98 protein-coding genes, 1 tRNA gene and 4 pseudogenes are annotated in these 106,079 nt (G+C 73.1%); 54 read left to right on the top strand and 49 right to left on the bottom strand.

Going from position 1 to position 106,079, the window contains the following annotated elements; genetic code table 11:
* Positions 1-155: 155 nt before the first annotated feature.
* On the bottom strand, positions 156-683 hold the full coding sequence (locus tag ACZ5CZ_RS18055) for a hypothetical protein (RefSeq protein ID WP_468943782.1): 528 nt from the start codon (positions 681-683) through the stop codon (positions 156-158).
* A 238-nt stretch (positions 684-921) separates the two neighbouring features.
* On the opposite strand from ACZ5CZ_RS18055, the gene ACZ5CZ_RS18050 reads away from it, so the two are divergent.
* The 3 genes from ACZ5CZ_RS18050 to ACZ5CZ_RS18040 all read left to right on the top strand — a co-directional run bounded on the left by ACZ5CZ_RS18050 (position 922) and on the right by ACZ5CZ_RS18040 (position 2,429).
* Positions 922-1,413: a DUF1360 domain-containing protein gene (locus ACZ5CZ_RS18050; protein WP_468943780.1), complete on the top strand. Its 492-nt coding sequence runs from the start codon at positions 922-924 to the stop codon at positions 1,411-1,413.
* A gap of 104 nt (positions 1,414-1,517) precedes the next feature.
* Positions 1,518-1,952: a DUF2267 domain-containing protein gene (locus tag ACZ5CZ_RS18045; RefSeq protein ID WP_468943778.1), complete on the top strand. Its 435-nt coding sequence runs from the start codon at positions 1,518-1,520 to the stop codon at positions 1,950-1,952.
* Positions 1,953-2,078: 126 nt separating this feature from the next.
* Positions 2,079-2,429: an ANTAR domain-containing protein gene (locus tag ACZ5CZ_RS18040; protein WP_468943775.1), complete on the top strand. Its 351-nt coding sequence runs from the start codon at positions 2,079-2,081 to the stop codon at positions 2,427-2,429.
* A gap of 9 nt (positions 2,430-2,438) precedes the next feature.
* Here the strand turns inward: ACZ5CZ_RS18040 and ACZ5CZ_RS18035 are convergent, their stop codons facing one another.
* On the bottom strand, positions 2,439-2,612 hold the full coding sequence (locus ACZ5CZ_RS18035; protein ID WP_385840905.1) for a hypothetical protein: 174 nt from the start codon (positions 2,610-2,612) through the stop codon (positions 2,439-2,441).
* A gap of 173 nt (positions 2,613-2,785) precedes the next feature.
* On the opposite strand from ACZ5CZ_RS18035, the gene ACZ5CZ_RS18030 reads away from it, so the two are divergent.
* Positions 2,786-3,991: an AI-2E family transporter gene (locus ACZ5CZ_RS18030; RefSeq protein ID WP_467549484.1), complete on the top strand. Its 1,206-nt coding sequence runs from the start codon at positions 2,786-2,788 to the stop codon at positions 3,989-3,991.
* 22 nt (positions 3,992-4,013) lie between these two features.
* On the opposite strand, the gene ACZ5CZ_RS18025 is transcribed toward ACZ5CZ_RS18030, so the two are convergent.
* Complete coding sequence (locus ACZ5CZ_RS18025) at positions 4,014-4,592, bottom strand: dihydrofolate reductase family protein (RefSeq protein WP_468943771.1); 579 nt, start codon at positions 4,590-4,592, stop codon at positions 4,014-4,016.
* A gap of 16 nt (positions 4,593-4,608) precedes the next feature.
* Positions 4,609-5,586: a magnesium transporter CorA family protein gene (locus tag ACZ5CZ_RS18020; protein WP_468943768.1), complete on the bottom strand. Its 978-nt coding sequence runs from the start codon at positions 5,584-5,586 to the stop codon at positions 4,609-4,611.
* Between the two features lie 360 nt (positions 5,587-5,946).
* Here ACZ5CZ_RS18020 and ACZ5CZ_RS18015 point away from each other — a divergent pair, with 360 nt between their 5' ends.
* Positions 5,947-7,044, top strand: a complete 1,098-nt coding sequence (locus ACZ5CZ_RS18015; protein ID WP_468944202.1) for a carboxylate-amine ligase — start codon at positions 5,947-5,949, stop codon at positions 7,042-7,044.
* Between the two features lie 21 nt (positions 7,045-7,065).
* On the opposite strand, the gene ACZ5CZ_RS18010 is transcribed toward ACZ5CZ_RS18015, so the two are convergent.
* The gene (locus tag ACZ5CZ_RS18010) at positions 7,066-7,560 is read right to left on the bottom strand and encodes a molybdenum cofactor biosysynthesis protein (RefSeq protein ID WP_468943765.1); all 495 of its coding nucleotides are present in this window, start codon (positions 7,558-7,560) and stop codon (positions 7,066-7,068) included.
* A 119-nt stretch (positions 7,561-7,679) separates the two neighbouring features.
* Between ACZ5CZ_RS18010 and ACZ5CZ_RS18005 the strand changes: the two genes are divergently transcribed.
* Positions 7,680-8,189 (top strand): DinB family protein, encoded by a 510-nt coding sequence (locus ACZ5CZ_RS18005; RefSeq protein WP_468943762.1) that lies wholly within the window; start codon positions 7,680-7,682, stop codon positions 8,187-8,189.
* 89 nt (positions 8,190-8,278) lie between these two features.
* Here ACZ5CZ_RS18005 and ACZ5CZ_RS18000 read toward each other — a convergent pair.
* The 4 genes and pseudogenes from ACZ5CZ_RS18000 to ACZ5CZ_RS17985 all read right to left on the bottom strand — a co-directional run.
* Positions 8,279-9,352, bottom strand: a pseudogene (locus ACZ5CZ_RS18000) (DUF4037 domain-containing protein); the annotation flags it as partial.
* A gap of 90 nt (positions 9,353-9,442) precedes the next feature.
* Positions 9,443-10,270 carry a ZIP family metal transporter gene (locus ACZ5CZ_RS17995; protein WP_468943760.1) on the bottom strand — a complete coding sequence of 276 codons (828 nt, stop codon included), beginning with the start codon at positions 10,268-10,270 and terminating at the stop codon, positions 9,443-9,445.
* A 115-nt stretch (positions 10,271-10,385) separates the two neighbouring features.
* Positions 10,386-10,787 carry a YkvA family protein gene (locus ACZ5CZ_RS17990; protein ID WP_468943758.1) on the bottom strand — a complete coding sequence of 134 codons (402 nt, stop codon included), beginning with the start codon at positions 10,785-10,787 and terminating at the stop codon, positions 10,386-10,388.
* 36 nt (positions 10,788-10,823) lie between these two features.
* Entirely contained in the window at positions 10,824-11,228 is a 405-nt protein-coding gene (locus tag ACZ5CZ_RS17985) for an ArsR/SmtB family transcription factor (RefSeq protein ID WP_468943756.1), read from the bottom strand.
* Positions 11,229-11,335: 107 nt separating this feature from the next.
* On the opposite strand from ACZ5CZ_RS17985, the gene ACZ5CZ_RS17980 reads away from it, so the two are divergent.
* The gene (locus ACZ5CZ_RS17980; protein WP_468943754.1) at positions 11,336-13,318 is read left to right on the top strand and encodes a heavy metal translocating P-type ATPase; all 1,983 of its coding nucleotides are present in this window, start codon (positions 11,336-11,338) and stop codon (positions 13,316-13,318) included.
* Between the two features lie 266 nt (positions 13,319-13,584).
* Positions 13,585-14,319 carry a dienelactone hydrolase family protein gene (locus ACZ5CZ_RS17975; RefSeq protein ID WP_385840918.1) on the top strand — a complete coding sequence of 245 codons (735 nt, stop codon included), beginning with the start codon at positions 13,585-13,587 and terminating at the stop codon, positions 14,317-14,319.
* Between the two features lie 52 nt (positions 14,320-14,371).
* On the opposite strand, the gene tpg is transcribed toward ACZ5CZ_RS17975, so the two are convergent.
* From tpg to ACZ5CZ_RS17955, 4 genes are all read right to left on the bottom strand, one after another.
* Positions 14,372-14,932 (bottom strand): telomere-protecting terminal protein Tpg, encoded by a 561-nt coding sequence (gene tpg / locus ACZ5CZ_RS17970; RefSeq protein WP_468943750.1) that lies wholly within the window; start codon positions 14,930-14,932, stop codon positions 14,372-14,374.
* 12 nt (positions 14,933-14,944) lie between these two features.
* Positions 14,945-17,080, bottom strand: coding sequence for a telomere-associated protein Tap (gene tap, locus ACZ5CZ_RS17965; RefSeq protein WP_468943747.1), 2,136 nt, complete (start codon positions 17,078-17,080; stop codon positions 14,945-14,947).
* A 161-nt stretch (positions 17,081-17,241) separates the two neighbouring features.
* Positions 17,242-17,637: a VOC family protein gene (locus tag ACZ5CZ_RS17960; RefSeq protein WP_385840921.1), complete on the bottom strand. Its 396-nt coding sequence runs from the start codon at positions 17,635-17,637 to the stop codon at positions 17,242-17,244.
* A gap of 88 nt (positions 17,638-17,725) precedes the next feature.
* Positions 17,726-18,235 carry a GNAT family N-acetyltransferase gene (locus ACZ5CZ_RS17955; RefSeq protein ID WP_468943744.1) on the bottom strand — a complete coding sequence of 170 codons (510 nt, stop codon included), beginning with the start codon at positions 18,233-18,235 and terminating at the stop codon, positions 17,726-17,728.
* A gap of 131 nt (positions 18,236-18,366) precedes the next feature.
* Between ACZ5CZ_RS17955 and ACZ5CZ_RS17950 the strand changes: the two genes are divergently transcribed.
* The 3 genes from ACZ5CZ_RS17950 (at position 18,367) to ACZ5CZ_RS17940 (ending at position 20,609) form a co-directional block, all read left to right on the top strand.
* Entirely contained in the window at positions 18,367-18,903 is a 537-nt protein-coding gene (locus ACZ5CZ_RS17950; RefSeq protein ID WP_468943738.1) for a GNAT family N-acetyltransferase, read from the top strand.
* Positions 18,904-19,008: 105 nt separating this feature from the next.
* A complete protein-coding gene (locus ACZ5CZ_RS17945; RefSeq protein ID WP_467549468.1) occupies positions 19,009-19,416 on the top strand; it encodes a YciI family protein in 408 nt (135 codons plus the stop codon).
* A gap of 8 nt (positions 19,417-19,424) precedes the next feature.
* Positions 19,425-20,609, top strand: a complete 1,185-nt coding sequence (locus ACZ5CZ_RS17940) for an RNA polymerase sigma factor (protein ID WP_468944199.1) — start codon at positions 19,425-19,427, stop codon at positions 20,607-20,609.
* A gap of 14 nt (positions 20,610-20,623) precedes the next feature.
* On the opposite strand, the gene ACZ5CZ_RS17935 is transcribed toward ACZ5CZ_RS17940, so the two are convergent.
* The 7 genes and pseudogenes from ACZ5CZ_RS17935 to ACZ5CZ_RS17905 form a co-directional block, all read right to left on the bottom strand.
* Entirely contained in the window at positions 20,624-21,367 is a 744-nt protein-coding gene (locus ACZ5CZ_RS17935; protein WP_468943735.1) for a hypothetical protein, read from the bottom strand.
* Positions 21,364-21,786: a hypothetical protein gene (locus tag ACZ5CZ_RS17930; RefSeq protein WP_468943733.1), complete on the bottom strand. Its 423-nt coding sequence runs from the start codon at positions 21,784-21,786 to the stop codon at positions 21,364-21,366. The genes ACZ5CZ_RS17935 and ACZ5CZ_RS17930 overlap by 4 nt, the downstream gene beginning before the upstream one ends.
* Before the next feature lie 85 nt (positions 21,787-21,871).
* Positions 21,872-22,564 (bottom strand): hypothetical protein, encoded by a 693-nt coding sequence (locus tag ACZ5CZ_RS17925; RefSeq protein WP_468943730.1) that lies wholly within the window; start codon positions 22,562-22,564, stop codon positions 21,872-21,874.
* A gap of 138 nt (positions 22,565-22,702) precedes the next feature.
* Positions 22,703-23,877 (bottom strand): annotated as a pseudogene (locus tag ACZ5CZ_RS17920) (PP2C family protein-serine/threonine phosphatase).
* A 105-nt stretch (positions 23,878-23,982) separates the two neighbouring features.
* The gene (locus ACZ5CZ_RS17915) at positions 23,983-24,819 is read right to left on the bottom strand and encodes a lysozyme (protein ID WP_468943727.1); all 837 of its coding nucleotides are present in this window, start codon (positions 24,817-24,819) and stop codon (positions 23,983-23,985) included.
* Positions 24,820-24,907: 88 nt separating this feature from the next.
* Positions 24,908-26,167 (bottom strand): annotated as a pseudogene (locus ACZ5CZ_RS17910) (M1 family metallopeptidase); the annotation flags it as partial.
* A gap of 360 nt (positions 26,168-26,527) precedes the next feature.
* A complete protein-coding gene (locus ACZ5CZ_RS17905; RefSeq protein ID WP_385840931.1) occupies positions 26,528-27,181 on the bottom strand; it encodes a maltokinase N-terminal cap-like domain-containing protein in 654 nt (217 codons plus the stop codon).
* Positions 27,182-27,415: 234 nt separating this feature from the next.
* Here ACZ5CZ_RS17905 and ACZ5CZ_RS17900 point away from each other — a divergent pair, with 234 nt between their 5' ends.
* The gene (locus ACZ5CZ_RS17900) at positions 27,416-27,670 is read left to right on the top strand and encodes a DUF5133 domain-containing protein (protein ID WP_468943723.1); all 255 of its coding nucleotides are present in this window, start codon (positions 27,416-27,418) and stop codon (positions 27,668-27,670) included.
* Positions 27,671-27,794: 124 nt separating this feature from the next.
* A complete protein-coding gene (locus ACZ5CZ_RS17895) occupies positions 27,795-28,712 on the top strand; it encodes an SGNH/GDSL hydrolase family protein (protein WP_468943720.1) in 918 nt (305 codons plus the stop codon).
* Between the two features lie 57 nt (positions 28,713-28,769).
* On the opposite strand, the gene pgm is transcribed toward ACZ5CZ_RS17895, so the two are convergent.
* Positions 28,770-30,410 (bottom strand): phosphoglucomutase (alpha-D-glucose-1,6-bisphosphate-dependent), encoded by a 1,641-nt coding sequence (pgm, locus tag ACZ5CZ_RS17890; protein ID WP_468943717.1) that lies wholly within the window; start codon positions 30,408-30,410, stop codon positions 28,770-28,772.
* Positions 30,411-30,623: 213 nt separating this feature from the next.
* On the opposite strand from pgm, the gene ACZ5CZ_RS17885 reads away from it, so the two are divergent.
* On the top strand, positions 30,624-31,178 hold the full coding sequence (locus ACZ5CZ_RS17885; RefSeq protein WP_468943714.1) for a DUF4328 domain-containing protein: 555 nt from the start codon (positions 30,624-30,626) through the stop codon (positions 31,176-31,178).
* Between the two features lie 69 nt (positions 31,179-31,247).
* Here the strand turns inward: ACZ5CZ_RS17885 and ACZ5CZ_RS17880 are convergent, their stop codons facing one another.
* On the bottom strand, positions 31,248-32,057 hold the full coding sequence (locus ACZ5CZ_RS17880) for a chitosanase (RefSeq protein ID WP_385840938.1): 810 nt from the start codon (positions 32,055-32,057) through the stop codon (positions 31,248-31,250).
* Between the two features lie 223 nt (positions 32,058-32,280).
* Here ACZ5CZ_RS17880 and ACZ5CZ_RS17875 point away from each other — a divergent pair, with 223 nt between their 5' ends.
* Positions 32,281-32,448 carry a hypothetical protein gene (locus ACZ5CZ_RS17875; RefSeq protein ID WP_385840939.1) on the top strand — a complete coding sequence of 56 codons (168 nt, stop codon included), beginning with the start codon at positions 32,281-32,283 and terminating at the stop codon, positions 32,446-32,448.
* Between the two features lie 20 nt (positions 32,449-32,468).
* Positions 32,469-33,116, top strand: a complete 648-nt coding sequence (locus tag ACZ5CZ_RS17870; RefSeq protein WP_468943710.1) for a DedA family protein — start codon at positions 32,469-32,471, stop codon at positions 33,114-33,116.
* 48 nt (positions 33,117-33,164) lie between these two features.
* Here the strand turns inward: ACZ5CZ_RS17870 and ACZ5CZ_RS17865 are convergent, their stop codons facing one another.
* Positions 33,165-34,328 carry an ANTAR domain-containing protein gene (locus tag ACZ5CZ_RS17865; RefSeq protein WP_468943707.1) on the bottom strand — a complete coding sequence of 388 codons (1,164 nt, stop codon included), beginning with the start codon at positions 34,326-34,328 and terminating at the stop codon, positions 33,165-33,167.
* Between the two features lie 330 nt (positions 34,329-34,658).
* Here ACZ5CZ_RS17865 and ACZ5CZ_RS17860 point away from each other — a divergent pair, with 330 nt between their 5' ends.
* The 4 genes from ACZ5CZ_RS17860 to nrfD all read left to right on the top strand — a co-directional run bounded on the left by ACZ5CZ_RS17860 (position 34,659) and on the right by nrfD (position 37,685).
* Positions 34,659-34,832, top strand: a complete 174-nt coding sequence (locus ACZ5CZ_RS17860; protein WP_385840942.1) for a CsbD family protein — start codon at positions 34,659-34,661, stop codon at positions 34,830-34,832.
* 183 nt (positions 34,833-35,015) lie between these two features.
* Positions 35,016-35,459: an ATP-binding protein gene (locus ACZ5CZ_RS17855; RefSeq protein ID WP_385840943.1), complete on the top strand. Its 444-nt coding sequence runs from the start codon at positions 35,016-35,018 to the stop codon at positions 35,457-35,459.
* A 154-nt stretch (positions 35,460-35,613) separates the two neighbouring features.
* Positions 35,614-36,633 carry a 4Fe-4S dicluster domain-containing protein gene (locus ACZ5CZ_RS17850; RefSeq protein WP_468943702.1) on the top strand — a complete coding sequence of 340 codons (1,020 nt, stop codon included), beginning with the start codon at positions 35,614-35,616 and terminating at the stop codon, positions 36,631-36,633.
* Entirely contained in the window at positions 36,630-37,685 is a 1,056-nt protein-coding gene (gene nrfD / locus ACZ5CZ_RS17845) for an NrfD/PsrC family molybdoenzyme membrane anchor subunit (RefSeq protein ID WP_468943699.1), read from the top strand. The genes ACZ5CZ_RS17850 and nrfD overlap by 4 nt, the downstream gene beginning before the upstream one ends.
* 10 nt (positions 37,686-37,695) lie before the next feature.
* On the opposite strand, the gene ACZ5CZ_RS17840 is transcribed toward nrfD, so the two are convergent.
* Positions 37,696-38,385, bottom strand: a complete 690-nt coding sequence (locus ACZ5CZ_RS17840) for a TetR/AcrR family transcriptional regulator (RefSeq protein WP_468943696.1) — start codon at positions 38,383-38,385, stop codon at positions 37,696-37,698.
* 53 nt (positions 38,386-38,438) lie between these two features.
* Here ACZ5CZ_RS17840 and ACZ5CZ_RS17835 point away from each other — a divergent pair, with 53 nt between their 5' ends.
* Entirely contained in the window at positions 38,439-39,557 is a 1,119-nt protein-coding gene (locus tag ACZ5CZ_RS17835; protein WP_468943693.1) for an FAD-dependent oxidoreductase, read from the top strand.
* A 64-nt stretch (positions 39,558-39,621) separates the two neighbouring features.
* On the opposite strand, the gene ACZ5CZ_RS17830 is transcribed toward ACZ5CZ_RS17835, so the two are convergent.
* Positions 39,622-40,308, bottom strand: a complete 687-nt coding sequence (locus ACZ5CZ_RS17830; protein WP_468943690.1) for a haloacid dehalogenase type II — start codon at positions 40,306-40,308, stop codon at positions 39,622-39,624.
* Between the two features lie 268 nt (positions 40,309-40,576).
* Here ACZ5CZ_RS17830 and fdh point away from each other — a divergent pair, with 268 nt between their 5' ends.
* Complete coding sequence (fdh, locus tag ACZ5CZ_RS17825; RefSeq protein ID WP_468943687.1) at positions 40,577-43,837, top strand: formate dehydrogenase; 3,261 nt, start codon at positions 40,577-40,579, stop codon at positions 43,835-43,837.
* Between the two features lie 18 nt (positions 43,838-43,855).
* On the opposite strand, the gene selD is transcribed toward fdh, so the two are convergent.
* Positions 43,856-44,875 (bottom strand): selenide, water dikinase SelD, encoded by a 1,020-nt coding sequence (gene selD / locus ACZ5CZ_RS17820; RefSeq protein ID WP_468943685.1) that lies wholly within the window; start codon positions 44,873-44,875, stop codon positions 43,856-43,858.
* A 37-nt stretch (positions 44,876-44,912) separates the two neighbouring features.
* On the opposite strand from selD, the gene ACZ5CZ_RS17815 reads away from it, so the two are divergent.
* Positions 44,913-45,005: transfer RNA gene (locus ACZ5CZ_RS17815), tRNA-Sec, on the top strand.
* A 100-nt stretch (positions 45,006-45,105) separates the two neighbouring features.
* Here the strand turns inward: ACZ5CZ_RS17815 and ACZ5CZ_RS17810 are convergent.
* Both ACZ5CZ_RS17810 and selA read right to left on the bottom strand, forming a co-directional pair.
* A pseudogene (locus ACZ5CZ_RS17810) lies at positions 45,106-46,782 on the bottom strand (GTP-binding protein); the annotation flags it as partial.
* Positions 46,782-48,074 (bottom strand): L-seryl-tRNA(Sec) selenium transferase, encoded by a 1,293-nt coding sequence (gene selA / locus ACZ5CZ_RS17805; RefSeq protein ID WP_468943682.1) that lies wholly within the window; start codon positions 48,072-48,074, stop codon positions 46,782-46,784. The pseudogene ACZ5CZ_RS17810 and the gene selA, both read right to left, overlap by 1 nt.
* A gap of 514 nt (positions 48,075-48,588) precedes the next feature.
* On the opposite strand from selA, the gene ACZ5CZ_RS17800 reads away from it, so the two are divergent.
* Positions 48,589-48,936: a hypothetical protein gene (locus ACZ5CZ_RS17800; RefSeq protein ID WP_468943679.1), complete on the top strand. Its 348-nt coding sequence runs from the start codon at positions 48,589-48,591 to the stop codon at positions 48,934-48,936.
* Between the two features lie 15 nt (positions 48,937-48,951).
* Here the strand turns inward: ACZ5CZ_RS17800 and ACZ5CZ_RS17795 are convergent, their stop codons facing one another.
* Together ACZ5CZ_RS17795 and ACZ5CZ_RS17790 are read right to left on the bottom strand one after the other, a co-directional pair.
* Positions 48,952-49,953, bottom strand: a complete 1,002-nt coding sequence (locus tag ACZ5CZ_RS17795) for an MASE1 domain-containing protein (protein WP_468943677.1) — start codon at positions 49,951-49,953, stop codon at positions 48,952-48,954.
* A 121-nt stretch (positions 49,954-50,074) separates the two neighbouring features.
* Entirely contained in the window at positions 50,075-50,905 is an 831-nt protein-coding gene (locus ACZ5CZ_RS17790; RefSeq protein WP_385840955.1) for a PP2C family protein-serine/threonine phosphatase, read from the bottom strand.
* A gap of 299 nt (positions 50,906-51,204) precedes the next feature.
* Here ACZ5CZ_RS17790 and ACZ5CZ_RS17785 point away from each other — a divergent pair, with 299 nt between their 5' ends.
* Positions 51,205-51,519: a hypothetical protein gene (locus ACZ5CZ_RS17785; protein WP_385840957.1), complete on the top strand. Its 315-nt coding sequence runs from the start codon at positions 51,205-51,207 to the stop codon at positions 51,517-51,519.
* A gap of 215 nt (positions 51,520-51,734) precedes the next feature.
* Here the strand turns inward: ACZ5CZ_RS17785 and ACZ5CZ_RS17780 are convergent, their stop codons facing one another.
* Complete coding sequence (locus ACZ5CZ_RS17780; RefSeq protein WP_385840958.1) at positions 51,735-52,946, bottom strand: hypothetical protein; 1,212 nt, start codon at positions 52,944-52,946, stop codon at positions 51,735-51,737.
* A 184-nt stretch (positions 52,947-53,130) separates the two neighbouring features.
* Here ACZ5CZ_RS17780 and ACZ5CZ_RS17775 point away from each other — a divergent pair, with 184 nt between their 5' ends.
* Positions 53,131-54,576: a glyceraldehyde-3-phosphate dehydrogenase gene (locus ACZ5CZ_RS17775; RefSeq protein ID WP_385840959.1), complete on the top strand. Its 1,446-nt coding sequence runs from the start codon at positions 53,131-53,133 to the stop codon at positions 54,574-54,576.
* A gap of 73 nt (positions 54,577-54,649) precedes the next feature.
* On the opposite strand, the gene ACZ5CZ_RS17770 is transcribed toward ACZ5CZ_RS17775, so the two are convergent.
* Positions 54,650-56,572, bottom strand: a complete 1,923-nt coding sequence (locus ACZ5CZ_RS17770; RefSeq protein WP_385840960.1) for a collagenase — start codon at positions 56,570-56,572, stop codon at positions 54,650-54,652.
* Positions 56,573-56,741: 169 nt separating this feature from the next.
* On the bottom strand, positions 56,742-57,692 hold the full coding sequence (locus ACZ5CZ_RS17765) for a LysR family transcriptional regulator (protein ID WP_468943671.1): 951 nt from the start codon (positions 57,690-57,692) through the stop codon (positions 56,742-56,744).
* A gap of 309 nt (positions 57,693-58,001) precedes the next feature.
* Here ACZ5CZ_RS17765 and ACZ5CZ_RS17760 point away from each other — a divergent pair, with 309 nt between their 5' ends.
* The 4 genes from ACZ5CZ_RS17760 (at position 58,002) to ACZ5CZ_RS17745 (ending at position 62,145) form a co-directional block, all read left to right on the top strand.
* Positions 58,002-59,303, top strand: coding sequence for a glycoside hydrolase family 27 protein (locus ACZ5CZ_RS17760; protein ID WP_468943668.1), 1,302 nt, complete (start codon positions 58,002-58,004; stop codon positions 59,301-59,303).
* Between the two features lie 2 nt (positions 59,304-59,305).
* On the top strand, positions 59,306-60,316 hold the full coding sequence (locus ACZ5CZ_RS17755; protein WP_468943665.1) for a LacI family DNA-binding transcriptional regulator: 1,011 nt from the start codon (positions 59,306-59,308) through the stop codon (positions 60,314-60,316).
* 66 nt (positions 60,317-60,382) lie between these two features.
* Complete coding sequence (locus tag ACZ5CZ_RS17750; RefSeq protein ID WP_385840964.1) at positions 60,383-60,952, top strand: TetR/AcrR family transcriptional regulator; 570 nt, start codon at positions 60,383-60,385, stop codon at positions 60,950-60,952.
* A 26-nt stretch (positions 60,953-60,978) separates the two neighbouring features.
* Positions 60,979-62,145, top strand: a complete 1,167-nt coding sequence (locus ACZ5CZ_RS17745; protein WP_468943661.1) for a GDSL-type esterase/lipase family protein — start codon at positions 60,979-60,981, stop codon at positions 62,143-62,145.
* A gap of 27 nt (positions 62,146-62,172) precedes the next feature.
* On the opposite strand, the gene ACZ5CZ_RS17740 is transcribed toward ACZ5CZ_RS17745, so the two are convergent.
* Together ACZ5CZ_RS17740 and ACZ5CZ_RS17735 are read right to left on the bottom strand one after the other, a co-directional pair.
* Complete coding sequence (locus ACZ5CZ_RS17740) at positions 62,173-62,820, bottom strand: class F sortase (RefSeq protein ID WP_385840966.1); 648 nt, start codon at positions 62,818-62,820, stop codon at positions 62,173-62,175.
* Positions 62,821-62,962: 142 nt separating this feature from the next.
* A complete protein-coding gene (locus ACZ5CZ_RS17735; protein ID WP_468943658.1) occupies positions 62,963-63,832 on the bottom strand; it encodes a hypothetical protein in 870 nt (289 codons plus the stop codon).
* Between the two features lie 370 nt (positions 63,833-64,202).
* On the opposite strand from ACZ5CZ_RS17735, the gene ACZ5CZ_RS17730 reads away from it, so the two are divergent.
* From ACZ5CZ_RS17730 to ACZ5CZ_RS17710, 5 genes are all read left to right on the top strand, one after another.
* Positions 64,203-65,087, top strand: a complete 885-nt coding sequence (locus ACZ5CZ_RS17730; RefSeq protein ID WP_468943656.1) for an SCO6745 family protein — start codon at positions 64,203-64,205, stop codon at positions 65,085-65,087.
* 190 nt (positions 65,088-65,277) lie between these two features.
* The gene (locus tag ACZ5CZ_RS17725) at positions 65,278-66,144 is read left to right on the top strand and encodes a fructosamine kinase family protein (RefSeq protein ID WP_468943653.1); all 867 of its coding nucleotides are present in this window, start codon (positions 65,278-65,280) and stop codon (positions 66,142-66,144) included.
* Positions 66,145-66,254: 110 nt separating this feature from the next.
* Positions 66,255-66,446 carry a putative ATP-grasp-modified RiPP gene (gene tgmA / locus ACZ5CZ_RS17720; RefSeq protein WP_385840970.1) on the top strand — a complete coding sequence of 64 codons (192 nt, stop codon included), beginning with the start codon at positions 66,255-66,257 and terminating at the stop codon, positions 66,444-66,446.
* A 17-nt stretch (positions 66,447-66,463) separates the two neighbouring features.
* On the top strand, positions 66,464-67,447 hold the full coding sequence (gene tgmB, locus ACZ5CZ_RS17715) for an ATP-grasp ribosomal peptide maturase (RefSeq protein ID WP_385840972.1): 984 nt from the start codon (positions 66,464-66,466) through the stop codon (positions 67,445-67,447).
* A 35-nt stretch (positions 67,448-67,482) separates the two neighbouring features.
* A complete protein-coding gene (locus tag ACZ5CZ_RS17710) occupies positions 67,483-68,367 on the top strand; it encodes a Gfo/Idh/MocA family protein (RefSeq protein ID WP_467549435.1) in 885 nt (294 codons plus the stop codon).
* On the opposite strand, the gene ACZ5CZ_RS17705 is transcribed toward ACZ5CZ_RS17710, so the two are convergent.
* Complete coding sequence (locus ACZ5CZ_RS17705) at positions 68,364-69,005, bottom strand: cysteine hydrolase family protein (RefSeq protein WP_468943649.1); 642 nt, start codon at positions 69,003-69,005, stop codon at positions 68,364-68,366. The two genes, ACZ5CZ_RS17710 and ACZ5CZ_RS17705, sit on opposite strands and share 4 nt — an antisense overlap.
* A gap of 289 nt (positions 69,006-69,294) precedes the next feature.
* Between ACZ5CZ_RS17705 and ACZ5CZ_RS17700 the strand changes: the two genes are divergently transcribed.
* Together ACZ5CZ_RS17700 and ACZ5CZ_RS17695 are read left to right on the top strand one after the other, a co-directional pair.
* Complete coding sequence (locus ACZ5CZ_RS17700; RefSeq protein WP_385840976.1) at positions 69,295-70,401, top strand: PP2C family protein-serine/threonine phosphatase; 1,107 nt, start codon at positions 69,295-69,297, stop codon at positions 70,399-70,401.
* A gap of 218 nt (positions 70,402-70,619) precedes the next feature.
* Complete coding sequence (locus ACZ5CZ_RS17695; protein WP_385840977.1) at positions 70,620-71,087, top strand: hypothetical protein; 468 nt, start codon at positions 70,620-70,622, stop codon at positions 71,085-71,087.
* A gap of 30 nt (positions 71,088-71,117) precedes the next feature.
* Here the strand turns inward: ACZ5CZ_RS17695 and ACZ5CZ_RS17690 are convergent, their stop codons facing one another.
* On the bottom strand, positions 71,118-71,393 hold the full coding sequence (locus ACZ5CZ_RS17690; protein ID WP_468943645.1) for a hypothetical protein: 276 nt from the start codon (positions 71,391-71,393) through the stop codon (positions 71,118-71,120).
* 236 nt (positions 71,394-71,629) lie between these two features.
* On the opposite strand from ACZ5CZ_RS17690, the gene ACZ5CZ_RS17685 reads away from it, so the two are divergent.
* Together ACZ5CZ_RS17685 and ACZ5CZ_RS17680 are read left to right on the top strand one after the other, a co-directional pair.
* Positions 71,630-72,895, top strand: coding sequence for a serine hydrolase domain-containing protein (locus tag ACZ5CZ_RS17685; RefSeq protein WP_468943642.1), 1,266 nt, complete (start codon positions 71,630-71,632; stop codon positions 72,893-72,895).
* A 119-nt stretch (positions 72,896-73,014) separates the two neighbouring features.
* A complete protein-coding gene (locus ACZ5CZ_RS17680) occupies positions 73,015-74,247 on the top strand; it encodes a cytochrome P450 family protein (RefSeq protein ID WP_468943639.1) in 1,233 nt (410 codons plus the stop codon).
* Between the two features lie 135 nt (positions 74,248-74,382).
* On the opposite strand, the gene ACZ5CZ_RS17675 is transcribed toward ACZ5CZ_RS17680, so the two are convergent.
* The gene (locus ACZ5CZ_RS17675; RefSeq protein WP_385840982.1) at positions 74,383-75,930 is read right to left on the bottom strand and encodes a helix-turn-helix domain-containing protein; all 1,548 of its coding nucleotides are present in this window, start codon (positions 75,928-75,930) and stop codon (positions 74,383-74,385) included.
* A gap of 270 nt (positions 75,931-76,200) precedes the next feature.
* Here ACZ5CZ_RS17675 and ACZ5CZ_RS17670 point away from each other — a divergent pair, with 270 nt between their 5' ends.
* Positions 76,201-76,821 carry an L-threonylcarbamoyladenylate synthase gene (locus ACZ5CZ_RS17670; protein ID WP_385840983.1) on the top strand — a complete coding sequence of 207 codons (621 nt, stop codon included), beginning with the start codon at positions 76,201-76,203 and terminating at the stop codon, positions 76,819-76,821.
* 166 nt (positions 76,822-76,987) lie between these two features.
* Complete coding sequence (locus ACZ5CZ_RS17665) at positions 76,988-77,743, top strand: dienelactone hydrolase family protein (protein WP_385840984.1); 756 nt, start codon at positions 76,988-76,990, stop codon at positions 77,741-77,743.
* Positions 77,744-77,828: 85 nt separating this feature from the next.
* On the opposite strand, the gene ACZ5CZ_RS17660 is transcribed toward ACZ5CZ_RS17665, so the two are convergent.
* Positions 77,829-80,261 (bottom strand): M4 family metallopeptidase, encoded by a 2,433-nt coding sequence (locus tag ACZ5CZ_RS17660; protein ID WP_468943635.1) that lies wholly within the window; start codon positions 80,259-80,261, stop codon positions 77,829-77,831.
* A gap of 356 nt (positions 80,262-80,617) precedes the next feature.
* On the opposite strand from ACZ5CZ_RS17660, the gene ACZ5CZ_RS17655 reads away from it, so the two are divergent.
* Positions 80,618-82,120, top strand: a complete 1,503-nt coding sequence (locus ACZ5CZ_RS17655; protein ID WP_385840986.1) for a metallophosphoesterase family protein — start codon at positions 80,618-80,620, stop codon at positions 82,118-82,120.
* A 7-nt stretch (positions 82,121-82,127) separates the two neighbouring features.
* On the opposite strand, the gene ACZ5CZ_RS17650 is transcribed toward ACZ5CZ_RS17655, so the two are convergent.
* Positions 82,128-83,690: a glycoside hydrolase family 32 protein gene (locus tag ACZ5CZ_RS17650; RefSeq protein WP_468943631.1), complete on the bottom strand. Its 1,563-nt coding sequence runs from the start codon at positions 83,688-83,690 to the stop codon at positions 82,128-82,130.
* Between the two features lie 120 nt (positions 83,691-83,810).
* On the opposite strand from ACZ5CZ_RS17650, the gene ACZ5CZ_RS17645 reads away from it, so the two are divergent.
* Genes ACZ5CZ_RS17645 through ACZ5CZ_RS17630 form a run of 4 tightly spaced genes read left to right on the top strand, consistent with a single transcriptional unit; the run spans position 83,811 to position 88,439 of the window.
* The gene (locus tag ACZ5CZ_RS17645; protein WP_468943629.1) at positions 83,811-85,220 is read left to right on the top strand and encodes an extracellular solute-binding protein; all 1,410 of its coding nucleotides are present in this window, start codon (positions 83,811-83,813) and stop codon (positions 85,218-85,220) included.
* The gene (locus ACZ5CZ_RS17640; protein ID WP_468943627.1) at positions 85,217-86,170 is read left to right on the top strand and encodes a carbohydrate ABC transporter permease; all 954 of its coding nucleotides are present in this window, start codon (positions 85,217-85,219) and stop codon (positions 86,168-86,170) included. The genes ACZ5CZ_RS17645 and ACZ5CZ_RS17640 overlap by 4 nt, the downstream gene beginning before the upstream one ends.
* A 14-nt stretch (positions 86,171-86,184) precedes the next feature.
* Positions 86,185-87,039, top strand: a complete 855-nt coding sequence (locus ACZ5CZ_RS17635; RefSeq protein WP_385840991.1) for a carbohydrate ABC transporter permease — start codon at positions 86,185-86,187, stop codon at positions 87,037-87,039.
* The gene (locus ACZ5CZ_RS17630; protein WP_468943624.1) at positions 87,036-88,439 is read left to right on the top strand and encodes a glycoside hydrolase family 32 protein; all 1,404 of its coding nucleotides are present in this window, start codon (positions 87,036-87,038) and stop codon (positions 88,437-88,439) included. The genes ACZ5CZ_RS17635 and ACZ5CZ_RS17630 overlap by 4 nt, the downstream gene beginning before the upstream one ends.
* A gap of 588 nt (positions 88,440-89,027) precedes the next feature.
* On the opposite strand, the gene ACZ5CZ_RS17625 is transcribed toward ACZ5CZ_RS17630, so the two are convergent.
* Positions 89,028-90,092, bottom strand: coding sequence for a LacI family DNA-binding transcriptional regulator (locus tag ACZ5CZ_RS17625; RefSeq protein WP_468944197.1), 1,065 nt, complete (start codon positions 90,090-90,092; stop codon positions 89,028-89,030).
* Positions 90,093-90,273: 181 nt separating this feature from the next.
* Here ACZ5CZ_RS17625 and ACZ5CZ_RS17620 point away from each other — a divergent pair, with 181 nt between their 5' ends.
* Positions 90,274-90,885 carry a DNA polymerase ligase N-terminal domain-containing protein gene (locus ACZ5CZ_RS17620; RefSeq protein WP_468943621.1) on the top strand — a complete coding sequence of 204 codons (612 nt, stop codon included), beginning with the start codon at positions 90,274-90,276 and terminating at the stop codon, positions 90,883-90,885.
* Positions 90,886-90,917: 32 nt separating this feature from the next.
* Here ACZ5CZ_RS17620 and ACZ5CZ_RS17615 read toward each other — a convergent pair whose 3' ends face one another.
* The 4 genes from ACZ5CZ_RS17615 to ACZ5CZ_RS17600 all read right to left on the bottom strand — a co-directional run bounded on the left by ACZ5CZ_RS17615 (position 90,918) and on the right by ACZ5CZ_RS17600 (position 95,083).
* Positions 90,918-93,248: an ATP-binding SpoIIE family protein phosphatase gene (locus ACZ5CZ_RS17615; protein ID WP_468943618.1), complete on the bottom strand. Its 2,331-nt coding sequence runs from the start codon at positions 93,246-93,248 to the stop codon at positions 90,918-90,920.
* Between the two features lie 54 nt (positions 93,249-93,302).
* Positions 93,303-93,770 carry a peroxiredoxin gene (locus tag ACZ5CZ_RS17610; protein WP_385840996.1) on the bottom strand — a complete coding sequence of 156 codons (468 nt, stop codon included), beginning with the start codon at positions 93,768-93,770 and terminating at the stop codon, positions 93,303-93,305.
* Complete coding sequence (locus tag ACZ5CZ_RS17605) at positions 93,767-94,147, bottom strand: DoxX family protein (protein ID WP_385840997.1); 381 nt, start codon at positions 94,145-94,147, stop codon at positions 93,767-93,769. Before ACZ5CZ_RS17605 ends, ACZ5CZ_RS17610 begins: the two co-directional genes overlap by 4 nt.
* A 72-nt stretch (positions 94,148-94,219) precedes the next feature.
* A complete protein-coding gene (locus ACZ5CZ_RS17600; RefSeq protein ID WP_468943611.1) occupies positions 94,220-95,083 on the bottom strand; it encodes a LysR family transcriptional regulator in 864 nt (287 codons plus the stop codon).
* A 153-nt stretch (positions 95,084-95,236) separates the two neighbouring features.
* Here ACZ5CZ_RS17600 and ACZ5CZ_RS17595 point away from each other — a divergent pair, with 153 nt between their 5' ends.
* The 3 genes from ACZ5CZ_RS17595 (at position 95,237) to hemC (ending at position 98,219) form a co-directional block, all read left to right on the top strand.
* On the top strand, positions 95,237-96,049 hold the full coding sequence (locus ACZ5CZ_RS17595; protein ID WP_468944194.1) for an EamA family transporter: 813 nt from the start codon (positions 95,237-95,239) through the stop codon (positions 96,047-96,049).
* 153 nt (positions 96,050-96,202) lie between these two features.
* A complete protein-coding gene (locus tag ACZ5CZ_RS17590) occupies positions 96,203-97,159 on the top strand; it encodes an ATP-dependent DNA ligase (protein ID WP_468944193.1) in 957 nt (318 codons plus the stop codon).
* Positions 97,160-97,277: 118 nt separating this feature from the next.
* Complete coding sequence (hemC, locus tag ACZ5CZ_RS17585; RefSeq protein WP_385840999.1) at positions 97,278-98,219, top strand: hydroxymethylbilane synthase; 942 nt, start codon at positions 97,278-97,280, stop codon at positions 98,217-98,219.
* Between the two features lie 15 nt (positions 98,220-98,234).
* On the opposite strand, the gene ACZ5CZ_RS17580 is transcribed toward hemC, so the two are convergent.
* Complete coding sequence (locus tag ACZ5CZ_RS17580) at positions 98,235-98,759, bottom strand: hypothetical protein (protein WP_450790538.1); 525 nt, start codon at positions 98,757-98,759, stop codon at positions 98,235-98,237.
* A gap of 426 nt (positions 98,760-99,185) precedes the next feature.
* Between ACZ5CZ_RS17580 and ACZ5CZ_RS17575 the strand changes: the two genes are divergently transcribed.
* Positions 99,186-99,989 carry an RNA polymerase sigma factor SigF gene (locus tag ACZ5CZ_RS17575; protein ID WP_468943605.1) on the top strand — a complete coding sequence of 268 codons (804 nt, stop codon included), beginning with the start codon at positions 99,186-99,188 and terminating at the stop codon, positions 99,987-99,989.
* Between the two features lie 2 nt (positions 99,990-99,991).
* Here the strand turns inward: ACZ5CZ_RS17575 and ACZ5CZ_RS17570 are convergent, their stop codons facing one another.
* Positions 99,992-100,306, bottom strand: coding sequence for an ANTAR domain-containing protein (locus ACZ5CZ_RS17570; protein ID WP_468943602.1), 315 nt, complete (start codon positions 100,304-100,306; stop codon positions 99,992-99,994).
* Between the two features lie 128 nt (positions 100,307-100,434).
* On the opposite strand from ACZ5CZ_RS17570, the gene ACZ5CZ_RS17565 reads away from it, so the two are divergent.
* Positions 100,435-101,244, top strand: coding sequence for a VOC family protein (locus ACZ5CZ_RS17565; RefSeq protein ID WP_468943599.1), 810 nt, complete (start codon positions 100,435-100,437; stop codon positions 101,242-101,244).
* A gap of 710 nt (positions 101,245-101,954) precedes the next feature.
* On the opposite strand, the gene glgX is transcribed toward ACZ5CZ_RS17565, so the two are convergent.
* Positions 101,955-104,099, bottom strand: a complete 2,145-nt coding sequence (glgX, locus tag ACZ5CZ_RS17560) for a glycogen debranching protein GlgX (RefSeq protein ID WP_385841005.1) — start codon at positions 104,097-104,099, stop codon at positions 101,955-101,957.
* Positions 104,096-104,608 carry a pep a2 gene (locus ACZ5CZ_RS17555; RefSeq protein ID WP_385841006.1) on the bottom strand — a complete coding sequence of 171 codons (513 nt, stop codon included), beginning with the start codon at positions 104,606-104,608 and terminating at the stop codon, positions 104,096-104,098. The genes glgX and ACZ5CZ_RS17555 overlap by 4 nt, the downstream gene beginning before the upstream one ends.
* A gap of 327 nt (positions 104,609-104,935) precedes the next feature.
* On the opposite strand from ACZ5CZ_RS17555, the gene ACZ5CZ_RS17550 reads away from it, so the two are divergent.
* Both ACZ5CZ_RS17550 and ACZ5CZ_RS17545 read left to right on the top strand, forming a co-directional pair.
* Positions 104,936-105,235, top strand: a complete 300-nt coding sequence (locus tag ACZ5CZ_RS17550; RefSeq protein ID WP_358695150.1) for a DUF5133 domain-containing protein — start codon at positions 104,936-104,938, stop codon at positions 105,233-105,235.
* A 109-nt stretch (positions 105,236-105,344) separates the two neighbouring features.
* A partial coding sequence (locus ACZ5CZ_RS17545; RefSeq protein ID WP_468943595.1) for a maltotransferase domain-containing protein occupies positions 105,345-106,079 on the top strand: 735 nt, incomplete at its 3' end.

The following is a 106,079-nucleotide window of genomic DNA, read 5'->3' as shown; positions in this document are numbered from 1 at the left end:
CGACCGGAGGCCCGGTGACGGGTGACGGGCTAGGCGGGCCGCCGGGCGGGCATGCAGAGGCCCCGACCGGAGGCCCGGTGACGGGTGACGGGCTAGGCGGGCCGCCGGGCGGGCATGCAGAGGCCCCGACCGGAGGCCCGGTGACGGGTGACGGGCTAGGCCGCCAGGGTGCGGTCGGGCCTGAGGCGGGCGAGGAGCTGGGCGTGGTGGAGGTCGGCCACGGGGGCGAGCAGGTCGGGGTGGCGGAGCAGGGCGGCGGCGCGCCGGTCGCCGTCGTCGGGGTCGAGCAGGCGGCGGAACTCGACCGGTGCCGCGGCGGTGTGCTCGCCCTCGGCGAGGGCGGCGACGGCCAGCGCGGCCAGTTCCGGATCGGTGAGCAGCCCCGCCGCCCAGCTGACCACGACCTCGTCCACCCAGGTGCGCCAGGCCCACTCCTCGGCCGCCTCGTCGACGGCGGCTTCCGCGCCGGTGATCCAGTCCAGGCGGACGGCGCCCCCGGGTCCGGCCAGGGTGACCAGGCCCGCGTCGATCTCGGTGGGATAGCGGAGCCATGCGGCGACCGTGACGGCCTGCCGGGCCTGCGCCTCGCACAGGGCCGAGGCCAGCGCGCCGCCGCTCGGCGGGTAGGCGAGGGTCAGCCAGCGCGTCGTCGCGGAGATGAGGGGGGACAGGTCAGTGAGCACAGCCGGGCCGTCCGAGGGGCGAGGGGAAGAGGGGCTCGACGCCACGGTAGCCCGGCGCGGGCCGTCACCGGGAGGGGGTGCGAACCAGGTCATATGTGGCTTCGCCCACGTCGTACCCGGCGGGCGCGGCGGACCGGCACACGCGTGTCACCCCCGGGCGCCGGGGAACCCGGAGCGGGCCACCGCACCCCCGGCCCCTGCCCAGGGGCCCGGGTGGCCGGACACCGCAGGAGGTTCCATGACGCCGGACGCCGCACACTACGACGAGCGGGGCGAGGTCCCGCTCGCCGGCTACGCCGTCCTCGCCACCGTGTTCACCGCGGGCACCGGCACCTTCGCGCTGCTCGCCCGGCGCCGGGGCGTGCGGCTGCCGCAGCAGGTCCCGCCGTGGGACGTCGTCCTGCTCGGCGTGGCGACGTACAAGGCGTCCCGGCTGCTGTCCCGCGACCGGGTCACGAGTTTTCTGCGGGCGCCGTTCACGCGCCGGGCCGGTGACGGCGAGGCGAACGAGGTCATGGACGAGCCGCGCGGCAGCGGGCTGCGGCGGGCCGTCGGCTCCCTGCTGACCTGCCCGTTCTGCACCTCCGCGTGGGCGGCCGGCGCGCTGGTCTGCTGCTACACCGCGGCACCCCGGTTCACGCGGCTGGTCAGCAGCGGTCTCGGCGCGGTCACCGTGGCGGACTGGCTCCAGTACGCGTGGACGTGGACGCAGAAGAGCGCGGAGCACTGAGAACGCGAGCACGGTACGGGGTACTCGGTGCGGGCCGGCCGGCTCGGGGGGCCGCATGCCGGCGCGACCTCATCGGGGACCTCACGACGAAGGGGGCCGGGTCCATGCGGCACGACGAGATGATCGGAAAGGTCCAGGCGCTCGCCCAGCTGCCCGACCGGGGCTCGGCCGAGCGGGCCGCGCACGCGGTCGTGGCCACCCTGTCGGAGCGGCTGCCGTCCGGTCTCGCCCGACATGTGGCGGCCCAGCTGCCGCCCGACATGGCGGCGGCGATGCGCGAGGCGGTGGACGCTGCCGCCGGGGCCGACTCGGGCACCGCGGCCGAGCGGTTCGGGCTGACCGCCTTCGCCGGCCGGATCGCGGTGCGGGCGGGCACCGACGAGGACACCGCGCTGCGGGACGCCGCCGCCGTCATGGAGGTGCTGGACGCCGCCCTGGCGCCGGAACTGACCGAGCGGATGGCGGGCGCGCTGCCCTCGGACATCCGCGCGCTGCTGCCGGTGGGCCGGGCGACCGAGGACAGCGAGGAGACCGCCTGAGCCGTGGGCGGCGGCGGCACGGACCGCCGCACCGGGAGCGGGGCTGAGCTGCTGCTTCCATGCGTGTGCACGCGCACATCGGGGGCAGCCGTAGCCGTGACGCCCCCCATCCCGAAAAGGTGCTCCATGGCCTTCTTCACCCTCTCCCGGCACCGGCCGCTGGACCTGCTGTCGGCGACCGATCTGGCAGCCGAGTACGACCGGCTGCTGGCGGAGAACGAGCAGTTGCAGCAGGCGGTGACCTCGCACGCGGTCATCGACCAGGCGATCGGGGCCATGGTGGTGCTCGGCCGGATCGCGCCGGAGGAGGCCTGGCGCGCGCTGCGGGACGTCTCCCAGCGCACCAACACCAAACTGCGTACGGTCGCCGAACACATCCTCGACTACGTCCAGGGCGGCCCGCTGCCCGAACCCGAGCGCCTCGAACTCGCCAAGGCCGTCGCGCGCTACCGGCGGTGTGCCGACGGCATCCAGTGACCGCGACGGTCAGTGACGGCCGATGCCGAAGCGGCGTCGGCGCCGAGGCCTGGCATGGTGGGAAGCCTGCGAGCGGGTCGGGCGGGAGGCCGGGGGCCGGGCGACCCATCGGTCCTCGACCAGGTCCAGCCCGAACAGCAGCAGGCTGAGGACGGGCAGCAGCAGAAACGCGACAATGATCACGGGAGGTGCTCCCTCCGGGGGGCGACACAACGCGAGTGCCCCATCCGCCCTCCACCACCCCCGCCCGGTGTGAAGGTCCTGTGCCCACCCCTGTGCCCTCGGCCTCCGAGGGGTCCGACGCGGGCGCGTTGCGGCGGGCGCCTCCGCGGACGTGCGCTTACGGTTCTCTAGACGTGACCGTCGGTGACGACACGGAGGCGGGAGGCGCGGTGGGCGATGGGCGGCGTCGGCGGACGGCCGATCCGGGTGGCGTTCCGCGCGCGGTGCTGGGCAGCCGGCCCGCGTACTCCGTACGGCTCGCGGTCTCCCCGCGTCCCGAGCCGAGCGCGCCGGTGGCCGAGCGGACGGTGCCGTGGCTGCGGATCGCGGCGGCCTACTCCTGGCGGCTCATCCTCGTCGGCGCGGTCGTCTACGGCGTCTTCAGCGTCCTCGGCAGCTTCCAGCTCATCGCCGTCGCCCTGTTCCTCGCGCTGGTCGTGACCTCGGTGCTGCGCCCGCTGACCGATCTGCTCGCCCGGGTGCTGCCCCGGCCACTGTCCGTTGCCGTGGCACTGGTGGGAAGCCTGCTGATCCTGCTGGGCCTGCTCGCGCTGGTGGGCAACGCGGTGGCCGTGGAGTCGCCCCGGCTGGTGGGCGAGTTCCGCGGCGGTGTGCAGCGGATCGAGGAGTGGCTGCAACGGCCGCCGTTCCGGCTCAGCCCCGGCCGGCTCACCGACCTGGAACGCCAGGTGACGAACTACGTCACCGCGCACCGCTCACGTCTGCTGAGCAGCGCGGTCAGCGGCCTCGGCCAGCTGGTGGAACTGATCACGGGCGCCGCGCTGGCCCTGTTCGCCTCGGTGTTCTTCATCCACTCGGGAGAGAACCTGTGGCGCTGGGCGCGCGACCAGTTGCTGCCGCCGGGTGCGCGTCCGGCCTGGGACCGGGGCGGGCGGGCGGCCTGGCAGACCTTCGCCGGATACACGCGCGGGATCATCATCATCGCCGGCACCAACGCGATCCTGGTCGGTGTCGTCCTGCTGGTGCTCCGCGTGCCGCTCGCCCTGCCTTTGACGCTGCTGGAGTTCTTCGCCGCGTTCGTGCCGCTGGTGGGCTCGCCGGTGGCGCTCGGGGTGGCCACGATCGTGGCGCTCGCCGGACGCGGCCCGCTCACCGCCGTCGGCGTCCTGGTGCTGATCGTGGTGATCGGCCAGTTGGAAGGGCATGTGCTGCACCCGCTGGTGATGAGCTGGGCGGTGCGACTGCATCCGCTGGTCGTCGCCGTCTCTGTGATCGCGGGCAGCATCGTGGGCGGGGTGATCGGCGCGGTGGTGGCGGTGCCGCTGGTCTCGGTGGTGTGGGCGGTGCTGCGGGCGCTGCGCGCGGTGCCGCCGCCCTGATCGAACAGGGGATCAGGTGTTATCAGGTGTTCCCCGGAGACCGGATCACGCGATAGCGGGCGTAGACGACTCCCGAGCCGAAGGTGCGGGTCTCCATGAGTTCGAGGTCCGCCCGGCGCTCACGCCGGGGAAAGAACGGAGTGCCGCCGCCGACCAGCACCGGGTGGATCCTGAGCCGGTACTCGTCGATCAGACCCGACCCGGCCGCCTCCGCGGCGAGAGTCGCGCCGCCGATCGCGATGTCGCCCTCCCCCGGCTCGGCTCGCAACCGCTCGATCTCCTCCGCCGGACCGCCGGACGCCAGCCGGGCGTTGCCCTGCACCGCCGACAGCGTGGTGGAGAACACCAGCTTCGGCAGCGGCTTCCACAGTGCGGCCCACTCGAGCCGTGAGTCGTCGAGCGACGGATCCTGGTCGGCGGTCTCCCAGTACAGCATCGTCTCGTACAGCCGCCGCCCGAGGAGGTGGACGCCGACCTGCCGGAGCTGGTCGGTGAAGAAGCGGAACAGCTCCTCGTCGGGCTCCGTCCAGTCGAAGCGGCCGTCCGGTCCGCTGATGTAGCCGTCGAGCGAGACACCCATCGAACAGGTCACCCTGCGCATCCAAACCCCCACGGATCTAGTCGTCCTCCCTCAGCCTCCGCCAGATCCGGGTGCGGTGCAGCACATAGAGGGACACGAACAGGACAAGTGCCTGCAAGCCCACGGCGAGCAGCCAGAACTCGTCCCTGCTCTCCAGCTTGTCCGTCAGGAAGGTGAAGTTCATACCGAAGAACCCGGTGAGGAAGGACAACGGCAGAAAGACCACCGACACGATGGCCAGCCGGTTGATGACGCCGTTCTGTTCGCCGGCGATCAGCGAGGAGTAGCTGGCGAACGCCCGGCGGGTGGCCTCCTGGAGGGATTCGATGTCCGCGAGCACCAGTCGTCCGCTGGTCTGGAACTGCTGGGCGAGCCGCTGCCGCTCCTCCGGAAAGTTGCGGTTCATCATCCGCCGGGTGAGGACCTCGTCGGTCACCTCGAGGAAGGGCCGCAGGAAGTGGTGCAGGAAGGCGGAACGGCGTCGTAGCTGCGCCAGGCGGTAGACCTGCTCGGGGTGGCGCTCCTCGAACATGGCGTCCTCGAGTTCCTCGGCCTCCAGCAGGGCCTGCACGGCGGCCCGCCGAAAGCTGCCCAGGGACTCGCCGAGCAGGAGGAAGAGTACGGCCACGGCGTCGGACGGCCGCTCGTGCCGCAGTGCGTCGGTGAGGGCCTTCGCCAGGTTGGCCTGGCCGCGGTGCACGGCGGCCAGGAAGCGCTCGGTCACCACCACATGGATGTGGGCGATCCGCTCCTCGTGGACCACCGGCACGACGAAACCGGCCCTGTCGCCCCGGAACTCGGCCCGCGGGGGCTCGTCGTGCCTGCCGAACCAGTCCAGGCCCTCGGTGTTCAGGCCCAGCCGTTCGGCGATTGACTCCGCTTCCTCCTGCCCCTCCATCGGCAGCTCGACGTCGACCAGCACGAAATCGTCGGTGGCCAGCCGGTCGCGTGCCTCCGCCACATCCGTACGGGTGACGGCCACCTCCGGCATCGACACCACCGTTACGATCATCATCCCTCGCCATCCGTGCCGGACCTCGCGGGATCCAGCGTCCACGCGCCGCGCCGCCCCCGCACGCGCAGGCACGCAGGTGCGCCCGCGGGTGCCCCGAACGGATGACATGGCCGGCGCCTGGTGGGGGGCGGCCGCCTCGTCGGCCGCTCTGCCGCGGCGTCCCCGTGTACCCGTCCGCGCCATTCCGGCCACCGCTCGGCCGATGTCGTTTTTGCGTTCTGCCCGCCACTTACCGCCTGTGACAGCATCGTCACCATGGGAGCGCGAGGGCGAGGACGTGGGCCGGGCGGCCCGTCGGCACCGACGGGCGTGGACCAGGCGGCAAGCGGAAGCGTCGCAGCGGGCGGAACCCCGTTGACGGTGGGGGTGGAGGAGGAGTACCTCCTGGTCGACCCGGTGTCCCGTGAGGTGAGCGCCGAGGCGGGAAAGGTGGTCCTCGATGCGGCCTCGGTACTCGGTGACCGGGTCACCCCGGAGCTGACGTCCTACCAGGTGGAGATCCAGACCCACCCCCAGGTGGACATCGCCGCGCTGGCCGAGGAGATCCGCTCCACCCGGGTCGCGGTCGCACGTGCCGCCGCCCGGCAGGGCCTGCGCATCATCTCCGGCGGAACACCAGTTCTCGGCCGGCCGGCCACGGTGTCCTTCACCGAGGGCCCCCGCTACGCCCGGAGCACCGCCCTCTTCGGCGCCCTGGACGACGATCAGATCGTCTGCGCCTGCCACGTCCACGTCGGCGTGCCCGACCTGGCCACGGCGTTACGGGTCAGCAACCATGTGCGTCCCTGGATCCCCGCCCTCATCGCCCTGACGGCCAACTCTCCCTACTGGGAGGGGCGGGACACCGGGTACGCCAGCTGGCGCACGACGACCTGGGGGCGGTGGCCGGTCGCCGGTCCGCCGCCCTACTTCGAGTCCGAGTCCCACTTCGAGGACCTCGTGGGCCGGCTCGTCACCACCGGCAGCGTGCTGGACCGCGGAGGCCTGTACTGGGACATCCGGCCGTCCCACCATGTGCCCACGCTGGAGTTCCGGATCGCCGACGCGAGCACGGCCGCCGACGACACCGTCCTGCTCGCCGCGATCGTCAGAGCCATGGTGGCCGCCGCCCAGCAGGCCATCGGGGCGGGCGAACCGCCGTTCCGGCCGGAAGCGGAGATGCTGCGCGCGGCCTGCTGGCGGGCGGCGCGGGACGGCCTGACCGGCGAGGCCATCGACCTGGCCACGGGCCGTCTCGAACCCGCCTGTGCCCAGGTCGGCCGGCTCCTCGCCTGGCTGGGCCCGGCCCTTCGGCGCCACGGTGACACGGACGTCGTCCGTGCCGGCTGGGAGCGCCTGCGTGCCGAAGGCTGCGGCGCCGACCGTCAGCGCGCCGCCTACGGCCGCCGTACCGTCCTCACCGACGTCGTCGACCACCTGGTCGCCGCGGCCCTGCCCGCCGACGCCACGGCTCCCTGACCGGTCACGCCGGCGCACGTCTCAGGCGCCGGGGCCCGTTTCCCGTACCCCGAACTCGGCCAGACCCACCGTGAGGACGCCGTCCGTCAACGGGCGGCAGCGGACTCCCCCGCCGCCGCGCAGCGCCCGCTGGGCGCCGGGGCCGAGCGTGCTGTCCATCCAGGCGCAGGGCCGGGCCGCGCTGCGCACCTCCAGCTCCACGGGCCCGGTGCCGCAGTCGAGGTACACCGTCGCGCCGATGTAGGCGTCGATGTCCACCCCGCGCAGCAGGACGTTGCGCCGGGTGCGCAGCAGGTCCGCCTCGTACGGCAGCCGTTCGGCCGCCATGAGGGTGATGGACGCGTTGCGGTGGGCGGCCTTGTTGAAGTACCGGTCGCCGACGATGCCGAGCCCGGCACGGACCTCGGCCCGCGACACCAGGTCGGCGGGCGGCAGTTCGGGCACCCCGTCGCCCGGCCGGCCGGCGAGCCGGTGCACCGGGGACACCAGCAGCTGGAGGATTTCGACGCGTGCCACGCCTTTGAGCGTACGGGAGCGGCGGCGGGGGCCCCGTTGCGGCCCGAGCCCTGGCCGGGGACGGTCGACGGACGTGGATACTGGCCCTCCATGCAGGCAGGGAAGAGGAGCACAGCCAAGTGACCGGAGACAACCGCATAGGACCGCCCAACTTCGGAAGCGAACGCGAGATGCTGCGGGCCTTCCTCGACTACCACCGCGCGACCCTCGCCATGAAGTGCGAAGGCCTGGCCGACGAGGAGCTGCGGCAGAAGTCCATGCCTCCGTCCACGCTCTCGCTGCTCGGTCTGGTGCGGCACATGGCGGAGGTGGAACGTGCCTGGTTCCGCCGGGTGTTCGAGGACCACGACGCGCCCATGGTCTGGTCCGACAAGATCGACTTCCAGGCGGCGTACGACGCGAGCACGTCTACCAGGGAGGAGGCGTTCGGTGCCTGGGAGGCCGAGGTCGAGAACTCCCGCCGTATCGAGCGGGAGGCCGAGTCGCTGGACCAGGCCGGGTATCAGCCGCGGTGGGAGGAGGAGGTGTCGCTGCGGATGGTGATGGTGCATGTGCTCCTGGAGTACGGCCGCCACAACGGGCACGCCGATTTCCTGCGGGAGGGTGTCGACGGGACCGTGGGGGCCTGAGTCCAAGGGAGCGAGCCCGGGGCGGGCGGCAGCTGTCGCCCGGTCCCGGTGTTCTCAGGCACATCCGAGAGCTGCGCTGCGGCCTGAACGGCTCGGGGCCGGCTGAGCAGATCCGTGCTGTCTGCCCACTGGTCCACGCTTCCCACGAGCCCCAGTGTGCGAAGGTCCGGATCCGTGACGGTCTCCGCAAGGGCCTGCGCGAAACGCTCGGCGCGCAGAACCGGGAACGGGCGCGAGTGGTAGGGCCGCCGCTTCGGGTCCACCGGCGCGCTGAGCCCCGATGCGTTCTGGAGAGCTGCGGCCATCTCATAGGCATCGCACAGGTGCGCCTCACGGGTCCGGCGGTCCGTCGCGGCCAGCGCCCCGCGCAGCGCCGGCCCGAGCGACTTCGCCGCCGCCAGCCGGCCGAAGGCACTGCCGAGCCACTTGCTGTAGGGGGCGTAGCGGCGTTCCAGCAACAGGCAGAGGCGCATGAGATCACGCACCAGACGAGCGGCCACGACGGCCGAGCCGATGTCGTCGCCGACTTCGGCGCAGCGCCCCACGAACGCCTCTTCCTGCGAGACGCGCTGCCACTGGCACGCCAGCAGATAACGCCACACCTGGTCCGGGTACCAGGCCAGCCGCCGCCGGACGTCGGTGAGAGCACCCAGCCCGTCATGGAACACCGCTCCGCCGGTGGTCTCGGCGAGCCGCTGCTGCGGCATCGCCAGCCACTCACGCGTGGTCGGCTCTGCACCGGCCGAACGCGACCCGAGCCGATCGGTCAGCCATCCGTCCAGGTCATACACGCCGACGCGGTGGTTCACCGGGCCGTCGGTCGGCTGCATTCGGCCGACCGGATCCAGCGGATCGCCGCTCTCCTCGAAGTGGGTGGGCCAGCCCCGAATGTCCTTCGGCAGCCTTTCAGCCAGGGTGCGGCGGACCGCGGCACCGTGCCGGGCCTGGTCCTCGGCCGTCAGGAAGAGTTCCAGTCGCGGACCCCACTCGTGATCGGCCGATCGCGGTGTGTCGAAGCCCAGCACCTCGGAGCCGCTGCCGATCCGCGCAGCCGCGTACCGCAGCCGCGGAAACGCGTCCCGCAGGACCGGTCCCACCGCTTCCTCGTACAAGGCCTCGGACAACTCGATGCCCGGCAGGAACGGGGCCCCGGAGACCGTCATGGCCCCACTGTGCTGGATCTGATCACCCCGGGGCCACCGGATATCCGCCCTGGGTCGCCCCCGGGCTTCGACCACGGCCGGTGCGGAACCTCAGGCGCCGGCGGCGGTGACGACGGCGTCGGTGGCGAAGCCGAGGACGAGGCCGAGCAGGATGCACCAGGTGGTCAGCGTCTTCAGGGCGGCCTTGCGCGCGACGGCCAGCAGCTCGATGACCACGTACAGGATGGAACCGGCGGCGAGGCCCAGGAAGGCGATCGACACCGTGTCGTTGACCAGGTGCTGGCCGACCAGGGTGCCGAGGAAGGTCGGTCCGCCGCCGATCAGGCCGAGCAGCACCAGCGTGCCCCACGACGGGCGCTCGCCCTCGGCGGCCAGCGGGGCGACGATGCCGAACCCTTCGGTGGCGTTGTGCAGGCCGAAGCCGACGATCAGGAGGAGGGCGAGGGAGAGTTCTCCCTGCGCGGCGGAGTTGCCGATGGCCAGGCCCTCGGCGAAGTTGTGCAGGCCGATGCCGGTGGCGATCATCAGCGCGAGCGAGCTCGCCTGGCTGCGGACCCGGGGAGCCAGTTCGGCCGAGGCGGCGGCACCGGGGCCGGCGGGCCGCCCTGCGGAGGCCGCGCGGCGGGCGATCCAGCCGTCGTAGTACACCAGGCTCATCAGTCCGACCGCGAGGCCCACGGCCAGGGTGAGGCCTCCGGAGGCGACGGTGCCCCAGTCGTGCTTGCCCAGCGCCTCGTCGACCGGCTCCCAGGCATGCGTCAGGACGTCCCAGACCAGGAAGACCAGGATGCCGATGGCGACGGCGTTCAGGCCGGCACGCAGCCGCGGGTTCGGGCTGCGCAGCCGGCCGAGCGGCAGGCCGAGGTAGATGGTGAACCCTGCGATGGCGCCGAGCAGGGTTACCTGGGAACTGGACATAGGGGGACTCCAGTCGGATGAGCGGAAGTACACCCTGAACCTAGATCAGGTAAGGCTTACCTAATAGCCATCCGGGGGTCGTTTTTGAGAAACCTTGGCGAATTCCTTGCGCTCGCTAGGCAACCGGGAGACCCGCGAGCCGACGTACGACCTCAAGCCCGTCGGGGGTGCCGGGCCAGTGCCGGTCGAGCGCATCGGTGCCCGCCTGCCGGATGACGGCCCGCAGGACGACAGCGACGGCGAGGGCGTCGTCCGCGTAGCCGAGGACCGGGATGAAGTCGGGGACGAGGTCGACGGGCAGCGCCAGATAGCCGGCCAGCGCCCAGAGCAGCCAGCGGGCGCGGCGCGGGAGGGTGGAGTCGCGGGCGAGCCGGGAGACGAGGCGCACCAGGTCGGGCAGGAGTCGCACCGCCTCGGTGAGCAGACTGCCCTTGGGTCTGGCGAGCGCGAGGGCCGCCAACAGCACGAGCCAGCAGGCCAGCAGGGCGACGGCGATCCCGATCAGGATCTGCCACATGCCGTTCATCGGACTCGGGCCCCCGGCCAAGGGTGATCAGGTGCCGGTGGCGGCCACAGCTTCCCGTTCCGGCTCGGCGACGGCTGCGGCGCTGTCGCTCAGGCCGAGCCGCAGGTGCTCGACGTGGTACAGGGCCTGGTCGAGCAGTTCGCACACGTGGTTGTCGTACAGCGAGTAGACCACCGAGCGCCCCTTGCGCGTGCCGACCACCAGGTCGAGGTTGCGCAGCAGGCGCAGTTGGTGGGAGCAGGCCGACTGCTCCATGCCGACCTCGGCGGCCAGCTCGGTCGCGGGGAGCGGTCCCTCGCGCAGGCGGGAGAGGATCAGCAGCCGCGAGGGGGTGGCCAGCGCCTGAAGCGTGGCGGCCACCTTCACGGCGTTGTCCGCCGTGAGGCGGGTGCGCGGGACGCGGTCGGCGGGGGTGGCGGCTCCATGACCCATACGGTCATCATACACCGCCCCCATGAACACATGAATCTTTGTTCATCTGTTCCTGTTACGGTGGAGGCAGACTCTCCGCTCACGTCTGTCTAAGGACCCGTCTTTCGATGTCTTCCGCTCTCACCCACCCGACCTCCGCCGGCGACGCGGCCCGGTGGGACGTGGTCACACCCCGGCGCCGCACCCGGATCCTCACGCTGCCCGAGGCCCGTTGGGCGGCGGCCGCCCTGGTGCTGTTCCTGAGCGCGCTCCCGATGTACCTGCTCGGGGCGCCGGCGTGGGTGTGGGGGCCGCTGTTCGCCCTCACCTATGCCACCGGCGGCTGGGAGCCCGGCTGGGCCGGCTTGCAGGCGCTCAGGGAGAAGACGCTGGACGTGGACCTGCTGATGGTCGTCGCGGCGCTGGGGGCGGCGGCGATCGGTCAGGTTCTGGACGGCGCGCTGCTGATCGTCATCTTCGCCACCTCGGGCGCCCTGGAGGCGATCGCCACCGCCCGCACCGCCGACTCGGTGCGCGGGCTGCTCGACCTCGCCCCCGCCACCGCGACCCGCCTGCGGGACGACGGCACCGAGGAGACAGTCCCCACCGGGCAACTGGCCGTGGGCGACACGATCCTGGTGCGCCCCGGAGAGCGGGTCGGCGCCGACGGCCGGGTCCTGGACGGCGCCGGCGAGGTCGACCAGGCCACCATTACCGGCGAGCCCCTGCCCGTGGCCAAGCAGGAGGGCGACGAGGTGTTCGCCGGCACGCTCAACGGCACCGGCGTGCTGCGGGTGAAGGTCGAGCGCGACCCGTCCGATTCGGTGATCGCCCGGATCGTGGCCATGGTCGAGGAAGCCTCCGGGACCAAGGCGCCGACCCAGCTGTTCATCGAGAAGGTCGAACAGCGCTATTCGATCGGGATGGTGGCCGCGACCGTCGCGCTGTTCGTGCTGCCGCTGGTGTTCGGTGCGGCGTTGCAGCCGACGCTCCTGCGGGCGATGACGTTCATGATCGTGGCCTCGCCGTGTGCGGTGGTGCTGGCCACCATGCCGCCGCTGCTGTCCGCGATCGCGAATGCCGGGCGGCACGGTGTGCTGGTGAAGTCCGCTGTGGTGATGGAGCAGCTCGGCCAGGTCGACGCGGTGGCGCTGGACAAGACCGGCACGCTGACCGAGGGCACCCCGCGGGTGACCGACATCCGCCCGCTGGTGGCCTCCGGCCTCAGCGAGGAGAGGCTGCTGCGGATCGCGGCGGCGGCCGAGTACCCCAGCGAGCACCCGCTGGCCCGTGCCGTCGTGGATGCCGCCCGCACCCGCGGCCTGGACATTCCCCTGGCAACGGACTTCACCTCCGCCCCCGGCACCAAAGTCACGGCCACTGTCGAGGGCAAGGCCGTCGCGGTCGGCAGCCCCGCCCGGCTACTGAACGGCCGGGTCGGCCACCCGGCCGCCGTGGTCGCCGCCCGGCTGGAGGACGAGGGCCGCACCGCTGTCCTGGTCGAGATCGAGGGCACCCCGGCCGGGGTGCTGGGCATCGCCGACCGGCTGCGGGCGGAGGCCGCCGCCACCGTCGCCGCACTCACCGAACTGACTGGCACCGCGCCGGTGCTGGTCACCGGCGACAACCCGCGCGCCGCCGCCCGCCTCGCCCGCGAGGTCGGCGTCACCGACGTCCGGGCGGGACTGCTCCCGCAGGACAAGGTCACTGCGGTCCACGAGCTGGAGCAGGCCGGGCGCAAGGTGCTGGTGGTCGGTGACGGCGTCAACGACGCTCCCGCACTCGCCGCCGCCCACACCGGCATCGCCATGGGCCGGGCCGGCTCCGATCTCGCCCTGGAGACCGCCGACGCCGTCGTGGTCCGTGACGAGCTCGCCACCATCCCCACCGTCGTCGCGCTCTCCCGTCGCGCGCGGCGACTGGTGGTGCAGAACCTGGTCGTCGCCGCGGTCTTCATCACCGGCCTGGTCGTCTGGGACCTGGCCGGGACCCTGCCGCTGCCGCTGGGTGTGGCCGGGCACGAGGGCTCAACGGTCATCGTGGGCCTGAACGGCCTGCGCCTGCTGGCCGACGGCGCCTGGCGCCGCGCCCACAGCGGGACCGGCCAGTGAGCCGCCGCGGCCACGGGCTCCCCGTGGAGCCGGACAGGGAACCGCACCTGACAACTGGCCTCGGCGTTGACCGGTGGGCTAGGTTGTGCAGCCATGACGACCGGGACGGCACTGCGCCACACACGGATTGGTGACCCGGTGCTCTGCTGAGCGCCGTACGGGCCGGTGTCGGCCCGCTGTTGGACCGAGGATGTCGCGCTGCTGCTCGCGCTCCGCCTCCGTCGTGTTGCTCACAGCCTCGACACGTGAACCACGACAGGAGAACCATGCCCCTCAAGACGCTTCAGATTCCGACCGTGGACGGCCAGGCCGACGCGTTCGCCGCGCTTCCCGACGGGGGCGGGCGCCATCCGGGGGTGCTGATGTACCCGGATGGCTTCGGCATCCGGCCGGTACTTCGGGAGATGGCCCGCGAACTGGCCCAGCACGGGTACTACGTACTCGTCCCCAACCTCTTCTACCGGCACGGTCCGGCACCGGTGATCGAACTCCCCGAGTACATCGGCGAAGAAGAACGACCCGCGGTCTTCGCCCAGTTGATGCCCTTGATCGAGGAGCACACCCCAGAACGTGTGCTGCGCGACGCCGACGCCTATCTCACGTTTCTCACCGCTCAGCCGGAGGTCAGCGCCGGCCCGGTCGCGGTGACCGGCTACTGCATCGGCGGCCTCCTGGCGACGCGCACCGCCGCGGCCCACCCCGGCCAGGTAGCCGCCCTCGCCGCATTCCACGCCCCGGTGGGAGCCGACGGGCCCGACAGCCTCTCCCGGCTGACCGCCGAGGTCCACTTCGGCCACGCCGAGAGCGACATGGCGCCCACGGCCCTCGACGAACTCGACCAGGCCCTGGACGCGGCGGGTGTCCGCTACACCTCCGAGATCTACCCCGGCACCGTCCACGGCTTCACCATGTCCGACACCGATGCCTTCGACCCCGCTGCGTTGCAGCTTCACTGGAATCGCCTGTTGTCCCTTCTCGGCCACGCATTGACCACGAGCTGAGAATCGGTGGAGGGCCGTCCTCGACCCCATGCGCCGTACGGGCAGGGAACGGTCAGGAGAGGTCGAACTCCACGTGCTCGACGTCCGTGAGGCGGACCTCCTCCAGCTGGCCGGCGCGGCGGCCGTTGTCCTGGAAGTAGACCTCCTTGAGCCCTTCTGCCGCGATCTCCCTGAGCTGCTGGTCGCCGGCGCCGGCCTGCTGGGCGTCGAAGAGGCGGGCGGCGTACTGCGGTGGCAGGGCGACGGTCAGGTGCCGTACGCGGTCCTCGTCCGTCGACCCGATCGGCGCGGTGTAGCCGATCCGGGCCCGGGTGTCGATGACGATGCCGCCGGTGGTCGCCGCCCGCTGCCGCGCCCTGGCCCGTACATGCGGCTGCCACCGCTTCGTCACCTCATGCTCCATGCGCGCGGCGAGGTCCGGCCGGGGCTTCTTGATCTGGTCCTTCACGTACCGCTCGACGGTGCGCTGGGAGATCCGCAGCATCTGGGCGACCGCCCTGGTGCCCTTCAGCTGCTTGACGAGGTACCGCATCTGCGCGCCCGCGCTCTTGGGCGCCGGGCGGGTGAACGACTTCTGCACCGCGGCGTCCAGGCCGTCCCCGAACAGGCTCATCGTCGCCCCCTCCTACTCTCCGGTGTCGACGTCGCTGACGGTGCCGTCCTTGATGTACCGGGCGAGGTTGAGTTCCGGGGCGTTGAACCGCTCGCGGACTTCCTCGCCCCACAGGACGCTCTGGGTGCCTTCATGCTTGACCAGGCCGGGGTTGACGCCGAGCTTGAAGCCGCCGGGCAGCGGCTTGCCCTCCCGGTACGGCAGGAAGTCCAGCGGCGACTCGCCGCCCGCCGCGTAGACGACGCAGTCGGACAGGATCGCGACCGGATACTGCCCGGTGAACGCCGCGTGCTTGACGATCTTGCGGTGCAGGTTGATCCGGGTGCGGGAGATGACCGCCGCGCGGATGTCCGGCCGCCACGTCGGACGGGACAGCGCCCGCCACGGCCGGCCCGGCCGCCAGCCCTCGCCCCGGGGCCGCTCGCGCAGCTTGCCGATGCCCCCCTTGATCGTGGCCTTGACCGCCGAGACGACGATCGCCAGCTCCGGGTCGCGTTCCCTGTAGCCGTCCATGGCCGCGAGGAAGTCGGCCGGTGCCATGTCCGGGTGCACGCCGAGGTCGGCCATCGTGGCGAGGTAGGCGTCCCGCAGGCGGGTGTACCAGCCGTCCAGGTAGCGGCCGTTCTCGTAACGCACCCACGCCTCGATCGGGCGCACCTCGTAGCCAAGCTCCACCGCGTACGCCACGGTCGGCGTCGCGTACCAGGCCGGGCCCTCGGGGCGCTCGCCCCTCGGCGTGAACGGGCTGGGCAGCAGCTCGCCGTCCAGCTCCACCCACTCCTTGCCGGCCTTCACCCGGGACAGGTCGACATGGGAGAGGTCCACGAGCCACGAGCCGGGCAGCTTCGGGTCGAACACCGGCGCCTTGACGTGCGTGGGCGCGCCGAGGCCGACGATCAGGCCGTTGGCGCCGGCGCCGAAGGCGAGGTTGACGTCGATGCCGACCAGGTGGCGCAGGGTGCACTCGGCATCGGTCATCGGCCGCGCCCAGTCGTACGCCTCCTCGAACAGCTTCTCCGCCGGGCCGCGGACATGGAAGCGCGGCAGGTCCGCGAGGAGCGGGTGCCCGTCCGGGGCCTCGCAGGGCGCCGGGTCCACCGGGTCCTTGCCCAGGGAGCCGGGGTTGTGCTCGGAGTGCCGGTGGCCGTCGGCGTCGGGCGCGGAGGCGCGGGTCGGCGGGTGCAGCGCGGTCATCAGCTCCAGACCGGTCACGGCCGTGGATCCGCGTGGCGTCATCACGCGGGACGCGTACACGCCGAGGACCCGGGCGAGGTCGGCCGGCGGGAGCTGGGCGGCGTGGCCCCAGTGCCGGGAGTCGAGGGCGTGCCAGGACGGGATGCACAGCTGCACGCAGGCCCGCTCCGAGCCGCTGGCCGGGCGGTAGATCCGCGCCCATGGGCCGAACCCCCGCTTGGTCAGTTTCCAGTCGGCGCGGGCCAGTTGCCTGACGACCTTGTGATTCTCCGCGATCCGCCCGGCCAGCCGCTCCTCGTCCGTGAGGGTGACCGGCAGACCGTAGCGCTGCAAGGCGGCCTCGGTGAGGACGAGCAGCGGGTCGGCGTCCTTGCCCGGACCGGACAGCTTCGGCTGCCCGATCCCTCCCTCGGTGAGCGTCCATTCCACCAGCGCCGGGAGGGACTTGGCGGGCACGTCCAGGACCAGGCCGCCGGTGCAGTACGCCAGCACCTGACCGTCCTCGACGTCGACGACGGCGAGCGGGCCGTTCTCGAAGCGCGCGTGGGTGTCGGCCGGGGCCGTCTCCTTCGCGGCGGGGCGGCGCGATGTCGACGGGGCAGCGGGTTCGGAGGGGGAGGCGGGAGCGGGCTCCGGCGCCGGGGCCACGGGGCCCGTGGCGATCTCCGGCACTTCCGTGTCCTTGTCCGCGTCCGGCGCGGCGGTGTCGGCCGGGGCGGGGTAGAGCTTGACGAGGCCGTCGAGGAGACGGGCGTACGCGTCCCGCTCCGGCGGACGGGGCTCGGTCCGGCCGGCCTCCCAGCCGCTGACCGTGGCCCGGCGCACCTTCAGCGCGGCGGCCACCTCGTCCAGCGTCAGACCGTGCGCCTGACGCAGCCGCCTGCGCTCGGCCGGCGGCGGCAGCGCGGCACGGGACGCGAGGAGCGCGTCGACGGCGTCGAACAACTCGGACATGGAGCACCTCCACGCCCTACGCTACCCCATGAACCGGACATATCGCGTACGTTCAGCGTACTAAACGCGTCTGCTTCGCGTACGGCGACCATGGGCACCTCGTCAGCGGGTGACGATGCAGATCTGCATGCAGGCTCCCAAGCAGGCGGTTCAACGGACGCTCAGTCGATGCAGAACTCGTTGCCCTCGATGTCCTGCATCACGATGCACGAGTCGTGGCCGTCGTACAGCAGTCGTACGCGGACCGCGCCGAGCGGGAGCAGCCGGGCGCACTCGGCTTCGAGGGCGGCCAGGCGCTCCTCACCCGTGAGCCCGGTGCCGACCCGCACACAGAGATGCACCCGGTTCTTGACGACCTTGGCTTCGGGAACGCGCTGGAAGAACAGGCGCGGGCCGACACCCGAGGGATCACTACAGGCGAACCATGAACCCTGGTCCCCGGAAGACCCCTCCGGTGGCGGCGAGGGGACGTACCCCAGCACCTCGCACCAGAAGCCAGCGAGGCGCTCGGGTTCCGCGCAGTCGAAGGTGACTTGGAATTGCTTGATCATCGACACGGGCGCACTTTAACAGCGGCACTCCGTCGCCATCTCCCGGTAGGGGGGCGCATGTTGGCGGCCCAAGGAAGTGCCGACGGCCGGGCGGTCACAGAGCCTTGCGCAGGAGAACACACATCGTCTCGTGGCGACGGATCACCCCGTCGGGCCCTTCCTCGTCCCAGGCGTCCGGCTCATGGCCGTACGCGACGTAGCCGAGGCGTTCGTACAGGGCCCGAGCCCGGGGGTTGTCATCCTCCACGGCGAGTTCGGCCCTGCGCAGGCCGCGGTCTCTGATCCGCTGTTCGGCCGCTCGGATCAGCAGCGTGCCCAGGCCGCAGGACTGGAGTGCCGGAAGCACAGCGAGCTGCCACAGGGTCCCGGCCCCCTCGGAGACCTGGTAGTCGATACCGCCGATCGCCACCGGCAGATCCGCGGCGGTGCATACGGCCAGGTAGTCCACCTCGCCGAGAGCGGCTCGCGCCAACTCCCGCTCCACCTGGCGCAGATGGGTGGCCGACCCGGACCAGGTACACGCGGGCAGGTCTCGGGGCAGCAGATCGCGCACACCGACGGGTACGACGAGGGTCGCATCGGTGGAGTCGTGTGCAGGGCTCATGGCAGCGAGCATGACGAGCGGCGGGCCGGTGTGGCAACGCGATTTCGCCCGGCTTGTTGTGTGAAAGAGTCAACCGCCGTCGCCCAGGCGGTCGTACGAAGGCCGAACACGAGAGGACCGGGAGCCGTTCCATGTCTGAGGAGATCACGCTGCGTCCGGTGACCGCCGAGGATCTCGATCTGTTCGAGCGCGAGTTCAACGGGCCGGAGGGGGCCGGCCCGTACCAGTGGTTCGGCTTCGGTTCGCCGGCCGGGCTGCGCCGGCAGTTCGCCGAGACCGGACTGCTCGGCCCCGACGGCGGCATGCTGTCCGTCGCCGAGGCGGGGCGGACGGTGGGCCGGGTCGAGTGGTTCGCCGGGGCCTGGGGGCGGCCCGCCACCTCCACCTGCTGGAGCCTGGCGATCGGCCTGGTGCCGACGGCGCACGGCCGTGGCATAGGCACCCGGGCCCAGCGGCTCCTGGCCGAGTACCTCTTCGACCACACCAGGGCCGAGCGGCTGCAAGCGTGGACGGACTGCGCCAACCTCGCCGAGCAGCGTGCGCTGGAGAAGGCGGGCTTCGTCAGGGAGGGTGTGCTGCGCTCCGCGCAGTGGCGCGGCGGCCGGTGGCACGACCAGGTGATCTTCTCCATGCTCCGCGCGGAGCGGTCCGGCGGCACACCGGGCTGAGGCCGAAAAAAATATTTCTCCGGCGATGTCGAGAACCCGTGACCGGCTCCGTCCCAGGGGTGAGCGCGGCCAGAATGGGTCGCACGAACACCGAGGAGAACCACGATGGCGAAGTACCTGCTGCTGAAGCACTACCGCGGCGCCCCGGCTCCGGTGAACAACGTGCCCATGGACCAGTGGAGCCCGGAGGAGATCTCGGCCCACATGCAGTACATGCACGACTTCGCGGCCCGGCTGGAGAAGACCGGCGAGTTCGTCGACGGTCAGGCGCTCGCCCCGGAGGGGGCGTGGGTCCGCTACGACGGTGAGGGGCGCCCGCCGGTCACCGACGGACCGTTCGCGGAGACCAAGGACCTCATCGCCGGCTGGATGATCATCGACGTCGACAGCTACGAGCGGGCCGTCGAGCTGGCCGGGGAGCTGTCGGCCGCGCCGGGGGCCGGCGGCAGGCCGATCCACGAGTGGCTGGAGGTGCGCCCCTTCCTCGCCGCGCCGCCCACCATCACGGAGTGACGTCACCGATGGACGAGGTGCTGCTCAGGAGCCTCACACCGAGCGTGCTCACCGTCCTCGTCCGCCGCGGAGCCGACTTCGCGGCGGCCGAGGACGCCGTACAGGACGCGCTGGTGGAGGCGCTGCGGGTCGGGGCGGCCGGCCCGTCCCCGGACTCCCGGCTGCGGCCGGGCGGGGAAGATCCCATCAGGGATGTCAAGGGCTGGCTGGTCACTGTGGCCTGGCGCAAGTTCCTCGACGCGACGCGCGCCGAGGCCGCCCGGCGCCGGCGTGAGGACCGCGTCGCGGAGGAGCCGGCGCCCGGGCCGGCAGCCGCGGTGGACGACACGCTCCAGCTCTACTTCCTGTGCGCTCACCCGTCGCTGACACCGGCGTCCGCGGTCGCGCTCACCCTGCGCGCCGTCGGCGGGCTCACCACCCGCCAGATCGCCCAGGCCTACCTGGTGCCCGAGGCGACCATGGCGCAACGCATCAGCCGGGCCAAGCGCACCGTCTCGGGCGTGCGCTTCGACCAGCCCGGCGATGTCGCCACCGTGCTGCGGGTGCTCTACCTGGTCTTCAACGAGGGCTACTCCGGGGACGTCGACCTCGCCGCCGAGGCCATCCGGCTCACCCGGCAGCTCGCGGCCGCCGTCGACCACCCCGAGGTGGCGGGGCTGCTCGCCCTCATGCTGCTGCACCACGCCCGACGCGCGGCCCGGACCGCGCCCGACGGCAGCCTGGTGCCGCTCGCCGAGCAGGACCGCGGACGGTGGGACACCGCGTTGATCGCCGAGGGGGTGGAGATCTTGCAGGCGGCGCTGGCCCGTGACCGGCTGGGCGAGTTCCAGGCCCAGGCCGCCATCGCCGCCCTCCACGCCGACGCGCCGCGCGCCGCCGAGACCGACTGGGTGCAGATCGTCGAGTGGTACGACGAGCTGACACGGCTGACCGACAGTCCGGTCGTCCGGCTCAACCGGGCGGTCGCCGTCGGCGAGGCCGACGGACCGCGCGCCGGCCTGGCCGCGCTCGCCGGGCTGGACGCCTCACTGCCCCGCCACACCGCGGTCGCGGCCTACCTGCACGAGCACGACGGCGACCTGGAGACGGCGGCACGGCTGTACGCGGAGGCCGCCCACAAGGCGCCCAACCTGGCCGAGCGCGACCACCTGACCCGCCAGGCCGCCCGGCTCAACACCGGCCGATCTCGCTGAGGGGTTGCAGCTGGTCAGGCACCTGAGCCGGCCTCGGACCACACGCTTGCCTGGGCCAGCACTCCGGTGCTGAATTGGTTGCTGATCGAGGTGATGGTCAGAACGGCCGTACGGCCTTCCTTCGTGGTGAGGCAGATCACCGACCCCACCTTTGCCTCGACCATCGTGACGCCCTTGGTGTTCACGAGGTCCGAGCAGTCCTGCCTCGTCGGCATCCCCCGCCCGGACCACAGGGCCAGGGTGGGGTCGTCGCTGCTGAGACGGGGCGGATCGACCAGCCCCAGCTGTACGTCGGCCTCGAAGCCGTACCGGCTGCGCCCGGGTGGGTTCTTGTCCAGCATCGGCCCGTACTCGGAGATGCGGACACTGCCCGTCCACTGGATGCCGTTGGACGGCGAGGACACCGACGCAGAGGGGGCGGGAACATCCCCTTGACTCGCCGTCCGGGACGGCTGGGCATCCGCCGAGCGCGGCGAGGCGCTGGTCGAAGGCGGTGTCACACCGGAAGGAACCGGCCCGCCCTTGCCCGCCGCGCTCGACCCACCGCGCCCGGAGAGTTGCACCAGCCCCCAGGTGAGCGCGCCGGCGGCCAGCGCCGCCACCAGAAGCACGGCGATGAGCCGCGGTCGCCCACGGCCGCCTCGCTGCTCTCCGAGGTACAGGTTGTACTGGGTGGACCGGGGGCCGCTCTGCGCGGCCGTGTTTCCCTGGAAGGTGTTCCCGGCCACCCCGCCCTCGTCGCCTTTCCTCTCGGTCATGCCCCCGACCCGAAGTGGTTGGTCTGCTGGGTGTGGGCGCCGATCTGGAACGCCGTAGGACCCTCGAAGGTGTTGCCCTGGACCAGAGCGCCGGTGGCCGGGTCCGGTTCGCCGAACGGTGCCGTGAGCGCGCGCAGTTCGGTGATCACCTGTGCGCGCTCTCGCTCGTCAAGACCTTCCAGGAACCTTCTCAGTCGGACCCGCCAGGACTGGTGGAGCAACTCCCTCTCGTCGTCGCTCAGTTCGGTGTCCGCCAGGTCCGATGTCGTCTGGTCGAGGCGCATCAGCTCGGCTTGTTCCCGCTGCGCGTCTCCCCTGCCCAGCAGCCGGCCGAGCCGTGCCCGCAGCACGGCCCACGCGTCGGTTCCGGCCGCCTGCAAGATGCCGGCCGCGATCACACTTGCCGCCTCGTCGAGCATGCGTCGCCTCCCTCTTCGCAACGTCCACTCACCGTAGCGTCGCCGGCGGTTCCGAGGTGCCGCATTCGCCGACGGCCCACGGCCGCTAGGCGTAGAAGGGCCCGGGAGTGCTCCACGTGGTGTGGCCGAAGACGTTGTCGTCGGCGATGGTCAGGCTGATGTTCGTGACCTTCAGCCCGTACTGGGTCGGTGTCATGCCGTCGGGGCAGGCGACCTGCACCGCAGGGAAGTTCATGAAGAAGTACGGGCCCGTGTCCCGGGTGGTGTCGGAACGCAGGGCGGACAGGACCCAGTTGGCCTCGGTGAGGTAGTAGACCCGCATCAGCTGCTGGTGTTCGGTGCGCACCACGAAGGCGGTGGCGTGGTCGAAGGTCCCGTCGGGGCGCAGGCAGCCGAAGGTGCGGGCGGTGTCGGCGTAGGCGGTGAACCAGTAGTCGGTACTGCTCAGACCCGCGGTGTAACCGGGCTGGCTGCGCACGTCGTGCAGGGTGAAGTCGAGCTTGAAGCCGCCGCAGCCGGGCGTCGGATCGTAGTCGTGGTAGATGAGCTGGCACTTGTGGTCGCCGAAGGCGGCCGTGGGATCCGGCCTGTACGGCTGTGGGACCACGGCGCCGTGGAAGGTCACGGTGGCGGAGACACCGCCCTCGGTGACGGCCGGAATGTCGGCGCTCGCGGTCGCGTTCGCCCCTCCCGCACCGGCCAGGACCAGCCCGGCCCCCAGGAGCAGGGCGACGGTCAGCCGGGCCAGGGATCTGCGCAGGCGCTCCAGTTGCTCCATGGACGAACCCCCCTGTGACATACGGACGCGGCGTCCGCGAGCTCGCGAACGCGCGGGCACACGCTAGCCGCGCATCCGCGACCCGTCCGGCGAACCATGCGAAACGGCGTGAAACGTGCGCTTCGCCGGAAGGGGCGGTCAGCGGTTCGGCTGCCACTCGAACATCAGGATGGTGGCGTCGTCACGGAGCCTGCTGTCCTCGGAGTCGAGCAGCGAGTGGATCAGTCGGCGAAGCGTCTCGGGTGGGAGTTCGCCGGTGGAGGTGGCCCGGATGACATAGTCGGCGAAGCGCTCCAGTCCGAGCATCCTGCCGTCGGCCATCCGCGCCTCGGTGACGCCGTCGGTGTACAGCAGGACGCGGTCGCCGGGCCGCAGCCGCGCCTGGTGGATCCTGCGTTCCCGCCCGGTCAGCAGGGAGCGCAGCCCCATGGGCGGATCCGGCTCGCGGACCAGCGCGTCGACCATGAGCCGCTGATCGCGGATCAGCAGGGGCGCCGGGTGGCCGCAGTTGCTCCACTCCAGCACGCCCGTGGAGAAGTCGAACTGCGCGAGGATCCCGGTGCAGAACTGGTCGGGCAGCCATTGGCTGAGCGCTTCGTCCACGCCGTCCACGAGCGAGCCAGGTCGGCGTCGGTGCGCCGGGCGTTGCGGCAGGCCGTCAGGGCCACCGCGCTGGTGAGCCCGGAGGCGAGGTTGTGTCCCATGGCGTCCAGGACGACGGCGTGCAGCGAGGTCGTGGTGAGGGAGTGGTCGAAGGCGTCGCCGCCGATGTCGTACGCGGGTTCCAGGACGGCGGTGGAGACGACCTGGAGATTGCCGATGGTGCGGGGCGGCAGGAAGGCGCGCAGCATCTCGGCGGGCAGGTGCATGGCTTCGGTGCGGGTCCGCCGTACGAAGGAGTCCTTGTACGCCCGCTTCGACGTGATCATCATCGCCAGCAGCGCGGCCAGGGCCCGGCCCTGGCGCAGCGAGCCCGCGGTGAGCGACCGGGTGTGCACGGCGAGGACACCGAGCCGCTCGGCGCCGTCCAGCAGCGGGAACCAGGCCGTCATCCCGTCCCGGTCGGACTCCCCCACGCGCAGCGTCTGGGTGCGGTAGCACCAGCCGGCGCACGATGCGTCGATGGGCAGGTTCGCGGTCACGTCGGTGAGCGGCACGAGGTGGCGCTGCTGGAGATCGGCGAGGTAGACCACGGCGTGCCGCGGGCCGATCGCCTTCGCGCAGTGGGCGACGGCGGCCGTGAGGTCGAGCGTGCAGCTGACGGGATCGGCGAGGAACTCCTCCAGCGGCGCACCGCCCGGTTCTGCCGTCACCTCTTGATCACCACCCCGGACCGGTCGTCGTCGTCCCAGCAGTCCCACTCTCACATCGCGTGCCGGGCCGTGCAGCCCGCGTTCCCCCACCCGGGGCCCCGGCCCTCAGCCGGTGGCGAGGGCGCGCAGTTGGTCCTGGGAGCCGTTGAACCGGTCGTGGTCGCCGACCGTGGGGCCGGTGGAGGTGTACTGCCACATCGTGTACGACGACCAGCCCGCCGGCAGCGTCCCGGCGGTGGTGGCGTACCGGGCGATCCACAGCGGGTTGGCGGAGAAGCCGCCGTAGTTGCCCGTGCACTGGGTCCACCAGCTCGTGGCCGTGTAGATGACCGCGTCGCGGCCGGTGCGGGTCTTGTAGCGGTTCAGGAAGTCCCGGATCCAGCTGACCATCCCGCTCTGGGACTTGCCGTAACAGGCGTCACCGTACGGGTTCCACTCGATGTCCAGGGCCCCGGGGAGGGTCTTGGCGTCCTTGGACCAGCCGCCGCCGTGGTCCGCGAACCAGTCGGCCTGGGCGGCGCCGCCGGTCGTGTCCGGGGTCGCGAAGTGGTAGGCGCCGTGGATCATGCCGACGCCGTACGCGCCTTCGTACTGCTGGGTGAAGTAGGGGTTGGTGTAGTAGGTCCCCTCGGTCGCCTTGGTGTAGGCCCACCTGGCGCCGCTGCCCCACAGGGTGGCCCAGTCGACGTCGCCCTGGTAGCTGGAGACGTCCACGCCCTCGGTCTGGGTGGCCCGGCCGGCCAGCGGTGGTGAGCCGGAGAATCCGTCGTGGGCGAGGACGCCGATGCCCATGTAGGCGCTGCCGCGCACGGGTGCGCCCCCGGCCCCGTCGGAGGCGGCCGGGGGGCTGGAGACAAGGAGCAGGACGCCGGTCAGGGTGCCGACGAGGCACAGGCTGGACCGGCCGCGGAATCGGGATATGGAGCTTCGCACGGAATCCATCTGACCCGGCATCGGGTCGTTCCGCACTCCGGGTGCGCCCGAAGAGCCCGTCCGCGGCCGGTGATTGCGCCATGTGGGTGCGGCGGGGTCAGCCCGCGATGCGGTGCTGGCTCCAGAAAGAGGTCAGGTCCGTGCTCGTGGCGGCCTGGGCCGCCGCCTTGAACTCGGCGGTGGTGGAGACCCCGTACCAGTGCGCGGCCGCGTAGTCCTTGAGCAGCTTCGTCATGGCGGTGTCGCCGAGGACGCGCCGCAGGTCGTGCAGGGCGCACTTGCCGTAGCCGTAGACGACGGTGGAGTACCGGGAGGGGTGGGCGTCCCAGTAGGCCATCGAGTTGGTGATCTTCTCCGCGCTGGAGGACCAGGAGACGCTGCTCCAGCAGTTGCTGCCGGTCTTGCCGAGGGCGAGGTCGGTGGCGTAGTCGGTGAACGCCTCGTCCAGCCAGGGGCTGTTGTACTCGTCGTCGCCGACGATGCCGTACCACCACTGGTGGCCGATCTCATGGGTGAGCGCGGTGGTGCTGACCAGGTCCAGGACGAAGCCGGGGTACTCCATCCCGCCGAACCAGTAGTTGTTGTCGAGGACGGCGTCCAGCTCGCCGTAGGGGTAGGCGCCGAAGCGCGCCGCGTGGGCGTCGACGGCGGACTTGGCGGTGCTGAGCATCGACTGGGCGCTCGAGGAGCTGATGCCCGAGACGGAGTAGACGTTCACCCGGACACCGGCCGTGGAGGTGCCGGAGATCTTGGTGAAGGGTCCGGCGGCCCAGGCGAAGTCACGGACCTGGGAGGCGGTGGCCGTGGTGACGGTACGGCCGCTGGAGCCGGGGGTGTCGGTGGAGGTGCCGGTGGCGGGCACCAGCAGGGTGCTGGGGTGGTCGAGGGTCACCTTGAAGTCGGCGGCCAGGGAGTAGAACGACTCGCCGTTGTCGGTGTACGGGTCGAGGTGCCAGCCGGCGCCGTCGCGGACGGCGAGGACGGGCAGGGCGTTGCCGATGAAGCTGTAGGCGCCGTCGTGGCCGAACCGGTCGGCGCCGCTGGGCACGGTGATGCCGAGGTCGAAGCCGATGGTGGCGCTCTGTCCCTGGCCGAGCGTGCTGGGCAGGGACACCTGGAGGGCGGTGCAGTCCACGGAGAGCGCGCCCGCGGTGCCTCCGGTGACGTTGCCGACCTGGACGGGCATCGCGTCACAGGTGCCGTGGTAGTTGTCCCACAGCCGCAGGTACACCTCGTTCAGCGCCGTCGCGGAGGTGTTGGTGAAGGTGACGCTCTCGTGCCCGGTCCACACGGTGCCGCTCGTGTTGCTGCTCAGGCTCACGGTGTACGACGGGGTGCCCGGGCTGCGGGTGGTGTCGGTGGCCGTCTGCGCGGCGGCCGGGGTGCCGGGGAGGAGAAGCGCCGCCAGCGCGGCGACGGCGAAGGCCCATGCACCGAGGGCCTTGTGGGGGGTCGATCTCACGGAAGCTCCTTTGCGGCGGCCGGGGTCCCGGCCTGCTCGGTGACCGCGCGGCCGGCGGGGGTTGCGCCGGGGGCGGCCTGGTGTGGGGCGTGCGTGATCGCTGTGCGGTGGTGCGGTCAGGCGCCCCCATGGGGTCGGGGCGCCGACTGCCGAAAGAGTCTCAGATTTGACCCGCACATGCCAGGACTGACGGTGCGGTGGCCCTGCCGGGCCGGCGCCGGGGGTGGACGCCGCGCGCTCCCCCGGCCGGATCGGTCAGCCGGTGTGCACGGTGATGAGGACCGCGGCGGCTTCGGTGCCGTCCGGGGCGGTCCAGCCGCGGGCGACATGGCCGGCCGCTCCCTCGGCGGGCAGCGGCGGACGGCCGGCGACCGGGTGCGGCACGCGGTGGACGTGCAGCGCGATGCCGTGCGGGGTGGGCAGCCGGGTGCCCTCCGGGCCGTCGGCCGGCTCGGGGGTGAACGGCGCCGGGGTGAAGGGGGCACCGGTGAAGGAGACGACCACCTCGGGGTCCGGTGTGTCGCTCACGCTCTGGGCCATCGGCTGCGCCGTGCCCCCGAGGAGCCGCAGCAGCTCGGTCACCAGCACCGGGTCGTGGCAGCCGTCGTACACCCAGCGCTTGCCCAGTACTCCGTGCTCCATGGTGCCGACGAGGGCGTGCTCGGCACCGTCGAGCGGTGCGCCGCGGTAGGTCAGCGGGGCGAAGTAGGCGGTGGGTTCGGCGGTGGAGGTGTCCGTGGCCACCATGAACTCCATACCGACCTCGCCCTCGGGGTCGTCCAGCCGGAAGCCGCCGGACTTCTCCAGGACCGGGGCGCCCGAGCCGCGGTACCAGGGCCGGGTCGGCAGCCAGTCGGTGAGCAGTTCGAGCTTCGTGGGCTTGAGGGTGGTGTGGTGGATGACGGCCATACCGACGGCTTCCTCCCGTTGCACGGTAACGAACCCTGTCACTTTTCCACACCGGCGCGGACAAGCCTCGATCGGGCGGGCGCGGCCGCGTGGTTGGGGGCCGGCCGGGAACAGCTGCTTCCGGCCGGTGCGCGGTGGAGGGGGCATGCGGTCGGCGGACGCGGGTATGCGGGTGCCACATCACCCGTCCACCCACGAGGAACTATCCATCCCGACCGCAGGAAGGCGACACACATGCTGATGGCACACCCGGCGGTACTGACGGACCTCATCTCCCAGTACGAGGCCCTCACCCTGCTCGGTGCCGACGAGAGCACTCCGCAGGCCCGGCAGCGGCTCGCCGACGTCTCCTACACGCTGTGCGTGGCCACCGGCACCAAGGACGTCGACATGGCCCTCATCGCCGCCCGCCACCGGCTCTCCGGGGCGCGTCCGGAGGACGACTCGCTGCTGCTGACGTCCGAACCCACGAAGACCACGTCCGTCTGAACTCGTCGCCTCCGGCTTCTGGTCGGCGCGGCCTACCGGGCGGTATACAGGCCCAGTCGAACGCGCGGGGACCGCACTGCGGTGCGGTCCCCGTCGCGATGTGCCGGCCCCAGGGGGAGGACGCATGGCGAACGGAAGACGCACGGCCAACGGTGCGAGAGGCCGGCGGGCAGCCGCGGTGCTGGGAGCGGCGCTGGGCGGGTGCGCCCTGGTCGCCACCGCCACCACACCGGCCGCCGCGCACCCCGGGGGACCGGGCCACGGCCTGCGGTACTCGGCGCTCGGCGACTCCTACACCTCGGGCCCCGGCATCCCCCGCCAGGTGGACGCCGACTGTGCCCGCTCCGACCACAACTACCCGTCCCTCGTGGCGGCCGACCAGGCGGCGACGGCGTTCACGGACGTCAGCTGCGGCGGCGCCACGACCGCGCAGATGTGGCAGGCGCAGGGCAGCAACCCGCCGCAGCTCGACGCGCTGGACCGGCACACCGACCTGGTGACGGTGCAGATCGGCGGCAACGACGTCGGTTTCGGCAGCATCATCGCCACCTGCGCCCGGCTCGCCGCCCAGGATCCGGCCGGCGACCCGTGCGAGCGCTCCTACACCGCGTCCGGCGCGGACGAACTGACCCTCGCCGTGCTGCGGACGGCGCCGAAGGTGGCCGGGGTGCTGCGGGCCGTGCATGCCCGGGCGCCGCACGCGCGGGTGGTCGTCGTCGGCTATCCGGACCTGCTGCCCGACGACGGCAGCGGCTGCTTCCCGCAGGTCCCCTTCGCCCAGGGCGACTTCGCCTATCTGCGGGACACCGAGAAGCGGCTCAACCTGATGCTGCGCGTGGTGGCCGGCCTGAACCGGGCCGAGTACGTCGACACCTACGGCCCCACCGTCGGCCACGACATGTGCAAGGCGCCCGCCGACCGCTGGATCGAGCCGCTCCGGCCGGCCGCTCCGGCCGCCCCCGCCCACCCCAACGCGCTGGGCGAACAGGCCATGGCGCGGGCGGTGCTGGACCGGCTGGTGCAGGGACGCGGACGCGGCTGACGCGACCTGAGCCGAGGGGCGGCCTCCGGGTGTCGGGGGCCGCCCCTCGGGCGGGTCTCAGCCGCCGAGCGCGCCGAGCACGACCGCCTGGGCCTCCTCCTGCACCCGGGCGAGGTGGTCGGGGCCGAGGAAGGACTCGGCGTACACCTTGTAGACGTCCTCGGTGCCCGAGGGGCGGGCCGCGAACCAGGCGTTGTCGGTGGTCACCTTGATGCCGCCGATGGCCGCGCCGTTGCCGGGCGCCTCGGTGAGGACGGCGGTGACCGGCTCGCCGGCCAGCGTGTCGGCGCGGACCTGGGCCGGGGACAACTTGGCGAGCAGCGCCTTCTGCTCCCGGGAGGCGGGCGCGTCGGTCCGGGCGTAGGCGGGCTCGCCGAAGCGCACGGTCAGGTCGGCGTAGTGCTCGGACGGGGTCTTGTCGGTGACGGCCGTGATCTCGGAGGCGAGCAGCGCCAGGAGGATGCCGTCCTTGTCGGTGGTCCACACCGAGCCGTCCCGGCGCAGGAAGGACGCGCCGGCCGACTCCTCGCCGCCGAACCCGAGGGTGCCGCCGGCCAGTCCGTCCACGAACCACTTGAACCCGACGGGGACTTCGACGAGTTCCCGGCCGAGGTCGGCGGCGACCCGGTCGATCATGGTGGAGGAGACCAGCGTCTTGCCGATGCCGACGGCGGCCGGCCACTGCTCGCGGTGCTGGTAGAGGTAGGAGATGGCGACCGCGAGGTAGTGGTTGGGGTTCATCAGCCCGGCGTCCGGGGTGACGATGCCGTGCCGGTCGGCGTCGGCGTCGTTGCCGGTGGCGATGCGGAACCGGTCGCGCTGCTCGATGAGGGAGGCCATCGCGTGGGGCGAGGAGCAGTCCATGCGGATCTGCCCGTCCCAGTCCAGCGTCATGAACCGCCAGGTGGGGTCGGTGTGCGGGTTGACCACCGTCAGGTCGATGCCGTGCTGTTCGGCGATCCGGCCCCAGTAGGCGACGGAGGCGCCGCCGAGCGGGTCGGCGCCGATGCGCACACCGGCCGCGCGGATCGCGTCCAGGTCGAGGACGCTGGGCAGGTCACCGACATACGCGCCGAGGAAGTCGTGGCGTCCGGTGGTGTCCGCGGCGAGCGCCCGCGCGTAGGGCATCCGGCGTACGTCCTTCAGGCCGCCCGTGATGATCTCGTTGGCCCGGTCCTGGATCCAGGAGGTGGCGTCGGAGGCCGCCGGGCCGCCGCTCGGCGGGTTGTACTTGAAGCCGCCGTCGGCGGGCGGGTTGTGCGACGGGGTGACGACCACACCGTCCGCGAGACCGGAGGTGCGGCCCCGGTTGTGGCTGAGGATGGCGTGCGAGACGGCCGGGGTGGGGGTGTAGCCGTCGGCGCTGTCGACGAGCACGGTCACCCCGTTGGCGGCGAACACCTCCAGCGCGGTGACCTTGGCGGGCTCCGACAGGGCGTGGGTGTCGGCGCCGAGGAAGAGCGGTCCGTCGGTGCCCTGCGCGGCGCGGTACTCGCAGATGGCCTGGCTGGTGGCGGCGATGTGGTCCTCGTTGAAGGCGCATCCGAGGGACGAACCCCGGTGCCCCGAGGTGCCGAACGCCACCCGCTGGCCCGGGTCGGCCGGGTCGGGGTGCAGGGCGTAGTACGCCGTGACCAGCCGGGCCACGTCGACAAGGTCCTCGGGACCGGCCGGCCGGCCGGCTCGCTCGTGCGGCATGAGTCCGTATCCTCCGCATGGGTGTGTGGTTCGCTCGCCGCCCATCTTTCCTCGTCAGGGCCCTGACACGCGAGTCGGCGCGTACGATCTGAGCCTCCGACGACCGCGCCGTGCCGCCCTGCACGCAGGGCGCCTTTCGCAGACAGGCCTGCCACCGTGACCGGATCCGCCGTCAGAGCCCCCTGGCTCCTCGCTCGTTGCGCACAGCTGGCCGTGGGTGCGGCCGCCGGCACGGAGGTGGTCCGCGCGTTCGACGTCCGCGCTCGTCTGCTGCATCCGTCGGCGGCGGCCGCCATCCGGTCCGGGTGGGCGTCGACGGTCTACGTGGACGTCATGACGGCGGCGATGGTGCTGTTCCTCGTGTGGTTCGCCCGCTGCCGGCGCAACGCCGGGCTGCTCTCCCCCGGCGCGGTGCGCGGCTCGGGCGCGTGGGCCGTCGTCGCCTGGCTGATACCGGGGGTCAACCTGTGGGCGCCGCGCGGACTCCTGCTGGACGTCCAGCGGGCGAGCGGCCCGGCCGGGGCGGACCGGGACGTCCTGGTGAACGTGTGGTGGGGGGCCTGGGTCGGGCACGCGGTGCTGGCGCTGGCCGCCGCACAGCTGGGCGGCGGGACCTCGCTGCCGCTGCTGGTGCCGGCGGAGTCCCTGAACCTGCTGGCCGCGGCCCTGGTGACCGTCGTGATCCAGCGAATCACCGCGCGACAGGCCGCCGCTGTGGACTCCGGGCTCCCGGTGCCCGCGCCGGCCGGCCTGCCGCAGGCTCCGTAGGGCCTCTCTTTCGGATCTTGCCGGCGCCGCAGCCGGCCTGATCCGAAAGAAAGGCCCTGGAGCCGCCGGTCAGCCGATGTGGTAGCTGTCGCCGTAGACCTTCCAGTCGAGCGGGGTGTTCAGGTCGAGGTTGCCCTTGTGCAGGAAGACCCGCTGCTCGGTGTCGACCCGGCTGGTGTCGCTGTGCGCCTCCTCCTGCTTCATGGCCCAGACCCGCGCGTCGAGGAAGGCGTCGAGGTACGTGGTCTCCTTGCCGCCCTGCGCGGGCGGCTTGGCGCTGCGCAGGGCGCGCTTGCGAATGTTGCGGAAGCTGGTGGGGTCGTCGCCGTCACCGTGCATGACGAGGGCGTCGTAGTAGATGAACTGGCCGAGCGCGCGCAGTCCGTCGGTCTTGCCCTGGGTGACCGCGGGGTTGAAGTAGACGCGGTCGCGTTCGTCGTCCTGGGCCCGCTGGAAGGAGGTGTCCCGGGCGGCCCTGCGCCAGTCGCCGGGGAAGCCGGGGTCGAGGCCCTCGTGCGAGTCGCTGCCGTTGACCTTGCGCAGTGCGGGCAGGTATTTGGCGAGGACGTTGCCGGGGGTGCGGTCGGTGTAGAGCTGGACGACCTCGAGCATGTCGCCGGTGCCGGAACAGAAGCCGATGATGCCGGCGGTGTAGCCGCGGCCGTCGCCGATGTCCTCGATGTACTTGTACTGGGCCCTCCAGTCGAGCGAGGAGTTCTCCGCGCTGGACACGAGTTCCATCGCGATCTCCTTCTTCGCGGGGTCGTCCAGTCCCGGTGCGGCGGCCGTGGCCGCGGTGGCGGAGCGGGTACCGATCAGGGCGCCGGAGGCGACCGCGCCGAGCAGGGCGACGGCGGTACGGCGGGAGACGTGCACCACAGGGCCTCCAAGTGGGCGTGGGGGGTGGCGAGCCCGGGCTGCCGCCCGAACTGGTAGGAAAGTTTCCTACCAGATGCGCCACCCACAACCCCGCGGAGGGCAACTTCGTACGATCGCCCAACCGCAACGAGCCACACCTTCGCGCCCGCCCCACGTGACAAATGCAAAAAAATAGACATAATGGAATATGTATTCGTTCGCGACATGAAGGACCGCTCACCGTATGGCCTACGGAGCCCGCCGCAGTCCCTTTCCGCTTCCTCACCCCGACCTGACGCGCGCCCGCGACTGCGAGCACTGTCTCGGCTGGGGAACCGTCGTCACCCGCGACGGCCGGCACGAGCTGTGCCACACCTGCCAGCTCGTCCAGGGCGCCGACGCCGGCGCCTGACGGGGACGTACCGTGGAGCCATGGCCCCTCCGCTGCCGGGTCCACTGGCGCATCTGGCGCCGCTGCTCGGTCACTACGGCTACTGGGCCGTCGGAGCCGTGGTCTTCGTGGAGGATTTCGGGGTCCCGGCGCCCGGCGAGACGATCCTCCTCGCGGCCGGCGTCTACGCGGGCGCCGGCCGGCTGAACGTCGTGGCGGTGGCGGTGATCGCCTTCACCGCGGCCCTGCTCGGGGACAACGTCGGGTACCTGATCGGCCGGTCCGGCGGGCGCGCCGTCGTCCACCGCTGGGGCCGGTACGCCTTCCTGACGCCGCGTCGCCTGGAGACCGCCGAGGAGTTCTTCGGCCGGCACGGCGGCAAGGTCGTGACCGTGGCCCGGTTCGTCGAGGGGCTGCGCCAGGCCAACGGCATCATCGCGGGCACCATCGGTATGCCCTGGCGCCGCTTCCTCGCCTTCAACGCGCTCGGCGCGGCCCTGTGGGTCGGCCTGTGGACCACCCTGGCCGCCCTGGCGGGCAGCCACATCACCGCCGTGTACGACGAGATCCGGCACTACCAGCTGTACGTCCTGGTCGGCGTCGCCGCCCTGCTCGCGGCCTTCGTGGTACGGCGGCTGCTGCGGCGCCGGCGCGAAGCGGGCCGTCGGCGCGCGCCCGACCCGTCCTGAGGCGAGGACGGTCAGCCGGCCGAGGGGCCGTGGGTGAGCCGATCGAGGTCAGCCGGCCGACGGGCCGTGGGTGTGCAGATACTCCAGGGCGTCCTGGACCACCGTGCGCCGGTACCAGGACCGCCAGGCGGCCAGCTCCCCCGCCAGCACGTCCAGGCCGGCCTCCTCGCCGGGGGACAGCCAGACGCCCGGCTCCGCCCGGTGCACCGAGAGCACACCGGAGCAGCTGCCCTCGGCCGTGAGGAGCGGCGTGCCGCGGACCGCGCGGCTGCCCGTGGCCAGGGCCGCCCGGCCGACGGGATGGCCGGCCAGCTCCGGGTCCGCGGCCACGTCGGCGACGGTCACCGGACGGCGCTCGGCCTGGGCGCGGGCGCACACCGCCGGCGGACCGAGCACCAGGGCCAGGCAGTCCCGGTAGGCCTCGTCCAGGCCGTGCTGTGCCTCCAGGACGAGCGCCTCGTCCTGCACCCGGTCGGTCAGATGGATCTCGACCGCGTCGGCGTCGGCCAGCGTCACCGCCATGTACACGGCGGCCTTCAGCACCTGGAGCCGGTCACGCGGGTCCGCCTCGGCCAGCAGCCCGCCGGTGGGCGGCGGGGTGTGCCGGCGCCCCGGGAACCACTCCGTGCCCGTCAGCGGCGGCGGAGCGGTCACCACCGCCGAGGCCAGCTCCCGCACCGGCACATTGTGGTGCTGGGAGCCGTCCCGCAGCAGCCTGAAGGCGGCCGCCGGACCGGACAGACCGTAGCGGGCGATCAGGATGCCCTGGGCGATGCCGATGATCCCGCTGGTGCGCGCCTTGGCCCGCAGACCGAAGACCTCGCTCGGGCTCGCCGGCAGCAGGTACGGCCCGTTCTCGGCCGGCTCGCCGTGCGGGGCCGCGAGGGCACTGTCCAGGCTCGGGCACAGACGGATGCCGGGCAGGGGCCTCCGCGTCAGCGCCACGTGGACCGGCGGTGCCGCACCGATGACCAGGACGGGACCGGCGGCGAGGTGCCGGGTGTGCGTGTCCAGGGCGCGGACCGCGGTTCCGGTCACCCGGCGCACACCGGACATGTCCAGGACCAGCAGCGGGTGGGGCCCGGCCGCCTGCCGCAGCTCCAGCTCGCGTCCGAGTACATCGGCGCCCCGGGCGTCGAGCGTGCCGGAGAGGTGCAGCACGACCGCCCGGTCGGCCACCGGCTGCACGGTCACGGTGACGTCTCCGGTCACCGCGCATCACCTGCGGACTTCGCGCGCTTCCTCGCGGCTCGCACCGCGGCCGGTGCGCACTCCCCGGCCGCACCTCGTCTGGTCCCACCTTGTTCCCCCACGCTCCGAAAACGCAAGCACCCGACCTGGCAAGTCGACGTTTCCGCCGTCTCACGAGGAGCACCCGGGAGGAAGACCGGCCGACCGTGCGGTCGTCGGTCCGAGGCTCCCTCGGTTCGGAGAAGTGCTGGGGGAGCTTCCTCGTGAACGCTCCGCTCCGGTTTGGCCCGCGGCACAGCGGTAAACCGGAGGACGAACGGAGAACAGTCGAGACGTTGGGATGTGACACCCATGGCTGGCAGCCAGAAGGCCAAGGGCAAGGCGGAGCAGGTCAAGGGCCGGGCCAAGGAGGCCGCGGGCCGCGCCGTCGGCAACGAGAGCCTGGAGGCCAAGGGCCGTATGGAGGGCGCGCGCGGCGACGCCCGCCAGGCCAAGGAGAAGGCGAAGGACATCGGCAAGCACTGAGCGAGGCCGCTCCTGCGCAAGAGGAACGGGCCCGGATCGTCCCGGACGGTCCGGGCCCCTCGCTGACCAGGCGTCCCCGGGCAATCGAAGGATTCGGGCCGGATGTCCCCTTGACCGGCGGCCCAGCGGGTAACCGAAGCCCGATGGCAGCTCCCCGAGGGCAAGGGCGGACAAGGTATGGACATGCAGCTCAGGACGCACGCGTCGGCACAGCCCCGCACCGCGGCCCCGCGCTACAGCCGTACCTGGGCCGGCGGCCTGACCAGCATCGCGGAGGCCAGGGACGCCGTCGCCGACCTGCTCGCCCGGGCCCGCCCCGCACCGGCCCGGCAGGCGGTGCAGGACGCGCAGCTGGTCGTGAGCGAGCTGGTCACGAACGCGGCCCAGCACGCGCCCGGCCCGTGCGCGCTGGGCCTGGACCTGCTGCCCGGCGGCGGCGCGCTGCGCATCACCGTCACGGACACCTCCCCCGAGCCGCCCCGCCGGCGCCCTCCCGACCCCGGCCGGGTGGGCGGCCACGGGCTGCACCTGGTGTTCCGGCTGGCCGTCGACGTGCGGGTGATCCGACTGGTCCGGGGCAAGCGGGTCGCCGCGATCGTGCCGCTCGCCGCCGGGACGGGCTGTTGAGGACCGGGCCGCGCGGCCGCTGCGGGCGCGCGCGACACGGGCACCCGTGCCAGGCTCGAAACGGGGCACCGCACACGCGCGACCAGCGGCCGGGGTGCCGGAAGGACGGCCGGGCGGCGGGTGGGCGGGACGTCGCGGGCGAGGAGGTACGGCGATGAGCGACGGCGAGGCGGTGCGCGGGCGACACCAGCTGTCCGGCCCGCAGCCCGATGTGGCCGGTGCCGCCGGCTGGTCCGACGCCCCGCCGCGGATGGGCTTCTTCACCGACACGTCGGTGTGCATCGGCTGCAAGGCCTGCGAGGTGGCCTGCAAGGAGTGGAACGCCGTACCGGAGGACGGCCTGGAGCTGTCCGGGATGTCGTACGACAACACGCAGAGCCTCGGCGCCGACACCTGGCGGCATGTGGCCTTCGTGGAACAGCGCAAGCCGTTCGGCGGGCAGGAGCCCGGCGTCGGACACGAGGACGTGGACGTCTTCGCCGCCGCCGCACGGCTCGGCACCGACGCCGCCTCCCCCGGCCCGGGCGCCACCACTCCCCCGCCCGGCGAGGCCCCCGCGGGCGCGCCGGCCGGGCGGATCTCCCCGGTCGCCCCCGACGGCCGCACCGAGCTGCGCTGGCTCATGGCCTCCGACGTGTGCAAGCACTGCACGCACGCCGCCTGTCTGGACGTGTGCCCGACCGGCTCGCTGTTCCGCACCGAGTTCGGCACGGTCGTCGTCCAGGAGGACATCTGCAACGGCTGCGGCTACTGCGTGCCCGCCTGCCCGTACGGCGTGATCGGCCTGCGTGAGGACGACGGCCGGGCGTGGAAGTGCACGCTGTGCTACGACCGTCTCGGCGTCGGCATGGAGCCCGCCTGCGCCAAGTCCTGCCCCACGGAGTCCATCCAGTTCGGCCCGCTGGAGGAGCTGCGGGAGCGGGCCCGGGAGCGGGTGGCTCAGCTGCACGCGGCCGGGGTGGCCGACGCCCGCCTCTACGGCGAGAGTCCGGACGACGGCGTCGGCGGGGCCGGCGCGTTCTTCCTGCTGCTGGACGACCCCGAGGTCTACGGCCTGCCCCCGGACCCCGTCGTCACCACCCGGGACCTGCCCGACATGTGGCGGCACGCGGCCCTGGCCGCCGTCTCGCTGGCCGCCCTCGCCCTCGGCAGTTTCGTACGGAGGCCGCGATGAGCGAATCGGACGTCACCCGGGACGGGGTGCGGGGCGCGCGGCCCGGCCGGGAGGCGCCGACGGGCGCGGCCGGGGGCCGCCGGCGGCGCGGCCGGGGTGGCCGGGGCGAGCAGCCGATGGTGCCGGACGCGGAGTTCTCGTCGTACTACGGCAGGCCCGTGCTGAAGAAGCCGCCCTGGAAGCCGCTGGACATCGCCGGGTACCTGTACCTCGGTGGCCTGGCCGGGGCGTCCTCGCTGCTGGCGGCCGGTGGGCAGGCCACCGGCCGGCCGGGGCTCGCCGCGCCGGCGAAGTTCGGGGCGGCCGGGGCGATCTCGCTGTCGCTGGCCGCGCTCGTCCACGACCTGGGCCGCCCGGCCCGCTTCCTGAACATGCTCCGGGTGGTCAAGCCCACCTCACCGATGAGCGTGGGCTCCTGGCTGCTGGCCGGATACGTACCGCTCGCCCTCACCGCCGCGGCGGCCGAGCTGGCGGGCCGCCGCCGGCCGGCCGGCCGGGTCGCGGCGGCGCTGGCGCGGTGCCTGCGGCCGCTCGGGCCGGCGGCCACGGCGGGCGCGGCGGTGCTCGGCCCGGCCGTGGCGACGTACACCGCGGTGCTGGTCTGCGACACGGCGGTGCCGTCGTGGCACGAGGGCTATCGCGAGCTGCCGTTCGTCTTCGCGGGCTCGGCGGCGACGGCCGCGTCCGGACTCGCACTCGCCGCCGCTCCGACGGCGCAGACGGGACCGGCCCGGCGGATGGCCGCGCTCGGAGCCGCGCTGGAGCTGGGCGCCTTCCGGGCGATGAAGCGGCGCATGGGCACCGCCGCCGAGCCCTACGAGCAGGGCGGACCGCGGCGGTTGCTGCACGCGGCGGAGGCGCTGACCGCGGGCGGTGCGCTCCTCGCCGTGGCCGCCGGGCGGGACCGGCGCCTCGCTCTGGCGGCCGGTCTGGCGCTGCTCAGCGGCTCGGCAGCCGTCCGCTTCGGCGTCTTCCAGGCCGGGGTGGCCTCGGCGGAGGACCCCCGGTACACGGTGCTGCCGCAGCGGGAGCGGCTGGCGGACGGCGGCTAGCGAGCCACGGTCACTCCGGCCGGGCGAGTCTGGCGGCCACGGCGTCGAGGACCCAGTCCAGGCCGGTCGCGAAGGATGTGTCGGCGTCCATGTGCGTGCCGTCGTGCACCGCCTTGGCGAGCGCGGGGAAGCGGCCTGTGGCCAGCATTCTCGTCACGTGCGGTCCGGAGGCGCGCTGCCAGTCGCTCTTGGACAGGCCTGTGGTGCGCTCGGCCCGCAGGTTCGCGATCTCGCGCCTGATCGCCCCGGTGCAGTAGGCGCTGACGGTCTCCACGGCGCGCAGGACGGTGTCGATGTCGGCGAGGCCGTCGAGTGCGGCCAGCTTGGCCTCGGTCACGGCGAGGCCGTTCGGGCCGAGGCTCGGGCGGCCGCCGAGCAGGTCGGCGAGCCATGGGTGGCGCAGAGCGGCCTGCCGGGTGCGGTGGGAGAGGTCGCGCAGCGCCTCCCGCCAGTCGCCGGGCTGCTCCTCGGGGAGGATCTCGGCCTGGACCTCGTCCACCATGAGGTCGAACAGCTCTTCCTTGGTGGAAATGTAGCCGTACAGCCGCATCGGGCCGGCGTTCAGCCGGGCGGCGACCTTGCGCACCGACACCGCTTCGAGCCCGCCCTCGTCGGCCAGTGCGATGGCGGCGGCGACGATCCGCTCCCGGTCGAGCGGCACGGGGCGAGTCGGCGGCTCCGGCCGGTCCCAGACAGTCATGGCCACATCGTACTGTTGCGATACAGCGTATTGAGAAAATACAGTGTATCGACATGAGACATCGCATCGCCGTGGTCGGAAGCGGTCCCGCCGGCCTGACCTTCGCCCGTGTCCTGCACCGCCACGGCCACCCCGTCACGATCCTCGAACGCGACCCCGGCCCCAACGCCCGCCCGCCGGGCGGCACGCTGGACCTGCGTGAAGGGCAGGGCCAGCTCGCGCTCCGGAAGGCGGGGCTGCTGGCGGAGTTCCAGGCGCTGTCCCGGCCCGAGGGTCAGGCCATGCGCATCCTGGATCCGGACGGGACCGTCCTGCGCGACTGGCGGCCCCGCCCGGACGAGCGGGCCAATCCCGAGATCGACCGCGGCCACCTCCGTGACCTGCTGCTCGGCCCCCTCGATGTGCAGTGGGGGCGGGGCGTGACGCGGGTGGTGCCGGGGACCCCCGAGGGCGTCCTGGTCCACTTCGAGGACGGGCGGCAGGAGACGTTCGACCTCGTGGTCGGCGCGGACGGCGCGTGGTCCCGGGTGCGCCCCGCGGTCTCGCCGGCGACCCCGCAGTACACCGGCGTCGCCTCCGTCGAGTCGTCCCTCGACGACATCGACACCCGCCACCCCGGCCTCGCCCGGCTGATCGGCGACGGCTCCATGGGGGTGTACGGCGTGAACCGGAGTCTCGTCGCGCAGCGCAACAGCGGCGGCCACGCCAAGGTGTACGCCCAGTTCCGCGCGCCGCTGGACCGGCACGCGGACCTGGACCCGGCCGATGCCGAGGCCGTCCGGGCGCGTCTGCTGGCGTTGTTCGACGGCTGGGCCGCTCCCGTCCTCGACCTGCTCCGCCACAGCACCGCGTTCGTCCGGCGCCCCCTGTACACCCTGCCCGTGAGTCACACGTGGACCCACGTCCGCGGGGTGACGCTGCTGGGCGACGCCGCCCATCTGATGCCTCCGCTGGGCGCGGGCGCGAACCTCGCGATGCTGGACGGCGCCGAACTCGCCGAGGCCATCGCCGCCGGCCCCGACAAGCCGGACGACGCCGTCCGCGCCTTCGAGGAGCGGATGTGGGCACGGGCCGGCACATGGGCGAAGATCACGACGGCCGGTCTGGAACGCCTCGTGGGCCCGGACCCCGCCGAAGCGCTCGCTCTCTTCGACGAGGTCCAGCCGTCCTGACCACCGAGCACCCTGCGCGGGACCGGCTCCGTGGGCGCCTCCCGGGGCTGCTCGGTGCCGCGGTCTACGGGCCCTCCGCGCCCAGCCGGGCCGCCAGGTCCGGGAGGGAGACGGCGGTCAGGGCCGGGTGACGCGGGGACGAGGGGTACGGCTGTGAGGTGCGGCGCAGCCACGCGGTGACCAGCCCTGCCCGGGCGGCGCCGTCGATGTCCCACGGGTGCACCGAGACCAGCAGTGTCTCGCCGGCCGCGACGCCCAGGGTGTGCAGGGCGTGGGCGTAGGCCTCCCCCGCCGGCTTCCAGCGGCCCGCGGCCTCGACGTCGAGGTGGGTCTCGAAGCAGTCGGCGAGCCCGGCCCTGTCGAGCACCGCGCGGGTGGTGCCGACGGAGCCGTTGGTGAGGGTCGCGAGGCGGTACCCGGCCGTGTGCAGGGCCCGTACACCGGCGGGCACGTCGGGGTGCACGGGCAGTTCCGCGAGCCCGGCGAGGACGTGTACGGCGGCCCGTTCCGGATCGGTCGCGCCCTCCTCGCCGGCCGCCAGCGTCCGCAGCCCGTCCCCCGCAACGGCCGCGAAGGACGCCCGGCCCCCGGCGAGGGTCAGGGCCACCCCGTCGCGCAGCACCCCGGCGAACCAGGCCGGCAGGAGGTGGCCGGGGAGGCCGACGTACTCGAAGCGGGCCGCGAGCGGGGTCAGATCGGTGAGGGTCTCGTTGACGTCGAACAGCACGACGCGAGGGCGGTCGGCGAGCAAGCGGATCACCTCCGTGGGCGACGCGGGCGAGACCCACCCGCAGCCGGGCGAGCGGCACCGCGGCACTGCCGACGGCCCGCCTGCCGACCATCATGGCAAGCCCCTCTGCCGCGTGCGCGGCGGCGCTGACAGCGGCGAGGCGGCGGCCGGGACCGGCGGACCGGCCGTTTGGCCGCTGTCCGCGCGGGTACTCCGCGGCCCACCGGAAGATGCCCGGGGCGGCCGGGCGCGGGAGAATCGGGACAGGACGGAGCGGAAGGAGCGGGGCATGGGGGTGCGCACCTGGATCGACTCCTGGCCGGTCTACCGGCAGCTGACCGGCACCGACCCGCTGGGCCGGGGCGCCGCCGCCCGGAGCGGGCGCAGCGCGCGGCTGACGCCGCGGGTGGCCACCGCCGACCGGGTGGTGAAGTCGGTGTGCCCGTACTGCGCGGTGGGCTGCGGCCAGAACGTGTACGTCCAGGAGGGGAAGGTCACCCAGATCGAGGGCGATCCGGACTCCCCGATCTCGCGCGGCCGGCTCTGCCCCAAGGGCGCGGCGAGCCTCCAGCTGACCACCGGGGACGCCCGCGAGCACCAAGTGCTGTACCGGCGCCCGCACGGCACCGACTGGGAGCGGCTGGACCTCGGCACCGCCATGGACATGATCGCGGACCGGGTGATCGCGGCGCGCCGGGCCGGCTGGCGGTGGGAGGTCGACGGGACCCGCACCCGGCGCACGCTCGGCATCGCGAGCCTGGGCGGGGCCACGCTCGACAACGAAGAGAACTACCTGCTCAAGAAGTTGTTCACCGCGCTGGGAGCAATCCAGATCGAGAACCAGGCGCGTGTTTGACACTCCTCCACCGTTCCCGGTCTGGGAACCTCGTTCGGACGCGGCGGCGCGACCACCTTCCAGCAGGACCTTCAGCACGCGGACTGCATCGTCATCGAGGGCTCGAACATGGCCGAGTGCCATCCGGTCGGGTTCCAGTGGGTGATGGAGGCGAAGGCGCGCGGCGCCAAGGTGGTCCATGTCGATCCGCGGTTCACCCGCACCAGCGCGCTGGCCGATCTGCACGTGCCGCTGCGTGCGGGCACCGACATCGCGTTCCTCGGCGGGATCATCCACTACGTGCTGGAGCACGAGAAGTACTTCCGTGACTATGTGGTGGCGTACAGCAACGCGTCGGTGATCCTGCGCGAGGACTTCCACGACACCGAGGACCTGGCCGGCGTCTTCTCCGGCCTGGACGCCCGCAACCGCAGGTACGACAACGCCAGTTGGCAGTACGAGGGCACCGAGGTGCAGGCCGCCTCGGGCGAGCGCGACCAGGAGTACGAGGCCCGCACCGGCGGCGGCAGTTCGGTGACCGAGGCGGCGCGCGGCGAGTCGCACGGCTCCGGCGGCGCGGTGATCGGCGAGGGCGAACCGGAGCGGGACGAGACGCTCACCCATCCGCGCTGCGTCTTCCAGGTGCTCAGGCGGCACTACGCGCGCTACACCCCGGAGCTGGTCGAGCAGGTCTGCGGAGTGCCGCAGGAGCTGTTCCGGCAGGTGTGCGAACTGGTCACGGAGAACTCCGGCCGCGACCGCACCACGGCCTTCGCCTACGCGGTCGGCTGGACCCAGCACACGGTGGGCGTGCAGTACATCCGCGCGGCCTCGGTGCTCCAGACCCTGCTGGGCAACATCGGGCGGCCGGGCGGCGGCATCCTGGCGCTGCGCGGGCACGCCTCCATCCAGGGCTCGACGGACATCCCGACCCTGTTCAACCTGCTGCCGGGCTACATCCCGATGCCGCACGCCCACCAGAACCAGGACCTGGACGCCTTCGTCGAGGCGGAGGCGGCCCACAAGGGCTACTGGGGCAACATGCGCGCCTACCTGGTGAGCCTGCTGAAGGCGTACTGGGGTGACGCGGCGACCCCGGAGAACGACTTCTGCTTCGACTACCTGCCCCGGCTCACCGGCTCGCACTCGACGTACGAGACGACGACGGCCCAGCTGGACGGCGTCTGCAAGGGCTACTTCCTGATCGGCGAGAACCCCGCCGTGGGGAACGCGAACTCCAAGCTGATGCGGCTGGGCATGGCCAACCTGGACTGGCTGGTCGTCCGGGACTTCTCGCTGATCGAGTCGGCGACCTGGTGGAAGGACGGCCCGGAGATCGCCACCGGTGAGCTGCGCACCGAGGACATCGGCACCGAGGTGTTCTTCCTGCCGGCCGCCGCGCACACCGAGAAGGACGGCAGTTTCACCAACACCCAGCGGCTGGTGCAGTGGCACCACCAGGCGGTCGAACCGCCCGGGGAGGCGCGCAGCGACCTGTGGTTCGCCTACCACCTGGGGCGGATCGTCCGGGAGAAGCTGGCGGGGTCCGCCGACGAGATGGACCGGCCGCTGCTCGACCTGGCCTGGGACTACCCGACGAAGGGCGCACTCGCCGAACCGGACGCCGAGGCCGTCCTCGCCGAGATCAACGGCCACGACGCCGAGGGCGCTGCGCTCTCCTCGTACGAGGAGCTGAAGTCCGACGGCTCGACCGTCTGCGGTTGCTGGATCTACTGCGGTGTCCGCGCCGACGGTGTCAACCAGGCCGCCCGCCGCAAGCCCGGCCGGGAGCAGGACTGGGTGGCCGCCGAGTGGGCCTGGGCCTGGCCGGCCAACCGCCGGATCCTGTACAACCGCGCCTCCGCGGACCCCGAGGGCCGCCCGTGGAGCGAGCGGAAGGCACTGGTGTGGTGGGACGCGGAGCGGGGTGAGTGGACCGGGCACGACGTACCCGACTTCAAGAAGGACAAGGAGCCGGGTCACGAGCCGCCCGAGGGCGCGACCGGCCCGGAGGCCCTGTCGGGCAGGGATCCGTTCATCATGCAGGCCGACGGCAAGGCGTGGCTCTATGTGCCGTCCGGGCTCACCGACGGCCCGCTGCCCACGCACTACGAGCCGCAGGACTCGCCGTTCGCGAACCTCCTGTACGACCAACAGCGCAACCCGGTCCGTCAGTTGCCGCCGCCGCATCCGGACAACCGCTACCAGCCGAGCGGTGACGAGCCCGGCTCCGCGGTGTTCCCGTACGTGGCCACCACCTACCGGCTCACCGAGCACCACACCGCGGGCGGCATGTCGCGCTGGCAGCCGTATCTGGCCGAGCTCCAGCCGGAGTTCTTCTGCGAGGTCTCCCCCGAGCTGGCCGCGGAGCGGGGCCTGGCGCACACCGGGTGGGCGACGATCGTCAGCGCCCGCGCGGTGATCGAGGCCCGGGTGCTGGTCACGGACCGGATGGCGCCGCTGACCGTGCAGGGGCGCCGGCTGCACCAGGTGGGGCTGCCGTACCACTGGGGTCCGAACGGGTACAGCACCGGGGACGCGGCCAACGAGCTGCTGCATCTGTCCCTGGACCCGAACACGCACATCCAGGAGTCGAAGGCGTTCGCCGTGGACATCCGCCCGGGGCGCAGGCCGCGCGGCCCTGCCTCCCTGGCGCTGGTCCGCGCCTACCGGATCCGCGCGGGCATCGACGAGCACACGGGCACGGAGCCCTGAGCCCTGGCTCTCGAATCCCTACCGGAGCACGATCGAGTGGGGTCCGCGCGGCACCAGCTCCCCCACCACCGGCGCCCCGGGCACCTCCCCGGCGACCAGCAGACCGCCGGAGGTCTGCGCGTCGGCCAGCAGCAGCCGGGTGCCCTCGTCGGTGTCCCCGAAGTCGGTGTGCGGGGCGACCCATTCGAGGTTACGCCGGGTGCCACCGCTGATGTACCCGTCGCGTACGGCCTCCCGGGCCCCGTCCAGGTACGGCACGGCGGCGGTGTCGATGACGGCGGTCACCTGCGAGGCGCGGGCCAGCTTGTGCAGATGGCCGAGGAGGCCGAAGCCGGTGATGTCGGTGGCGCAGCGGGCCCCGGCCGCGAGGGCGGCCTCGGCGGCGTCCCGGTTGAGGGCCGTCATGGTGGCGACGGCCTGCTCGAAGCGCTCGCCGGTGGCCTTGTGCCGGTTGTTGAGCACGCCCACGCCCAGCGGCTTGGTCAGGCAGAGCGGCTGCCCCGGCCGGCCGGTGTCGTTGCGCAGCAGCCGGTCGGGGTCGGCGAGGCCGGTGACGGCCATGCCGTACTTCGGCTCGGGATCGTCCACGCTGTGCCCACCGCCGACATGGCAGCCGGCCTCGGTGGCAATGTCGAGTCCGCCGCGCAGCACCTCGCGGGCCAGTTCGAAGGGGAGCCGGTCGCGCGGCCAGGCCAGCAGGTTGACGGCGAGGACCGGCCGGCCGCCCATCGCGTAGACGTCGGACAGGGCGTTGGCGGCGGCGATGCGTCCCCAGTCGTAGGGGTCGTCCACGACCGGGGTGAAGAAGTCCGCCGTACACACGAGTGCCGTGCCCCGGTGGGTGACCACGGCCGCGTCGTCCCCGGTGGCGAGCCCGACGAGCAGGGGCGTGTCGCCCCCGGCGAGCGCCGGTGCGGTCAGCCCGGCGACCACCTCCTCCAGCTCCCCCGGCGGGATCTTGCAGGCGCAGCCGCCGCCATGGGCGAACTGCGTGAGCCGGACGGGCGCCCGGCGGGTCGGTACCGAGGTCTGTGACATGACGGTGGTCTCCTGGGGCAGAAGCCTGACGGATGGTGGAGGCGTGTGGGTGCCTGGTGGCCCTCCCGGTCTTCAAAACCGAGGGGCCCGAGCAGCTCGGACAGGCAGGTTCGATTCCTGTCCGCCTCCGTCCGTCCCGTCCCGGCGGCAGCGGCGGCGCTGGTCGTCCAGGCGTTCCGTGTGCCCCGGGCGTCCAGGAACTCCAGCAGCGGTACGGCCACCCGGCGGGTGGTGTCCAGGGCCCGGCGTGCCTCGCTGAGCGTGAACGGCCCGGGCAGATCGCGCAGCACGGCGGCGGCCGCGGTGTCCGCGCCGGGCAGCAGCACGATCCCGTCGGCGATCCGCAGCAGCGCCCCCGCCTGCACGGCCGCCGCCAACGCCCTGCGGTCCAGGCCCAGTTCGGCGAGCCGGCCGGCCTCGGGCGCGCGGAACGGCGTACGGGCCAGGTCGCGGCGGACCGCGTCCACGGCCGCGCGGACGGGCGGGGGCAGCCCGGGCCGTGCGCGGTCGGCGGGGTACAGCCGGCCCCCGCGGGCGCGCAGCCCGGGTGTGGCGGTGGCCAGGGCGTCGACCAGTGCGCGGTCCGGCAGGCCGAGCAGCCGGCGGGCGGCCTCGGTGGGCAGCCCGGGGTCGAGCGGGTGGGCGCGGGCGTGCCGCTCGGTCTCGGCGGTGAGCCGGTCCTTCAGGGTGTCCCAGTGGTGCCGGTCGGCGAGCCAGTCGCCGGCCACGGGTTCGGCGGGGACCGGGACGCCCATCGCCCGCAGTTCGGCGCGGCGGATCAGCTTGCGGCGGGCGAGTTCGGCGGTGCCGTCGGGGCGGCCGGTCATGGTGGCCAGTTCGGCCGCGCGGGCCCGGCCGGCGCCGCGCCGGGTCAGCCGGGGCGGCCGTACGTCGAGGACGGTGGCCGCGCGGGGTCCGCGGCCGCCCCCGGGCTCGCGCAGCACGGCCCGGTCGCCGACGCGCAGGGGCAGGGCGCGGGAGAGGGTGAGCCGCGCGGTGTCCGTGCCGAGCGGGCGGACGGTCACCGGGACGGCGGCGGTGCCGATGTGCAGGGTGACCTGGCGGGGCAGGTCGGCCGTGGGCTCGCCGGTGACCCGTACGTCGATCAGCTCGGCGCACCGCCAGCGGTCCGGGGTGAGCAGCACCTGTCCGCGGCTGAGGGCCGTGTCGCCGGGGCCGTGCACGTTGACGGCGACCCGGGCGACGGCGCCGACCGTGGTGCGCTCCTCGTGCAGGCTCTGGAGGCCTCTGACCCGCAGGCAGGCGCCGCCGTCCCCGGTGGTCAGCCGGTCGCCGACGCGCAGCGTGCCCGCGCCGAGGGTGCCGGTGACGACGGTGCCGTGGCCGCGGACGGTGAAGGCCCGGTCCAGCCAGAGCCGTACGTCCGCGTCCCGGTCGGGGGCGGGCAACTCCTCGGCCAGCCGGGCGAGTTCGGTGCGCAGTGCGTCCAGTCCGCGGCCGGTGACGGCGCTCACCGCCACCGCGGGGACCGTGCCGAGGGAGGTGGCGGCCAGCCGTTCGAGGGCGTCGGCGCGCACGGGTGCGGGGTCGGCGAGGTCGCTGCGGGTGATCGCGAGGACGGCGTGCCGGACGCCGAGCGCGTCGAGGATGGCGAGGTGTTCCTCGGACTGGGGCTGCCAGCCCTGGTCGGCGGCGACCACGAAGAGCACCGCGGGCACGGGTCCGACCCCGGCGAGCATGGTGGCGACGAACCGCTCGTGCCCGGGGACGTCCACGAAGGCGAGGTGTTCGCCGTCCGGGCCGAGCCGGGTCCAGACGAAGCCCAGGTCGAGCGTGAGGCCGCGGCGGCGTTCCTCCTCGTACCGGTCGGGTTCCATTCCGGTGAGGGCGCGGACCAGGGCCGATTTGCCGTGGTCGACATGGCCGGCGGTGGCGAGGACCCGCATCACGTCCGCCCTTCCGCCGCCGGGCCGGCGCACCGCGCGTGCACCGCCCGTACGGCTTCGGCGAGCCGTTCGTCGTCCTCCTCCGGCACCGCGCGCAGGTCCAGCAGACAGCGCCCGGCCTCCAGCCGTCCGACCACCGGGATCGGTCCGGTCCGCAGGGCCGTGGCATACCGCTCGGGCAGGGAGAGGGCGGCGCTGGGCAGGGTGACACCGGGGGCGCCGCCGCCACCGACCGTGGCCGTGCTCGGTACGGCCCGTACGTCGATGCCGTCGACGGTGAGCGAGGCGGCGAGCCGCTCGGCGCGGGCGGTCAGCCGGGCCGGGTCGGCGGTGAGGGCGCGGGCGGTCGGGGTGGGCGGGCCGGTGAGGGTGGCCTCCAGCGCGGCGAGGGTGAGCTTGTCGACGCGCAGGGCGCGGGCCAGCGGATGCCGGGCGAGCGTGCGGACGATGTCCTGGTCGCCGAGGAGCAGTCCGCACTGGGGGCCGCCGAGGAGTTTGTCGCCGCTCGCGGTGACCAGGGCGGCGCCCGCGCGCAGCTGGGTGTCGGCGTCGGGCTCCTCGGGCAGCGCGGGGTGCGGGGCGAGCAGGCCGGAGCCGATGTCGACGACGACCGGTACACCGAGACCGGTCAGCTCGGCTGCCGTGGCGGACCGGGTGAAGCCGGTGATGCGGAAGTTGGAGGGGTGCACCTTGAGCACGAAGCCGGTGTCGGGGCCGATCGCGTCGGCGTAGTCGGCGGCGGTCGTGCGGTTGGTGGTGCCGACCTCGCGGAGCCGGGCGCCGGTGGAGACCAGCAGGTCGGGCAGGCGGAAGCCGTCGCCGATCTCCACCATCTCGCCGCGGCTGACGACGATCTCCCGGCTGGCGGCGAGGACGAGTGCGGCTGCGCCGTTGTTCACGACGTGCGCGGCTCCCGCGGCCGGTACCCGCTCGCGCAGGGCGGCGAGGGCGGAGCGGCCCCGGCGGGCCCGGACGCCGGTCTCCAGGTCGAGTTCCACGTCGGTGGGCCCGGCGGCCTCCTGGACGGCCCGGCGCGCGGCGGCCGAGAGCGGGGCCCGGCCGAGGTTGGTGTGCAGCAGCACGCCCGTCGCGTTGATCACCGGCCGCAGACCGCTCGCGGTGACGGGCAGCAGGGCGAGGGCGGCCTCCGCCACCTGCCCCGGCGCGATCCCGCCCGCCCTGGCCCGCTCCTGCGCCTGGCGGACGGCGGCCTTGACCACCCCTCCGCCGAGCCGCTCCACGGCGGCGGCGAGACGGGGATCACGCAGCAGCGCATCGGTCCGCGGAATCATCCGCCGCACGTCCCCTGCCCCGCGGCCGGACGGCGTACGCCCGCTGCTCCCCTCGGCGCCCTCCGGCGCACCGGAGTCCCGGGCCGCCCGCCCCGCGGCACCACCCGAGACGGAACCCGCCTGCGACCCGCCCGGGTGCAGAGGCGCGGCACCGGGGGCGCCTGCCAGCCCCTTCCCGTGGGCGGAGCCCACAGGCCAAGGCCCGCCGCCCGGGCCGGACTCATCTACCACGCCGTCACCGCCAGCGGACCCCGGGGGTAGAGGCGCGGCGCCGGGGGCGCCTGCCAGTCCGTTGCCGTGGCCGGTCCCCAGCCCGCCGTCCCCATGCGCGGCTTCCCGATGCACAGGCCCGCCACCAGGCGAGGCCGTCCGCCGCTGGTCCATGCCGCCCCTGTCTCTCCGGTCCGGCCCGTGCCCGTGGCCGGGCCTTTCCATCGTCTCCCAGTGCCCCCGGGCGGCCGTTCGACACGCCGGGAGGCGTTGACGGCGGCCGCTCCCGGGTACCCGGCGCGGCATGGACGACAAGCACCGCAACCGACAGGGCGACGCGAGCGATGCCGAGCGTGCCGCGCGCCGGCAGCGTGAGACGGACGGCGCACGGGCCTCCGCCGAGCCGTTCGAGTACCCGTACCCGGAGCGCCGGCCGGGGGTGCGGGCCCGGCGCCGGATCAGCGAGGCGCAGGCCGCCGCGGACATGCCGCCGGGTATCCCGGGCGGCTACGGCACGACCGGCGGCGGCCAGCCCGGCGCGACCGGTTCCGCGCATCCGCCGGTACGGCGGTCCGGGGACGCTCCCGAGGGCACGGGCTCGGCGGAGCCGGGCGGTGACGACGAGGGGCCGGTGAACCGCTCGCGGCGGTGACCCCGGCGAAGGAATCTAGGGCCAAGGCCGGTCGAAGGGCTCGTCGGTGCCGGGGTGCGGGCGCGGGGGCGGGGGCTCGCCGGCGGTGAGGTGTTCCAGCACCTCGACCAGTTCCTGGCATGCCTTCTCCACCGAGTTGCGGGTGTTGCGCTGCTCGGTGATCAGGGCGGACAGCAGCAGCGCGGTGAGGGCCATGGAGCCGTTGAACGCCTGGAGCTTCGCCATGGTCTCGATCCGGTCGAGCCCGGCGAAGGCGCCGACGCCGTCCGTCGCGGCGACCGTCGCCAGCACGGACGTCAGCAGGGCGCACAGCGCGCTGCCCACCAGCTGGAAGCGCAGGGCGGCCCAGATGAGCAACGGGTAGACGAGGAACAGCAGGCTGATCGAGCTGAAGGCGGCCAGCGGTACGAGAGCGCAGGCGACCAGCGTGAGCGCGGTCGCCTCCTTCCAGCGGCCCAGCGGCGGCAGCCGGCGCGCGCCGTACAGCAGGAGCAGCAACGGCGTCACGATCAGTACACCCATCGCGTCGCCGACCCACCAGGCGAGCCAGACCGGCCAGAAGCTCTGGGCGGCCAGCTTGTCCGTGAGCACCAGGAGCCCGACGCCGACCGTCGCGCTGATCAGCATCGCGCCCAGCGCGCCCAGGAACACCAGGGCCACGCCGTCGCGCAACCGTCCGAGGTCGGGGCGGAAACGGGCCCGGCGCAGCAGCAGCGCGGCGCACAGCGGTGCGACGGTGCTGCCGAAGAGGACGCCGATCACGTCGAGGTGGGGGGTGGTGAGGGAGAGCACGACGAAGAAGGCGCCGAGCGTGATGCCGGGCCAGCAGCGCAGCCCGAGGATGAGCAGGGCGGCGACGGCTACGCCGGTCGGCGGATAGATGGGGGTGACGACGGCGCCCTCGACGGACAGCCCGCGCAGCAGCCCGAGCCGGCCGGCCACGTAGTAGCAGGCCGCGACGGCCAGCACCTGGACGGCATAGGCGCCCGGCCGGCGCAGTTCCTCGATACCCACCACAGCAGCAATCTCACACCGCCGGGCGCGGGTCGGCGAGGCGAGAGACGCCACGGTCCGGCCCTATGGCTGAACCCGGCGCCCGGCCCGGGCGGCGGATCCGCGGCGGGCGGCCCGGGCCCGTTCAGGGACGCGTGCCGGGCCCGTCGAGGCCCACGACGAGGACGGCGGCGTCGTCCTCGTGTCCGACGCTCTCGGCGCCCTTGATCACGGCGGCGGCCAGTGCCGGGGCCGCCAGACCGGCGACGGCGGCGATGCCCGCGAGGCGCACCACCTGGTCCAGGCCGGCCTCGATCGCCAGCGAGGGTCCCTCCACCACCCCGTCCGTGACCAGCACGAACACTCCGCCGGTGGTGAGCCGGTGCCGGGTGACGGGGTAGTCGAAGCCCCGCTCGATGCCGAGCGGCGGTCCGCCCTCGTCGTCGACGACGCCGGACTTTCCGTCGGCCGTGGCCCACACGGAGGGGATGTGCCCGGCGCGGGCGCTCTCCAGCACGCCGGTTTCCGGGTCGAGCCGCATGAAGGTGCAGGTGGCGAAGAGGTCGCTGCCGAGTGCGAGCAGCAGCTCGTTGGTGCGGGCCAGCAGCTCGCCGGGTTCACCGGTGACGGTGGCGAGTGCGCGCAGCCCGGCCCGGACCTGGCCCATGAAGGCGGCGGCCTCGATGTTGTGCCCCTGGACGTCGCCGATGGACAGCCCGATCCTGCCGTCGGGGAGGGTGAACGCGTCGTACCAGTCGCCGCCCACGTTGAGGCCGAGGTTGGCCGGCGCGTACCGGACGGCGAGGTGCAGTCCGGGTGCGGTGGGCAGGTCCCGGGGCAGCATGCCGCGCTGGAGGGCGATGGCCAGCTCGACCTGGGTGCGCTGAAGCTCCGCGCGCTGACGTGCCTGGGCGGTCAGCGAGCCGAGTCTGGCCAGCAGCTCGTCGCCGTCGTCCGTGGAGCGCTTGCGGGGCATCGGTCACTTCCGGCAGGGCGGGGCCCGGGAAGCACCCGCCTGAACATTCGGCAAACGCCTCGATTTTACCTATATATGATGATCTCGCCCATAGGGGACGGTCTCGGCCGGGCGCGGCCCCTCGTGGGGTCCTCACCCGAACGGTGGACGTATCCGTGTCGGCCCGGGGGATGCGCGGGGCCGTGGGTGTGAGATGGCGGTGGCGGTCCCGGCCGGCTCCCCGGTCCGGCCCCGGACCGCTTCCCCCACTCATTCGCTTCGCGTGGGATCACGCGCGAAGGACCACGAAGGACATCTCCATGCGTCTGTGTCGTCCGCTCGTCGCCGTCCTCGGCGGGCTCGTCCTCTCCGTGACCACCATGGGTTCCGCGCTCGCCGCGGACGGCACGTTCGTGTGGATCGGCCCCCAGGGCAAGGCGTACGCCATCGACAGCCCGCCGGACAACAAGTGCTTCGACATGGGCCAGGAGGCGCGTGGCCCGCGCAACTCCACGAAGAAGCCGCTCGTCGTCTACGCGAAGAAGAAGTGCCAGGGCGCGGCGCTGCGGCTCGCCCCCGGCCATGCGGCGCCCGACAGCAGGCACTTCGCCAGCGTGGTGTTCAACCCGCGCTGACCGGCACGGCCCGGCTCCGCCGGGAAACCGGGCGGCACGTGGACGCTCTCGCGTCGGCGTGCCGCCCGTGCCGTGTCCTTTGGCCCTGGGGAAATCCAGGCACCGGCCACCGGCCGTCCGGTGGCTTTCGTCGTTTCGGCGGCGGGGCCCTCCGGCGCCCGCCCGGTGGGCGGCGCGGCCCCCGTCGGTACGAGCGGACGGGGGCCGGTGGCGGCTCACAGCGGGGAGTGGGCCACCGCCGTCACATAGGCGCCGAACAGCAGGGACACGATGGTGAGGGCGCCGTACACGACCACCGCCTGGGCGGGCCGCACCCGCCAGGTCCGGGTGAGCGCGCGGGCCATCGGGATGAGCAGCGGGAAGGCCGGCAGCAGGAACCGCGGCTTGGAGGAGAAGGAGCCGGAGCCGCCGAGCACGAGCAGGATCAGGATCCCGGTGAAGACCACCAGGACCAGCGGGGCCCGGTCCAGGCACAGCAGCGCGAACAGCAGCAGGCTCGCGGCGACGATCATCAGGGCGGCCGGGTAGACGACGCCGCCGCCGTGCAGCAGCAGGGCTTTGACGAAGTGCAGGGCGCCGACGCCGAAGTCGAAGCGCGAGTCCCAGGCGCTCTGCACCGTGAAGTAGCCGCCGAACACGTCGCCGGTCTGGCTGCCGACCCACAGCACATAGCCGAACCAGCCGAGGGGGGCCAGCAGCGCACCGGCCCACAGCCGTGCCGGGACCCGGCCGCGCTGCCGCACCACCTCGACGGCGGCGGCCAGGATGACGGCGCCGGCCAGCGCGAACCCGCTGGGCCGGGACAGTCCGGCGGCCGCGGCCAGCGCACCGGCCCACACCCAGCGGCGGGTGAGCACGCAGTACAGGGACCAGACGGCGAGCGCGGCGAACAGCGACTCCGTGTAAGCGATGGTCAGTTCGACGGCGTGCGGCATGACGGCCCACAGCCCGACCAGCACGGTGGCGACACCCCGCCCGTACAGGTGGTGGCCGATGACGTAGACGCCGTACGCCGCCACGCCCGCGGCGATCCAGGCGATGACCATGGCGGCCTGGCCCGGAGTGAGCGGCAGGACGGTGATCAGCGCCTTGATCAGGGCGGGATACAGCGGGAAGAACGCCCAGTCGACCTGGACGGCGCCCTCGGGCGTGATCCAGATGAGATGGCCGTAGCCCTGGCCGGCGATGTGCAGATACCAGCGGGAGTCCCAGGAGTGGGCGAGGTTCTTGACCAGCGGGTGGCCGCGCGCCGCGTTGGTGAGGATCACCGTGAGCACCCCGGCGAGCCGGACGGCCGCGAACAGGGCGAGGGCCGGGAGTGCCCCCTCGGGGATCCCGCGCCGGGCGATCCGGGGCAGGGCCGGTGGACGGCGGAGGGGACCGGAGGGGGCGGTCGGCTCGGGCCGGGGTACGGATGAGGTGGTCACACTCTTGACCTTGAACACGCCGGGTAAGACGAGCAAATCGCGACCCGGGTTTCTTACGTACTTCCACCCCGATTCAGGAATCGGGGCAAACTTCCCGGCTCGCTCCCGGCTCCCGACACCCCCCACTGGGACCCTCCGAGGTGTTGTTATCATCTGAGCGCTGCCTAGCTCGAAAGATGGATCTGTGACTGTCAACGACGACTCGTTCACCAACTGGAAGATCCGCGAGGAGATCGCGGAGTCGATGATCCCGCTCATCGGGAAGCTGCACCGCGAGCAGGACGTGACCGTCCTGCTGCACAGCCGCTCCCTGGTGAACAAGTCGGTGGTCAGCATCCTGAAGACGCACCGCTTCGCCCGGCAGATCGCCGGCGCGGAGCTGTCCGTCACCGAGACCATGCCGTTCCTGAAGGCCCTCACCACCCTCGACCTCGGGCCCTCGCAGATCGACCTCGGCATGCTCGCCACGCAGTACCAGGCCGACGACCGCGGCCTGAGCATCGAGGAGTTCACCGCCGAGGCCGTCGCCGGCGCGACCGGCGCCAACAAGATCGAGCGCCGTGAGCCGCGCGATGTCGTGCTGTACGGCTTCGGCCGCATCGGCCGGCTCGTCGCCCGCCTCCTCATCGAGAAGGCCGGCTCCGGCAACGGGCTGCGCCTGCGCGCCATCGTGGTCCGCGGCGGCGGCGCCCAGGACATCGTCAAGCGCGCCTCGCTGCTGCGCCGCGACTCCATCCACGGCCAGTTCCAGGGCACGATCACCGTGGACGAGGCCGAGAGCACGATCGTCGCCAACGGCAACGCCATCAAGGTGATCTACGCCGACGACCCGAGCGCCGTGGACTACACCGAGTACGGCATCCGGGACGCCATCCTCATCGACAACACCGGCAAGTGGCGCGACCGCGAGGGTCTGTCCAAGCACCTGCGCCCCGGTATCGAGAAGGTCGTGCTGACCGCGCCCGGCAAGGGCGACGTCCCGAACATCGTGCACGGCGTCAACCACGACACCATCAAGCCGGACGAGCAGATCCTGTCCTGCGCCTCCTGCACCACCAACGCGATCGTGCCGCCGCTGAAGGCCATGGACGACGAGTACGGCGTGCTGCGCGGCCATGTGGAGACGGTCCACTCGTTCACCAACGACCAGAACCTGCTGGACAACTACCACAAGTCCGAGCGCCGGGGCCGCTCCGCGCCGCTCAACATGGTGATCACCGAGACCGGTGCCGCCTCCGCCGTCGCCAAGGCGCTGCCCGACCTCAAGGCGAAGATCAGCGGCAGCTCGATCCGGGTGCCGGTGCCGGACGTCTCGATCGCGATCCTCAACCTCCAGCTGGCCCGCGAGGCCACCCAGGAGGAGGTGCACGACTACCTGCGCGAGGTGTCGCTGACCTCGCCGCTCAAGCGCCAGATCGACTTCACCACGGCGCCCGACGCGGTCTCCAGCGACTTCATCGGCTCGCGGCACGCCTCGATCGTGGACGCCGGCGCCCTCAAGGTCGACGGCGACAACGCGATCCTCTACCTCTGGTACGACAACGAGTTCGGCTACTCCTGCCAGGTGGTCCGGGTCGTCCAGCACGTCTCGGGCGTGGAGTACCCGACGTACCCGGCCACGGCCGTCTGACGCCGGGCCCGACACACGCTGCGGCCGCCGACCGGGGTTCCGGTCGGCGGCCGCCGTGCTGTGGCGCGTGCGCTCAGGCCCTGGCGGGCCGGGCGCAGGCGCCCGCGGCACACGCCGTGAGCCACTGGTCGAAGTCGGCGTCGTAGCGGGTGCCGATGCCGTCGTGGTAGACGGCATAGCCGCCGGCGTAGTCACCGGCGCGGAACCGGGCCAGCATGCGCTGGATGTCGTCGGGGTGCCGCTCGGCCATGTAGCGCACGGCCAGGTAGCCCCACGGGTAGGTGCGGGTCACGTCGCTGTTCGCGTAGGTGTTCTCGAACAGCGTGCTCAGCGTGTAGGTGTGCTTGGCCGCCTCCTGGGCCGCCTGCTCGTCGGGCAGGTTGCGGTAGCTGTAGGAGACGTACTCGGCCACACCCTCGATCCACCACACGTCCGGCACCGAGACCTGCTGGTCGAAGTCGCCCTTCATGTCGTCGCGGGCGTCCAGGAAGTGCGTGTACTCGTGGTTGAGGTTCCAGATCCGGGCCGTGAAGCCGTCGTCGTAGTTCTTCTGGTACATGATCGACGTGACGTGGTTGGCCGGATCCGAGGGGTTGCCGTCCAGGGTCATGCCGCCGTTGTCGGTGCCGATGCCGTAGATCGGGCCCGCGTAGGTCTGGTAGTCGGCGCGGCTGGCGAAGACGACCAGCTCGATCGTGGACACGTACTGGCCGGGTATCGGGCCGCCGGCCTTCACCAGGGTGCGGAAGTAGGCGCTCTGGTTCACCACGCTGGAGCAGGCCGCGTCCAGCTCGGCGGCGGTGAGGGACTGGGCGCGCAGGGTGACGTTCGCGTCGCAGCGGTGGGTGACCGGCAGCACGGCCGCGGTCAGCCTGGCCGGCAGGTCGCAGACGTCGTAGTACGCGCAGTTCGCGGCGTCGTAGGAGTTCGCCTGGGTGGCCACGGCCACCCACAGCGCGGCCGTCGGACCGGTCATCGCGGTCGCGTGCAGCAGGTCCCGGGTCAACGGCGCGACCTCGTCGTGGAGTTCGGGGTGCTCGACGTAACGAGCCAGGTTCATCCCGGCGTTGGCGTCCAGGAAGGCCAGGTCGGTGCCCAGCTGGTCGGTGTTGGCGAGGGCGAAGTCGTACAGGGTGTCGACGATGCCCGGGTCGGCCTCGACCGCCCGGACGTACTCCGGGTTCCAGTTGCCGCGCCACAGCGGTGTGTAGGCGTCGTTGACGGCCCGGACCATGCTGGGGATCGCGTCGTAGGAGCTGTCGTAGTCCTCCAGCAGCCGCCGGTAGACGTCCAGGTAGCGGCCCTGCTGGTCGGCGCTGTCGGTGAGGATGACGGTCTCGCCGAGGATGTCGCCGTTGACCGCGCTGACGTCCGCCGAGTGCGGGCGGGCGAAGAAGGCGTCCAGGCCGGCCGTGACGGCGGTGGTCAGACGCGCGCTGTACGGCCCCACGTCCGCGGAGTGGTTGAACTGGACGTAGTAGCCGGCGCGCAGGAAGAGGACCAGCTGCTCCAGGCTGCCGGAGTTGTCGCCGCCGTACCGTCCGGCGGTGCGGGTGAACGCCTTGGCGACGGTCGCCATCTGCGCCTCGCGGAAGACGTCGTGCGCGTCCTTGCCGGTGACCGAGAAGAGGGTGTTGACGCAGTCCGTGGTCGATGCCTGCACGAAGGAGACCAGGGCGGAACCGGTACGGCCGCCGAAGTCCGCCGGGGTGCAGGAGGCGGCCCGGGGCGAGCGGTGCGCCGGCCGGCCCGCCGGCGGCTGCCGGGGCGGGAGCTGGGCCGGGCTCAGCCGCCGGGGCTGGGTGGCGGGGCGCTCGTCGGCCGCGGTGGCGGCGCCGGTCGGCGAGGGGACGGCCGGGCGGGTGTGCGATCCGGGGGCCGGGCCGGTGTGCGGTCCGGGGGCCGCCAGCGCCGGGGTGGTCAGCAGACCGGCCACGGTCGCGCAGACGGCCGCGGCGCCGGCCAGGCGTCCGGGCAGCGCGAAGCGATAGCGCATCGGGAGTCCTCCACGAAAAGATGCGCCTCTGTGGGGTGTTGAGGCGTGTGAGGCACTGTCTCAGCGGGTCACCCGCGCCAACAATGCCGTGTGACATAGCACATGACACCGGCCGCTCATAACATCGCGCCGTCCTCGTGATCCGCCGGCGCGGGGCGGGCCGGGCCGCTCACGCCCCGGCGACGCTCCACGTCCGCGAGGCCCAGCTGCGCAGGTGGGGCGCCTGGGCGACGAGGTCGCGGTAGGCGGCGGTGGCGGATTGCAGCACCGTGTCCACCACCTCGTCGTCGACCGCGTCGGGCCGCCAGGCGAGCACATAGCGGCACCACAGCGGGGAGCCGGCCAGCGGCTTGACGACGACCTGCGGGACCGGACGGAAGGTCGGCTGCACCAGGGAGACCCCGAGACCGTCGGCGATCATGCTTTGCAGCTGGTTCTGGTCGCCGAGGAACTCGTGGACGGCGACCGGGCTGAATCCGGCCGCCGCGCAGGCGTCGTAGAACACCCCGGGCCAGCCCGCGCCGTCGTCCGGCGTCACGAACCAGGCGTCCTCGGCGAGGTCGGCGAGCTGCACCTGGGCGCACTGGCGGAGCCGGTGCCGGGCGGGGAGGGCCACGAACGTCGGCTCGGTGACGATCCCGCGGTGCCGCACGGCGCCGGAGTGCCGCAGCTCCATGCCCGGGTAGTCGGCGGCGATGGCGGCGTCCACCGCGCCCTCCTCCAGCAGCTCCACGATCCGCGAGGACGCGTAGACGCTGTTGACGGCGAGGGACAGCTCCGGCAGCCGGGCCCGGATCCCGGAGACCGTGCCGGAGAGCATGGGCGAGTTGGTCGCGGCGACGCGCAGGGTACGGCGGGACCGGGCGGCCGGGCGGTGGCCGATGGCGTCGGCGCGGGCCAGCACGTCCCGGGCCTGGGCGACGACCTCGGCGCCGTATCCGGTCGGCCGCACCCCGCTGGTGCCGCGTTCGAACAGCGGCTCGCCCAGGTGGCGTTCGATGCGGCGCAGCTGGGTGCTCACGGCGGGCTGCGAGTACCCCAGATGCGCGGCGGCGCGGCCCACACTGCCCGCGTCGGCGATCGCGCAGAGCACCCGCAGATGCCGCAGCTCCAACTCCATCGGGCCACTCCCCGTCTTGTCCCGGGGGTTTCGCACAGGGCCTGCGGCACTGACGAAACCCCTGCTCACAGCCGTTGCCGACCGGGGTCGTGGCCGGCGCACGAAGCGTCGCACCACGCCCCGTGTCCACACAAGTCGTCCCTCCGCCGTCCTGGCGTGCCCCACCCCTTGACGCCCCCGCGCTCCGATGCGACTTTTTTATCGATACAAAGGATCTCGGAGGGCCCGCCGAGGTAAGCCTCACCCTGCCATCGCACTCCTTCGTCACCGTCCGGACCCCTGTGGCCCGGCACAGTAAGGAAGCCCCCGATGACACCCCCGGACCGCCCCCTGCCCGACCGGCGCTCCCGCCCCCCGATGGGCTGGAACAGCTGGGACTGCTACGGCCCCACCGTCACCGAGGCCGAGGTGCTCGCCAACGCCGCCTTCCTCGCCGAGCACCTGCTCCCGTACGGCTGGGACACCGTGGTGGTCGACATCCAGTGGTACGAGCCCACCGCCCGCGCCCACGGCTACAACCCGGACGCCCCGCTGGTCCTCGACGGATACGGCCGCCAGCTGCCCGCACCGAACCGCTTCCCCTCCGCCGCGGGCGGAGCGGGCTTCGCGCCGCTGGCCCGCCAGGTGCACGACCTCGGACTCCGCTTCGGCCTGCACATCATGCGGGGCATCCCGCGCCGGGCCGTCGCCGCCCGGCTGCCCGTCGCCGGTACGGAGTTCACCGCCGACCAGATCGCCGACACCGGCTCGGTCTGCCCCTGGAACACCGACAACTACGGCCTGAACCACGGCCATCCGGGCGCCCAGGCCTACTACGACGCCCAGGTGGCCCAGTTCGCGCGGTGGGGCGTCGACTTCATCAAGGCCGACGACATGCTCTGCCCGTACCACGAACGGGAGATCACCGCCTACGCCCGCGCGATCGAGCGCAGCGGACGCCCGATGGAGCTGAGCCTGTCCCCCGGCACCGACGTCTCCCTGGCCCACCTGGACCACCTGCGCGACCACGCCACCATGTGGCGGGTCTGCGACGACCTGTGGGACCGGTGGGAGGACGTCGAGGCCCAGTTCGCCCGGATGGCCCGCTGGGCCCCCTGGCAGGGTCCGGGCGGCTGGGCGGACGCCGACATGCTGCCCCTCGGCCGGATCGGCATCCGTGCCGAAGTCGGCGACGACCGGCTGTGCCGCCTGACCCGGCCCGAGCAGATCAGCCTGCTCACCCTGTGGCTGATCTCCCGGTCGCCGCTGATGATGGGCGGCGACCTGCCCACCAGCCCGCCCGAGACCATCGGACTGCTCACCAACGCCGAGGCGCTGGCCGTGCTGTGGCACAGCACCGGCAACCGCGAGGTGCTGCGCGAGCGCGACCTGGTGCTGTGGACCGCCGGGGACACCGACGGCCGTACCCGCTACGCGGCGGTGTTCTCGCTGGCCGACGCACCCCGCCGGTACGAGGTGCCGCTCGGCTCGGTCGGTGCCCGGCCCGGCGACCGGGTGCGGGAGCTGTGGAGCCGTACCGACGTCGGGCACGACGGCCGTCACCTGACCGTCGACCTGCCCGCCCACGGCGCCGCCCTCTATCGTCTCGCGGAGGACGACGGGCGGGAGTGAGCGTGGCGACCATCCAGGACGTGGCGAGGGCCGCCGGGGTGTCCGCGATGACCGTCTCCAACGTCATCAACGACCGTCCCCATGTCCGCCCGGCCACCCGGCAGCGCGTCCTGGAGGCGATGGCCCGGCTCGACTACCGGGTCAACGTGGCGGCCCGCAACCTGCGTACGGGCCGCACCGGGACCATCGGTCTCGCCGTGCCCGAGGTGAACCTGCCGTACTACGGCCGGCTGGCCGCCGCCCTCATCGCCGCGGCCGGCCGGCACGGTCTGCGGGTGAGCATCGAGCAGACCGGGGCCCGCCGGGAGAACGAGCTGGCGGCGCTGGCGCTGTCCCGCAACCGGCTCTACGACGGCCTGATCCTGAGCACGGTCGGCATGGGGCAGGCCGATGTGGCGGCGCTCCGGGTGGACCACCCGGTCGTGATCCTCGGCGAGCGCATCTTCGGCGGTCCGGTGGACCATGTCGCGATGCCCAATGTCGAGGCGTCCGCCGCCGCCACCCGGCATCTGCTCGAGCGGGGCTGCCGGCGGGTGGCCGTCGTCTGCGGGGAACTGGGCACGGAGGTCGATGTGTCGAGTCTGCGGCACACCGGTTACCGGCAGGCGCTGCGCGCCGCCGGGCTGCCCGACGCCGCGGAGCTGGTGCGCACGGTTCCGGCGCTGACCATGGCGGCGGCCGCCCGGCAGGCGCGGGCCATGGTGGCGGAGGGGCTGGACTTCGACGGGGTGTTCTGTGTGACGGACTCCGTCGCGATCGGCGTGCTGCGCGGCCTGGCCGACGCCGGGGTGCGGGTGCCGCAGCAGGTGAAGGTGATCGGATTCGACAACGTCGACGAGAGCGCGTTCCTGATCCCTTCCCTGTCCACGGTGGACCCGGACCATGAGCTGATGGCCGGGCGTGCGGTCGATCTGCTGGTCGCGCGGATGGGCGGCGCGGGCCCGGTGGCGGACCAGGAGGAGTTCGTCAGCCGCTTCTCCCTGGTCGCCCGCGAGTCCACGGCCGACCTATAACCTTCTTGCATCTGCCTATAGTGTTTAGGAAAGTAGAAAATCACTGTCGGCAGAGGGAGCGGGATCATGGTGCGCGCGGGTCTGACCACGGAACGGCTGGTCCGTGCGGGCGCGGAGCTGGCCGACGAGGTCGGCTTCGACCAGGTCACGGTCTCGGCGCTGGCCCGGCGGTTCGACGTGAGGACCGCGAGCCTGTACTCGCATCTGAAGAGCTCCCAGGACCTGAAGACCCGGATCGCGCTGCTCGCCCTGGACGAGCTGGCCGACCTCTCGGCCGAGGCGCTCGCCGGCCGGGCCGGCAAGGACGCCCTGCGCGCCTTCGCCGATGTCTTCCGCGACTACGCCCGCGCCCACCCCGGCCGTTCCGCGGCCGCCCGCCACCCGCTGGACGCCGAGGCCGCCGCCGCGAGCGGGGGTGTCCGGATCGCCCAGCTCACCCGGGCCGTGCTGCGCGGCTACGAGCTGTCCGAACCCGACCAGACCCATGCGGTCCGGCTCCTCGGCAGCGTCTTCCACGGCTACGTCGACCTGGAGACCGCCGGCGGATTCAGCCACAGCGCCCCCGACTCCCAGGAGTCCTGGGAGCGCATCGTGGACGCCCTCGACTCCCTGCTGCGCACGTGGCCCACCCGCTGACCCCCGTTTCGAAGAGCAGGCCGACCATGCAGACCATCCCCCTCACCGCCGCGCTCGTCCGTGGCGCCCTCGACCTGGAGCGCACCGCCCACGGGCTGCTGCCGCACCGGCTGCCGGCCCGGGCCCGCGCCCAGTGCGCCGACCCGCAGCTGGCCATGGCGGAGTCCCAGCCCTCCGGCGTACGCGTCCTGTTCCGCTCCCGCGCCACCGCCGTGGAGCTGGACACCCTGCCCACCAAGCGGGTGTACACCGGGGCGCCGCCACGCCCGGACGGCGTCTACGAGCTGCTCCTCGACGGCCGCCCGGCCGGCCGCGCCACGGCCTGTGGCGGCAACACCCTCACGATCGACCTGCGCACCGGTACGGCCGAACACCGGCCGGGTCCGGTCGGCACCGTCCGCTTCACCGGGCTGCCGGACGCCGACAAGGACGTGGAGATCTGGCTGCCGCACAACGAGACGACGGAGCTGGTCGCACTGCGCACCGACGCGCCGGTGGAGCCGGTGCCCGACCGGGGCCGCCCGGTGTGGCTGCACCACGGCAGCTCGATCAGTCACGGCTCCGACGCGGCGAGCCCCACCACCACCTGGCCGGCGCTCGCCGCGTCCCTCGGCGGGGTGGAGCTGATCAATCTGGGGCTGGGCGGCAGCGCGCTCCTCGACCCGTTCACCGCCCGTGCGCTGCGTGACACCCCGGCCGACCTGATCAGCGTCAAGATCGGCATCAATCTCGTCAACACGGACCTGATGCGGCTGCGCGCCTTCGGACCCGCCGTGCACGGCTTCCTCGACACCGTGCGCGAGGGCCATCCCGACACACCGCTGCTGGTGGTCTCGCCGATCCTGTGCCCGATCCACGAGGACACGCCGGGCCCCAGCGTCCCGGACCTGGCCGCCCTGGGCGAGGGCCGGCTGAGCTTCCGGGCCGCCGGGGACCCGGCGGAGACGGCGAGCGGAAAGCTCACCCTGCGCGTCGTACGGGAGGAGCTGGCCCGGATCGTGCGCGCACGGGCCGCCGAGGACCCGAACCTGCACCACCTGGACGGCCGGGAGCTGTACGGCGAGGCCGACGTCGCCGAGCTGCCGCTGCCCGACGGCCTCCATCCGGACGCCGCCGCGCACCGCCGGATCGGCGAGCGGTTCGCGGCGCTGGCGTTCACCGCGGACGGCCCGCTGGCCCGGCGGGCCGCCTGACCGGGATCTCCCGTCCTCGACCTCCCGTCAGATGAGGTGGGCGAAGACGACCAGGTTGTCGGTGTAGTCCCGGACCGTGTGGTCGTAGTCCCCGGCGCAGGTGATGAGCCGGACCTCGGCGCGGGGCGTGTCGGCGTACACGCGTTTGCTGGGGAAGTCGTTCTTCGCGAAGGTCTCGGTGTCGTCCACGACGAAGTCGGCCTGCCGTCCGTCGTCCCGCTGCACGGAGAAGGTGTCCCCGCGTTTCAGTTCGTCGAGGTTGGCGAAGACGGCGGCGGAGACCGCGGTGTCGACGTGTCCGGCGATCACCGCGGTGCCCTGCTCGCCGGGCGCGGCGCCCTTGGCGTACCAGCCGACGAGGTTGGTGTCGCCGGCCGGCGGGGGCTCGAGCTGGCCGTTCGCGGCGAGCGTCAGCGGGACGAAGGGGGCGTCCACGGAGATCTTCGGGATGAGCAGGCGGGTCGGTGTGGCCCGGGGCAGTGCCGTGCCGACCCGGTGCGGGTCGGCCGGCGCGGCGGCGCGGGCGCCCGCCGCCCGGGGGGCCTCGGAGATGCCGTTCGTGGCGTGGTGGCCGCCGAGCACGCTGAAGGCGAGGGCGGCGGCCGCGGCGACCCACAGGGTCAGCCGCCCTCCGCGGCCGGACGTGCGCTCGGGGGAAGACGGATCTGCTGCCATCGGACACCACCTCACTCGGGCACGGCAGTACGGGGATCAGGACAGGGCGGGGATCCGGCGTGGCACCGGGCGCCGGGGGCGCGGGCCGCCGACACGACGTACGCGTCGGCGGCGACCGCGGTCCCGGGCGCAGGCCCGCCGGTCACGACGCCGGCTGGGCGGCCTTCTTGCGGCGCAGCGCGTACGCGCCGGCGGCACCTACGAGGAGCACGCCGATCCCGCCCGCGGTGACACCGGGGTTGGCGAGCGCTCCGCCACCGGTGTGCATGCCGCCGTGCGGGCGGTCGTGGTCGGAGCCGTAGTCCTCCTGGCCGCGGCCGCTGCCGTGGTCCTTGTCCCGGTAGCTGTCGGGGTCGAAGCGGCTGTCGTCGCGGCCGGAGCCGGAGCCCCAGTCGTCACCGCGCAGCACCGTGGCGAGCGCTCCGCCGCCCGTGTGCACGCCGCCGCGCGGCTCGTCGTGCCCACGCTCGTTGCCACGCTCGTTGCCGCGCTCGTCGTCGTCGCCCCGGCCGTGGTCGGAACCCTCGTCCCGGCCGTGCTCAGAGTCCTCGCCACGGTCACTGTCGGAGCCCCGGTCGTGACCCCGCACCGTCGCCAGCGCGCCACCACCCGTGTGCACCCCGCCGCGCGGCTCGTCGTGCCCACGCTCGTTGCCACGCTCGTTGCCGCGCTCGTCGTCGTCGCCCCGGCCGTGGTCCGAGCCCTCGTCCCGGCCGTGCTCGGAGTCCTCGCCACGGTCACTGTCGGAGCCCCGGTCGTGACCCCGCACCGTGGCGAGCGCTCCGCCACCCGTGTGCATCCCGCCGCGCGGCTCGTCGTGTCCGCGCTCGTTGTCGTGGCCCGAGCCGTGATCATTGTCGTGGTCGGAGTCGTTGTCGTGGTCCCTGCTGTACGACGAGTCGTCACGCCCCCCGTCGTCGCCCGCGACCGCGGCGAGTGCCGCCCCGGGCGTGGCGAAGGCGAGGGCTGCGGCGGTGGCCGCCGTGGCAAGAAGCATGCGGGCAGAACGCATAGTCATGTCCTTCCGCCGTTACCGGGCAGCGGATACGGCATCAGCTGGTTGAACCCGGTCCCGACATGAACCACCGTCAGCGAGTGCCGGCCAACGCACCATCCGAGCCGCCCAGCCGGGTCCAAGCACCACCCGTCTGTCCCAGCGGCACCCCGTTCCGGCCCCTCTTCCGGGCCAATCCCGGCCCTCCGCACCCCGCCGCGACAGCCCGCACGGCGCACCACAGTTCGCCGCTTCCGTGCGCCGGTCCGCATGCCGGGAACCGGCTCTCCCCGTGATCCGCGGAACACGGACAAAGGCTTGTTATGACCGCGGTCATAACGCAGGCTGGTGCCGTCAGCAGGACAGGCCGGCTCAACGGGAGGAAGCAGTGGCGGACGGGATGGCGCGGGCGCTGTGGGAGCGGTACGAGCCTGTGCACGACCTGGTGTACTTCGCGCCGGAGGCGCACCGGGCGGCGGACGCGCTGGGACTGCGCGGCTTCTGGATGGGGTACTTCGCACTGCGCGCGGCACCGCTGGGCGCGGTCGCCCCGTCCGTGGTGACGAGCAGTTTCTACGTCTTCCATCCGGCGCGGGTGACGCGGGCACTGCCCGACGCCTGGTCGTACGCGGCTCCCGAGGATGTGCTGGCGGCCCGCCGGGACGCCATGGACGCGGCCATGAGCAGGCTGTTCGGGGCGGACGTCGTCGGCTCGGGCGACTTCGCCGAGGCCGCGGACCTCGCCTGGGAGGCGGCCGCGGCCGCCGACACCGCGGGCCGGGTGCTGGGCGCCGCCAACCAGGCGCTGGAGCGCCCGGACCGGCCCACCGCCCGGCTGTGGCAGGCGGTGACGACCCTGCGCGAGCACCGGGGTGACGGGCATGTCGCGGTGCTCGTGGGCCAGGGGATCGGCCCGGTGGAGGCCATGGTGCTCAAGGCCGCGGCCGGCGAGTCGGACGGGCGGTTCCTGCGGGAGACCCGCAAGTGGGACCAGGCGGACTGGGCGGCGGCCGGGACGCGCTTGCGGGAGCGCGCTCTGCTCAGCGCGGACGGCTCGCTCACCCCGGCCGGGGTCGCCGTGCGCGCCGAGGTCGAGGCGCTGACCGACGCGGCGGCCGAGAGCCCGTGGCGCGCGCTCGGCGCGGACCGCACCGAACGGCTGGCCGGGCTGCTGGCCCCGCTGGCCCGCTCGGTCGAGGACTCGGGGCTGCTGCCGACCGGCAACCCCGTGGGCCTGACCCGGGCCGCGGCCGCCGCGCCCGGCGGCATCTGAGCCACGGGCAGCGCAACGGCCGTCGGCCCACCTTCCTCCTTGGGTTCGCCTCTCGCTCAGGCCCGGCCGGCCACCCTCGTGACGCGCCGGAGCCGCGATCTGCACCCGTACGGAGGAACGTGCCAGGCGGCCGCGTCGCGCCCCGAACTGCCGTGCGCACGGCGGCTGTTGGGGGCCGTACCCTAAGGCCGTGGTCAACCGAGACGAGGATCCGGGGCAGGTTGCGGCCCGGCTCACCGGACGGCCCGTCAGCGGGGTGCGGGCGGCGTCAGGGTCGCCCGCCGAGGTGACGCTGACCGACGGCACGCCGGTGATGGTCAAGCGGGGGGACGCACCCGGTGCGGTGCGGGCGGAGGTGGCGGGGCTGCGCTGGCTGGCCGCGGCGGACGCGGTCCGGGTGCCCGCGGTGCTCGGCCACGACGAGCGCTGGATGGTGACCGAGCGGGTGGCGACCGGGCGCGCCGGCCCCGCGGCGGCGCTGCGCTTCGGCACGGCCCTGGCGGCTCTGCACGCGGCGGGCGCACCCCACTTCGGGGCGCCGCCGCCCGGCGGCCCCGAGAACGCGTTCATCGGCCGCGCCCCCATGCGCAACGCGCCCGGCACCGTCTGGCCCCGCTGGTACGCCGAGCACCGGGTGTCGCCCTATGTGCGCGGCGCGCTCGACCGGGGCACGCTCCGCCCGGAGGAGGCGGGCGTGTTCGAACGGGTCTGCGAGCGACTGCCGGAGCTGGCGGGCCCCGCCGAACCGCCCGCCCGGCTGCATGGCGACCTGTGGAACGGGAACGTGCTGTGGGGCGCGGACGGCGAGGTCCGGCTCATCGACCCGGCGGCCCACGGCGGGCACCGGGAGACCGATCTGGCGATGCTGCACCTGTTCGGCTGCCCGTACCTGGACCGTGTGCTCGTGGGGTACGAGCGGACAGCACCACTGGCCGAGGGCTGGCGGGACCGGATCGGCCTGCACCAGCTCTTCCCGCTGCTGGTGCACGCCGTGCTCTTCGGCCGCGGATACGCCGAACAGGCGCTGGCCGTGGCCCGGGGCGTGCTCCGGGGCTGACCCGGTCCGGCACCGGCGGAAGCAGCTTCTCATCGTGATCACTCAGCGTGAGGAACCCAATCACCCGTTCGATTCGTATAAGGACGTGAAAGCCGAACCAGGGAGAGGCCATGCAACCGTTCACGCTCAACTACGCGCGACCTGCTGTGCAGTTGGACGTCACCCCTCCGTACGCCTATGACTCCGGACTGCAATTGAACGTCCTCCCGGACGGACGGATCGCGGCCACCGATCACGCGACCCTGCGAGCGTTCGGGACCACGACGTCGACCGCTGGTTCCAAGACGCACTTCGACGACTGAACCACGGGCTTCGGACGATGACGGTACTCATCCTGACCAGTGAAGAGGACGTGACGGCGGACATGGTGGTCCTCCGGCTGGGCGAGGCGGGCGTGCCCGTCGTCCGGCTCGATCCCGCCGATCTGACCCAGGGGGTGGCGCTGTCGGGCGAGTACGCGCAGGGCGCCTGCCGCGGGCATCTGTCCGTCGGCGGGCGCCTGGTGAGCGTGAACGGCCTGCGCTCCGTCTGGGTGCGCAGACCCGGCCGGGCGGCCGCGCGCGCCGCCCATCCGTCCGCCTGGCTGACCGAGGAGTCCGCGCAGGCTCTGTACGGCATGCTGCGGTGCACCGACGCCCGCTGGATGAACCACCCGGACGCCGCCCGCCGCGCCCGGCACAAGCCGTGGCAGCTGCACCTGGCCCAGCGCACGGGGCTCGCCGTGCCCGCCACGCTCATCACGACGTTCCCGCAGGCGGCGCGGGAGTTCGCGGAACGCTTCCCGGACCTGGTGGTCAAACCGGTCTCCGGCGCACACCCGCAGGAGCCGGCGCGTGCGGTGCCGACCAGCAGGGTCGCACCGGACACCGACTTCTCGGCGGTCGCCTTCGGACCGACCCTGTTGCAGCGGCGGGTCACCAAGCGGGCCGACATCCGGCTCACCGCCGTCGGCGGCACGCTGCTGGCCGCGCGCAAGCCGGCCGATCCGGACGCCCACCCCGACGACGTCGACGTCCGCTTCGCCCCGTCGGTCTCCCCCTGGCTGCCCGCCGAGGTGCCGCCGCGGGTCGCCGAGAGCGTGCTGCGCTATCTGGCGGAGGCCGAACTGGCCTACGGCGCCTTCGACTTCGCGGAGGACCCGGACGGCATCTGGTGGTTCCTGGAGTGCAACCAGTCGGGGCAGTTCGGGTTCGTCGAGATGGACACCGGCCAGCCGATCGCCGCCACCATCGCCGACTGGCTCGCCGCGCACGGCGAGGCGGGCCGCGGGTGTGGGACGGGGGATCGGCGCGCAGGATCCTGAGGACGCGGGGTACGGCTCGGAGAGAGGAACGTCTCATGCGCATCGGACTGCTGGGGACCGGCCCCTGGGCGCAGGCGGCGCACGCTCCCGCCCTCGCCGCCCACCCCGGCGTGGAGTTCGCCGGGGTGTGGGGGCGCCGCCCGGAGGCGGCGGCGGAGCTGGCGGAGCGGTACGCCGTCACCGCGTACGACGACGTGGACGCGCTGCTGGCCGAGGTGGACGCGGTGGCGGTGGCGCTGCCGCCGTCGGTGCAGGCCGAACTGGCGGTGCGCGCGGCGCGGGCGGGCCGGCATCTGCTGCTGGACAAGCCGGTCGCGGTGTCGGTCGCGGCGGGCCGGGCGGTCGTCGCGGCGGTGGAGCGGGCCGGGGTGGCGTCGGTGGTCTTCTTCACTCTGCGGTTCCAGAAGGAGCCGGAGGCCTGGATCGAGGAGCAGGCGGCGGCCGCGGGCTGGTTCACGGCACGCGCGCACTGGCTGGGGGCGGTCTTCACCTCCGGCAGCCCGTACGCGGTCTCGCCGTGGCGGCGGGAGAAGGGCGCCCTGTGGGATGTCGGCCCGCACGCCCTGTCGGTGCTGCTGCCGGTCCTCGGCGACGTACGGCAGGTGGTGGCGGCCGGGTACGGTCCCGTGGACACCGTGCACCTGGTCCTCGACCACGCCACCGGCGCGTCCAGCACCCTGACGCTCAGCCTGTCGGCGCCGCCCGCGGCGGCCGGGGCGGGCGTGCAGCTGTGGGGCGAGGCCGGGGTGGCGCAGCTGCCGGACGGCGCGGAGGGGGCGGTCGCGGCACTCTCCCGTGCGGTCGACGCCCTGCTGACCGCCGCCCGCACGGGCCGGCCGCACGCCTGCGACGCCGCGTTCGGCCAGCGCGTCACGGAGATCCTGGCGACGGCGGAGGCCCGGTTGAGGAGCAGCGACTAGAGCGAAGCCCCACTGTCGTCCCGGGGGTGAGCGTGGAGGGCCGTGGGGGGCGTCCAGGCCGTGGGGTCGTCGGCGGTGGTGGTCCGTGCGCCGTAGACGACCCGCATGAAACGCAGGACGGCCTCGTCCGGCAGATGCAGGGCCGCGGTGCAGTCCGTCAGGACGGTCACGTGGTAGCCCTTCTGGAAGGCGGTACGGGCCGTGGTGTCCACGCACACGTCCGCGTACAGCCCGGCGAGGACGAGGTGCCCGATGCCCCCGGCGGACAGATGCGCCTCGAAGCCCTCGCCGAGGAAGGCGTCGAAGCAGGCCCGCTTGGTGAAGACCCGCTCGCCCGGTGCCGGGGCCACGGCGTGGAACTCCGCGCCCCAGGAGCCCGCCACGCACTTCGGCCGTCCGCCCCGCAGCCGGTCGCGCAGCCGCCAGCTGGCGCCCTGGTGTTCCAGGTCGCCGGCGAAGCGGACGAACACGACCTCCACGCCCCGCTCCCGGGCCGCCGCCACCGCCCGGACACAGCCGGCCGCCACCGCCTCCAGCGCGGCCGGGCCGCCGCCGGAACGGGCGCGGGCCGCGGGGCCGGCGAAGAAGTCGTTCTGGAGATCCACGACGACCAGGGCCGTCCGCTCGCGTGCGGTCATGATCGGCTGGTGAGCATGGAGTCGGCACCTCTGCTTTCCACTGCGACGCGCCGGAGCCCGGTCCCGGGGGTCGGTCCACTATCGGTCACCCCGCGCACCCGGGGCGGCGAACCCCGGTCTGAGCACCCGAAGGGGGTAATCCGCCGGACGGCGCGCGGCAGGGCGCGCTCCGGCACGGCCGCCCCGCACTCCCGCTCGAAACTCCCGCGCGCACGGCTCGCCGGCCCACCGCAACCGTGCGGCCCAAGCGCGGGAGGCCCGGCCGGGGCGGTCGGCGTAGCGTGGGCGTGTGAGATCGGTGCGCGGCTGGTCGTCGCGCGGGGACCGGGAGGATCGCGGCTGGCTGCGGGGCGCGCCGCCGCCGCGCTGGGTACGGGTGCTGCCCGTGCTGCTGCTCGTGGCCGTCAGCGTGGCCACGGCGATCACCCCGGACGCGCGCGACGCCGGTTTTCTGCTGGGCGCGATCCCGCCGCTGGCGGTGCTGTCCTACGGTCCGCTGGCGACCGCGCTGCTCGGCGTGGGCGTGGTGGTCGTACTGAACGTGCCGGCCACGCATCTGAACCGTCCCGGCGACACCGATCTGCTCACCGTCGTGTTCGTGGCCGCGCTGAGTGTGTTCGTGTCCTATGTGCGCAGCCGGCGGGACGCCCAGCTGGACACGGAGCGCGAGATCGGTGAGGCCGTGCAGCGGGCGGTGCTGCCGTCGCTGCCGGAGCGGGTCGGCTCGGTCGGCTGCGCGGGCTTCTACCGGGCGGCGCAGGACGGGACGCTGGTCGGCGGGGACTTCTTCGACGTGCGGCAGGGGCCGCACGGGGTGCGTGCGGTGATGGGCGATGTGCGGGGGCACGGGCTGTCGGCGGTGGCGACGGTGGTGGCGCTGCTGGGGGCGTTCCGGGAAGCGGTGCTGGACCAGCCGGCGCTGGAGTCGGTGGCGGCGCGGATGGACCGCAGGCTGGCGGTGGACGCGGCGGGGGTACGGGACGCGGAGCTGTTCGCGACCGGCGTGCTGCTGGAGTTCTCCCCCGACGGGCGAGCGGTGCGGGTGGTGGCCTGCGGTCATCCGGCGCCCGTGCTGCTGCGCGCGGGGCAGGCGCGGGAGGTGGCCGTGGTGCCCGGGCCGCCGCTCGGGCTCGGCCTGGTCGACGTGGATCCGCCGAAGGAGGTCACGCTGGCGCTGGCCCCCGGTGACCGGCTGTTCCTGGCCTCCGACGGGGTGTGGGAGGCCCGGGACGGCGCCGGCGCCTTCTATCCGCTGCCCGGACGGCTGGCCGCCCTGTCCGGAACCGCGTCCGCGGAGCTGCCCGGTGCCGTGTGGACGGACCTGGCCCGGCTCGGCTGCGCGGTCCGGGACGACGTCAGCATGCTGGTGCTCGCCCCGGACGCCGACGCCATCTGACCTGGGCCACCCCGTACTTCGGCCTCCCCCGCCGTCCCGAACCGACGCGCGGAGTTCGAACGTGTCGCCTCAAACGCCACGGTTCGCCACCCCTTCCGCCACGTAGAAATATCTACGAGCATGCATATGCCGGGTTGGCGTGCAGGTGCACCAAGTGCCCGGCCATGGCCGCCCCCTGCACGCATGGCAGGCGGGCGAGGACACCCTCGGAGCAGTGCATGACGAACACGATGTGGATGCGGGGCGTGGAGTGGCTGGCCGCTGCGGCCGGTGACCCGCGGGCCTGCAAATGGGAGTGGGATCACGGCGAGGGCGTCGCGCTGCTGGAAGCGGGCCGCTTCTGGGACGTGCTGAGCGTCCCCGAGCGGCTGGGTCTGCTCACCCTGGACCTGCTGTGGCGACCGGACCTTCCCCTGCCGGGGCCCACGCTGGTCGACACCGCCGCGGGCCGGGTCGGCTTCTTCCTCCCGCCCGACCCCGCCGGGGGCTGGGTCGGCTCCGGCCTGCGCTACGGCGCCAAGGGCACCTGGGTCGCCGTACCGCCACCGTACCGGCCCGCCCGCTCCCTGGAATGGCTGGTACCGCCCGACGGCACCGGGGCCCTGCACGGTCCCGAGCCGCTGGAGGAGGCGTTGCAGCAGGCCAACGGCACCCTGGCCGTCCTGGCACCGCCGGCCGACCGGTAGCCGGCCGGGCCACGGCGGATCAGGGGCGGATCAGGGGCGCTCCGGCTCGGGCCGTGGACGCCGGGCGGGCACGGGAGGTACGGCCCACAGTGCGTCCCGTGCTGGGGCCGGCGGAGCGACGGCCCACAGCGCGTCCGGTTCGGCGGGCACGGTCCGGCCCTGCGCGCGCCACTCGGTGACGAGCCCTGCGTAGATCGGCTCCCGCGCGCGGTCCACCCGGTCGAACGGATCCGTCCGGCGTGTCCGCTCCCTCCGGCGCATCTCCTCCAGCCGTTCGAGCCGGTCCATCCAGTCCAAGCGGTTCATGCCGGGGCAACGCCGGCGGCCGGTCCCCGGTACGCCCCGGCCGCAGGGCTCACCGGGTCGGGTGAGGCCATCCCCCGAACGGGGCGCTCCGCCCGTCCGACAAGCATCCCGCCCCGGCGCGGCGGGGCCGGTGGCCGACGGGCAGTGCCGGGTGGGCGCTCCTATGCTGGGAAGGCAGGGCTTCGACGTCGCTTCCCGCTCGCACGTACTCCCCATCACGTGCTTGGAGTCAGCCCATGTCGCATTTCTCCGCACACCTGCGCCGGGGGACCGTGGTCGCCGTCACGGCGGGGACGCTGCTGACGCCGCTCACCGCAGGGGCCGCACCGGTCCTCGTGCCGGGCGGCGCCCCTGCCGCCGTCTCCCCCACGCCTGCTCCTCCGGCCCCCACTCCGTCGCCCTCGCAGTCCGAGGTCCGCGCGCTCACACCGGCCGTGGCGAACCAGCTCGACGCGGCCGTCCAGCGGGTGATGCGGCAGGCGAACATCCCCGGCGTGACCGTCGGTATCTGGACGCCGGGGCAGCCGAGTTACGTCCGCTCCTTCGGGGTCGCCGACAAGAGCGACGGGCAGCCGATGGCGCCGGACATGTTCATGCGGATCGGCAGCGAGACGAAGATGTTCACCGTCTCCGCGCTGCTGCAACTGGTGGACCGGGGAAAGGTCGGGCTGGACGATCCGATCGGCAGGTACGTCGACGGCGTGCCCAACGGGGACCGGATCACGCTGCGTCAGCTGGCCGAGATGCGCAGCGGACTGTTCAACTACTCCGAGGACGCCGACTTCGACAAGGCGCTCACCTCCGCCCCGCAGAAGCCCTTCACGCCCCAGCAGTTGCTCGACTACGCCTTCAAGCACCCGGTGATGTTCGAGCCGGGGGCGAAGTTCTTCTACAGCAACACCAATCTGATCCTGCTGGGGCTGGTGGTGGAGAAGGAGAGCGGGCAGCACATCGAGGACTACATCAGGCAGCACATCCTCGAACCGGCCGGCATGAAGGACACGCTCTTCCCCACCGGAAGCGAGTTCCCCACGCCGCACGCGCAGGGCTACACCCTCCAGACCGCGAACGGCAAGGAGGCCGACTCGGCCGACTGGAATCCGTCCTGGGCCTGGGCGGCCGGCGCGATGATCTCGACCCTCGACGATCTGCACACCTGGGCACCGACGGCCGCCACCGGCCAGTTCCCGGACGGTACCCGGATGATCAGCACCGCCAGCCAGGAGCAGCGGCTGATGACACTGCCGGCCGGCCCGTTCAAGGGCGCCGGCTACGGCCTGGGCATCTTCGACGTGCGGGGCTGGATCGGCCACAACGGCTCGCTGCCGGGGTACGAGGCCCTGACGGTCTATCTGCCGGCGACGCGGACCACGCTCGTCGTGCTCTGCAACACCGACACCGGATACCGCGGCCAGGAACCCAGCACCGTGCTGGGTGCGGCGATCACCCGGATCATCTCCCCCGGACACGTCTACAACCTGCCAGTCACCCGGACCGGTTGAGGCGCGATCTCGGCCGGATCCAGACCCTGGAAAACCTGTTCGGTGGGCCGGCCACCCCGGGCGGCGTCTACTGAAGGCGAACGCGTCGAAACGAGCGCCGCTCGCCCAGGAGAACCGTCGTGACCGTCACCGACCGTATCGCCCTCGACCCCTTCGGCTCCGACATCGTCGCGGAGAGCGCCCGGTTGCGCGCCCTCGGCCCCCTCGTCCCCGTGCAGCTGCCCGGCGGCGTCCCCGCCTGGGCGCCCACCGGCTACGACACCCTCAGAGACCTGATCCTCGATCCCCGCGTCAGCAAGGACGCGCGCCGGCACTGGCGGCTGTGGCCGGAGCTGAGCCGGCACCCGGAGTGGGGCTGGGTGGCCACCTGGGTGGGCGTGGTGAACATGCTCACCGCGTACGGCCCCGACCACACCCGGCTGCGCAAGCTGGTCGCACCGAGCTTCACACACCGCCGTACCGAGGCGATGCTGCCGCGGGTACGGGCGCTCACCGCCGAGCTGCTGGACGAGCTGGCGGCCGCGGGGGCCGACGGCCGGACGGTCGACCTGCGGGCGGGGCTCGCGCATCCGCTGCCGATGCGCATGATCGGCGAACTCCTCGGCCTGCCGGAGGAGTTGCAGTCGGACGCCGTGCGGCTGATCGCCGACATCATGAACACCTCCGACACCAGCCCCGAGCACGCGGCCTCGGTGCAGCAGCGGATCGGCTCGGTCCTCGGTGCGCTGATCGAGCACCGGCGGGCGCACCCCGGCGACGACATCACCAGCGAGCTGATCCGGTTCCGGGACACGGACGGCGACCGCCTCGGTGACGAGGAACTGCTGCACACGCTGCTGCTGGTGGTGGGGGCCGGGTTCGAGACCACCGTCAACCTCATCGGCAACGCGGCCGTCGCCCTGCTGACCCACCCGGCGCAGCTGGCGGCGGTGCGCTCGGGGGCGGTCGGCTGGGCGGCGGTGGTCGACGAGACGCTCCGGGTGCATCCGTCCATCGCCGCGCTGCCCCTGCGGTTCGCGGTCGAGGAGCTGACGGTCGGGGACGTGACGGTCCCGGCCGGGGACGCGATCATCACGCTGTACGCGGCGGCGGGGCTGGACCCGGCGCACTACGGCGCGGACGCGGCCGTCTTCGACGCGGCCCGGGAGGCGGCGGACCATCTGGCGTTCGGGATCGGTGTGCACCGCTGCGTCGGGGCGCCGCTGGCCCGGCTGGAGGCGACCACGGCACTGCCCGCGCTGTTCTCCCGCTTCCCGGGGCTGCGGCTGGCCGTCGGCGCCGAGGAGCTGCGGCAGCTGCCGTCGTTCATCACGCACGGCTGGCAGGAGATCCCGGTCCGGCTGGGCCCCTGAGCGGCGGGCACCCGGGACGGGCGCCGGGCCGCGACCGGTCCCCCGTTCCGGTCACGGCCCCTGCACTCTCCCGAACTTAACGGCGGCCGCGCGCACGGGGTAGCGCACCGGTGCCCGGCCGGACCCGCGGAGCACTCATCCGTGCACAGCCGCGCCCGGTTGCTCCCGGTTCGCGGGGTCGAGCACGGGGACGGCGAGGTCGCCGGTGACCAGGTGGGCGAGGACGACCTCGTACAGATCGGTGCCTCCGGCCAGCAGCCGGCGCTCCAGCACGGGTTCGGCGGCCCTGATGTGGTCGCGGACGGTCTGCGCGTGCACGCCCCGTGCCTCGGCGGCGCGTTCGGCGTTGGCGTCGGCGGCGATCCAGGCGCGCAGGGTGCCGCGCAGGTCCCGGCCGTCCGCGTCGAGGCGGCCGAGCAGGCCCTGGGCCCAGGAGCCGAGCGCGGGCGCGCCGAGCAGGTCCGGGAGCGTCGCCGGACACTGCGGGCGGTCCGGCTCGGCACCGAGGTCGTACGCCCCGCAGGCCGCCTCGGTGGCGAGCGCGACATGCGTCACGGCCCGCACGGTGAGCACGGAGAAGTCGGCGCCGAGCAGGGCCGCGACCCGGTCGAGGCGGGCGCGGACCGTGTTGCGGCTGACACCGAGCACCTTCGCCGCGCTCACCGCGGTGAACTCCAGGCCGAGCCGGGTGGTGGCGAGCAGCTCGGCCCGGATGTGGTGGGGCAGCGGGTCGAGCGGGCGCAGCGCGGACGCGCACCAGGCACGCAGCGCGCCCGGGTCCATGAGCTGGACGGGGCGGGTGCGTTCGGCGTAGACGGCGGCGCGCTCCGGCCGGTGGCGGGCCACGGCGAGCGCGGTGACGGCCTGGCCGTAGGCGGTGGCGGTGCGGGCCAGGCGCTGCCGGAGGCTGCCGCCGACGAAGGTGCCGGGCCGGCCGGCGACGAGGGCCCGCAGCCGCTCCTCCACCTCCGCGGCGGAGCCGACGACGATGACGTGCTCGTCCATCGCGGGACAGCGCACGACCAGCGCCCGGCCCTCGGTGGCCTCGGCGCAGGCGTCGGCGAGCCGGTCGCGCTCGGCGGCGGCGCACTCGACGACGTACACCTGGGTGGTGTCCTTCTCCAGCAGCCCCGGCCACAGCCCCGCGGCGACCCGGCGGGCGGAGACGGTGTCCTCCACCATGAGCAGTTGCAGGATCGCCAGCCGCAGGTCCGCCGTGGCCCGCCGCAGCCGGTCCGCGGACTCGGTCGACTCCCGCTCGCGGAGCAGCAGTTCGAGCACTCCGGCGGTGTGGCTGAGGATCTCGGACATGTGCCGGTCGAAGGGCGCCGGGCGGGCCACGGCCAGTACGGCCGCCCGTCCCGGCCGGGGTCCCGGGCGGCGGATGCCGACCAGGCGCAGATGCCGGGCGCCGTCCTCCAGGGCGGCACCGGCGACCCGGCCCGCGGTGATGCCGGCGGCCACGGCCGCGTCGAGCGGCAGGCGCTCTCCGGCGAGCAGGCCGCCGTCGGCGTCCTGGAGGGACACCGACGCCTCCAGCGTCCGGCCGAGCCAGGCGAGCAGCCGGCCCGGGTCGCGCCCGGCGGGACGCAACTGGCCGAGCAGTTGGCGCGCCCAGACCTCGTCGGCCCCGTGGCGCTGCCCGGGCGCCGGACCGGGACTCTCCTCCGCTCCGCCGGCCACCAGTGTCTCTCCTCGTCGTCGGGTCCATCCGGGCGTCCTCAGGCGCACGTTACCCGACCCGGCCGCGCAGGGCTCCGCCGACGGCCCGGGGGGTGGCCGTCGGCGGAGGCGCCACACCGGGGAGGGGGGGACCCCGGGCGGCTCACGGACCTGATGCCCGGGATTCCGCGCGGCAGACCTGGCGGCCGGCGGCCGTCCGCCGGCGCACCGACGGCGGCCGGGCCGCCGGCGCTGCGCGCACCGGCCGGTACGGCGGCATAAGCTCGGCGGATGGCGAAGTACTTCGACGTGCACCCGGACAACCCGCAGCCGCGCAGCATCGCGCAGATCGCCGACGCGGTGCGCTCGGGCGCGCTCATCGCATATCCGACCGACTCCTGTTACGCGCTGGGCTGCCGGCTGGGCAGCAGGGACGGCATGGACCGGATCCGTGCCATCCGCAAGCTGGACGACCGGCACCATTTCACGCTGATGTGCCGGGACTTCGCGCAGCTCGGCCAGTTCGTCCGGGTGGACAACGACGTGTTCCGGGCGGTGAAGGCGGCCACGCCCGGCAGCTACACCTTCATCCTCCCGGCCACCCGCGAGGTGCCGCGCAAGCTGCTGCACCCGAAGAAGAAGACCGTGGGCGTGCGCATCCCGGACCATGTGGTCACCCAGGCGCTGCTGGCGGAGCTGGGCGAGCCGCTGCTGTCCAGCACGCTGCTGCTGCCGGACGAGGAGGAGCCGCCGACCCAGGGCTGGGAGATCAAGGACCAGCTGGACCACGTGGTGGACGCGGTGGTCGACTCCGGCGACTGCGGCACCGAGCCCACGACGGTGGTCGACTTCTCCGGCGGCGAGCCGGAGATCGTGCGCCGCGGCGCGGGGGACACCGGCCGCTTCGAGTGAGCGGGCGGCACATCGGGTTCGGTGGTCCGGATCGCGCGTGGCAGCATGATCGGTAGCAGTGGTGCCGGGGGCCGCCACCGCGCGGCGCCCGTTCCCGCGCCGCGGGGTCCCCTGGTTCCCGGTTCTCCCGCGTTCTTGCGTTCTCCGAGGAAGGGCTGTGTTACCCATGACCGACGTCCAGTCAGCCGCACTCGACATCGAGACCCAGGACGGCGTCTGCGACGCCTACCTCGTCCACCCCGCCGACGGACAGCCCCGTCCGGGCGTGCTGTTCTACCAGGACGCCTACGGCATGCGCCCGTACCTGAAGTCGATGGCCGACCGGCTGGCCGCCGCCGGCTACACGGTGCTGGTGCCGAACGTGTTCTACCGGCTCGGCCGCACCCCGGTGGTCGAGCTGCCCGAGTTCATCGACCCGGCCGCCGACCCGACCCTCTGGGACCGGGTCGGCCCGGTGGTGGCCTCCCTGACCTCGGAGATGATCGAGCGGGACGCCGAGGCCTATCTGCGGGTGCTGGCCGACAGCCCCCTGGTGGCCGGCGGTCCGGTCGCGCTGACCGGCTACTGCATGGGCACCCGGCTCGCCCTGTGGACGGCGGCCGCACACCCGGACCGGGTCGCGGCCGCGGCCGGTTTCCACGGCGGCCGGCTCGCCACCGACGACCCCGACAGCCCGCATCTGGCGGCTCCGCGCATCACCGCGGAGGTGTACCTGGGGCACGCCGACAACGACCCCTCGCTGCCGGTGGAGCAGATCGAGCTGCTGGAGAAGGCCCTGACCGACGCCGGGGTGCGGCACACCTGCGAGGTCTACGAGGGCGCCCACCACGGCTTCACGCAGGCGGACACCCCCGCCTACGGCAAGGAGGCCGACGAGCGGCACTGGTCGGCGCTGCTCGGCCTGCTGCGGCGCACGTTCTGACCCCGGCGGCCGGAACGGGCCGAGGCCGGACATGCCACGGTCCCGCACTCCCGGAGGAGATGCGGGACCGTGGTCCGGTGCCGGGTCAGCCGGTCGTCAGGGAGGTGTCGTCCACGACGAAGCTGGTCTGGAGGGAGGAGTCCTCCACGCCGTTGAACTTCAGGGTGACCGTCTGGCCCGCCAGCGAGGACAGGTCGAAGGTCTTCTGCACATAGCCGGATGCGGCGTTGACGTTCGAGTACGTCGCCAGGGTGGTCGAACCGGCGGTCACGGTCAGCTTGTCGTACGCGGTGCTGCCCGTCTCGGCGGTGTCGATGTGCAGGTAGAAGCTCAGCGTCGCCTTGCAGCCGGCCGGGATGGTCACCGACTGGGACAGCGTGTCGGTGTGCGAGGAGCCGTAGCCGTCCAGCCAGGCCTTGTAGGAGCCGCCGTGCGCCGCCTCACCGGTGTCGTTGGTGATGACCCCGCTGGTGGCGGTCCAGCCGGTGCTGCCCGACTCGAAGCCCGGGTTGGCCAGCAGCTGCGAGGACGTGCACCCGCCGCCGCCACCGCCGGAGCCGACGGTCCAGGTGAAGGTGGCCGTGCCGGTGGCGCCGGTGGAGTCCTTCGCGGTGACCGTCACCTGGTAGGTGCCCGCGGTGGAGGGCGTGCCCGAGATCAGACCGGTCGAGCTGTTGATCGACAGGCCGGCCGGCAGACCGGAGGCGCTGTAGCTGAGCGCTCCGCTGTTGGTGCTGCTCGCCTGTATCTGAAGGCTCACCGCGGTGCCGACGGTGGACGACTGGTTGCCCGGGTTGGTGACCGTGACGCCGCTGCTCGGCGGGTTGATGTGGCTGCCGACGTTGATGCCGGCGAAGGCGTTGCCGACGCCCGCGTACTGGGTGGAGTTGGTTCCGTAGAGGGCGGCGGCCGCGTTGAGCGCGGCGGTGCGGGCGCCCGCGTAGTCGGTGCTGGACGTCATGTACGTCGTCAGCGCCTTGTACCAGACCTGGAGGGCCGCGGCCCGGCCGATGCCGGTGACGGCGACACCGTCGGAGGTCGGGCTGTTGTAGGTCACCCCGTTGATGACCTTGCTGCCGCTGCCCTCGGACAGCAGGTAGAACATGTGGTTCGCCGGGCCCGAGGAGTAGTGCACGTCGAGGTTGCCGACACCGGAGTACCAGCTGTCGGCGGAGCTGCCGTCCTTGCTGGGCTTGTCCATGTAGCGCAGCGGGGTGCCGTTGCCGTTGATGTCGATCTTCTCGCCGATGAGGTAGTCACCGGGGTCCGAGCTGTTGTTGGCGTAGAACTCCACGCCGGTGCCGAAGATGTCGGAGGTCGCCTCGTTCAGGCCGCCCGACTCGCCGCTGTAGTCCAGGCCGGCGGTGTTGGAGGTGACGCCGTGGCTCATCTCGTGGCCGGCCACGTCCAGCGAGGTCAGCGGGTCGTTGTTGTTCGAGCCGTCGCCGTAGGTCATGCAGAAGCAGCTGTCGTCCCAGAAGGCGTTGACATAGCTGCTGCTGTAGTGGACCCGGCTGTAGGCGGCGACGCCGTCGTTCTTGATGCCGCTGCGGCCGAAGGTGTTCTTGTAGAAGTCCCAGGTCTCCTGCGCGCCGTAGGCGGCGTCGGCGCCCGCGGTGGCCGCGTTGGTGTTGGTGCCGTCGCCCCAGGTGTCGTTGCTCTGCGAGAACAGCGTCCCGGTGCCGGAGGTGCCGTGGTTCAGGTTGTACGTCTTGTGCCCGCCGCGCGTGGTGTCGTTCAGCGTGTACGTCGAGCCCGACTGCGTGGTGGTCAGCGACACCTGGCCGCTGTAGTGGGTGTTGCCCACGCCGGTCTGGATCGCCTCGAACCGGTGCAGTTCCTTGCCGGTGGTGGCGTCGGTGATGACGTGCAGCTGGCTGGGCGTGCCGTCGTCCCGGAAGCCGCCGATCACCGTCTCCCAGGCGAGCCGGGGGGTGCCGGTGCCGGCCCAGATCACCTTGCGGGCGCTGTCGGTGGTGGGCTTCTTGGCGTCGAGCGCCTTGGCGGCCTTGAGCGCCTTGGACTCGGCGGCGGCCTTGGTGAAGGTCGCGGTGGTGGAGGCGACCTTGATCCGGTGCTTGTTGTTCCAGGTGGTGCTCACGGTCCCGGCGGCCAGCGAGGCGGGCGGGGTGTGCACGACGAGGTCGCCGCCGAGGACGGGGAGTCCGGCGTACGTGCGCTCGTAGCGGGTGTGCACGGTGCCGTCGTTGTCCTTGACGACGTCCTTGACGACCAGCTTCTCCTGGGCGCCGAGCCCGAGGGTGCGGGCGGTCGCGGCGGCCTGCTGCCGGGCGCTCTTGAGCAGGGCGCTGTGCTGGGCCGGGCTGAGCTTCGCCTCCAGACCGCCGGCCCGCAGGGGGCTGGGGTGGACGGTGGGCGAGGCGGTCGCCGGGACCGCCTGGACACCTACGGCGAGGAAGGCCGCGGCGGAGACCAGGGCGGCTCCGACGGTGGCCCGCCTGCGGGCGGAACGTCCCTGGGGAAGACGTCCCTGAGGAAGGGGTGCGTGGGGTCTCACTCGTACTCCTCATGCTGCGGCCGCCGGGTCGCGGCCGGTGACAGACCGGGCAGACGGGTCTGCTGCCCGGGCTTAACTGAGCTGTGCGGGACCGTGGTCCGTGAAGAGCGTGGGGAGGATCAGTGTTGCGGAGGAGGATGACAGGATTGACTCGGCCATGTCACCCCACACGAGGTCAATCGAGGGTTTTCCCTACGCCCTGTCCGGGGCTTGCCGCCTCCGGTTCGGCGGTGCTGCCCGAAGGCGGTCGCCTCGTCCGGGTCGTCGTACGCGTACCCGCAACGCGGCGCGCTGTCGGGGCCGTTGGGGCGCACCCGCCAAGGACTCACGGGCCGGCGCGTTGTTACGGTGCACCGGTGTCTGAATCCTCACGCGATACCGCACAGGGCGCCGGCTGGGGCCCTGCCGAACGCGGCGCCTACACCGCGCTGATGCCCGACCGGGTCGAGCAGTTGTCGTGGCTGAATCCGCGCGTCCTGTGGGCCGCCCGCAACGGCGTGCTGGCGTCCTGGTTCGGCGACCCGACCGGCCGTACCCGCAGCCGGTGGGTGGCACGGCGGGAGGCGGCGGGGGCCCCGGCCGACAAGGTGATCCGGCGGGAGGTCCCCGACCGGTTCTCCTTCCTGGTCATCGGGGACACCGGCGAGGGCGACGCCTCCCAGTACGCCGTCGTGCCGGGCCTTCTGAAAGAGGGCCGGGACACGGAGTTCGCGGTCATAGCGAGCGACGTCATCTATCCGGTCGGCAGCGCCGACGACTACGGCACCAAGTTCTTCCGGCCGTACCAGGACTATCCCGCCCCGATCTACGCGATACCCGGCAACCACGACTGGTACGAGGACCTCGGCGCCTTCATGCGGGTGTTCTGCGCCGACACCCCGCCGCTCGATGCCGAGCCCCGGCCCCGCCCGCTCACCCGTGCCTGGTGGCGCGCCCTGCTGTGGCACCGGCCGGCGCCGGCCGACGAGCAACGCCTCGCCGCCGCCCGGGCGTTGCGCGCAGCGCCCGGGCAACAGGCCGAACAGCCGGGGCCGTACTGGGCGATCGACGCGGGCCCGGTCCGGATCGTCGGCATCGACACCGGGCTGCTGGGCACGCTCGACGCGGAACAGGGCGCCTGGCTGCGCGAGGTGTCCCGGGACCCGAAGCCGAAGATCCTCGTCACCGGCTCCCCGCTGTACGTCGACGGCGAGCACCACCCGTGCCCCATCGAGGGCGGCGGCACGGTCGACGACGTCGTCCGCGACCCGGCGCACCGCTATGTGGCCGCGATCGGCGGCGACATCCACAACTACCAGCGGTATCCCGTCGATGTGGCGGGCCGCACCGTCCAGTACGTGGTCGCGGGCGGCGGCGGGGCGTTCATGCACGCCACGCACACCATTCCCCGGGTCTCGGTCGGCGGGGTCACCGAGGACGCGTTCCGCTGCTACCCGCTGCGCGGTGACTCGCTGGCCTTCTACAGCCGGCTGTACGGCCGCCGGCTCCGGCTGCGCCGCTTCTTCACCCTGACCGAGGCGGAGGCCACGGCCGTGGTCGCCGAGCGTCTGGGCATCGAGCCGGGCCGCGCCCCCGGCCCGGACGTCCGCGTCACCCGGCGCACCCGGCTGGTGGCGAGCCTGCTCGGCACCGGTGGGCGCCCGGACCGCAGCTCCCGGTTCCGGCTGCCGGTGAAGAAGATGTACACCCAGTTGTTCTCACCGTCCTCGGCCACCTACAGCCCGCCGTTCTTCAAGTGCTTCCTGCGCCTGGACGTCACCGCCGAGGCGGTCCGGCTGCGCTGCTTCGCCGCGACGGGCAACCGCGCGCAGGAACTGCACCCGCCGGTCGAGGACGAGGTCGTCATCCCGCTGAACTGACTCGCCGTCAGAGCGTGAACTCCCGGATCACCGTGTCCCGGAAGACGGCCGTCCCACCGGCCGCGAACAGGGCCAGACGGTTGTCGACCAGATACGGGAACACCTCGGCGGAGTGCACATACCGGCCGTCGTCGACGAACATCTCGACGCTGGTGCGGTCCACGAGGATCCGCAGCCGCACCCGGCCGCCCGACGGGTCGAAGGGGCTGCGGCTCTCCTGCCGGCCGCCGCTGGTGTCGGGGTTGACGGTGCCACGCCGGTTGAGGAAGGCGTAGTCCCCCCAGACCCCGGCGTCGATGTGCCGGCCGCCGTCGGGTGAGCGCCGCAGTTGCACGCCCGCGCCGGTGAGTCGGGACCAGCTGATCTCGGTGGTCAGTTCGTAGGAGATGCCGGTGTAGTCCAGCGGGCGCAGGCCGTCGACGGTCAGGTCGCCGAGGCGGACCGTACGGCCGGCATAGGCGTCCAGGGCGGGGACCGGCCGGGAGGCGAGGTAGCAGGTGCCGTCGGCGGCCCTGCGCAGCGCGATCTCGCGGACCACGGAGTCCGTGCCGTTGAAGCCGTCCGCGTCGATGGTGGGCGTGGTGTGGGCGTAGGCCCAGTTGTTGAGCCAGCCGAGGGCGTAGCGCGCGGCGGGGTCCACGGAGCCGTCCGCGCGCCGCTTCTCGAAGGTGACCGCGGCGTACCAGTCCCAGCCGTGGTCGAGCCACTGCGGGTCGGTCGAGTCGGCGGTGAAGGTGCTTCCGTCGAACGAACCGGTCCAGTACGCGTAGGTGGGGGGCCGCCCGGAGCCGGTGCCGTCGGCGCTCGCGCCCAGCACCCAAGTCGTCACCGAGCCGTCGTCGGTGGTGATGCGGAACAGGTCGGGGCATTCGAGGGTGCCGATGCCCTCCTTGTGGAAGCCGCCCGCGCGGGTCCAGGACCTGAGGTCGGTGGAGTGGTAGAAGCCGATCCCGGTGCCTTCGGCGAGGGCCATCACCCAGCGGCCGCGGTCGTCGTCGCGGACGACCTTGGGGTCGCGGAAGTCGGCGCCGGTGCCCGGGCTCGCCAGCACCGGGGCGGTGCCGTCGTTGCGGAAGGTGCGGCCGCCGTCGGCGGACCAGTACAGGAACTGTTCCTGGTGGTCGGTGCCGCCGCCGGGCGACATGGTGACCAATGCGATCACCGCGCCCGCGCCGAAGCCCGCGGTGCCCTCGGTGTCGACCACCGCCGAGCCGGACCACACATCGCCGTTGACGGTGGTGTCCTTCGGTACGGCGATCCCCCGGTCGGTGAAGGAGACCAGGTCGGTGCTGGTGGCCAGGCGCCAGGCGGTGCCCGTCTCGCCGTCCAGGTAGTCGGCGTTGTACAGGTAGTAGTAGTGGTACTCGCCGTCGATCCACACGGGTCGCTGGGGGTCGTTCTTCCACTGGTCGGGGACCGTGAAGTGATAGCCGGCCCGGTAGCTCGCGCACCCGCGGGCCGGCGCGCGGCCGGGCTTCGCCTGCGCGGGCGCCGTGGGCAGCAGAGCCGCACCGGCTCCGGCGGCGGCCGTGGCGAACAGGGCTCTTCTCGTCGGGCTCAGTCGGTTCATGGGACCAGGACTGTAGACCTAACTCGTTAAAGGTCAAGGTTTCCCGCACCTTGACAGCGCCGTCGGCCGCTTCCCATGATCTGGGAATCACCCCTTGGCTAACACGAGTTAGGCGCTTGGATGACCGACTCGCTCCTCTCCCGCCGCGCCCTGCTGCGCTACGGCGCCTACGGCACCGGTGCCGCGGCGCTGGCCGGCACCGCCGCGAGCTGGGACCGCCTCACCGGGAACGACATTCCCGGCCGCGACGACGGCTCCCTCGTCGTGGCGACCCTGGGCTCCGCGTTCTCCCCGGCGGGGGTCCGCGCCCTTGTCCACGGCTTCCAGCGGCTGCACCCCGACATCAAGGTCCGCGTCAACGCCGTCCAGGCCGTGGACTGGTCCGACTTCTTCGCGAAAATCCTCACCCAGATCGCGGCGGGCACCGCACCCGACCTGGTCTATGTGGCCACCGAGGGCGTGCAGTTGTTCGCCCGGCATCTGGGCGTGGCGCTGGACCCCTGGGTGCGGCGGGACGCCGGGGAGCTGCGGGAGTACTTCGCCGACGTCCATCCCTCGCTGGTGGAGTCGATGATGTACGAGGGGAGCCTCTACCAGCTGCCGGTGGAGTTCAACGCGGCCGACATGTACCTCAACACCCGGGTGCTGGAGCGGTCGGGCGCGGACTTCCCGGCCGCGGACTGGACCCGCGACGACTTCACCGCGCTGCTGCGCCGGATGAAGAAGGCCGGCGACTCGCACTTCACGCCGTACTTCTGGACCAACCGGCTGTGGGGCGGGGTGGTGCCGTGGCTCTTCGCCAACGGCACCGGGCTGCTGGCCGAGTCCAAGGCGCCCGGCGGCTCCTGGCTGTGGGACGCCTTCTATCCCGCGGCCCAGCGGCGCGGGCGGGGCGGCGGCTTCCGCTGGACGACACCGCAGGCCACGGCCGACCGGGTCGAGGAGGCGTACGACTATCTCGCCGCGCTGGTCCAGGAGGGCCTGTGCACCCGGCCCGAGGGGGGCAACGGGCAGAACCTGATCGGGGTGTTCTCCACCGGCCGGGTCGGGGTCACCCCGGCCGGGGGCTTCTGGGCGGGCGGGCTGCATCTGGCCGGGCTGCGGTCCGACGGCTTCGACGTGCAGTACTTCCCGCGCTGGCGCACCCAGCGCCACCAGTTCGGCGCGGCCGGGTACGCGCTGCTGCGCACCTCCCGCAAGCAGGACGCGGCCTGGGAGTTCATCAAGTACTCGGCCCGGCGGGACACCCTGACCGAGCTGTTCACCACCAACCAGACGACTCCGGCCCGCCGTTCGATGCTGAGCCCGGAGCGCTACCGGGAGACCGGCCCGGCGCACTGGCGGGTCTTCTACGACACCCTCGACCGGTTCCCCGACACCGGGCCCATCCCGGCCCCGCCGCAGGTCGCCGAGGTGACGCAGGCGCTGCTCAAGCACACCGGGACGGCACTGGCGAGTCCGCGTTCGGTCCGGCCGGCGCTGCGCCGGCTGCAAGGGGATCTGGAGAAGGCCATGGAGCGTGACGTATGACGAACACCGAGATTCCCGCCGTGCGGGCACGGGCCGCGGCGGTGCCGGCTCCGGCCGTGGCGCGGCGCCCGGCGCGCGAGCGGGGCACCCGGCTGCTGGCGGCGCTGTTCCTGGCGCCCACGGTGGTCGGCATCGTGGTCTTCACGGTCGTACCGATCGTCGGTTCGGTCGTGCTGAGCCTGTTCCACTGGAACGTGATCGACCCGCCCCGGTTCGCCGGAGGGGCCAACTACCGGGAGGTGTTCACCGACGCGACCGTGCTGGTGTCCTTCCGCAACACGCTCGTCTTCATGGTCCTCGCGGTCGCGGCGCAGCTGCTGATCGCGCTGGCGCTCGCGCTCACGCTCAACGGCCGGATGCCCGGGTGGCTGCGGTCGGTCTTCCGCTCGGCGTTCTTCTTTCCGCTGGTGCTGTCGGCCGCGTCCATCTCGGTCGTGATGAAGTACCTGTTCAACCAGGACTTCGGGGTGGTCAACTGGCTGATCGGGCTGTTCGGGGTCGCCCCTGTGCCCTGGCTGACCTCGGAGCGGGGCGCGCTGGCCACGGTGATCATCGTGTACGTGTGGCAGCAGTTCGGTTTTTCGTTCCTGCTGTTCGTGGGCGGGCTGAACAACATCCCGAAGGAGATCCACGAGGCGGCGGCGCTCGACGGCGCGAGCGGGCTGCGCAAGCATCTCTCCGTCACCCTGCCGCTGCTCTCCCCCACCCTGCTGGTGGCGTCGGTGGTGGGCATCATCAACGCCCTCCAGGTCTTCGAGCAGCCGTACGTCCTCACCAACGGCGGGCCCGGTGACGCCACCCGGACCGTGGTGATGGTCATCTACGAGAAGGCCTTCGAGCAGCTGCGCTTCGGCGAGGCGTCCGCGGTCGGGGTGCTGCTGTTCGTGCTGATCATGGCGGTGACCGCCCTCCAGTTCCGGCTCAGCCGGCGTTTCGTCCACTACCAGTGAGCCGGGTGAGTCCCATGAGCCATGCAACCCTGACCGTCGGCCGCGCCCGGTACGCGCTCGGGCCGTGGGCGCGGATCGCCGGACTGACCGTGTGCGCGCTGCTCACGCTCGGCCCGGTCGTCTGGACCGTGTCCACCTCGCTGCGCACCCCCGCGGACTCCTTCGACCTGCCCCCGCAGATCGTTCCGTCCCATCCGAGCACGGCCGCCTATCACGGTGTCTTCGAGCAGATCGACGTGTGGCTGCTCGCGCTCAACTCGACCCTGGTGACCGCGCTGGTCGCGATCGGCCAGATGATCACGGCGGGGCTGGCCGGGTACGCCTTCGCGCGGCTCGACTTCCGGTTCAAGAAGCCGCTGTTCGGGCTGGTGCTGGCGACCATGATGGTGCCGTTGCAGGTCACGATCGTGCCGGTGTTCCTGGTGCTGAAGTCGATGGGCCTGACCGACACGCTGCTCGGTCTGATCATTCCGGCGTTCCCGACCGCGTTCGGCACCTTCCTGATGCGCCAGTACTTCCTCGGCATGCCGAAGGACCTCGGCGAGGCGGCGATGCTGGACGGGGCCGGGCCCTGGCGGATCTTCCGGTCCGTGTACGCGCCGCTGGCCCGGCCGGGGCTGGCGATCGTCGGTGTCCTGGCCTTCAACTACCACTGGAACGAGTTCTTCCGACCGCTGATCCTGGAGACCTCGGGCCAGAACTACACGCTGCCGCTGGGCCTGGTCTCGCTCCAGGGAAACCTCGGCACCGGCTCCATCTCCGTCGTGCTCGCCGGAGTCGTCCTCTCGATGATCCCCGCGGTCGCGGTGTTCGTCGTCGGCCAGCGTCCGCTGCGCGAGGGCATCACCTCGGCGGGAGTCAACCGGTGAACCCGCTCGCTCCCGCCCCGGACCCGGCCGCGCCCCGCTTCCGGGTCCGCCCGCCCGCGGGCTGGATCAACGACCCCAACGGCCCGTTCGTCTGGCGTGGCCGCCACCACCTCTTCTACCAGCACAATCCGGCGGCCCCGGTGCACGCGAACGTCCACTGGGGCCATGTCTCCAGTGCCGACCTGGTCCACTGGGAGAACCACCCGATCGCCCTCGCCCCGGTCCCGGGCGGCCCCGACGAGGCGGGCTGCTGGTCGGGGTGCGTGGTGGACGACGACGGCGTGCCGACGGCGGTGTACACCGGCGTCGACCACGGGCACACCGGTGTCGGTGCGATCTGCCTGGCCCGGGCGGCGGACCCGGACGACGAGCGGCTGCTGCACTGGCGGCCGCTGCCCCGCCCGGTGGTCGCGGCAGCGCCCCCGGGACTGGGCGTGGTGATGTTCCGCGACCCCTTCGTCTTCCGCTGCGCCGGCCGGCGCTGGGCCCTCGTCGGCGCCGGTCACGCCGACGGCACGCCGTCGGTCCTCCTCTACGACTGCACCGTGCTGACCGAGTGGCGGTTCGCCGGTGTCCTGCTGGACGGCCACGACCCGGTCGCGGCCGGGGCGTTCGGCGCGAAGGCGGTGGGCTGGGAGTGTCCGCAGCTGATCCGGGCGGCGGGCGGCGAGCATGTGCTGGTGGTGTCGCTGTGGGACGGCGACCCCTGCGCCACGGCCTATCTGACGGGCCGCCTGGAGGCGGACGGCTCGGGTGGCTTGCGCTTCACCCCCCGCTTCGGCGACCGCCTCGACCACGGCCGGGACTTCTACGCGCCCGCGGTCCGCCAGGACGCCGACCGGGCCCTGATGTGGGGCTGGTCCTGGGAGTCCCGGGAGTTGCCGGCGGTACGCGAAGCGGGGTGGGCGGGCACGCTCACCGCACCCCGGGTCGTCGACGTCCACCCCGACGGCCGCCTGCGCGTCGCACCGGCCCCGGAGCTGGAACTCCTGCGTGCCCCGGCGCCGTTCGTCACCTCGCCCGGCCGCCGGGTGCCGCTGCCGGTGTCGTACGACCTCACCGTCAGCGCGCGCGGACGGACCGTCCTCACTCTGCTGCGGGCCACGGACCGGGCGGTCACGGTCCACGTGGACCCGCGGGCGGGCGAGGTGGTACTGGACCGCGGCGGCTGGCCCCGCGCGGGCGCCGGGGAAGCGGAACCGGTCACGGTGCGGGTGCCGCCGGCCCCGCGGCTCGACGTCCGCATACTGATGGACGGCTCACTGCTCGAACTCTTCGCCGGAGACCGGGCCTCGGTCACCGAGCGGATCTACCGCCACCCGGACGACATCCCCGAACTGACCGTCGACGGCGACGCCGGGGTCAGTGGGTGGGAACTGGTCCCATCGAGGAGCGGCTGACCACGGGACAGAGGAGCCGCCGGGCCCGGTCACCGTGTGGGTGCCGGGCGACAGCACCCGGCGCCGAGGAAGCCGGACCCGCCACGGTGCGGGCGCCGCCGGCCGGGCTCGGCGGCCGGGTCCTGCTCCCCGCACGATCTCACCGAACCGACCGTCGACGGCGACGCCGAGGTCAGTGGGTGGGAGCTGGTCCCACAGAGCAGCGGCTGACCACGGGCCAGAGGAGCCGCCGGGACCGGTCACCGTGTAGGTGCCGGGCGACAACACCCGGCGCCGAGGAGGCCGGACCCGCCACGGTGCGGGCGCCGCCGGCCGGGCTCGGCGTCCGGGTCCTGCTCCCTACACGATCCCACCGAACCGACCGTCGACGGCGACGCCGAGGTCAGTGGGTGGGAGCTGGCCCACAGAGCAGCGGCTGACCACGGGACAGCGCAGCCGGGACCGGTCACCGTGTAGGTGCCGGGCGACAGTACCCGGCGCCGAGGAAGCCGGACCCGCCACGGTGCGGGCGCCGCCGGCCGGGCTCGGCGGCCGGGTCCTGCAACCCACACGATCCCACCGAACCGACCGTCGACGGCGACGCCGAGGTCAGTGGGTGGGAGCTGGTCCCACCGAGGAGCGGCTGACCACGGGGCACGCGAGGCGGCGGACCGTGGCGGGTGGGGTGCGGCCGGTGTCGATGGCGTCGAGCAGCAGCCGGGCGGCGGTCTCGCCCATGGCGCGGTGCGGCAGCGCGACCGTGGTGAGGGCCGGGGTGAGGAAGGCGGCCATGTGTTCCTGGTCGTCGTAGCCGACCACGGACAGCGCCTCGGGGACGGGGATGCCGAGCCGGGTCGCGGCGTGCAGGACGCCCGCCGCGACCCGGTCGTTGTAGCAGAAGATCCCGGTGGGGCGGCGGTGCGGGTCGGTGCCGTCGAGGAGCCGGCCGGCGCCCTCGTAGCCGCTGGTGATCTCGCCGCCGGTGCGGACGACCCACTCCTTGGGCACGGTGATGCCCTCGGCGCGCAGCGCGTCCCTGAAGCCCCGCAGCCGTTCCACGGAGGCGATGTCGTCCTGCCCGCCGACCAGCGCGATCCGGTGGTGCCCGGCCTCCAGCAGCAGCCGCGCGGCGCTGCGCCCGCCGGCCCGTTCGGCGGGGATGACGGCGGGCAGCGAGTCGTCCTCGGGCAGGCAGTTGGCGAGCACGGAGTGGATGCGGTGCAGGCCCTCCGGAACCCGGACCCGGCGCAGGGACATCGCGGCGTAGATGATGCCGTCGACGCGCCGGTCGAGGAGTTCGGCGACGGCCGCGTCCTCCTTGGCCGGGTCGCCGCCGGAGTCCACGGTGACCACGAGGTGGTCGTGGTCCCAGGCGGTCTCCATCGCGCCGCGCAGCAGCCGGCCGGCGAACGGCGAGGAGGCGATCTCGTCGGTGACCAGTCCGATCACGGCCGTACGGCGGCGGCGCAGACCGCGGGCGACCGGGTCGGGCCGGTAGCCGAGCTGGGCGGCGGCCTGCCGGATGCGTTCCTGGGTGGCGGGCGAGAGGTTGCCCTCGGCGCGGCCGTTGAACACGAAGGAGACGGCCGTGTGCGAGACGCCGGCGAGGCGCGCGACGTCCCGTGAGGTGGGCCGCCCGCCGCCCGTGCCGTTGCCGTCCGCACCGCCGCGCATGCCGTCCGCCGCCCGCCTTCCCGCCAGGTTCTCGCCCGCTTTCCCCGTGGGGCTGATCACCGCTCACCCTATCCGTGCGCCGGGCCGCAGGACACGGCCGAGGGGTCAGGGGCGACGTGGTCACCGGGCCCGGCACGGGTACCCGGGCGGCGTACGGCGGGATGGACGGAAGGAGCCACAGGTGGCGGCGGAGGACCGGCTGCGGACGTACCGCGGCAAGCGTGACTTCGAGCGGACCCGGGAGCCCGCCGGGCGGGCGTCGGCGGCGGGGGACGGCGCGCCCCGGTTCGTGGTGCAGATCCACGACGCGCGCCGGATGCACTTCGACTTCCGCCTCCAGGTCGGTGATGTGCTGAAGTCGTGGTCGGTCCCGAAGGGCCCCTCCGGCGACCCCGCGGACAAGCGGCTGGCCGTGCCGACCGAGGACCATCCGCTGGAGTACGAACACTTCGAGGGGGTGATCCCGCGGGGCGAGTACGGCGGCGGCACCGTGATCGTGTGGGACCGCGGGACCTACGAGCCGCTCAGCCATGACCGCCGGGGCCGCCCGGTGGACTTCGCCGAGTCGCTGGAGCGCGGGCACGCCACCTTTCGGCTGCACGGCGACAAGCTGCGCGGCGAGTACGCGCTCACCCGGTTCCGCGGCGGACCGGACGAGGAGGAGGCCTGGCTGCTGGTGCGCAAGGGCCCGGCGAGGTCGGCGGGGCACGGCACCCCGGACCCGCGGCGAGCCCGCTCGGTGCGCACCGGCCGCACGCTGGCCCAGGTGGCGGCGGCCGCCGGCGAGGAGTGACCGGCGAGGTGGTCCGGGAGCGCTCCGGGTGATCAGGTGTCCGGCAGTGCCTGTTCCGCCCAGATCGTCTTGCCCCTGCCGGTCTGCCGGCTGCCCCAGCGCTGGGTGAGCTGGGCGACCAGCAGCAGTCCGCGGCCGCCCTCGTCGTAGGCGTGGGCGCGGCGCAGGTGCGGCGAGGTGGAGCTGGCGTCGGAGACCTCGCAGATGAGGGCGCGGTCCCGGATCAGGCGGAGCTGGATGGGCGGCTCGCCGTAGCGGATGGCGTTGGTGACGAGTTCGCTGACCACAAGTTCGGTGACGAAGGCGGCCTCCTCCAGTCCCCAGGCGGCCAGCTGCTCGCCGGCGGCCTGCCGGAACAGGGCGACCTGGGCGGGGTCGGCCGGCACGTCCCAGGTGGCGACGCGGTCGGTGCCGAGGGCGCGGGTGCGCACCAGCAGCAGGGCCACGTCGTCGCCCGGCTGCTCGGGCAGTACGGCCTTGATCGCGTTGTCGGCCAGGGCCTCCAGGGAGTCGGCGGGGGCGCTCAGGGCGCGGCGCAGTTCCTCGGTGGCGCCGTCCAGGTCCAGGTCCCGGTCCTCGATCAGCCCGTCGGTGTAGAGGGCGAGGACGGAGCCCTCGGGCAGGTCGCGTTCCGTCGCCTCGAAGGGCAGTCCGCCGACGCCGAGCGGCGGTCCGGCGGTCATGGGGAGGAACGCGGCCTCGCCGCCGGGCAGCACGAGAGCCGGGGCGGGGTGTCCGGCCGCGGCCATGGCGACCCGGCGGGAGACCGGGTCGTAGACGGCGTACAGGCAGGTCGCGCCGAGTTCGGCGACCTCCTCCCCGCTGTCCTCGGCGGCGAGATGGGTGACCAGGTCGTCGAGGTGGGTGAGGAGTTCGTCGGGCGGCAGGTCGACGTCGGCGAGGGTGCGTACGGCGGTGCGCAGCCGCCCCATGGTCGCGCAGGACTGGATGCCGTGGCCCACGACGTCGCCCACGACCAGGGCGACCCGGCCGCCGGAGAGCGGGATGACGTCGAACCAGTCGCCGCCGATGCCGGCCAGCGAGCTGCAGGGCAGATAGCGGTGGGCCACCTCGACGGCGGCCTGGCCGGGCAGTCCGCGCGGGAGCAGGCTGTGCTGGAGGGCGAGGGCGGTGGTGCGTTCGCGGGCGAAGCGGCGGGCGTTGTCGATGCAGACGGCGGCGCGGCTGGCGAGTTCCTCGGCGAAGACGGCGTCGTCGGGGCCGTAGTCCTCCGGGTGCTCCATGCGGACGCAGACGGCGACGCCGAGGATGGTGCCGCGGGCGCGCAGCGGCATCGCGATCAGCGAGTGGGCGCCCTGCCGGAAGCGGCGGCCCTGGGGCGAGCGGGCGTTGCGCTCGTTGAGCCACTCGACGAAATCCGGCTCGCCGGCCTGGCTGAGGACGGCGTGGCCTTCGCGCACCGCGCGTGCGGGCGGTGAGCAGGGCTCGTAGAAGTCGGCCTCGCCGAGGTGCACGGCGGCGCCGGGGTTGCCGCTGTGGGTGGAGCCGTGGGCGACGCGGCGCAGCAGGACACTGCCGTCGGCGATCATCGGGGGCTCGTCCGCGTCGAGCACCCAGTCGAGCAGGTCGACGCTGGCGAAGTCGGCGTACCGGGGGACGAGCAGTTCGACCAGTTCCTCGGCGGTGCGGACGACGTCGAGGGTGGTGCCGATGGCGGTGGCGGCCTCGTTGAGGAGGGTGAGGCGGCGCCGGGCCCAGTACTGGTCGCTGCTGTCGAAGGCGGCGAGCGCCACGGCGGTGACCGCGCCGGTCTCGTCGCGCAGCGGCCACATCTCGGTGGTCCAGGCGTGGTCCCGGTTGAGGGCGGGGGCGCTGGTGAAGCTCTCGTAGCGCACGGGCCGTCCGGTCTCGCCGACCAGACGCAGATGGTCGAGGAAGCCACGGTTGTGATCGGCGACGTCGACGGTGTCGGAGAAGTGCCGGCCGAGCAGATCCTCCTCGGGGAGGCCCATGACATGGCCGGCCGTCTCGTTGACGCGCAGATAGTGCTGGCCGAGGTCGAAGACCGACATGGACATGGACGCCTGCTGGAAGGCCTGGGCGGCCAGGGCGGCGCCGCGCGGTTCGGCCGTGACGACGAAGCCGGCGGGTTCGCCGTCGGCACCGGCCAGGGGGCAGGCGGTGAGGGTCAGCTCGACGCGGCGGCCGTCGCGGTGGCGCAGGACGACGGTCCCGGAGCGGGCGGCGAGCAGGCCGGCGGGGATGTCCTCGGCGAGCAGTGCGGCGGCCGGCCGGCCCACGGCGTCCTGGGCGGAGTGGCCGGTGAGGAGTCGCGCGCCCTCGCTCCACCCGGTGACGGTGCCGTGGGAATCGATGGTCGCCACTGCGGCGACGTGCTTCATAAGCCCCAGGATGTTCCGTTTGTTCCCGCGCATCAAGCGCGGGAACGAACCGGTTCACTTCCGGTGGTCGCGCAGTGCGGCGAGGGCCCGGTCGGCGTGGGTGTTCATGCGCAGCTCGCTGTGGACGATCTCCAGGACGGTGCGGTCCTGGGCGATGACGAAGGTGACGCGCCTGGTGGGGGCGAGGGAGAAGCCGCGTTTGACGCCGAACCGCTCGCGGACCGTGCCGTCGGTGTCGGACAGCAGCGGCATGCCGAGGGTGTGCCGGCCGGCGAACTCCTGCTGCTTGTCGACGGTGTCCCCGCTGATGCCGACGGGCCGGGCGCCGACCGCGGCGAACTCGGCGGCGAGATCACGGAAGTGGCAGGCCTCGGCGGTGCAGCCGGGGGTGAGGGCGGCCGGGTAGAAGAAGAGGACCACCGGGCCGTCGGCCAGCAGCTCGCTGAGCCTGCGGGTGGTGCCGGTCTCGTCGGGCAGGGCGAAGTCCTCGGCCTTGTCCCCGACCCGGAGGCGTCCGGTCATGACCGTCCCTCCCCGTTCCGGGCGACACCGCGGGCCCACAGCACCAGCGGCACCTGGAGAGGCAGCCGTGCCAGGGCGGCCGTGCGCAGCGGTGCGGGCCGGTGCCGCCAGTCCACGGCCATCTTCACGTTGGCCGGGAAGACCCCGACGAAGAAGGCCGCGGCGGCCTGGGCGGCGACGGCGCGGGTGCGGGGTGCGGCGACCCCGGCGGCCAGGGCCAGCTCCACGGCTCCGCTGCCGTAGGTCCACGCCCGGGGTGAGCCCGGCAGCGCGCGGGGGACGAGGGCGTCGAACTGGCGCGGGACGGCGAAATGGGCCACGCCGGCCGTGGCCAGCAGGCCGGCCAGCAGCAGGGGTGAGCGTTGGGACCGGGACACGGTGCCTCCTCTGGTGATCTGCCGCCGGATATTACTGGACGGTAGGGCCGGAGTGACCTTGTTCGCGCCGGCTCATCCGGTGCGGTACAGCTCGGTGAGCAGTTCGAGGACGTCCTGGAGCGCCGGGTGCGGATCGTCGCGCCACCAGGCGAGCCGTACGGCGACGGGTTCCGCGTCCCGCACCGGCCGGTAGACGATCCCGGGCCGCGGGTACTGGTTCGCGGTCGACTCGGCGGTCACCCCGATCCCGCGGCCGGTCGCGATGACGGTGAGCCAGTCGTCGACGTCGTGCGTCTCCTCGGTGGTGGGGCGGGCGCCGGGCGGCCACAGTTCGGGGGTGGCCGTGCCGGTACGGCGGTCCACGAGCAGCAGTCGGTCGCTCAGCTCGGCGAGCCGCACCGAGCGGCGCCGGGCCAGCGGATCGTCGGCGGCGAGCGCGCAGAGCCGTCGCTCCAGGCCGACGATGGCGGTGTCGAAGCGCCGGTCGTCCACCGCCCGGCGGACCACCGCGAGGTCGCAGGTGCCTTCGGCCAGCCCGGCGGACGGCGAGTTGACCCGCACCAGGTGCAGGTCGGTGTCCGGGTGGCCCGCGCTCCAGCGCCGCTGGAAGGCGACGGTGTGCCGGCCCAGCGCCGACCAGGCGTAGCCGACGCGCAGCCGGGAGTGTCCCGAGGTGGCCTCCCGGACCAGGCCGGAGACGTCCGCGAGCACCCGGCGGGCCTGTGCCACCACGCGCAGGCCCGCCGCGGTCGGCGTCACCTCGCGCGAGGTGCGGCGCAACAGCCGTACCCCCAGGGCGCGTTCGAGGGAGGCGAGGGCGCGGGAGACGGCGGCCTGGGAGACGCCGAGGGCGATCGCCGCGTCGGTGAAGGTGCCCTCGTCGACGATGGCCACGAGACAGCGCAGCTGGCGCAGCTCGATGTCCGAGGTATGCATACGCTAAGCGTATAGATCGATAGGCGTATGCATTTTGCGCAAGCAGGCCCGCGGCGCACGATCCCGTGCATGCGACGCGCCACCGAACCCCTTGCCCCGGCCCCCTCCTTGACGCCCCAAAGGGCCCTGCCGAAGACCCGGCGGCTGACCGGAGTGGCCGCCATGGTCGGCAGCGGGCTGTCCAACCAGACCGGCGCCGCCGTCGGCGCGCTGGCCTTTCCCGTGCTCGGCCCGGTCGGCGTGGTGGCGGTGCGCCAGTACGTCGCGGCACTCGCCCTGCTCGCCGTCGGCCGGCCGCGGCTGCGGGGCTTCACCTGGCGGCAGTGGTGGCCGGTGCTGCTGCTGGCCCTGGTCTTCGGCACCATGAACCTCAGCCTGTACACGGCCGTCGACCGGATCGGCCTGGGGCTGGCCGTGACCCTGGAGTTCCTCGGGCCGCTGACCGTCGCGCTGGCGGCGTCGCGGCGCCGGCTGGACGCGGGGTGCGCGGTGCTGGCCGGGGCGGGGGTCGTCGTCCTGATGCGGCCGCGCCCCTCCGCCGACTACACCGGGATGGCCTTCGGGCTGGTCGCCGCGGCCTGCTGGGCGTCGTACATCCTGCTCAACCGTGTCGTCGGCCGGCGCATCCCCGGCGCGCAGGGCGTGGCGGCGGCCGCGACGGTGTCCGCGCTGGTGTTCCTGCCCGTCGGCATCGTCGTCGCGCTGCGCCATCCGCCGACGGCCGGGGCGGTGCTGTGCGCCGTGACGGCCGGCCTGCTCTCCTCCGCGGTGCCGTACCTGACCGACCTGCTGACCCTGCGCCATGTGCCGGCGCAGACCTTCGGCCTCTTCATGAGCGTCAACCCGGTCCTTGCGGCCATGGTCGGCTGGGCGATCCTGGGCCAGGGGCTGGGGGCCGCGGAGTGGGCGGGCATCGGCGCGGTGGTGGCGGCCAACGCGGTGAGCATCGTGACGACGCGGAGCTGAGCGGCCGCCATCCGGCGGGCGGGATCGCGGCAGGTGCGCTGCCGTCCGGGAACGGGCCGTTCAGGGGAACCGGTGCCACGGGGCGCGTGAAGGCGGGCCCAGTGGTCGAGACCTTCAGCCGTGACCGTCGTACCCCTGCCGCTGATCGCGCCCATGCTCGCCACACCCGGCGCCCTGCCGCCCGCCGGTCAGGATGCGCGGTGGGCGTACGAGACCAAGCAGGACGGGCAGCGGGTGATGGTCTATCTGCCCGGCGACGGCAGCGTGCTGCTGCGGGCGCGCTCGGGTGAGGACATCACCGGCGCCTATCCCGAACTCCGGCCGATCGGCGGGGCGCTGGGCGGGCTGCCCGCCGTCCTGGACGGCGAGGTGCTGGCGCTGGACGAGCTGGGCCGGGCCGACTTCCAGCTGTTGCAGAGCCGGATGGGCCTCGCGCACGCCCCCGCGCGGGCCGCGCGGCGGGCCGCCCGGGTGCCGGTGCACCTGGTGCTGTTCGACGTGCCGTACCTGGGTGAGCCGCTGATCCGGCTGCCGTACGTACGCCGGCGGGCGCGGTTGGAGGAGCTGGGGCTGGCCGGTCCGCACTGGTCGACGCCGGGCGCCGTGACCGGGCACGGCGCCGAGGCGCTGCGGGCGACTCGGGAACACGGTCTGGAGGGCCTGGTCTGCAAGCGGCTGGACTCGGTGTACGAGCCCGGGGTGCGCTCCCGCGCCTGGATCAAGATCCGGAACATGCGGGCCGAGGATGTGATCGTCGGCGGCTGGCTGCCCGGCAAGGGGCGGCTGACCGGGCTGCCCGGCGCGGCGCTCGTCGGCCAGCGGGACGCGGGCGGCCGGCTGCGGTACGTCGGCCGGGTCGGCACCGGCTGGAGCGAGGCCGAGCGCACGGAACTGGCCCGGCGCTTGCGGGAGACGGCGAGCGAACGATGCCCCTTCGATCCCGTACCGCGGATCGCGGGCGCCCACTGGGTGCTGCCCCGGCTGGTCGGCGAGGTCAGCTACAGCACCCGCACCCGGGCCGGGATGCTGCGCCAGCCGTCGTGGCTGCGGCTGCGCCCGGACCTCCGGCCGGAGGACTCGGCGGCCGACCTGCCCGAGGGCCTGGGCTGAGCGGGCCGACCTGCCCGAGGGCCTCGGCTGAGCGGGCCGGTCTCCCCCGGTGCCGGCCGGGCGCGGGCCCCCGAAGGACCGGCTGTGGAACCACGGCCCTGCGGCAGGGGTCTATCGTGTGCGCATGCCGGTTCCCGAACTGATTCGCATCGTCTCCCGCGACTCGCCCATGGCCCTGGCCCAGGTCGAGCGGGTCCGCGCCGAGTTGGCCGCACTGCATCCCGGGGTGCGCACCGAGGTCGTACCGGTGAAGACCACCGGGGACAAGTGGCTCGGCGACCTGTCCAAGGTCGAGGGCAAGGGGGCGTTCACCAAGGAGGTGGACGCGGCCCTGCTGGCGGGCGAGGCGGATCTCGCGGTGCACTGTGTGAAGGACGTGCCCGCGGACCGGCCGCTGCCCGCCGGGACCGTGTTCGCCGCGTTCCTGAAGCGGGACGACATCCGCGACGCGCTGGTGCATCCGGGCGGGCTCACCCTGGACGAGCTGCCGGCCGGCACCCGGATCGGCACCTCCTCGGTGCGCCGGATCGCCCAACTGGCCGCCACCCACCCGCACCTGGACTGCGTGCCCTTCCGCGGCAACGCCAACCGCCGGCTGGAGAAGCTGGCCGCCGGTGAGGCGGACGCGCTGCTGCTGGCGGTGTCCGGGCTGGAGCGGATCGGCCGGACCGACGTGATCAGCGAGGTGCTGTCCGCGGAGACGATGATGCCGCCGATCGGCGCGGGCATCCTGGCGCTCCAGTGCCGCGAGGACGACACCGGTCTGATCGAGGCGGTCAGCGGGCTCGGCGACCCGGACACCCACCGGGAGGCCACGGCCGAGCGGATGTTCCTGCATGTGCTGCAAGGGCACTGCAACAGCCCGATCGCCGGGTACGCGCGCGTGGACCGCAGCGGCGAACTCTCCCTGCGCGCCTGCGTGTTCACGCCGGACGGCAAGATCCGGCTGAACGCCCACGAGTGGGCGGGCCGGCTGGACCCGGCCACGCTCGGCACCTCGGTCGCGGTGGCGCTGCTGCGGCAGGGGGCGCGGGAGATCATCGACGGCATCCCGCACTGACCCCTGCCGGGGACCTCAGGGGGTGCCGGGCTCCGTCTGCTCCCTGAGGAAGGCGCTGACCTGGTGCGCGAGGCCGGCCTGCCCGGTGCCGGCCGGGGCGGCCGCGGGGGTGCCCTCCAGCACGCCGATGCCGCCGGTCCACAGCCGGCGCTCGGCCCACTCCTCGTCCACCCGCAGCTGCACCTGCACGTCCACATGGGTGAGTGCGGCCTCGGGGGCGGCGGCGTAGAGCACGGCGGTGGCCCGGCGCAGCGGGTAGACGTCGAAGCCCTCGATGAACTGGGAGTTGCGCCAGTCGATGAAGGCGCCCTCGCCGTCGGGGCCGACCCGGACGTCGAGCTGACCGTCCTCGAGATGGATGCAGTGGGGCCGCGCGCCACGGTTCTCGACGGTCACCCGGACACTGAAGTACGTCAGACCGGCGGCCGCGTCGTCGCGTCCGCGCGGTGGTTCGCCCGCCTCCAGACGGTGGACGCGGACTCGCAGACCGGCCTGCTCGTCGTACTCGTGCCAGTCACCGACCACGTTCGGCTCGTACACAGTGCCCCTCTCGACCTTCGAGAGCTGCTGTCTATCTGTGTGCTGAGCGCACTGTCAAATGAGCAGAATGCGCTGTGGCCAGGCGGTTCGCCCGCTTTGATCGGTGATCAAGCGCTGCCCAGGAAGAATCCGTTTTGGAGCGCTTCCGGCGGCGTACGCGCGCGTGCCGCATCTCACGTCCGCGACAGGGCCGGCACCCCGGTGCACGGCTCGCCGCTCACAGTCGCCACCCCACCCACTAAACGATCATCCTATATGCCCCATTTGTTTTGATGTGCTCCATAATGGGAAAGAGAGTCTCAGTGCTTCGGACAGGAGGCACGTCCGTGGGAGCCGGCGGTGCCGGGCCCCGGTGTCCTTTTCCCGGTCCGAGCGCACCTCCCACGGTGTCTGTCCATCCAGCACCTGCTGAGAGAGGTGCGCACGATGCGTGTCACCAGCAGTACGAAGCCCCGCCCCCACCCCCACGACGACGCCCCCGACACGGGTGAGTCCTTCGAACGGCTCGCCACCCTGACCGACGGTCCCGAGCGGCAGGCGCTGCGGGACGAGCTGGTCCGGCTGTGGCTGCCCATGGCCGAGCGGATCGCCGTGCGGTTCCGCGGCCGTGGCGAGTCCCTCGAAGACCTCTACCAGGTGGCGGCGCTGGGTCTGGTGAAGGCGGTCGATCACTACGACCCCTCCCGCGGCCGGGCCTTCGAGGCGTACGCCGTACCCACCATCACCGGTGAGATCAAGCGGCACTTCCGGGACCACATGTGGACCCTGCATGTGCCCCGCCGGGTGCAGGACCTGCGCAACCGGGTCCGCGCCGCCACCAAGGAGCTGGCGCAGACCACGTCCGGCCGGCCGCCCAGCGTCGCCGAGATCGCGGCGTACACCCGGCTGACCGAGGACGAGGTGCAGGCCGGCCTGGAGGCCCTGGAGTGCTTCTCCGCGCTCTCCCTGGACGCCGAGGTGGCCGGCACCGACGGCTACGCCCTCGGCGACTCGCTCGGCGAGCCGGACCCGGGGTTCGACCTCGTGGTCGACCGGGCCGCCGTCAAGCCCTGCCTGGAGGCGCTGCCCGAGCGCGAGCGCACCATCCTCTACCTGCGGTTCTTCCGGGGAATGACGCAGAGCCGGATCGCTCAGCAGCTGGGCATCTCGCAGATGCACGTCTCCCGGCTGCTCAGCGGCTGCTTCGACCGGCTGCGCGAGGAGCTGCTCGCCGAGGCCCAGGCCCGCTGAGGCTACTTGTCCTCGCTGCCCGGGATCTGGGTCGGGCCGTACCGGTCCAGAGCGTCCTCCAGCTCGGCCCTGACCTCGGCAGGGATGTCACCCCGGCGCCCCCAGACAAGGATCATCTCGGCGATGTTGCGCAGCTTGATGTTGGTGTGCTGGGAGACCTCCTTGAGGACCTGCCAGCCCTGGTCGGGGGTGACCCGGCCGAGGGCCACCATCATGCCGATGGCCTGGTCGACGACGGCGTGGGAGACCATCGCCTCCTTCAGCTGGCCGACCTCGGTCTGCAACGCGGCGATCCGGTCAGACTCGCTCTCTCCCATCCCTCCATGGTCCTCACCGGCCTGTCCGTCTGCCACCCGGGGTACTCGACAGGCGACCCACCCCCGTGTGGTTGGACACTGAACCCAGAGCGGTGGCCACCCGGCCCCGAGAGCAGGACGCGACTGCCATGAACCCAGAGACCCCTGTCGGCGGCGGACCGCGCAGAAGGGACGTCGTCTCCACGCACTCCGTATTCGGCGCCCCCTGCTGGGTGAGTCTGACCAGCCGCGACCTCCAGGCGACCCAGGACTTCTACGCGGCGGTGCTGGGCTGGCGCTGGCGCGGCGTGAAACTCGGTGAGCACTTCCGCATCGCACTGGCGGACGGCGTCCCGGTGGCCGGGATCGCCGCCGTCGCCGCGATGTGGCAGATGGCGGTGGCCTGGACGCCGTACTTCGCGGTGGAGGACGCCGATGTGGCCGCGGCCCGGGCCCGGGAGCGGGGCGGTACGGCGGCGGTCGGGCCGCTGTCCTTCCCGCCGGGCCGGGCGGCGCTGCTCGCCGACCGGGACGGGGCCACCTTCGGGATCTGGCAGGGCGAACTGGTGGCCAACTGGGAGGCGTGGCGGCGGGCGGCACCGACGTTCATCCGGCTGCACACCCGCAACGCCTTCGACTCCGCGATCTTCTACGGCGAGATCCTCGAGTGGGCGTCCGGAAAGCCGGGCTGCTGCGAGGTCGAGTACAACGGCGACGAGGTGCTGCTGCGCAGCCAGGGCGATGTGGTCGCGCGGATCGACTCCGGCGCGGTGGAGGCGGCCCCGGATCCGTCCGTACGGCCGCACTGGCAGATCCACTTCGCGGTCGGCGACGTGGCGGGGTGTGCGCGGGCGGCGGAGAAACACGGCGGCAGCGTGCTGCGGGAGGACGAGACCGAGGCCATCCTCCGCGACCCCGACGGCGCCCAGTTCACGGTGACGTCACGCAGGGAGCGATGACGGCCCCTCCGGGCGCGCATGCCCCATCGCCGGTGCGATCACCACCCGGTGGGTGCGGTGAGACGGTGCCGGACGCGAACGTGTCACGGACTCGGCGCCATCACGCCAGGCGCACTGCCCCACGCCGGGTGCGATGACGGCCCCTCCGGGCGCGCATGCGGGGTAAGTCCCCGACACGCCGGGCGCGGAGACGTCACGTGGGGCGCGCTGTGGACGCTATGGGCTTCGGGTGAGGTCTGACCGGGCGCGGAGCCATCGCACGGGGCCTCCTGGCCCCACGCCGGGGCGATGACCCCGCCCGGGGCGCGATGAGCCCGCGACGGACGCGGAGGGCTCACGCCAGGTGCGCTGGCTCCCCCTGGCACGGGGCGCGGTGAGGCCGTGACGCACGCGAATGCGGCACACCCGGCCCACCAACCCCGCACGGAGGCGATCCCCCTGGGCCGGGGGCGACTGCAACAGGCCGGGCGCGGTGAGCCCGTGACGGGTGCCGCACGCCAGACCCGCTGGCCCCACGCCGATGCGAGCGATCGCCACGCGCAGGGCGCCGGACGTCGATGCGGCACGCCGGGCGTCAGCGGGGCATCACGGTGGGACACGAGGGCCTCCTGAGTACCGGTCGTAGATGTCGCAATCCACACCGAACCCAGAAGGCCCTCACCCGTTCAAGAACCCAGCACGCGTGTCACCAACGTCCCGGGACAGCACACCTAGTCCGCCGTGCGGGACGGCCGGGTCAGGAGGACCAGGCTGCGGGCCTCCGCCCGGAGTCTCGTGCCCGCCTTGCGTTCGCGTTCGTCGGGGATGCCGTCGGGGTCCGCGGTGTCGATGAGGGTGGTCCAGCGTTCGCCGAAGGAGCCGTCGGGGAGCCGGAAGTCGACCGGTTCCCAGTAGCCGTTGACGAGCAGCAGGAAGGAGTCGTCGATCATCCGGCGCCCGTAGGAGTCGCGTTCGGCGATGGCGTCGCCGTTGAGGAACACCGCGACCGAGTGCGCGTCCCGGCGCTGCCAGTCCCGGTCGGTCATCTCCCGGGCGTCCGGCCTGAGCCACATCAGGTCGGGCAGCGGCTGCTCGGCGTTGGTCGCGGTCTCGCCGCGGAAGAAGCGCCGGCGCCGCAGTACCGGGTGCGCGGCGCGCAGCGCGATGAGGCGCCGGGTGAACTCCACCAGGCCGCGCTGCTCCTCGGTCAGCTCCCAGTCCACCCAGGAGATCTCGTTGTCCTGGCAGTAGGCGTTGTTGTTGCCGCGCTGGGTGCGGCCCAGCTCGTCGCCGTGGCAGAGCATCGGGATGCCCTGGGAGAGCAGCAGCGTGGCGAGCAGGTTGCGCTGCTGGCGGGCGCGGAGTTCGAGGACCGCAGGGTCGTCGGTGGGGCCCTCGGCCCCGCAGTTCCAGGACCGGTTGTGACTCTCGCCGTCCCGGTTCTCCTCGCCGTTGGCCTGGTTGTGCTTGTCGTTGTACGACACCAGGTCGCGCAGGGTGAAACCGTCGTGCGCGGTGACGAAGTTGACGCTCGCGCGCGGGCGGCGCCTGCTGTGCTGGTAGAGGTCGGAGGAGCCGGTGAGGCGTGAGGCGAACTCGCCGAGCGAGCCGGGCTGGGCCCGCCAGAAGTCCCGTACCGCGTCCCGGTACTTGCCGTTCCACTCCGACCACAGCGGCGGGAAGTTGCCGACCTGGTAGCCGCCCTCGCCCACGTCCCAGGGCTCGGCGATCAGCTTGACGCGGCTGATCACCGGGTCCTGCTGGATCAGGTCGAAGAACGCCGAGAGCCGGTCCACCTCGTGGAACTGCCGGGCCAGGGTCGCCGCGAGGTCGAAGCGGAAGCCGTCGACATGCATCTCGGTGACCCAGTACCGCAGCGAGTCCATGATCAGCTGGAGCACGTAGGGGTGCCGCATCAGCAGGCTGTTGCCGGTGCCGGTGGTGTCGTAGTAGTGCCCCCAGTCGCCGTCGACCAGGCGGTAGTAGGAGGCGTTGTCGATGCCGCGGAAGGACAGGGTGGGGCCCATCTCGTTGCCCTCGGCGGTGTGGTTGTAGACCACGTCGAGGATCACCTCGAGCCCGGCCGCGTGCAGCGCCTTCACCATCGCCTTGAACTCGTTGACCTGCTGGCCCCGGCTGCCGAAGGCGGCGTACGCGTTGTGCGGGGCGAAGAAGCCGATGGTGTTGTAGCCCCAGTAGTTGGACAGTCCGCGGTCCTGCAACACGCCGTCCTGCACGAACTGGTGCACCGGCATCAGCTCCACCGCGGTCACCCCGAGCGAGGTCAGGTGCTCGGTCACCGCGGGGTGGGCGAGGCCGGCGTAGGTGCCGCGCAGATGCCCGGGCACCTTCGGGTGGTTCATGGTCAGGCCGCGCACATGGGCCTCGTAGATCACCGAGTCCGCGTACGGCGTGCGGGGCGGGCGGTCGTCGCCCCAGTCGAAGTACGGGTCGGTGACCACGCCCAGCATGGAGTGGCCGGCGCTGTCGGCCGGGGCCGGCCCGTCGGGGGCGCGCTCGTACAGCGAGGCGTGGTTGTCGATCTGGCCGTCCACGGCGCGGGCGTACGGGTCGAGCAGCAGTTTCCGCGCATTGCAGCGGTGGCCGAGGGCGGGCTGCCAGGGGCCGTGCACCCGGTAGCCGTAGCGCTGGCCGGGCCCGACCCCGGGCAGGTACGCGTGCCAGACGAAGCCGTCGACCTCGTGCAGCCGAACGGGGGTCTCGGTGCCGCTGTCGTCGACGAGGATCAGCTCGACGCGCTCGGCGACCTCGCTGAACAGGGCGAAGTTGGTGCCCTGTCCGTCGAACGCGGCACCCAACGGGTAGGGCTGCCCGCTCCACACGGGCAGCCCTTTCCTGGTCGTACGGCGGCTCACCGGCTGCCCTCCAGGGCGTCTTCCAGGGCCCCCGCGGGGCCGGCCAGCACCACCACCGGCAGTTCGCGCGGTACCTTCAGGCCCTGCCGCAGGGTGGGCGCGGGTGCGGTGGGCACCAGCGGGACGCGCTCGCCGGCGCGGGCCCGCTGCGAGAACCAGATGATCTTGCTGCCGGTGTCCGAGGCGCAGCAGCCCCAGCCGTCGCTCATGGCGGCGATGTCCGCCAGGCAGGCCCGGAGATCCTGGTCGGGCCGCAGATCGGGGTCGTCGCCGCCGAACGCGGTGATGAGGTGCTGGCCGTTCCACCACATCTCGATCGAGGTGTGCTTGTCGGTGGCGTGTTCGTCGATCGCCCGCAACAGCAGTTCGGCGCCGCGGCAGACGGGGGCCGCGAGGTTCTCGAGGTCCCAGTAGCGGAGGTGGGCGGCCAGGATGCGGCTGACCTGTCCCACCCGTTCCGGGCTGACTTCCACATCGAGGTGGTAGTAGCAGGGCACTGCGGTCTTCATCGTCGCTTGCTCCTCACCGGCGAAGCTCTCGCTCCCCTCGCCCCGTCCGGGAGGGATCCCGGATCGCGGTCCGGGACAGACCCCGGACACACAGCGTGAGCGTTGTTCGCTCCTGAGTCACCTTCCACGGTGCGGGCGCTACGCCATTCGTGCAACACGAGCACCCGACAGCCGTGTTGTTGAAGCTCCAACAAGACGCTGCGTCGTCGCGCGTGCACCATAAGTGAAAGCCTCGATCGCCGTAACGGTGCCGTGCCCTACGTTGCGCGGACATCACCCGACCGTCGGGAACGCGCCCAGTCGAGAGCGTGGAGGGTGAAGAGGGCCATGCTGCTACCCGCCAAGGCCGAAGTGGCCCGGCAGTTGCGGCGTTACCGGGCGTGGGAGCGCGTGATGCTCGCCTCGCCGCACGACCGCACGGTCCGGGCCACCTTCGAGGATTCGGGTTACACACTGTGCGTGCTGATGGGCAAACGCTGCGCCCGCGAGGCCGCGGACGCCGCCGAGCGCTATCTGCGCACCAACCTGGTCACCTATCTGCGCGAGCAGGACGGGCGGCCGCAACCGCGCCGGACGGCCAGAAGAGCGCCGCCACCGGAGCGGCGTTCCACGGCGCCAAGCCCCTGACCTGGCACCGTACAAGGCGTTCCCTGCGGGACCCGGCTGCGCCGGCCCGCTTCTCGGAGCGCGAAGCCGGGCCGGGTGCCCGGCTTCGCGCACGGCGGAGGTGAGATACATGCGCAGGACCCCGGCCATCGGCCGCGTACCGGTACGTGATGTCCGGCCGGCCGTGGAGTGCGGCAGGCGCCCGGCGAAAGCGGTGGTCGGGGAGACCTTCCAGGTCACGGCCACCGTGTTCCGGGAAGGCCATGACGCCGTGGGTGCCAATGTGGTCCTGCGTGATCCGAAGGGCCGGCGCGGCCCCTGGACCCCGATGCGGGAGCTGGCCCCCGGCACCGATCTGTGGGGCGCGGAGGTCACCCCGGAGGTGACCGGCCGCTGGACCTTCCGGGTGGAGGCCTGGAGTCACCCCCTGGCGACCTGGCGGCACACCGCCTCCGTGAAGATCCCGGCCGGGATCGACATCGGGCTGGTGCTGGAGGAGGGTGCCGAGCTCTACGAGCGCGCGGCCGGCGGGGTACCCAAGGGACCGGAGCGGCAGCTGGTCCAGGCCGCCGCGCGCGCCCTCGGCGACGACTCCCTGTCGGTGCACGAGCGCCTCAAGGCCGCGCTGACGCCGGACGTTCAGGCGCTGCTGACCCGGTATCCGCTGCGCGACCTGGTCACCGCTTCCGCTGCGATGCCGCTGCTGGTGGAGCGCGAACGCGCCCTGTTCGGCTCCTGGTACGAGTTCTTCCCGCGCTCGGAGGGCACCACCGAGCAGCCGCACGGCACCTTCCGCACGGCCGCCCGGCGGCTGAAGCCGATCGCCGACATGGGCTTCGACGTCGTCTACCTCCCGCCGATCCAC

This window comes from Streptomyces sp. NPDC031418 (assembly GCF_055581605.1).
Note: the sequence above shows the minus strand (reverse complement) of the source record. Positions and strands in the feature narration are given on the sequence as shown.

Coding starts and splice junctions, on each gene's coding strand:
- ACZ5CZ_RS17870 (WP_468943710.1), top strand. CDS start 32,469: ATGGCCCCTCCGCTGCCGGGTCCACTGGCGCATCTGGCGCCGCTGCTC.
- ACZ5CZ_RS17925 (WP_468943730.1), bottom strand. CDS start 22,564: ATGGAGCAACTGGAGCGCCTGCGCAGATCCCTGGCCCGGCTGACCGTC.
- ACZ5CZ_RS17565 (WP_468943599.1), top strand. CDS start 100,435: ATGAACCCAGAGACCCCTGTCGGCGGCGGACCGCGCAGAAGGGACGTC.
- ACZ5CZ_RS17705 (WP_468943649.1), bottom strand. CDS start 69,005: ATGACCGCACGCGAGCGGACGGCCCTGGTCGTCGTGGATCTCCAGAAC.
- ACZ5CZ_RS17750 (WP_385840964.1), top strand. CDS start 60,383: ATGGTGCGCGCGGGTCTGACCACGGAACGGCTGGTCCGTGCGGGCGCG.
- ACZ5CZ_RS17800 (WP_468943679.1), top strand. CDS start 48,589: ATGGACGACAAGCACCGCAACCGACAGGGCGACGCGAGCGATGCCGAG.
- ACZ5CZ_RS17935 (WP_468943735.1), bottom strand. CDS start 21,367: ATGACCGAGAGGAAAGGCGACGAGGGCGGGGTGGCCGGGAACACCTTC.
- ACZ5CZ_RS17985 (WP_468943756.1), bottom strand. CDS start 11,228: ATGGGTCATGGAGCCGCCACCCCCGCCGACCGCGTCCCGCGCACCCGC.
- tap (WP_468943747.1), bottom strand. CDS start 17,080: ATGTCCGAGTTGTTCGACGCCGTCGACGCGCTCCTCGCGTCCCGTGCC.
- selA (WP_468943682.1), bottom strand. CDS start 48,074: ATGATTCCGCGGACCGATGCGCTGCTGCGTGATCCCCGTCTCGCCGCC.
- ACZ5CZ_RS17670 (WP_385840983.1), top strand. CDS start 76,201: ATGGCGAAGTACTTCGACGTGCACCCGGACAACCCGCAGCCGCGCAGC.
- ACZ5CZ_RS17625 (WP_468944197.1), bottom strand. CDS start 90,092: ATGCGCGGCGGTGCGGACGGCAACGGCACGGGCGGCGGGCGGCCCACC.
- ACZ5CZ_RS17645 (WP_468943629.1), top strand. CDS start 83,811: ATGACCGACTCGCTCCTCTCCCGCCGCGCCCTGCTGCGCTACGGCGCC.
- ACZ5CZ_RS17945 (WP_467549468.1), top strand. CDS start 19,009: ATGGCGAAGTACCTGCTGCTGAAGCACTACCGCGGCGCCCCGGCTCCG.
- ACZ5CZ_RS18045 (WP_468943778.1), top strand. CDS start 1,518: ATGCGGCACGACGAGATGATCGGAAAGGTCCAGGCGCTCGCCCAGCTG.
- ACZ5CZ_RS17940 (WP_468944199.1), top strand. CDS start 19,425: ATGGACGAGGTGCTGCTCAGGAGCCTCACACCGAGCGTGCTCACCGTC.
- ACZ5CZ_RS17855 (WP_385840943.1), top strand. CDS start 35,016: ATGCAGCTCAGGACGCACGCGTCGGCACAGCCCCGCACCGCGGCCCCG.
- ACZ5CZ_RS17990 (WP_468943758.1), bottom strand. CDS start 10,787: ATGTGGCAGATCCTGATCGGGATCGCCGTCGCCCTGCTGGCCTGCTGG.
- ACZ5CZ_RS17980 (WP_468943754.1), top strand. CDS start 11,336: ATGTCTTCCGCTCTCACCCACCCGACCTCCGCCGGCGACGCGGCCCGG.
- ACZ5CZ_RS17665 (WP_385840984.1), top strand. CDS start 76,988: ATGACCGACGTCCAGTCAGCCGCACTCGACATCGAGACCCAGGACGGC.
- ACZ5CZ_RS17840 (WP_468943696.1), bottom strand. CDS start 38,385: ATGACTGTCTGGGACCGGCCGGAGCCGCCGACTCGCCCCGTGCCGCTC.
- ACZ5CZ_RS17610 (WP_385840996.1), bottom strand. CDS start 93,770: ATGACCGGACGCCTCCGGGTCGGGGACAAGGCCGAGGACTTCGCCCTG.
- ACZ5CZ_RS17875 (WP_385840939.1), top strand. CDS start 32,281: ATGGCCTACGGAGCCCGCCGCAGTCCCTTTCCGCTTCCTCACCCCGAC.
- ACZ5CZ_RS17765 (WP_468943671.1), bottom strand. CDS start 57,692: ATGGAGTTGGAGCTGCGGCATCTGCGGGTGCTCTGCGCGATCGCCGAC.
- ACZ5CZ_RS17895 (WP_468943720.1), top strand. CDS start 27,795: ATGGCGAACGGAAGACGCACGGCCAACGGTGCGAGAGGCCGGCGGGCA.
- ACZ5CZ_RS17710 (WP_467549435.1), top strand. CDS start 67,483: ATGCGCATCGGACTGCTGGGGACCGGCCCCTGGGCGCAGGCGGCGCAC.
- ACZ5CZ_RS17955 (WP_468943744.1), bottom strand. CDS start 18,235: ATGAGCCCTGCACACGACTCCACCGATGCGACCCTCGTCGTACCCGTC.
- ACZ5CZ_RS17600 (WP_468943611.1), bottom strand. CDS start 95,083: ATGCATACCTCGGACATCGAGCTGCGCCAGCTGCGCTGTCTCGTGGCC.
- ACZ5CZ_RS17790 (WP_385840955.1), bottom strand. CDS start 50,905: ATGCCCCGCAAGCGCTCCACGGACGACGGCGACGAGCTGCTGGCCAGA.
- ACZ5CZ_RS17995 (WP_468943760.1), bottom strand. CDS start 10,270: ATGTCCAGTTCCCAGGTAACCCTGCTCGGCGCCATCGCAGGGTTCACC.
- tgmB (WP_385840972.1), top strand. CDS start 66,464: ATGACGGTACTCATCCTGACCAGTGAAGAGGACGTGACGGCGGACATG.
- ACZ5CZ_RS17915 (WP_468943727.1), bottom strand. CDS start 24,819: ATGGATTCCGTGCGAAGCTCCATATCCCGATTCCGCGGCCGGTCCAGC.
- ACZ5CZ_RS17745 (WP_468943661.1), top strand. CDS start 60,979: ATGCAGACCATCCCCCTCACCGCCGCGCTCGTCCGTGGCGCCCTCGAC.
- selD (WP_468943685.1), bottom strand. CDS start 44,875: ATGTCACAGACCTCGGTACCGACCCGCCGGGCGCCCGTCCGGCTCACG.
- ACZ5CZ_RS17770 (WP_385840960.1), bottom strand. CDS start 56,572: ATGCGCTATCGCTTCGCGCTGCCCGGACGCCTGGCCGGCGCCGCGGCC.
- ACZ5CZ_RS17950 (WP_468943738.1), top strand. CDS start 18,367: ATGTCTGAGGAGATCACGCTGCGTCCGGTGACCGCCGAGGATCTCGAT.
- ACZ5CZ_RS17575 (WP_468943605.1), top strand. CDS start 99,186: ATGCGTGTCACCAGCAGTACGAAGCCCCGCCCCCACCCCCACGACGAC.
- pgm (WP_468943717.1), bottom strand. CDS start 30,410: ATGCCGCACGAGCGAGCCGGCCGGCCGGCCGGTCCCGAGGACCTTGTC.
- ACZ5CZ_RS18050 (WP_468943780.1), top strand. CDS start 922: ATGACGCCGGACGCCGCACACTACGACGAGCGGGGCGAGGTCCCGCTC.
- ACZ5CZ_RS17690 (WP_468943645.1), bottom strand. CDS start 71,393: ATGAACCGCTTGGACTGGATGGACCGGCTCGAACGGCTGGAGGAGATG.
- ACZ5CZ_RS17905 (WP_385840931.1), bottom strand. CDS start 27,181: ATGGCCGTCATCCACCACACCACCCTCAAGCCCACGAAGCTCGAACTG.
- ACZ5CZ_RS17735 (WP_468943658.1), bottom strand. CDS start 63,832: ATGCGTTCTGCCCGCATGCTTCTTGCCACGGCGGCCACCGCCGCAGCC.
- ACZ5CZ_RS17930 (WP_468943733.1), bottom strand. CDS start 21,786: ATGCTCGACGAGGCGGCAAGTGTGATCGCGGCCGGCATCTTGCAGGCG.
- ACZ5CZ_RS17850 (WP_468943702.1), top strand. CDS start 35,614: ATGAGCGACGGCGAGGCGGTGCGCGGGCGACACCAGCTGTCCGGCCCG.
- ACZ5CZ_RS17760 (WP_468943668.1), top strand. CDS start 58,002: ATGACACCCCCGGACCGCCCCCTGCCCGACCGGCGCTCCCGCCCCCCG.
- tpg (WP_468943750.1), bottom strand. CDS start 14,932: ATGAGCCTGTTCGGGGACGGCCTGGACGCCGCGGTGCAGAAGTCGTTC.
- ACZ5CZ_RS18040 (WP_468943775.1), top strand. CDS start 2,079: ATGGCCTTCTTCACCCTCTCCCGGCACCGGCCGCTGGACCTGCTGTCG.
- ACZ5CZ_RS17900 (WP_468943723.1), top strand. CDS start 27,416: ATGCTGATGGCACACCCGGCGGTACTGACGGACCTCATCTCCCAGTAC.
- ACZ5CZ_RS17785 (WP_385840957.1), top strand. CDS start 51,205: ATGCGTCTGTGTCGTCCGCTCGTCGCCGTCCTCGGCGGGCTCGTCCTC.
- ACZ5CZ_RS17740 (WP_385840966.1), bottom strand. CDS start 62,820: ATGGCAGCAGATCCGTCTTCCCCCGAGCGCACGTCCGGCCGCGGAGGG.
- tgmA (WP_385840970.1), top strand. CDS start 66,255: ATGCAACCGTTCACGCTCAACTACGCGCGACCTGCTGTGCAGTTGGAC.
- ACZ5CZ_RS17615 (WP_468943618.1), bottom strand. CDS start 93,248: ATGAAGCACGTCGCCGCAGTGGCGACCATCGATTCCCACGGCACCGTC.
- ACZ5CZ_RS17835 (WP_468943693.1), top strand. CDS start 38,439: ATGAGACATCGCATCGCCGTGGTCGGAAGCGGTCCCGCCGGCCTGACC.
- ACZ5CZ_RS17650 (WP_468943631.1), bottom strand. CDS start 83,690: ATGAACCGACTGAGCCCGACGAGAAGAGCCCTGTTCGCCACGGCCGCC.
- ACZ5CZ_RS18025 (WP_468943771.1), bottom strand. CDS start 4,592: ATGCGCAGGGTGACCTGTTCGATGGGTGTCTCGCTCGACGGCTACATC.
- ACZ5CZ_RS17685 (WP_468943642.1), top strand. CDS start 71,630: ATGTCGCATTTCTCCGCACACCTGCGCCGGGGGACCGTGGTCGCCGTC.
- nrfD (WP_468943699.1), top strand. CDS start 36,630: ATGAGCGAATCGGACGTCACCCGGGACGGGGTGCGGGGCGCGCGGCCC.
- ACZ5CZ_RS17550 (WP_358695150.1), top strand. CDS start 104,936: ATGCTGCTACCCGCCAAGGCCGAAGTGGCCCGGCAGTTGCGGCGTTAC.
- ACZ5CZ_RS17570 (WP_468943602.1), bottom strand. CDS start 100,306: ATGGGAGAGAGCGAGTCTGACCGGATCGCCGCGTTGCAGACCGAGGTC.
- ACZ5CZ_RS17635 (WP_385840991.1), top strand. CDS start 86,185: ATGAGCCATGCAACCCTGACCGTCGGCCGCGCCCGGTACGCGCTCGGG.
- ACZ5CZ_RS17975 (WP_385840918.1), top strand. CDS start 13,585: ATGCCCCTCAAGACGCTTCAGATTCCGACCGTGGACGGCCAGGCCGAC.
- ACZ5CZ_RS17860 (WP_385840942.1), top strand. CDS start 34,659: ATGGCTGGCAGCCAGAAGGCCAAGGGCAAGGCGGAGCAGGTCAAGGGC.
- ACZ5CZ_RS17640 (WP_468943627.1), top strand. CDS start 85,217: ATGACGAACACCGAGATTCCCGCCGTGCGGGCACGGGCCGCGGCGGTG.
- ACZ5CZ_RS17695 (WP_385840977.1), top strand. CDS start 70,620: ATGACGAACACGATGTGGATGCGGGGCGTGGAGTGGCTGGCCGCTGCG.
- ACZ5CZ_RS17590 (WP_468944193.1), top strand. CDS start 96,203: ATGCTCGCCACACCCGGCGCCCTGCCGCCCGCCGGTCAGGATGCGCGG.
- ACZ5CZ_RS18020 (WP_468943768.1), bottom strand. CDS start 5,586: ATGATGATCGTAACGGTGGTGTCGATGCCGGAGGTGGCCGTCACCCGT.
- ACZ5CZ_RS17555 (WP_385841006.1), bottom strand. CDS start 104,608: ATGAAGACCGCAGTGCCCTGCTACTACCACCTCGATGTGGAAGTCAGC.